This window comes from Vitreimonas sp., from assembly GCF_035627415.1.
In the GTDB taxonomy this organism is placed as follows: Bacteria; Pseudomonadota; Alphaproteobacteria; order Caulobacterales; family Aquidulcibacteraceae; genus Vitreimonas.
In genome coordinates this window covers 1-99187 of the sequence record NZ_DASPLU010000001.1, presented here as the reverse complement: position 1 = coordinate 99187, position 99187 = coordinate 1, and the positions used below count along the sequence as shown (strand labels likewise).

Genomic DNA, 99187 nt, shown 5'->3' with positions numbered 1-99187 from the left:
CAACCCGCCATCGACGGATGGCGTCTCGGGGCTTAGCTCCATTCCCAATTCGCCGGTGCTGTGGGCAGGCGTTCCGTTCACCTGGACCCGACGGTTTCACTCCCCGCCGGCAACTCCCACCGACCGTGTCTCGCACCTCTCGTAGGTTTCGGACGTCTTCGAAAGCTCCCGTGTGCGAGACGGGGAGCATTGTACCGCCGGTTGAGACGGGTCGGATAAGTTTTGCGAAATTCGCCGAATTGGAGCGCGGGCCTTCAGGCCCGCACTGGCGCTTGTGCTTGATAGATAAGCGCAAAGCCGGCCGGAAGGCCCGCGGTCTAACCTCCAGGCGCCTGCGCGAAATCGGGGGATAGAGCGTCGCTCTATCCCGCGCGGTCGAGGAAAATCGCGCGCTTACAGCGCGTGGTCGGCGGGCAGCGGCGGCGCTTCTCGGAGGAGCGTGATGGCGATGCGGCGGTTGCCGGGAAGCGAGGGATCGTCGGCGAACAGGGGCTCGCTGTCGGCCCGGCCGGCGACCTCGTAGATGCGTTCGGTAGGGATGCCCTGGGCCTGGAGCAGCCGCCGCGCCTCGTTGGCTCGGGCGGCTGAAAGCTCGAAATTCGTGCTGTAGCGGCCGCCGGGGCGCGTGCCGTCGGTGTGGCCGGAAATGGTGATCCGGTTCGGCAGCTGCGCGATCGCGCCCGACACCGCCACCATGAGCCGGCGCGCACGCTCATTCAGCGAAGCGTCGCCGGGGTTGAACATGGATCGCCCTTCCTGGTCGACGATCTGGATCCGCAGGCCCTCCGGCGTCTGCTCGACGATCAGGTTGCGCGAGAGTTCCGCCACGTCCGGCATGTCCTGCATTGCTTGGCGTATGGCTATTTCGGCGCGCGAGAATTCGGCGTTCTCGCGCAGCGTCCGCGCGCGCGTGAGGCTGTCTTCGTTCGGCGCCTGCTGGCCGCCGGACTGGGTGTCGCTTTGAGCGCGGTTTTCGTCGGAGGCGTTCGAGGTGTATTGCGGCTCGGAGGCTGGCGCGACGGGCGCGGAATGGCCATGTCGGACGCCTTCTTCGGCGAAGCTCGTGCCTTCGAGCAGGCCGCCTGCGCCGGAGGAGACGCGGCTGACGCTGGCGGGGGCGAAGAATTCGGCGATGCCGCGGCGCTGCTCCGGGCTGGTCGTGTTGATCAGCCACATGAGCAGAAAGAACGCCATCATGGCCGTCACGAAGTCGGCGTACGCGACCTTCCACGCGCCGCCGTGATGGCCGCCCGCGATCTTCTTGATCTTTTTGACGATGATGGGGCGTTGATTGGTCGCAGAGGCCATTGTCCGTCCGTTCTGGCGGAGAGGGCGCGACATTGGCGGAACAGCGTTAAGATCGCGTTGAGGAAGTGATTTGGAGTGAGAATGGACGATCAGCCCGAACAGGCGTTTCGACGCGCGATGAGCGCCTTCGCCACCGGCGTCACGGTGGTGTCGGCGGCGCGCGCCGACGGACGCATGTCGGGCATCACCGTAAATTCGCTGACGTCCGTTTCGCTGCAGCCGAGGCTGCTGCTCTGGTGCCTCGGCGATCAGTCGGAACGATACGATCTCTTCGCCGCCGCCGAGACCTGGGGCGTGACCGTGCTCAGCGCGGGCGAGCAGGACCTGGCCTTGCGATTTGCGCGCGCCGAGCGCGAGGGTATCGACGATGGCGAGGCTGAGATATTTTTCGGCGCGCCTGTGCTGCGCGCAGGTCTGGCGCACCTTGCCTGCCGCACCCATGATAGACGTCTCGCAGGCGACCATCTCATTATCATCGGCGAAGTGACCGGGTTCCGCGCGAAGCCGGGCGATGCGCTGACTTTCTATCGCGGCCTTTACGGCCGCGCCGACGATCCGAGGAGCACGTAAATGGCGAAGACGGCGTTCATTGGTCTTGGCGTAATGGGCGCGCCGATGGCTGGCCATCTCTCCAGGGCCGGTCACGACGTTGCTGTCTACAACCGCAGCGAGGACAAGGCGCGCGATTGGGCGCAGAAGCACCAGGGGCGCACCTACACATCCGTCGCCAACGCGGTGGAGGGCGCCGATATTGTCTTCTCGTGCGTGGGCAATGACCGCGACTTGCGCGAGGTGTTCGAAGCGGCGGCGGCGAGCATGCGCAAGGGCGCCATTTTCGTCGATCACACGACGGCGTCCGCCGAGATTGCGCGCGAACTCGCGGTGAAAGCGGAAGAGCGCAGTTTGGGTTTTCTCGATGCGCCGGTGTCCGGCGGGCAAGCCGGCGCCGAGGCCGGCAAACTCACCGTCATGGCGGGCGGCGAGCCGAGCGTGTTCGCCGAAGCGCAGCCGATCATGGCGGCCTATGCGGCGAACATGACGCTCATTGGCCCAGCCGGTTCGGGCCAGTTGGCGAAGATGGTGAACCAGATCTGTATCGCCGGCGTGCTGCAGGGGCTGTCGGAAGGCCTGCACTTCGCCAAACGCGCCGATCTCGACGTGGAGAAGGTGATCGCCGCGATCTCCAAGGGCGCGGCGCAGAGCTGGCAGATGGAGAACCGCTGGAAGACCATGGCCGAAGGCCAGTTCAATTTCGGCTTCGCCGTCGACTGGATGCGCAAGGATTTGGGACTTGTGCTCGAAGAGGCCGAGCGCAACGGCGCCAAGCTCGATCTTGTGAAGCTGGTCGACGACTATTACGCCGACGTGCAGGCCATGGGCGGCAAGCGCTGGGATACGTCCAGCCTGATCGCCCGCCTCGAGCGGCCGCAGCGTTAGCGCGCGTCAACCATTACGCGCGCCTTACCTTACCGTCGACTTCAAGCTCTTTTAAGCGGCTTGGGTTAGCTTACGGCCCTTCGTTGGGCGCCGGAGCGCGGCATGAACGTCAAGACTTGGACCGTCTGTCTGATCGAACCGAACAAGTTCGAGGGGCAGATCATTCTCGATCTGCTGCGCAATGCCGGCGTCGATCGCGTCCGCGTCTTCACCAATCCCGACGAAGCGATGGATGCGCTGAAGATCTACAAAGCGAACATCATCATCTCTTCGTTCGAGCTGCCGGTCGGCGACGGCGCGATTTGGACGCGCCTGTTCCGCCGGGATCGAGGCTTGGCGAACCGCCAGGCCGCGGTCTTCATCACCTCGGGCGCATTCTCGCGCGCGATGGCGGAAGAGTGCCGCCACGCCGGCTGCAACGCGCTGATCGGCAAACCGATCTCCGGCAAGGTGCTGCTCGCGACGATCAACAAAGTGCTGGGCAGCCCGCGTCCGTTCATCGACGCCGAAGGCTATGTCGGCCCCTGCCGACGCGCCGGTATCGTCACCGCGGGCGCGCCCAAGCGCCGGCGCAAGGCCGACGGGACGGCTGGCGAAACCAAGGCGCCGTCTGCCGACATGCTGCAGCTCGCCATTCAGGCGCTGAACGCCGCCGCGGCGCAGTTCTTGACCGACCCCAAACAGCCGCGCGATTGCGAAACCGCGCTGCGCGCCGTGCAAGCGTACGCGGTGAGCGCCGGCGATGGCCCGCTCATGCGCGCCTGCGCCGCGTTCGCGCTGCAGATCAGCTCCGCGCGGACGCAGCCGGCCGAGGTCGCGAAAGCCGCGCTCGAGGCGTGCGTGAACGGGGTGACGAGCCTCGCGTCGGCCCAACGCAGCGACATCCGCGAACGCGAAGCGATGGCCGAAGCCGTCCGCCAAGCCGTCGCCAAAGCCGCAATGCAGCGCGCTGCTTAGGCCTATCCCAGCAGCTCGGCAGCCTTTGCGGCGAAGTACGTCACCACGCCGTCGGCGCCGGCGCGTTTGAAGGCGGTCAGTGTTTCGAGGACGATGCGGTCGTCGTCGATCCAGCCTTGCGCGGCCGCCGCCTTGATCATCGCGTATTCGCCCGAGACCTGGAACGCGTAGGTCGGCAGGCCGAACTCGGCCTTCACGCGCGCGACGATGTCGAGATAGGCGATGCCGGGCTTGACCAGCAGCATGTCGGCGCCTTCGGCGACATCGAGCGCGACTTCGCGCATGGCTTCATCGCTGTTGCCGTAATCCATCTGATAGGTGCGCTTGTCGCCTTTCAGCGCCTTGGCCGAGCCGATCGCTTCGCGATAGGGGCCGTAGAAGGCCGACGCGTACTTGGCGGCGTAGGACATGATCAGCGTGTCCTGATGGCCTTCGGCGTCAAGCGCGCTGCGGATGGCGCCGACGCGCCCGTCCATCATGTCGGACGGCGCAACGATGTCGGCGCCCGCCTTGACTTGGATCAAGGCCTGCTCGGTCAGCAGTTCTACGGTCTCGTCGTTGAGGATGCGCCCGTCGCGCAGGAGACCGTCATGGCCGTGGTCAGTGAAGGGATCGAGCGCGACGTCGACCATGATTCCGACCTCGGGCGCGGCGTCCTTCATCGCCCGCACGACGCTGCAGATGAGGCCGTCCGGATTGAGCGCTTCGCGTCCGGTCGAATCTTTTTTCGCGCCGTCGATGTGCGGAAAGATCGCCATCGCCGGGATGCCCAGTTTGGCCGCGCGTTTCGCCGCTTGCGCCGCCGCGCGCACCGACAGACGCGAGACGCCGGGCATCGCGGCGACAGGAACTTCGTCCTCGGCGCCATCGTGCACGACAACCGACCAGATCAGATCGTCGGCGCCGAGGCGATGCTCGCGCGTGAGGCGGCGAACCCACTCGCTCTGGCGCAGGCGACGCGGCCGGGCCGCGGGGAAGCGTGCCGTGTAGTTCATGCGAGTCGTTCGCAACTCTCTGGTCCCATGCGATCTAGCGCCCCAGTTACCTTGAGGCGCGCTTATATTCTATAACACTGAGCGCGCGTCCTGAGCGCGGCGAAAGGCGAACACGGGTGAGAGACGAAGATAAGCAGGTGTTCGAGAGCGCCGTCGCGGCGATCCGCGACGAGGGCCGCTACCGCGTGTTCGCCGACATCATGCGCGAGCGCGGCCGCTTTCCGCATGCCCGGCTGCGGCGCGAGGACGGCAGCTATCGCGACATCGTCGTCTGGTGCTCCAACGATTATTTGGGACAAGGCCAGAGCCCGGAAGTGCTCGACGCTGCGCACGCGGCGCTCGACAAGGTGGGCGCCGGCGCCGGCGGGACGCGCAACATCTCCGGCACAACGAGCTATCACGTCGATCTCGAGCGCGAGCTGGCGACGCTGCACGGCAAGGAAGCGGCGCTCTTGTTCACGTCCGGCTATGTGTCGAACGACGCGACCCTGTCGACCTTGGCCAAGCTCTTCCCGGACCTCTGGATTTTCTCCGACGAGCAGAACCACGCCTCGATGATCGAAGGCATCCGCCGCGCCAAGTGCGAGCGCCGGATCTTCCGTCATAACGACATCCAGCACCTCGAGGCTTTGATCAACGAAGCGCCGGCGCACGCGCCGAAGCTGATCGCGTTCGAGAGCGTCTATTCGATGGACGGCGACACCGCCCCGATCGAAGCGATCTGCGACATTGCGCGGGCTTACGGCGCGATGACTTATCTCGACGAAGTGCATGGCGTGGGCCTCTATGGGCCGACAGGCGGCGGCGTCGCCGAGCGCGACGGGGTGATGCACCGCGTCGATTTCATCGAAGGCACGCTGGCGAAAGCATTCGGCACGATGGGCGGTTACGTCACCGGTCCGGCGGCGGCCATCGATGCGATCCGCTCGACCGCTTCAGGCTTCATCTTCACGACCTCGCTTGCGCCTTCGATCGCCGCGGCCGCGCTGGAAAGCGTGCGCATCGTGCGCGAATGCCCGCATTTGCGCGATCGGCTGCAGGAGCGCTCCGAGCGCTTAAAGGCGCTGCTGCGCGAGGCGGGCATCCCGGTGATGTCGGAATCGACGACGCACATCGTGCCGGTGCTGGTCGGCGATGCGGCGCGCTGCAAGAAGATTTCCGACATCCTGCTTAACGAGCACGGCATCTACGTGCAGCCGATCAATTATCCGACGGTGCCGCGCGGCACCGAGCGGCTGCGCATCACGCCAAGTCCGTTTCACGACGATGAATTGATGGATCAGTTGATCGCGTCGCTGAAGGCGGTCTGGGCGATGTGCCCGGTTCACACCCCGGCGTGAGCGACGAGCGCGAAGTTATTTTCGAGATCGCGCGGATCGGCGACATCCAGCGCGTGGCGGCCATAGACACAGCGACAGGCGTCGAGGTGGTGGTGCAGGCGCCGGCGAGCGCTGCGCTCGCCGATGTGCGCGCCCTAGCGCTGAGGAAGCTGGAGCGGGCGCTGAAGGATGCGGGCGAGGGCGATCCGCCGCCGGAGCGGCCGGGCAAGCTGGTCTGAGCTAATCCTTGCGGCGGACGCCTTTGCCGAGGCCGATCTTCTTGGCGAACTCGGACCGGCGCGCGGCGTAGGCGGGGGCGACCATCGGATAGTCGGCCGGCAGGCCCCAGCGCTTGCGGTACTCGTCGGGCGACATGTTGTACGTCGAGCGCAAGTAGCGCTTGAGCATTTTGAGCTTTTTGCCGTCTTCCAGGCAGACGATGTAATCGTTCTGAACCGACTTGCCGATCGGCGCGGCGGGCTTGGGCCGTTCCGCCGGGCGCTCGCCGTCGGCGCCGGTCAATCCGCACAAGGTGCGATGCACCGATCGGATCAGGTCGGCCAGTTCTTCGGACGAGACTTTGTTGTTCGCGACAAATGATGCGACAATGTCCGTGGTCATGCGCAATGCTTCGGCGTCGCCGCCGCCTACCACGACTTCGTCTTCATCCCGCATGGACCGCGTCCGTTTCGCAGCGAATACAACGCATTCTGCTTCGTATAGGGCGGATATCCTAGCAACGGCAAGTATTACTCTCGACCTAGCTATGCTCAGCTTGATTTTTTACAGTCGTCACGCCTTTCGGGCGAACTGAAAAGCCGGCTTTGCTTACGTCGTACGGGCGAACTATGGTCGCTGAGATTCCAACACCACCTGTTGTGGGCGAGGTTCGTACATGACCCAAGCTGCCGGACGCGCTGCCGAGCGCGACCGTTTTTTCGAGGCTTCACTGGAGCGCGCTGACCCGGACATTCAGAGCGCCGTCAAGGCGGAGCTCGGCCGGCAGCAACGCCAGATCGAGCTGATCGCCTCGGAGAACATCGTCTCGCGCGCGGTGCTGGAAGCGCAGGGCTCGGTGCTGACGAACAAGTACGCCGAAGGCTATCCGGGCCGGCGCTATTACGGCGGCTGTGAATTTGTCGATGAAGTCGAGCGCCTCGCCATCGACCGCGCCAAGCGCCTGTTCGACTGCAAGTACGCGAATGTCCAGCCGCATTCCGGGGCCAACGCCAATCAGGCCGTGTTCTTCGCGCTGCTCAATCCGGGCGACAAGTTCCTCGGCATGGACTTGGCCTGCGGCGGCCACCTTACGCACGGCTCGCCGGTCAACATCTCCGGCAAGTGGTTTCAGCCTGTCGCCTACGGGGTGCGCGAAGACGATCACCTGATCGACTACGACCAAGTCGCGGAGATCGCGCGCCGCGAGCGGCCGAAGCTGATCCTCGCCGGCGCCTCCGCCTATTCGCGCCAGATTGATTTTAAGCGCTTCCGCGAGATCGCCGACGAAGTGGGCGCCATTCTGATGGTGGACATGGCCCACTATGCCGGCCTCGTCGCCGGCGGCGTCTATTCGTCGCCGCTGCCGCACGCGCATGTCGTCACGACGACGACGCACAAGACGCTGCGCGGTCCGCGCGGCGGCATGATCCTCTCGAACGACGAGGATCTCGGCAAGAAGATCAACTCGGCGGTCTTCCCTGGTCTGCAGGGCGGGCCGCTGATGCATGTGATCGCCGCGAAAGCCGTGTCATTCGGCGAAGCGCTGCAGCCGGAGTTCAAGCTCTACGCGCAGCGGACGCTCGAGAACGCGCGCGCGCTCGCTGCACGGCTGATCGAGAATGGCTTGGCCGTCGTTTCGGGCGGAACCGACAGCCATTTGATGCTGGTCGATCTCAGGCCGAAGCGCGTCACCGGCAAAGCCGGCGAGCAGAGCCTCGAGCGTGCGCTCATCACCTGCAACAAGAACGGCATACCGTTCGACCCGGAAAAGCCGATGGTCACCTCGGGGGTGCGGCTCGGCTCGCCGGCCTGCACCACGCGCGGCTTTGGGCCGCCGGAATTCCGGCAAGTGGCTGATTTGATCTGCGAAGTGCTGGACGGCTTGTCGAAATCGAACGGGGACAATTCCGCGACCGAAGCGGCGGTTGCTGCGAAGGTAGAGCAGCTGACGGCCCGGTTTCCAATCTACTGACGGGATTGGGGATTGGGGATTAGGGATTGGGGGCCGACTCCACGTACCTATTCACCACTCCCAATTCCCAATTCCCTGCGAGCGATAGCGAGCGCCCATGCGTTGCCCGTTTTGTCAGAATGAAGACAGCCAGGTGAAGGACAGCCGTCCGACCGAGGACGGCGCCGCCATTCGCCGCCGCCGCCAATGCGACAAGTGCGGCTCGCGCTTCACCACGTTCGAGCGCGTGCAGCTGCGCGATCTGGTCGTGCTGAAGCGCTCCGGACGGCGCGTGCCGTTTGATCGCGACAAGCTCGCGCGCTCGCTCTCGATCGCACTACGCAAGCGGCCGATCGAGCAAGATCAAATCGAGCAGATGATTTCCGGCATCGTCCGCAAGCTGGAGAGCCAGGGCGAAAACGAAGTGCCGTCCGAAACCATCGGCGAGATGGTGATGGAGGCATTGAACCACCTCGATCCGGTAGCCTACGTCCGCTACGCCTCGGTCTATCGCGACTTCCGCGAAGCCAGCGATTTCGCCGACTTCATCGAAGAAGCGGCGAAGACCAAGCGCTAGCGCACTAGCAAACCGGCGCCCGAGCGCGCATGAATGCGCCTTGCATGTCTCGCCCGCACGTCACCCTGAAACTGGCGACTTCGCTCGACGGGCGCATCGCGACCGCGTCCGGCGAAAGCCGCTGGATCACGGGCGAAGAGTCACGCGCCGAAGTGCAGCGCCTGCGCGCCGCTGCGCAGGCCGTGATGATCGGCGCCGGGACCGCCCGCGCCGACGATCCGGAGCTGCTGGCGCGCACCGAGCCGCCGCCGCGGCGTCAGCCTTTGCGCGTCGTGCTCGATACGGAATTCAGCCTGCCGCCGCGCGGGCGTCTCTTCGCCAGCTTCGACCGCGGACCGGTGCTGATCATCGGCGCGGCCGATGGCGACGCCGCCGCGCGCGGGAAGCTTGAAGCCGCCGGCGCGCAGACGGCGGCGGTCGCGCGCGGGCCGGTGGGCGTTGACGCCGAGGCGGCGCTGGATTTGCTGGCTTCCGAGGGCATCGAGCGCGTGCTGGTGGAGGGCGGCGGCGTGCTGGCCGCCTCGCTGCTCGGCGCCGATGCTGTCGACCGGCTGGAGTGGTTCCGCGCGCCGATCGTGCTCGGCGGCGACGGCCGTCCTTCCGTAGCGGCGCTCGAACTCGCCCGCCTCGCCGAGGCGCCGGCTTGGCGGCGAGTTGCATTGCGCGAGCTTGGCCCCGATCTCTGGGAAAGCTACGAGCGTGGATAGGTGTTGGGTTCTAGGTGTTGGGTTCTAGGCGCGCGAAAAGCGAGCGATCCCTAGTCCTAGAATCCACACTTCGCCTGAGTCACCTAACACCCAGAACCCAACACCTTAGAACCTGTTCATGTTTACCGGCATTGTCAGCGCGATGGGGGAGGTGAAGGCGGTCGAGCGCCTGCCGGGCCTCGCGCGGCTCACGATCGAGAGTTCGTACGATCCAGCCAGCGTCGAGATCGGCGCCTCGATCGCGCATGACGGGGTGTGCCTGACCGTCGTCGAGGCGACGTCACGCCCGGGCGGCATGGCTCACATCGTCGAGGTGGCGGCCGAAAGTCTCGCACTCACCACCATGGGCGAGCTGAGAGTGGGAGATCGGGTGAACCTGGAGCGTTCGCTTCGCGTCGGCGACGAACTTGGCGGCCATATCGTGCAGGGGCATATCGACGGCCTCGGCGAGGTGCTCTCGGTGCGTCAGGACGGCGAAGGCTGGCGGCTCAAAATCACGCCGCCGCCGGAGATCGAACATCTGATCGCGCAGAAGGGCTCAATTGCGGTGTCGGGCGTCTCTCTCACCGTCAATGAAGTGGACGCGGAAGGCTTTGGCGTCCTCATCATTCCGCACACTTGGGCGGTTACGACTTTGTCCGCGCTTCGGGCAGGCGATAAGGTCAATCTGGAAGCCGACATGATGGCGCGCTATGCCGCGCGCCTCGTCGAAGCGCGGAGAAATGCATAATGGCGGCCAAGCCGTCCCCGATCGCTGAACTCAAGCGCGCCATTTCGCCGATCCCCGAGATCATCGAGGAAGCGCGCGAGGGCCGCATGTTCATCCTCGTCGATGCGGAGGACCGCGAGAACGAGGGCGACCTCATCATTCCCGCACAATTCGCCACCCCCGCCGCGGTCAACTTCATGGCCAAGCACGGCCGTGGCCTCATCTGTCTCGCGCTCACCGCCGAGCGCACGCGAGCGCTCGGCCTCGAGCCCATGGCGCCGCGCAATCAAGCGCGGCTCGGCACCGCGTTCACCGTGTCGATCGAAGCTAAGGAGGGCATTTCCACCGGCATCTCGGCCGCCGACCGTGCGCTCACCATCGCCACGGCGATCGACGCGAGCAAGGGCGCGAACGACATTGTCTCGCCAGGCCACGTCTTTCCTCTGATGGCGCGGGACGGCGGCGTGCTCGTGCGCGCGGGCCATACCGAGGCGAGCGTCGACATCGCGCGCGCGGCGGGGCTCAATGCGTCCGCGGTGATTTGCGAGATCATGAACGACGACGGCACCATGGCGCGTCTGCCGGAGTTGGTCGCGTTCGCGCAATTCCACAACCTGAAGATCGGCGCGATCGACGAATTGATCGCTTATCGCCGCGCCAACGACCGCTTCATCGAAAAGCTGCACGAAAGCGCGTTCGAGACACGTGTGGGCGAGGGTTTCCGTCTCGCAGTGTTTCGCAACCGGCTCGACGGCGTCGAGCATGCTGCGTTGGTGAAAGGCGAGATCAGCGCGACGACCCCGACGCTCGTCCGCGTGCACCGGATCGACTTCGCCGCGGACGTCATGGGCGGCTACGGCGCACGCGCGGGCATGATCGACAAAGCACTTGCGGAGATCGAAGCCGAAGGGGCGGGCGTTCTCGTCCTGCTGCGCGATCTGGTGCCGGATGCGCTTTCGCGCCGGCTGAAGGGCGAGCCGCCAGAGCAGGAAGCGGACGACGAATTGCGCGTCATCGGCATCGGCTCGCAGATTCTGCGCGAGCTTGGCGTGACGCGCATGATCGCGCTGTCGGACAACCCGCAGAAGCTGGTCGGGCTCGAAGGCTATGGCCTCTCCATCGATGGCTGGCGCGGGTTCAAGTCGTGAAGCAGGACGCCGACAAGTTTCCGATCGCCGATGTCGCGGGCGCCCGGGTGCTGATGGTGCTGGCGCCGTACTACCGCGCCATTGCCGACCAGCTGCAACACGGGGCCGAGGCGACGGCAGCCGAAGCAGGCGTGACGCTCGACAGCGTCGCCGTGCCGGGCGCATTCGAAATCCCGGCCGCAATCGCCCACGCTGCGCGCACCGGCGAGTATGACGGGTTCCTTGCGCTCGGCTGCGTCGTTCGCGGCGAGACCAGCCATTACGACTATGTCTGCGGCGAGAGCGCGCGGGCGCTGATGGATCTTTCTGTTCGCGGCGGACTTGCCATCGGCTATGGCATTCTCACCGTGGAGAATATTGAACAGGCTCAAGCGCGCGCCGATCCAACGCGCGGCGACAAAGGCGGCGAAGCGATGCGCGCGTGCCTCGCCATGATCGCGATGAAGCGCCGCTTCCCGGACCGCGCATCATGAATGCGGCGCCGAACGCCGCGCGCAGCGCTGCGCGCTTGGGCGCCGTGCAGGCGCTTTATCAAATGGAAGTTTCCGGCGCGTCCACCGCGGATGTGATCGCAGACTTCTCCGCCGGCAAGCTGCCGCGCGAAACCGAAGCGACCTACACCGACTCCGAAGGCGATCTCGATCTCTTCAAGGTGCTGGTGGAGAAGGCGGTCGATCGCCAGCGCACGCTCGATCGCGCTATCGCCCGTCATCTGAGCAAAGGCTGGCGGCTCGAGCGGCTCGATGCCGTCGCGCGCGCCATTCTGCGCGCCGGCGCGGCGGAGCTCGAACAGCGGCCCGACATCCCGGTGCCGGTCGTCATCGATGAATATGTCGAAATAGCTAAGTCGTTTTTCGACGGGCCTGAGCCGGGCTTCGTGAACGCTACCTTGGACGCGTGCGCCCGTGACTTGCGTTCGGGCGATCAGGGCGCGTAAGCGCTTCGCCCATGTCCTCCGACTCGGCAGACGAATTCGAGACCATCAAGCGCCTGTTCGCGCCGCTGGCGACGTCCGCGGATGCACGGGGCCTCGCCGATGACGCCGCCCTGATCGACGGCCGCCATGTCGTAACCACCGACGCGATCGTTGAGGGCGTGCATTTTCTGAGCGACGATCCGATCGCCACCGTGGCGATGAAAGCGCTGCGCGTGAACGTGTCGGATCTGATTGCAAAGGGCGCGCAGCCGCGCGCGGCGCTGCTGACGCTGATCTGGCCGAACGCGCGGCCCGCCGAACAAATTGAATTGTTCGCGGAATCGTTCGGCGGCGATCTCGCCTATTTCGGAATGACCTTGCTCGGCGGCGATACGACGTCGACTGCGGGGCCGTTGACGATCTCCGTCACCGCCTTCGGCGAGCCGCTTTCCGAGCGCACGCCGTCGCGCGCGGACGCGAAGATCGGCGACGATGTCTGGCTCGTCGGCGGGGAGATCGGTTCGGCTTGGCTCGGACTGCAGCTGCGCACCGGCGCCATGGCGTTGGAAGAGGTGACGCGCGGGCGCGACGAGCAAGAAGCGCGCGTCAACACCGCAGCGCTGGCCGGGCAGACTCCGGATTATCTCACGTTGCCGGGCAAGCCGTTCGACGCCGAGGCGGCATGGCTCATGTCGACTTACCTCGCGCCCTTCGTCAGGCCCGAGTGCGCCGACATCGTCTCGCGTTACGCCAATGCGTCGATGGATGTGTCCGATGGTCTGGTCGGCGACGCGGGCAAGCTTGCGGCGGCTTCCGGGGCGGCGCTCAAGATCGAAGCGAATGCGATCCCGTTTTCGATCCCGGCGGAACGCTGGGCTTTCAGCGGCGGCGATTTCCGCAAGCTGATCACCGCCGGCGACGACTACGTCGTCCTGTTCACCGCGCCTGCCGCCGCCCGCGCCGAGCTGGAATCTCTGCCCGGCGCCGGCGCATTGCGGCTGACGCGGATCGGGGCGGTCGAGGCCGGCGAGGGCGTGCAGGTGGTCAATCGCCAAGGCGACGTGATCCCGATCCCGGCGCCCAGCTACGCCCACAAGCTCGGCCGGTAACGCGCCGATAACCGGCGCAGGCGAGTCTGGCGTCATGAAGAGCGTCTTCGCCGCCGTTCTGCTCGCCGTCTCGCTTTCTGCGGTCGGGCTCGCCTACGCGTCCGGTGCGCCTGCGAAGCAAAAGGCAGCCGCCGAAGAGGGCGAACCGGCTGCTTCGTCGCGCTCCATGGACGCGCCGTATTTGGCCGTGCCGGTGGTCCGCGACGGCGTGCTGGTGAACTACCTGTTCGTTTCGGTTCGCGTCGAAATCGCCCAGAGCGTGGATCTCTGGCGCACGCGCGAACGGGCGCAGTTCCTGCGCGACGCTCTGGTCCGCGCAAGTCACGCCAACGACCTCGCCGCCGCCAATGACGACAATGCCCTCAACGAGCCGCTCGCCATCCGGGTTTACACCGCCGCGGCCGCTCAAGCGTTGGGCGAACGGGCCGTGGCGGGGGTCTCCATCGTCGCGACCTATTCGAGCCAGGGCTCGGGCATCTGACACCGGGTCACGCCGCCCGTTGCGGAATGTGGCGGTTTTTGGCAGTAGAGCGCCACCTTTGGGGGAAGCGTCGCCGCAGACGGACTGTCGCGGGGCGGCCAACCCATTTCCCCAACCGGCGCGGGACCCGCGCCCAGGACAGGTGCAATGAGCCAAGAACTGATCCTTTGGCTGGTCGTAGCCAGCGGCGTCATCGCCGCGCTCTACGGCTGGCTCGAAACCCAAGCCATCACCAAGGCGCCGGCCGGCAGCGACCGGATGAAGGAAATCGCTGCGGCGATCCAAGAGGGCGCCAAGGCCTATCTGAATCGCCAGTACTCGACCATCGCTATGGTCGGCGTCGGCGTCGTCATCGTGCTGGCGGTCGCGTTCTGGCCGACGTGGCAGATCCCGGTCGGCTTCATCATCGGCGCCGTGCTCTCGGGCGCGGCCGGCTTCATCGGAATGAACGTCTCGGTGCAGGCGAACGTGCGGACGGCGGAAGCCTCGCGCACCTCGCTCGCCGGCGGCCTCAAGATGGCGTTCAAGGCCGGCGCGGTGACGGGCATGCTCGTCGCCGGCGGCGCGCTGTTCGGCGTTGCGGCTTACTATCTCATCCTGACCCAGTTCATGGGTCTCGAGCCGACCAGCCGCACGGTTGTCGACTCGCTCGTGGGCCTCGGCTTCGGCGCGTCGCTGATTTCGATCTTCGCCCGTCTCGGCGGCGGCATCTTCACCAAAGGCGCCGACGTTGGCGGCGACATGGTCGGCAAGGTCGAAGCCGGCATCCCGGAAGACGATCCGCGCAATCCGGCCACGATCGCCGATAACGTCGGCGACAATGTCGGCGATTGCGCCGGCATGGCCGCGGACCTGTTCGAAACCTATGCGGTGACGGCGGTCGCGACCATGGTGCTGGGCTCGATCCTCTTCCGCGCTGCGCCGGAAGTTTCAGCAATCATGCTGCTGCCGCTGGCGATCGGCGGCGTGGCGATCATCGCTTCGATCATCGGCACGTTCTTCGTTCGTCTGGGCCCGTCCAACAACATCATGGGCGCGCTCTATAAGGGCCTGGTCGCGGCGGGCATTCTCTCCGCTGGCGGCCTCGCGCTAGCGATCCAAGTCACGACCGGGTTCGACTCGATTGCGCCGAGCCTCGGGCCGACGAACGAACTCGCCGGCATCACCGGCCAGGACCTCTTCATCTGCGGTCTGGTCGGTCTGCTCGTGACGGGCGCGATCGTGTGGATCACGGAATACTACACCGGCACCGGCTTCCGTCCGGTGAAGAGCGTCGCGCAAGCGTCGGTCTCCGGCCACGGCACCAACGTGATCCAAGGCCTCGCCGTTTCGATGGAATCGACGGCGCTGCCGGCGATCACCATCGTCGCGGGCATCATCGCCTGCTACACGCTGGCGGGTCTGTTTGGCATCGCCATCGCTGTCACGACCATGCTCTCGGTCGCGGGCATCATCGTCGCCCTCGACGCCTTCGGTCCGGTCACCGACAACGCCGGCGGCATCGCCGAAATGGCGGAGCTGCCGAAGGAAGTGCGCGTCACCACTGATGCGCTCGACGCGGTCGGCAACACGACGAAGGCGGTCACCAAAGGCTACGCGATCGGCTCGGCCGGTCTCGGCGCGCTCGTGCTGTTTGCGGCGTACTTCGAGGACCTGCGTTTCTATGCGTCGAACCCGGAGGAGTTCCGCTTCTTCGACGGCGTGACGCCGGACTTCGCGCTCAACAATCCGTACGTGATCGTTGGCCTGTTTATCGGCGGCCTGCTGCCATACCTGTTCGGCGGCTGGTCGATGACGGCGGTCGGCCGCGCCGCGCAGGCGGTGGTCGAGGAAGTCCGCCGCCAGTTCAAGGAAATCCCCGGCATCATGGAGCGCACGGCGAAGCCGAACTATGGCCGCGCCGTCGACATCCTCACTCGCGCCGCGATCAAGGAGATGATCGTGCCGTCGATGCTGCCGGTGCTCGCGCCGATCGCCTTGTTCATCGTGGTCTATGCGATCTCGGGCCCGTCGAACGCGCTCGCTTCGCTCGGCGCGCTGCTGGTCGGCGTGATCGTGACGGGTCTGTTCGTGGCCATCTCGATGACGTCGGGCGGCGGCGCTTGGGACAACGCCAAGAAGCTGATCGAGGAAGGCCATCACGGCGGCAAGGGCTCGGACGCCCACAAGGCCGCGGTTACGGGCGACACCGTCGGCGATCCCTACAAGGATACGGCCGGTCCGGCCGTGAACCCGATGATCAAGATCACCAACATCGTCGCGCTGCTGATGCTCGCGGTGCTGGCGCACTGGCAGGGCTGAGGCGAAGCGACATCGCCAAAAGCAAACGCCCCGGCTTCAGGCCGGGGCGTTTTTTTTCGACTTGTCTTGCGGGATCAGTCGCGGTTCGGACGCCCGCCGCGTTCTTCTTCGCGGATCGGCGGAGCGCGGCCGACATTGCCGAGCAGCTGTTCGAGCACGCCCAGCTCGCGCCCGCGCGTCGGCGTCACGTCATCGTTGTAGGCGACGATGCGGCCGCGCTCGAGGCCGTACTTCTCGACGCCGGAAACCGTCTCACCGTCGAAGCGCACCACCATGACGCGGCGGTCGATCGTGCGCGGCTCATAGAACGCCACACGCTCCTGCACCGAGCTCACATAATACCACGCGGTCTGATCGAAAATGGCCGTCGTGGAGGGCGAGCCGAAGCGCTGCATGACCGTGTCGCGCGTGTCGACGCCGACTTGCGGATCGGGGATTTCCTCGTTGTTGCGGTCGGAGCGAAAGCCATTGTAGGTCTGCACCGGCGCGCACGCCGCCGTGGCGGCGGCGACGGCCAGAGCTGCTGCTGCCGAAAGACGCAAGAAGCCGCGATTCATGAGTTCACCTCGCGGGCGTGTCCGCCCAAACAGGGGTTCACGGGTAAGGCGGACCGCGCGGACGGGCAAGAGGGGAGCACAGGTTCGGGGCATGCCGATTTGGCCATTTCGCCGGTCACGCGCGGAGACGGACGCCGAGCAGCTGCTCGAGATCGTCACCGCCGTTAGCCGCAATCCTGCCTTCTTTGGCCCGGGGCGCGCGCCGGACACGCTCGAAGGTCGTTTCGAGATGATGACGCTCATCGCGTCTTTGGCGCTGATGCGCCTGCAGCGGGAGGGCGAATTGGCGCCGTTGGCGCAAGCCTTCACCGATCAGCTCTTTCGCCAGTTCGACGCTGGGCTCCGCGAAACCGGCGTAAGCGACACCGCTGTGCCCAAGCGGATGCATAAGCTGGCGGGGGATTTCTACGGCCGGCTGGGCGCCTATGCCGCCGCGGTCGAGGCCGGCGACGGCGCCGCCCTCGGGGAGGCGATCGCCCGTAACACCCTTGTCGCCGAAGCGGGTCCGTTGACGGATTTCGTGCTGAACGCCGCCGCCGCGCAGGCTGAGCGGCCCGCCTCCGCCCTACTGCAACCGGATGGCTGGCCCTCGCCCCCGCGCTGAAACCAAGTTTGGCAATCGAGGCCTTGGGGACTATGGTCCGCGCCCTGCGGCGCCCCAGGCCGTTGGGAAATCAGGACAATCGCACTTTATGGCCGACGGTCTCGTTCTCTCCATTGACGGGATGGGTGGCGATCACGCGCCCGACATTGTGGTGGAAGGTGTGGACATCGCCGCGCGCGCCAATAGCGGGGCGCGATACCTGATCCACGGCGATCCGAGCCGGTTGGCGGCTCTGCTGGAGAAGCACCCGAACGCGAAGGCCGTCTCCCAGATCGTGCCGGCCGAGAAGGCCATCGGGATGGAGATCAAGCCCAGCCAAGCGCTGCGCCAGGGCAAGGGCTCCAGCCTTTGGAACGCCATCGCCGCGGTGGAGACCGGAGAGGCCAACGCCGTCGTTTCCGCCGGCAACACCGGGGCCTTCATGGCCATCTCGATGTTCCGCCTGCGCACGATGGAGGGCGTGCATCGCCCGGCGCTGGCGGCGCGCTGGCCGGCGGCGAGCGGGGGGTACGTCGTCATCCTCGACGTCGGCGCCAATGTTCAAGCCGACAGCGAGCAATTGGTCGAGTTCGCCATCATGGGCGAGGCGCTGCAGCGCGCGGTCTCCGGCGCCGAGCGCCCGTCCGTCGCGTTGCTCAATGTCGGTTCTGAAGATCAAAAGGGCCACGAGGAGATCCGCGCCGCAGCCAAGCTCATTCGCGAAGCCGGCGTCGATCTGAACTTCCGCGGCTTCGTCGAAGGCGACGATATCTCCAAGGGCACGGTCGATGTCGTCGTCACCGACGGCTTCACGGGCAATATCGCCTTGAAGACCGGAGAAGGCGCCGCGCGCCTCGTCGGGCAGCTGCTCCGTGAAGCGCTGACCAGCGGACCTTTGGCGAAGCTCGGCGCGTTGATCGCGTATCCGGCTCTCAAGAAGCTGAGTGCGCGCATGGATCCAGGCACCTTCAACGGCGCGCTCTTCCTCGGCCTCAACGGCCTTGTGGTGAAGAGTCATGGCGGCGCTAACGCCCGCGGCTTCGCGGCGGCGATCGGCGTCGCCGAGAAGATGGCGCGCAGCCACTACCGCGAAGAGATCGCCAGCAACTTGAAGCGGCTTGCGCGCGCCTCTCATCCCGCAGCCTCGGAAGAGGAAGCAGGCTGATGCGCTCTGTCCTGCTGGGCGTCGGCAGCTATTTGCCGAAGCGCGTGCTCACGAACGCAGAGCTGTCGCAGCGCGTCGACACCAGTGACGAATGGATTATCGAACGCACCGGCATCCGTGAGCGCCGCATCGCAGCGGATGACGAAAAGACGTCCGATCTCGCCTGCATCGCCTCCCTGAACGCGCTTAAAATGGCGGAACGGGAGGCGAAGGACATCGATCTCGTCATCGTCGCGACGACGACGCCCGATCTCACCTTTCCCGCCACCGCCGCACGCGTGCAGGCCGAGCTCGGCATTAGCGAGGGCGCCGCATTCGATCTCCAAGCCGTCTGCTCCGGTTTCGTGTTCGCGTTGGCGACTGCTGACAACTTTCTCGCTCGCAATCAGGCCAAGCGCGCGCTGGTGATCGGGTCGGAGACGTTCTCGCGCATCGTCGATTGGGAGGATCGCGGCACCTGCATTCTCTTCGGCGACGGCGCCGGCGCCGTGGTGCTCGAGGCGCAGGAGAACGCCGGCGAACGCGGCGTCATCTCGACATTCCTGCGCACCGACGGACGTATGCACGACCTGCTCTATGTCGACGGCGGCGTCTCCGAGACGAAGACGATCGGCAAAGTGCGCATGGTCGGCAACGCCGTGTTCCGGCACGCGGTGGAGCATATCTCCGGAGCGATGCTGGAGGCCTGCGCGCGCGCCGGAATTTTGATCGACACGGTCGACTGGTTCGTGCCGCACCAAGCCAACCAGCGCATTCTCGACGGCGTCGCGCGCCGGCTCGGCATCGACCCCGAAAAGGTGGTGTCCACCGTCGCTGTTCACGGCAACACGTCCGCCGCTTCGGTGCCGCTGGCGCTCGACGTTGCGGTGCGCGACGGGCGCATCAAACCCGGCGATTTGGTGCTGATGGAGGCGCTCGGCGGCGGCCTCACCTGGGGCGCGGCCCTGGTGCGCATGTGAACGCGCCGCAAGATTTGACCTAAGCTACCGAGACGACTAGCTTTTCCGGACGCGCTTTGCGAGCGTGCAGCGGAGGGGGCTCCGGTGTCGGAAAAGACTGTCACGCGCGCCGATCTGGTCGAGGCGCTGGCCCGGCGCGCTAATATGCAGCGCGCAGACGCCAACCGGCTGCTGAGCCGCATGCTCGAAATGATGCAGGACGCTCTGATCGAGGGCGAGACGGTGAAGCTCTCGCGCTTTGGCAATTTCAACGTCCGCGCCAAGCGCCAGCGCATCGGCCGCAATCCGAAGACCGGCGAGGAAGTGCCGATCACGCCGCGCCGGGTGGTGACATTCCGGCCGTCGCAGATGCTGCGCGAGTTCGTGGAGAAGGGCGGCAGCAGCGGACGCGCCAAAGGCTAATCGCTTTCGGGGGAGAGCTCATGTTGAGACCATTGATCCTGGCGTGCGCTTCCGCCGCCCTGCTTTCGGCCTGCGCGGCGACGCAAGAAGCCGCGGCGCCGTTCGACCCGGCCAATTGTTACCAGCGCGACTTCAACATCTATTTCGTCGGACAAGGCGCCGAGCTCAGCGAGGAGGCGCGCCAGGTGATGGACGGGATGGGCGAGGCCGTGCGCGGCTGCCAGATCCGCGAAGTCCGTGTTATCGGTGAGACCGATGCGCGGGGCGGGGCCGTCAGCAACGACGAAGTTTCCGAGCAGCGCGCGCAGGTGATCGCCGAATATCTCTCGCAGCGCGTCGGCTGGCCGCGTTCGCGCATGACGGTCGCCGCCGCCGGCGAGCGTGGGGCGGTGACGGAAGACGGGCTCAACGTCCCTGTCCGCCGCCGCGCTCGGGTCATCGTCGAAGCCGAACCGCCGCAATAAGCGAAAGATGGTCGGAGCGGGGAGATTCGAACTCCCGACCCCCAGTCCCCCAGACTGGTGCGCTAACCGGGCTGCGCTACGCTCCGTGCCGGCCGCGACGCCACTGGGCACCGCGGGAGCGACCTCTTAGCCTTCCCGGCGCGGGGCCGCAATGCGGGCGGGCTTCGGCGGCTTGGCGGTGCGCTCGCGCGCGGCTTCGAGGCTGGCGACGAAGCTGTCGCGCCAGGCGAGGATGTCTTCGCGCTCGACCCCGTCCATCAGCGCGCGCCAGCGATTGCGCCGCTCTTCGACCGGCATGGCGAGGGCCTTACGGATGGCGTCGGCCACGTCTTCGACGCTGAACGGGTTGACGATCAGCGCCTCCTTCATTTGCTGGGCGGCGCCGGCGAAGCGCGAGAGCACCAGCACGCCGGGATCCTCTTCGTCCTGGGCGGCGACGAATTCCTTGGCGACCAGATTCATGCCGTCGCGCAGCGGCGTCACCAGCGCGACATCGGCGGCGCGGTAGATGCCGGCGAGTTCTTCGCGCGAATGCACCCGGTGGACGTTGCGGATCGGAATCCAATCCATCTCGGCGAAGGCGCCGTTGATGCGACCGGAATGCGCATCGAGGCGCGTGACCATGTCCTGGTAGGCGTCGACTTCGCTGCGCGTGGGCGTCGAAATCTGCAGGAGAAAGATCTCCTGCTTCATCTCCGGGTGCTCGCTCAGCAGCCGTTCGAAGGCGAGGAAGCGTTCCTCGATGCCTTTCGAATAATCGAGCCTGTCGACCCCTAGCAGCATCTTACGCCCGAGTTTGCTCTCCTGCACGCGGGAATAGCTTTCAACGCCGGCGTCCGACTGCTTGAGCGCAACGAAGCCTTGCGCATCGATGCCGATGGGGAAGGCTTGCGGCAGCGTCGTGCGGCCGAAGGCGCGGAGGCTCCCATCGGACACCTGCATGCCGCCGGCTTCATAGAGCACGTAGCTGATGAAAGCGTTCTTCCATTCCTCGGTGTGGAAGCCGATCACGTCGTAGTGGAACATCGCTTCGACGAGTTGGCGGTGCCGCGGCAACGTCGCCATCAGTTCGCGCGCCGGCCAGGGAATGTGTAGGAAGAAGCCGATCGCGTTCTTGGCGCCGCGTTCGCGCAATTCGCGGCCGAGCGGAATCAGGTGATAGTCCTGCACCCAGATCAGATCGTCCGGCGCGATCAGCGGCATCAGCATTTCGGCGAAACGCGCATTCACGCGCGCATAACCAGAGCCGTACGAACGCTCGTACTGAGTGAGGTCGATGCGATAATGGAAGAGCGGCCAGAGCGTCCTATTGGCGTAGCCGTTGTAGTATTCCTGGATGTCCTGTTCTTCGAGATCCATCGTTGCGACGGTGACGCCGCCGGCGCGCTGCACCGAAATCTGGCCGGTGTATTGCGGCGTCGACTGGCCGCTCCAGCCGAACCAGATGCCGCTATATTCGCGGAGCGCGGCGCTGATCGCCATGGCGAGGCCGCCCTGGCTCGAAGCGCCTTCGGGGCCGGGCGGGCTCACCCGGTTGGAGACGACGATGAGACGGCTCATCGCACCGTGCTCCAGCCGTCGCTGAGCAACACGGCGCAATTGATCATGCCGGCAAGCGAATAGGTCTGCGGATAATTGCCCCAGGCTTCTCCGGTGACGAGATCGCAGTCCTCGGACAGCAGTCCCGCATTGGTGCGGCGCGCGAGCATGTGTTCGTAGAGGTCGCGCGCCTCGTCGCGGCGGCCGACCAGGTAGAGCGCTTCGATCAGCCAGAACGTGCAGAAATTGAACGCCGTTTCCGGTTTGCCGAAATCGTCTTCGTCGGCATAGCGCATCACGTAATTGCCGCGCCGCAGATCGCGTTCGAGATGGTCGAGCGTCGCAAGAAAGCGCGGATCGTCAGCGGCGAGGAATCGGGTGTCCAGCGCCTGCAAGAGGCTCGCGTCCATCTCCGCGCCGCCAAGCGTCGCGGCGAAGCGGCCGAGCTTTTCATTCCAGGCTTCGCGTTCGATTTTGGCGCGCATTTCGTCGGCGCGCTTGCGCCAGTGGGCGGCGCGCTCTTCGGCGCCGAGCTTGTGGGCGGCGTTGGCGAGTCGGTCGCAGGCCGCCCAGCACATGATCGCCGAATAGGTGTGCGGCGCGGCCCGGCCGCGGAATTCCCAGAGACCGGCGTCGGGCTTGTCGTAGACGTCGTAGGCGCGGTCGCCGACGCTTTCGAGCGAAAGGAAGTCGTCCATGCCCGCGGGGCGGAAAAGGCGGGTGTCGTAGAAGGCCTGCACGGTGGAGAGCACGATCTGGCCATAGACATCGTGCTGGTGGTGCTCGTGCGCCTGATTGCCGATGCGCACCGGCCCCATGCCGCGATAGCCGGCGAGCGTGGTCATCTCCGCTTCCTGCAGGATCGGCTCCATGCCGACGCCGTAGACCGGCTGGATGCGTCCGCTCGGCGTCGCATCGATGATGTTGCGCAAATAGACGAGATAGCCTTCGAGGATGTCGGCGGCGCCGAGACGGTTCAACGCCTGGACCGTGTAATAGGCGTCGCGCAACCAGCAGAAGCGATAATCCCAGTTGCGGCCGCTGTTCGGCGCTTCGGGCAATGAGGTGGTCAGCGCCGCGACGATGGCGCCGGTCTCTTCGTAGACGCAGAGTTTCAGCGTGATCGCGGCGCGAATGACATCGGCCTGCCATTCCAGCGGCGTCGCCAGCATGCGCACCCAATTGCGCCAATAGAAACGCGTGTTCTCGCGCATGGCGCGGGTGGTGGCGATCAGGTCTTCGCCGAAATCCTCGTCCGGTCCGAGGAAGAACACGGTTTCGGTTTCGAGGCGGAAGACGCGTTCTTCCAGGATGTTCGACACCGGCGCATTGGTGGTGAGGCGCAGCGTGCCGGGCACGAGGTAGCGGATGTGGTTCGTGCCCGACGTGCGGGCCGCGGCGCGGGCGCCATACTCGACGGCGGGATTGAGGCGCACGCGGATGCGGGGCGCGCCTTTGACCGGGCGGACGATGCGGACGAAGGCGAGCGGCCGATAGGTGCGGTTGCGCCGGCGATAGCGCGGGCAGAAGTCGACGATCTCGACGACGTTGCCGCGCGCGTCTTCCAGAGTGGTGACAAGGATCGGCGTGTTGCGTTCGTACGATTGCTCCGCCTTGATCTGGTCGACGAGGTCGATGGCCCAGATGCCGAATTGCTGCTCGTCAGGATCGCGGCCGGAGAGCAGGGCGCAGAACATCGGATCGCCATCGACGCGCGGCGTGCAGGCCCACACGAAGCGGCCTTGGCGATCGACCAGCGCGCTCGCCGCGCAATTGCCGATCGGCGAAAGATCGAGATCGCAGCTCATGCCGCACGCAGACCGGAGTCGAGCCACGCAGCGACCGCGGCTGGTCCCGCGAGGACGAAATCGGCGTGGCTGGGGCGCGGCTCGCCCACGAGAACGCCGAAGCCGCCCATGCGCTTGACGGCTGAGAACGCGTCCTCGTCGGTGCGGTCGTCGCCGAGCGCGATAGGCGTGCGGCCGGTGAAGGGCGGCGCCGCCATCAGCACGGTGACGGCATAGCCTTTGGTGCGTGCGGTGGCGATGAGCTCGACCACCATCTTGCCTTGCAACACGCGGAGCCCGCACTTGGCGGCGATCTCGCGGACAATGCGCTGCACCGTTTCCTCCGCGTCGGGGATATGGCGATAGTGCAGCGCAAGGCTGGCGTGCTTGTCTTCGACCAGCGCCGGCAGTTCGTGCTGCTGCAGCAGGTGGCGCACGTCGGTGCGTGCGGCGGCGAGTTGCGACAGTTCGATCTGATCGCGGGTGATGCGTGAGCCGCGCTGGATCTCGAAGCCGTGCACGCCGGCGGCGTGATCCACCGCGCCTTCAAGAATCTCGTCGAGATCGCCGAGCGAGCGGCCGGTGACGACGGCAATGGCGCCGGACATGATGTCGCTCACGCGCCGCAGCAACGCTTTGAGCGTGGGCGATGCGTGCACGGCGTGCGGACGCTCCTGAATGTCGACCAAGGTGCCGTCGAGATCGAGAAACAGGGCGTTCTCGCGGACGTGCAAGCGAGGCGGAGCGGCGAATGGTGTGGACAATTCAGCGGTATTGTGCGTCGCGCGCATAGCCATCCTTTAACCGCCTCGCTGCGCGATCGCACCCCTTGAAATTCGATAACGCCATGCAGCGGGGACCGAACGTGCGGCCTCCGGAAAAGTTCCCTCTGCTGCGCGGCGGTTTTGTTGTGACAAATCGTGTCGAAGCGCTGGTTCGGCACAGATTGGCGCCTCTCTGGGCGCGCTCTGACACAGGCCCTCAGAGGCGGTTCAGCGCAGCGGGCTATCTTCGCGCCCAACGAGATACGAGGTCTCGTCGACTTGAGGAGCACCCAATGAAACGCTTTATGACAACCGCTCTCGCGGCTTTGGTGATCGCCGGCCCGCTGAGCGTCGGCGCGGCGAGCGCGCAATCGTGGCGCGGCGACAGCGTCCGCGAAGAACGCCGCGACGTGCGCGATGCGCGCCGCGATCTGCGCGAAGAGCGCCGCGAGCTGCGTCGCGCCCAACGCTGGAATCGCCAGCAACACAACGGCTACTATCTCGGCGGCCGTTTCTATTATGGCGAGCCGTCCTACCAGCACCTGCACCGGGGCGACTATCGCCCGGCATGGCAGCAATGGCGTCGCGGCGATCGGCTGCCGTACTATGCGCGGGAGCACTATCGTGAAGTCGATTGGCGCCGGCACGGCTATCGCCAGCCGCCGCGCGGCTACCACTACGTGCGTGACGACCGCGGCGAGGTTCTGCTCGTCGGCATCGCCACGGGCGTGATCCTGGGCCTCATCCTCGGCAACTAAGCCGGCGTGTGACGTCACAGAATGAAGCCGCTCCGGAGCCTCGCTCCGGGGCGGTTTTGCTATGTGCGATTGATCCAGGCGAACAGCGGTTTCAGCGGGAAGATCCAGACGATACCGGCCGCCGCGTAGAAGATGAGCTCGGCCCAGAACGGCAGGATCGGCAGGAGATAAGCGCCGAGCGTGGCCGCCAGCACGGCATAGACCGCCAGATAGGCCAGAAGGCCGGCGCAGCCGATGGCCTTGCGCGTGCGGATGTCCATAGGCCGTTCCTACGCGGCGGCTCGCCGCCTTTCCGTCAAGCTTCGCCGGTTCTATGGGTGCGGGAAGAGGAACCCGCAAGGCATGAGCAGCGACGACATTTGGCCCCCGCGCGAGGTGTGGGTCGGCAGATGGCTTTTGGTCGTCTGCGCGCTGGTAATCGCCATGATTCTCGTCGGCGGCGCGACGCGGCTGACCGACAGCGGGCTCTCGATCACCGAGTGGGATTTGACCAAGGGGCTCACGCCGCCGCTGACCGATGCGCGCTGGGCTGAAGAGTTTGGGCTCTATCAGCGCACGGTCGAGTTCCAGGAACAGAATAGCGAGATGACGCTCGCCGAGTTCAAGTACATCTATTGGTGGGAATGGGGGCACCGTTTCCTCGGCAAGCTGCTCGGCGCCGTGTTCGTGCTGCCGGCTTTGTTCTTCTTCTTCACCGGCCGCTTGCGCGGGCGATTTCGCGTGACGTTTGCACTGTTCGCGCTCGGCGCGCTGCAGGGCGCGATCGGTTGGTGGATGGTGACGAGCGGGCTCTTCTCCGGTCTCGACGTGAGTCCGGTGCGGCTCGCGATCCATCTCGGCATGGCGCTCGTCATTCTGGCGCTGGGGCTCTGGGTGGCGCTCGGCGCATTCGCTTGGCCGCGGGAGAAGGCAAAGCTCGGCCTGCCGCGCTGGGCGCCGTTCGCGCTCATGGGCCTGATCTTCGTGCAGGTGATGCTCGGCGCCTTGCTCGCGGGCTCGCGCGGCGGGGCGGCGTACGCGGACTGGCCGTGGATCGGCGGCGAGTGGATTCCGTCGAGCGCGTTCATGCTGGAGCCGTTCTGGGCGAACTTCACCGAAGATCACGCGACCCAGCATCTGTTGCACCGGACGACGGGGTATGCGGTCGCTCTCGTAGCGTTGGCCGTGGCGCTGGCGGGGCTGATCCGCGGGCAGGGGGCCGCGCGCTGGGCGGCGCTGGCGGTCGGGGCCATGGCGCTGCTGCAGGCGGGGCTCGGCGTGCTGACCGTTATTTGGGCCTCGCCGCTTTGGCTGAGCCTGATTCACCAGATGGGCGCGGTGGTTCTGTGGATGGCGGCGCTGGTCTCGGCGCGGGCGGCGTGGCGGTAATCTATCGGCGTAGTAAAATACCACACAACTAATAGTCTGATCTGAAACGTAAAAACATCTCCGCTTGACGCGATTTCTGCGCTGCAATAAACGCGCGCCTTCGTTTCTTCAGGACCCATACCCATGCGCACTACTTCGACGCGCTCGGCCAAGGCCTCGGAAGTCACCCACGGCTGGATCGTGGTGGACGCCGAAGGCGCGGTGGTCGGCCGTCTCGCCTCGTTCATCGCGCTGCGCCTTCGCGGCAAGCATCGCGCGGACTTCACCCCGCACGTCGACACCGGCGACCATGTCGTCGTGATCAACGCGGAGAAGGTGGCGTTCACCGGCAAGAAGCTGACCGACAAGGTCTATTATCGCCACACCGGCCACCCGGGCGGCATCAAGGAGCGCGTCGCCGGCAAGGTGCTGAGCGGCAAGCATCCCGAGCGCGTCGTCGAGAAAGCCGTCGAACGGATGATGCCGAAGGAAAGCCCGCTGGCGCGCAAGCAGCTCGCGAAGCTGCGCGTCTATGCCGGCGCCGAGCATCCGCACGCGGCGCAGAACCCCGTTACGATCGACTTCAAGTCGAAGAACCGCAAAAATTCGAGGATCGGCTAAACCATGACTGACATCAGCCAAGGCCTCGAGTCGCTCGGCGAACTCACCGGCCGTCAGCCCGGCACGGGCACGGAGCACATCGCTCAGCCGCGCGAGCGCAAGGTCGACCAGTTCGGCCGCGCTTACGCGACCGGCAAGCGCAAGAACGCCGTCGCCCGCGTTTGGGTGAAGCCGGGCAAGGGCAACATCACCATCAACGGCAAGCCGAGCGATGCGTACTTCGCGCGCCCGGTGCTGCGGATGATGATCAATCAGCCGTTCAAGGTCACCGAGCGCGAAGGCGAGTTCGACGTGATCTGCACGGTGGTCGGTTCGGGCCTTTCGGGCCAAGCCGGCGCGGTGCGGCACGGCATCTCCAAGGCGCTCGCCGATTACGAGCCGGCGCTGCGTCCCGCATTGAAGCACGCCGGCTTCATCACCCGCGATCCGCGCGTGGTCGAGCGTAAGAAGTACGGCCGCGCCAAGGCGCGCCGGAGCTTCCAGTTCTCGAAGCGCTAATCGCTTTCTGCATCTGGTCTCGACGGGCGCTTCTCGAAGGGGAAGCGCCCGTTTTGTTTTTTGGAGTCGCCATGATCGCTGATTGGCCCAAGTACGCCGGGATCGCTGCTCTGGGACTTGGAGCGATTGTGATCCAATTGGTGATGATCTGGCGCTACATTTCCTCCGGACGGGTTCTGCACCAGCGAACGTATAGCGGCGCCCCTGTAACGCGCGAGGAAACGCCGATCTTCTTTTGGCTGCATGTCGCGCTACTGGTGGTGATGATCGCTGGTTTTGCGTGGTTTGTAGTGCATGTGACTGGGTACATGCTCGGTTGGTGGGGATGGGCGATTGGCTCCTAAAGTTTTCATCGATGGCGAAGCCGGCACGACCGGATTGCAAATTCGCGAGCGGCTGGAGGGGCGGCGCGATATCGAGCTGGTTTCGATCGATGCGGGCAAGCGCAAGGATGCGGACGAGCGTAAGCGACTCCTCAACGCCGTCGATGCGGTGATCCTGTGTCTGCCGGATGAGGCGGCGCGCGAGGCGGTGGCGCTGATCGAGAACGATGCGGTGAAGGTGATCGATGCGTCGACGGCGCATCGGGTTGCTGAAGGCTGGACGTACGGCTTCGCCGAGATGGCGAAGGAGCAGCGGGGGAAGATCGCGGCGGCGAAGCGGATTTCCAATCCGGGCTGCTATCCGACCGGGTTCATCGCTTTGGTGCGGCCGCTGGTGGAAGCGGGAATTGCGCCGCGCGATTGGCCGCTGAGCGTCAATGCCGTTTCCGGCTATTCGGGCGGCGGCAAGGCGATGATCGCGGAGTTCGAGGACGAAGCGTCGCCGAACTTCACCCGCGTTCCGTATCGCATTTACGCGATGGCGCAGCAGCACAAGCACGTGCCGGAGATGAAGGCGTACGCTGGGCTCGCGCGCGGGCCGATCTTTCAGCCGAGCGTCGGGCGCTATTACAAAGGCATGATTGTCGAAGTGCCGCTGCCGCTCTGGGCGCTGCCCCGCAAGCCGAGGCCGGCCGACGTGCACGCAGAGCTCACGCAATTCTACGAGGGGGAACGCTTCGTCACGGTGGCTTCGCTCGAGGAAGCTGCCGCATTGAAGACGCTCGATCCCGAGCGGCTGAACGACACCAACGAGATGAAGCTCTACGTGTTCGGGCATGAGGCGGAGGCGCGGCTGGTGGCGGTGCTGGACAATCTCGGCAAAGGCGCGAGCGGCGCGGCGGTGCAGAATCTGAACATCGCGCTGGGGCTGGAGGAGACGGCGGGGCTTTAACTCCCCTCGTCCCGCGAAGCGGCGGAGGGGTTGGGGGAGGGGGACATACGTTCTCCGCGCATCTTCACTGTCCCCCTCCCTGCGGCTTCGCCGCTGTCCCTCCCCCGCTTTGCGGGGCGAGGGACGTGCGCGGGCGCCCGCGGCGAACGGTGTTCGCGCGGCGGAGAAAGTTTGTACGGGCGAACCTTCAATTATGAGGAATCGGCGGCGCGCGGCGTGTGCGCCGCGAGATTGCGCACGCGCGCGGCCGGCGGGCGGACGGGGATCAGCGGATGCAGGCGCATGAAGCGCGTGCTGCGTGCGGCCACGGCGCGGGCGTAGTCGTCGATGCGGCTGAGCACGCCGATGAGATGAAGGATGCGGCCGACGCCGCGATGCTGGCGCAGCCGCGTGCGCAGCCAGGCGCCGGCGATGCGGCGCAGCGTCAGCGGGACGCCGGTGCGGCGCCTGAAGCCGGCGCGAGCGAACTGGCGGTTGGACGGAACGACCCTTGGGCGGCGCATGAAGTCGGCGGCGCGCAGCAGGATCAGATCGCGCACGGCGCGGGTGAGCCGCGCGACGGAGTAGGAGCCGTAGCGCGCCCGGTGACGGCGATCGGCGCGCGGATCGAGCGAACCGCACGCAGCCCAGAACAGCACGCCGATCAGCCAGGCGAAGAACCTGGCGTAGCGGGGATGTTGGCGGGGTCGGCGGCTGATGTGCATTTGCCGCGCATCATAACCGCGATCGACGGCGGTCGGATTGAATCGCCCAAGCGCGCAGCTTGGCGCTTGAATGATCAAGGAAATCGCCAGCTGTTTAGGGGGATAGACGCGCCGTCTATCCTCGCATCTGCGCCGCTAAGGCTGCATAAACACGACTATCGCAGTCTTTTATCGAAACCGCGGTGTTTATGGGTCCCGGGTTCGACGCTTCGCGTCGCCCCGGGAAGGGGTGGAAGCAACGCCGTCGATTGATACTGTTTGCGACATGCCTCACGCCGCGTCCGAGCGCACTTTCACGTAATCGCCCGGCGCGTCGCCGAGCACGGGGAGGCCGCCTTCGCCCGGCGTGCGGGCGGGAACGTCGGGGCCGCTGCAGGTTCGGAGCCAGGCGTCCCAGTGCGGCCACCAGGAGCCGGGGTGCTCTTTCGCTTCGGTCTGCCATTCGGGCAGGCCGTCGCGCAGTTTCTCGCCGATCCAATACTGGTACTTCTTGGCGTCGGGGTGATTGATCACGCCGGCGATGTGGCCGGAGCCGGCGATGATGAACTCGACTGGGCCGCCGAAGGCGCGGGCGCTGTTGAAGACGCTGGCGCACGGGGCGATGTGGTCTTCCTTCGAGCTTTGCATGAAGACGGGAATCTTCACGTCCTTCAGCGAGAGCTTTTCGCCGAGCAGTTCGAGCTCGCCTTTGGTCAGCGCATTGTCGCGGTAGAATTTGCGCAGATAGAAGAGGTGTAGCGCTTTCGGCATGCGCGTCTGATCGGCGTTCCAGTAGAGCAGGTCGAACGGCGGCGGCTGTTTGCCGATGTAGTAATTGTCGACGACGTAGTTCCAGACGAGGTCGTTGGAGCGGAGCGCGTTGAAGGTGTCGGCCATGGTCTGGGCGTCCAAGACGCCGCCATGCGCTTCCATTTTGTCTTCGAGAAAGCGGATGCCTTGTTCGTCGGAGAAGACGAGCAGGTCGCCGGCGGCTTTGAAATCGGCTTGGCTGGCGAAGAAGGTCGCGCTCTGAATGCGCGTATCGCCGATCTTGGCCATGTGCGCCAGCGCCGCGGCGAGCAGCGTGCCGCCGACGCAATAGCCGACCGTGTTCATGCGATCGACGCCGGTGGCTTTCTCCACCGCATCGACGGCGGCGTAGACGCCTTCGCGCAAGTAGTCCTCGAAGCCGACATCGGCCATGTCCTCGCCCGGATTGACCCAGGAGACGAGGAAGACGGTGTGGCCCCGGTCCACCAGCCATTTGATCATCGAGTTCTTGGGCTGGAGATCGAGAATGTAGAACTTGTTGATCCAGGGCGGGAAGATCAGCAGCGGCGCTTCGTGCACCGTCTCGGTGCTCGGGCTGTACTGCAGCAGTTCGAACACGCGGTTGCGGAAGACGACTTTGCCAGGCGTGGTGGCGACGTTGACGCCAACCTTGAAGGCGTCGAGATCGGTTTGCGAAATTGCCAGCACGCCTTCGCCGCGCTTCAGATCCGCCGCGAGATTCTCGACGCCGTGCCGCAGGCTTTCGCCGTGTGTGGCGAAGAGCGCGCGCAACGCCGCGGGATTGGTCATCAGGAAGTTGGAGGGGGAAGCGGCGTCGACGGCCTGCTTGATGTAGAACGCGGCCTTGCGCTTGACGGCGTCGTCGACGCCTTCGGCGCGGTCGACGAGGTCGGTAATGAATTGCGCGGTGACGAGATAGGACTCGCGCAGCATCGAGAAGGCGGGATTGGAGCGCCATTCCGGATCACGGAAGCGCTTGTCGCGTACGGGGCCTTCGTCCGGCTGCTGGCCGGTCAACATGTAGGCGGCGTGGCGCTGCCAGATTTCGGCGTAACGCTGCCAGAGCGACGCGTGCGCCTCGCGCAATGTTTCGGGCTGCTGCGCGAGGTGCGACCAGACGTCGTTCAGCGCGGCCTGCATGCCGAGCGGGTCGGGCTGCCAGTGCGCGGCTTCCTTGGCCTGATCGATAAAGGCTGTGGAGAAAACCTGGTTGGCGCGCGTCATCGCCGAGGTGAGATTGGCCGAGAGCGCGGCGAGGCTGTCGGCGGTCTGGGCCATGATCACTTCGTTGAGCGGCGGCGGCGCGTCGGCGGGTGGTTTGGGCGCAGCTGCGGCGGCAGCAGCCGGCGCCGCCGGGGCAGCCTTCGGCTTGCGCTTACGCTTGGGTTTAGCTGGGGCCGCTGCGCTGGGCTTCGGGGCAGGCTCAACGCCATCCGTCATCAGATAATCTCCGTGAGGCGTATGTAATGCCGCTTCGCGCAGTGGCGCAAAGGCGGAGCTTGGTTTAGGAGGTTTTATCGGCCTGAATCGGGTCAGGGATGACGTTCATGCGCTTGGGTTTGCTCGCCGCCGCCTTTGGTCTTGCTCTCGCCGGCTGCGCGAGCGCGGAAACCGCGGCGAACGACCCGTCCTATCCGAGCCTCCGCGACGTGCCGACCGGGACGGACGCCAATACCGATCCGGCGCATTGGGCCGAGCTCGAGGCGGAACTGCTTGCCGCGCGCGAAGCGCTGCAGAGCCATCCGCGCGCAGCGCCCGCCAGCGCGACGGAGAGCCCGGCCGAGTTCCTCGACGAAGCGCGCGAGGACATCGAGGAAGCGCGCCAGTCGCACGAACCGAACTGACGCTTCGCCGCGCGGGGCCTCGATGGGCGATTTTCACAAGATCAAGCGGCTGCCTCCTTATGTGTTCGAGGAGGTCAACAAGCTGAAGGCGCGCCTGCGCGGGCAGGGCGTCGACATCATCGATTTCGGCATGGGCAATCCCGACCTGCCCGTGCCGGAGCACATCGTCGACAAATTGTGCGAGACGGCGCGGAAGCCGCGCACCAATCGCTACAGCGCCTCGCGCGGCATTCCGGGGCTGCGCCGGGCGATGGCCGGCTATTACGAGCGGCGCTTCGGCGTGAAGCTCAATCCGGACACGCAGATCGTCTCGACCTTGGGCTCGAAGGAAGGCTTCGCCAATCTGGCGCAAGCGATCACGGCGCCGGGCGACACGATCATCACGCCGAACCCGTCCTATCCGATCCACGCGTTCGGCTTCATCATGGCCGGCGGCGTCATCCGCCATATCGAGGCGCATTCGCCGGAGCAGTATCTGAGCGGGTTGGGGCGCGCGGTGCGCCATTCGGTGCCGCCGCCGATTGCGATGGTGACGTGCTATCCAGCCAATCCGACGGCGCAGACGGCCGATCTCGATTTCTACAAGGATGCGGTCGCGTTCGCGCGTAAGCACGAAATGTTCGTGCTCTCGGATATGGCGTATTCGGAAATCTACTTCGAGGGCGAACCGCCGCCCTCAGTGCTGCAGGTCGACGGCGCGAGCGATGTCTGCGTGGAAGTGAACACGCTGTCGAAGACCTATTCGATGGCGGGTTTCAGGGTTGGATTCGCTCTGGGCAACGAGCGGCTGATCGCGGCTTTGGCGCGAGTGAAATCGTATCTGGATTATGGCGCCTATACGCCGGTGCAGGTGGCGGCGGCGGCGGCTTTGAATGGGCCGCAGGAGTGTGTCGCCGAGATGCGCGCGATCTACAAGCACCGCCGCGACGTGCTGCTGGAAAGCTTCGCGAAAGCCGGCTGGACGTTGCCGAAGCCGAGCGCTTCGATGTTCGTGTGGGCGCCGCTGCCGGAGGGGTTCAAACATCTGGGTTCGGTCGAATTCGCCAAGCGACTGATGGAGGGCGCCGAGATCGCGGTGGCGCCGGGCGCGGGGTTCGGCGAATACGGCGACGGGTTCGTGCGCATCGCCCTGGTGGAGAACGAGCAGCGCATCCGCCAGGCGGGGCGCAATCTGAAGAAATTTCTGCAATCGAACGCGGCTGCGTCGGCGGAGTAGGCGATGGGCAAGCTGCGGGTGGGCATCGCTGGACTGGGCACTGTCGGCGGCGGCCTGCTGAGGCTTTTCGCCGATCCCAGCGCGCGGCTGAACGAGAAAATGGAGCTGGTCGCGGTTTCGGCGCGCAATCGGTCGCGCGACCGCGGCGCCGATATCAGCTCCTATCGCTGGTTCGACGATCCGGTGGAGCTGGCGGCGCAAGAGGACATCGACGTCGTCGTCGAACTGATCGGCGGCAGCGATGGGCCGGCCAAGCGCGCGGTGGAGACTGCGCTGCAGCGCGGCGCACACGTGGTCAGCGCGAACAAGGCGCTGGTGGCGATGCACGGCGTGACGCTGGCGGAGCTTTCCGAAGCGCGCGGCGGCAGGCTGTTGTTCGAAGCCGCCGTTGGCGGCGGCGTGCCGATGGTGAAGGCGCTGAAGGAAAGCGTCGCCGGCTGCCGCGCGAGCGCGGTAGCGGGAATTCTGAACGGCACCTGCAATTACATTCTCACCGAGATGGAGGCGTCCGGCCGTTCGTTCGCCGACGTGCTCGCCGATGCGCAGCGGCTTGGTTATGCGGAGGCCGATCCGACCATGGATGTCGGCGGCTTCGATGCGGCGCACAAGCTGACGATCCTGTCGGCAATCGCGTTCGGAACGCGGCCGGACTTCGAACACGTGCGGATCGAAGGCGTCGAGCGGGTGTCGCTGACCGACATCCGCATGGCTGGCAAGCTCGGCTTCCGCATCAAGCTGCTGGCGAAGGGCGCGCTGACCGAAGGCGGCGTCGAGATGCATGTGCGCCCGGCTTTGCTCGCGTTCGATCATCCGCTGGCGAACATTGGCGGCTCGCTCAATGCGTTGGTGGTGGACGCAGAGCCCGCGGGACAGCTGACGTTCATCGGCCGCGGCGCCGGCGCTGGGCCGACGGCGGCGTCGGTGGCGTCCGATCTGATCGATCTGGCGGAGGGACGCGCCGGCCATGCGTTCGGACGGCCGCTGGCGCAGCTGAGCGCGGCGCCGCGCGCGACGCCGGCTGAGCGTGGGCGCTATTATTTGCGGCTGATGGTGGCGGATCGGCCGGGCGTCGTAGCGGCGATCTCGGATCGGCTCGCGCACGAGAGCATCTCGATCGAGAGCTTCCTGCAGATGCCGGCGCCGGAAGGGCCGGTGGTGCCGATCGTGCTGACGACGCAGACCTGCGCGCGCGCTGCGGTGGAAGCGGCGGTCGACGCAATGCAGGCGCTCGATGTCGTGGTCGAGCCGCCGTACGTGATGCCGGTCGAAGTCTCCGGCGCGCGCTGGGGCCGGGCATGAGCGTCATCAGCAATGATTTGGCGATGATGCTAGCGCGGGCGCCGGTCGAGGCGGCCATCGCCGCGGCGCGTTTCATCGGCCGCGGTGACGAGCGCGCGGCGGACCAGGCCGCGGTCGATGCGATGCGCGCGGCGCTCAACGCGATGCCGATCAGGGGCCGCGTCGTCATCGGCGAGGGCGAACGCGACGATGCGCCGATGCTCTATGTCGGCGAAGAGGTCGGCGCGGGCAAAGGGCCGGAGCTCGACATCGCGCTCGATCCGCTCGAAGGCACGACGCTGACGGCGAAGGCGAAAGCCAATGCGCTTGCGGTGATGGCGATTGCGCCGAAGGGCGGGCTGTTGCACGCGCCGGACACGTACATGGACAAGATCGCGATCGGGCCGGGCTATCCGCCGGACCTGATCGATCTCGACGAAGGCGCGGCGGACACTGTGCGCAAGCTCGCCAAGGCGAAGGGCGTGGCGCCGGAGGAGATCGGCGTCTGCGTGCTGGACCGGCCGCGCCACGGCGGGATTATCGAAGCGCTGCGCGGCGTCGGCGCGCGCGTGCAGCTGATCGACGACGGCGACATCGCCGGCGTCATCAATTGCACCAAGCCCGAGACCGGCATCGATCTTTATCTCGGCCAAGGCGGCGCGCCGGAGGGCGTGCTGGCGGCTGCGGCGCTCAAATGTGTGGGCGGCCAGTTTCAGGGCCGGCTGGTGATCCGCAACGAGCAGGAGCGGATGCGCGCGGAAGCGGCGGGGATCGAGGATCTGAAGCGGCGCTATGCGCTGGACGACCTCGTTTCCAAGGATGCGATCTTCATCGCTGTCGGCGTCACCTCCGGGTCGCTGCTCCGCGGAGTGCGTTTCGATAGCGGCACGATCCGGACCAATGCCGTGGTTATGAACAGCGCCACGCACACGGTTACCGAGCTGCATATCCGCCAGCCGGCTTAATCGCCTCGTAACGGCCGCATCCTGTGCGATGCTGGGCCATGGCGGGAATCGATTCGGACCGGCAATGAGCGCGGCGCTGCAACTGGAGCGCAGTGCGGCGTTTCTTGGCGTCGAGCGGTCGCTGACCGGGCGGCGCTGGCGCACGCGCGACGCGGACCTTGCGCTTGTCGAAGCGTTCCGCCGCCGGTTTTCGCTGCCGGAGATCGCGGCGCGCCTGCTCGCTGCGCGGGGCGTTGCGCTCGAGGGCGCCGAGACCTTCCTGGAGCCGACGCTGAAGGCGCTATTTCCCGATCCGTCCAGCTTCGCCGACATGGACGAAGCGGCGCGCGTGATCGAGGACGCGATCGTCAGCGGCCGCTCGTGCGCGGTGCTGGCGGATTATGATGTCGACGGCGGCTCGTCCGGCGCGCAGCTGGTGCGCTACTTCCGCGCGCGCGGGCGCGAGTTGAAGATCTACGTGCCGGACCGGATGAAGGAGGGCTACGGGCCGTCCGTGGTCGCGTTCGAACGGCTGAAGGCGGAGGGCGTCGAACTCGTCATCACTGTCGACTGCGGCGCCGCGGCGGAGGGGCCGTTGAACGCTGCCGCCGATCTCGGCTTGGATGTGGTCGTGCTGGACCACCATTTGATGCAGCATGAGCCGCCGAAGGCGCGGGCTGTGGTCAATCCGAACCGGATGGACTGCAGATCGGGCCAGGGTCATCTCACCGCGGCGGGCGTGGTGCTGGTGACGCTGGCGGCGGTGAACCGCGAAGCGCGGCGGCGCGGCTCGATCGGTTCGAACAATCTGCCCGACTTAATCCAGATGCTCGATCTCGCGGCGATCGGCACGGTGTGCGATGTGGCGCCGCTGACGGGATTCAATCGCGCCATCGTTTCGCAAGGGCTGAAAATTCTGCGCAATGGCAAGAATATCGGCTTGGCGGCGCTGGCCGAGAATGCGGGACGGAAAGGCCAAGCCACGGTCTACGACTTCGGTTTCATCCTGGGCCCGCGCATCAATGCGGGCGGACGCGTGGGCGACGCGTCGCTGGCGACGCGGCTGCTCTCGACGGAAGATATCGACGAGGCGCGCGAGTTGGCGGCGACGCTGGAGGCGCTGAATCAGGAGCGGCGCGCGCGCGAAGCGGAGATGCTGGCGGAAGCGGAGACGGCGGCGCTGGCCGAAGCGGAGCAGCGCGCCGTCGTCATCGTCGGCTCGCATCGTTGGCATCCGGGCGTGATCGGCATTGCGGCGGGGCGGCTGAAGGATCGGCTGATGAAGCCGACGATTGTGCTGGGCGGCGTCAGCGAGCGCGAGCCGGCGAAGGGCTCCGGCCGCTCGACGCCGGGCGTGAACCTGGGCGCGGCGGTGGCGGCGGCGAAGGAGGCCGGGCTGCTGATCAATGGCGGCGGGCATGCCGCGGCGGCGGGGCTCACGGTGGAGTGGGAGCGCGTCGAGGAGCTGAAGGACTTTCTGTCCGAGCGGCTGGCGCCGGAATTGAACGCGGCAGCGGGCGAGGCGCGGGCGCTGTCGATCGACGCCGCCGGCGCCGTGGGCGCGATCGATCTTGGGCTGATCGAAGCGCTCGACCGCATCGGACCGTACGGGCAGGGGCATCCCGAGCCGGTGTTTGCGCTGCCGGACGTGCGTGTCTCGTTCGCGAAGCTGGTGAAGGAAGAACACGTGCGCTTCACGCTCGAAGACGCACGCGGGGCGCGAATCGGCGGCATCGCCTTCAGAGCGATGAAGAGCCCGCTCGGCGAGGCGCTGATGAAACGTGATGCGACGTATCACGCTGCCGTCCGCGTTAAGCGCAACGAGTGGAACGACACGGTGCGCGCGGAGGTCGAGATCGTCGATTTGGCGGCGTCGGCCGGTTAGAAGTCGTCGCGCTGCTGCGAGTAGGCGCGGACCGAGAAGAAGATCATCGCAGCGCCGCCCGCGGTGAAGAAGCCGAGCATGGGGACCGAGGCGGCGACGCCGGCGGCGGGCGTCATCCAGGCGAAGAGCGGCCCGCCCAGCTGAAGGTAAATGACGAGCGCCAGCGGGAGCAGCAGGACCCAGCCGGTCAGCAGTCCAAGAAGTCGCAACATCAGCGCCGCTCCCGCCTTGCCAGCGCCACCGCACGCCTCTATATGCCGGGCCTTCCCGCGCACCCGGGGCGACTTGGGTGGCCACGTGGGCCCTTCGTCTATCGGTTAGGACGTCAGGTTTTCAACCTGAAAAGAGGGGTTCGACTCCCCTAGGGCCTGCCACTTCCCGCCGCCGCCCCACATGCTAGAAGCGGTCCGTCAGGACAGGGTTGCTCAATGCTGCCGAAAAATATCGTGCGCGCTGTGGCGCTGACGCTCGTGCTGAGCGTAGGCGCGTGCGCCCAATCCGACACCGAGAGCAAGGCGGGAGCGACGGCGCAGGTGGAGACCGAGGAGCTCACGATCGAGACCGCCGGCGGCCCGGTTCGGGTCACGGTCGAAATCGCCGATACCGAGGAAGAGCGCGCGCGCGGATTGATGTTCCGGCCGCCGCTTCCCGACAATTATGGGATGCTGTTTCACTTTCAGCAGCCGGAGCGAGCGAGCTTCTGGATGCGTAACACGCCCTCATCGCTCGACATCATCTTCATCGGTGTCGATGGTCGTATCCTGAACATCGCCGAGCGCACGACTCCTTATTCGTTGGAGAGCGTGCCCGCGGTGGGGCTGACGCGCGGCGTGCTGGAGATACGCGGCGGGCACGCCGCCGAGCTTGGTCTCCGTGCGGGCGACCGCGTTCGGCACCGCATCTTTCCAGACTAGCGGCGTTGCCGGACGCTCTGTTGCGTGGCAACAGGTGCGCATCGGGGTGTAGCTCAGCCTGGTAGAGCGCCAGCTTTGGGAGCTGGATGTCGCGAGTTCGAATCCCGCCGCCCCGACCAGCCTTCGCTGCGCGCAGCGCAAAGCGAAAGCTGCCCTCCGAAGCCTTGGCGTGGGGGGCTCGTCAATCCCGCGCGCGCAGCTTCGGCTGGCTTACGCCATTACGCTGCTCGCCTGGAGGACCGCGCCCGTGTCAACGTGAAAACGCCGCGCTAGTGAGGCGCGGCGTTTCCTTACGCGGGGGCGGAGAGCCTTACGGATACGGCTCGCCGTTCTCGTAGAAGTAGCGGCCCGATTGCGGATCATAGAAATAATAGCGACCGCTGCGACGGTCGTAACGCTCGCGGCGGTTGTCGACGTTGCCGCAACGGCCTTCTTCGCGGCACCCCAGATACCAGCCGGCCGCACCGCCGACCACGGCGCCAGCAAGCGCCGCTTCGTCGTCGCCGAGAATGGCGCCGGCCGCGCCGCCGATGGCCGCGCCGCTGAGGGCGCCGCGTTCACTTGGGGTCATGCCCGCGCAGGCGCTCAAGCTGAGCGCGGCGGCGGACACGTAAGCAGTCAAAGCAAGGCGCATGTCGGTGTCTCCTGTCCTCGTGCGAGCCAAACGAGAGGCAACCGGCGGTGTTCCCTAACGATTTCGTGGGTCGCAAACTTGCCGCATTTGCCGCTGCTGCGCGTCAGATCACGCCACCGTCTCGCAGGCGGGCGAGCTCTGTTTGGGCCAGGCCGAGAAGTTCCGTGAGCACCGGCTGGGTGTCCTGTCCCAGGAGCGGCGGCGCGGCGCGAGTGGTGGGCGGCGTTGCGCTCATGCGCAGCGGATTGGCGGCGAGCTTGATCTCACGCCCATCGGCGCGGGTGACGCTTTCGACCGCGCCGCGCGCCGCCACGTGCGGATCGGCGTAGACGTCCTCCAGCGTGTTGATGGGGCCGCAGGGCACTTGCGCCGCTTCGAGCGCGGCGATCCATTGCGACGTGGTGCGCTGGATGGTCATGTGCGTGAGCGCTGCGGTGAGCTCCTCGCGGTGGCGGACGCGCGCTTCGTTGGTGGCGAAGCGTGCGTCGTCGGCGAGCTTCACGTTCGCGGCGGCGCAGAAATCGCGGAATTGGCCGTCATTGCCGACGGCGAGAATGATGTGACCGTCGGATGTGGCGAGCACCTGATAGGGCGCGATCGATGCGTGCTGATTGCCGAGCCGTTTGGGCTTTTCGCCGGAAACCAGATAGCTCGCGCCGAGATTGGCGAGCATCGCGATTTGCGAATCCAGCAGCGCCGCGTCGATGCGCTGGCCTTCGCCGGTGCGTTCGGCGTGGCGCAGCGCGGCGAGCATCGCCGTCACCGCATACATGCCGGTGAACAGATCGGCGACGGCGACGGCGCTTTTCATCGGCTCACCGGCGGGTTCTCCGGTGAGGCTCATGAGGCCGCCCATGCCTTGGATGATGTAATCGTACCCGGGACGCGCCGCGTACGGGCCGGTTTGGCCGAAGCCGCTGATCGAGCAATAGACGATCGCAGGATTGATCGCGGCGATGCTCTTGTAATCGAGCCCGTAGCGCGTGAGCCCGCCGGTCTTGAAGTTCTCGACGAAGATTTGGCAATGCGGGACGAGCCTGCGCACGAGCTCCGCGCCGTCGGGCTTGGCGAAATCGATCGTGACCGAGCGCTTGTTGCGGTTTGCAGCGAGGTAATAGGCTGCGTCGCCGCGGCCGCCGTCCTGTTCGGGCAAGAACGGCGGCCCCCAGCTGCGGGTGTCGTCGCCGGCGCCGGGCTTTTCGATCTTGATCACGTCGGCGCCGAGATCGCCGAGAATCTGCGTCGCCCACGGACCCGCGAGCACGCGTGAAAGATCGAGCACGCGCACGCCGGCGAGGGCGGCTTTTGTCAAAGTCGTCGTCATCGGAGATCGCGTAGACGCCTGACCGCGCCGCCGCTAGTAGCAGGGGCGGGAGGGGCCATGACGAAACGAAGGCAGTCTACTCCGCCGGCTGGGGCGCCCAGGCGCCGCCGGTTATCTGCGCGCGGCAGGCAGCGTTTCGGAGAATTCGTCGCGAACGGCCTGTTCGGCGCCGCGGCGCTGATCGGATCGGCTATTGTGCTGCCGGGATTGCTGGAGGCGGAACGCCTGCCGTCCGAATTGTTCTTTGGGGCCGCGGCCATGTTCGCCGTGTGCGTGGCGACGGCGCTCGCGGTCCGCTATATGACAGAGGAGCATGAGGGCGAACGGACATGAATTCGCTGAGCGCAGCCGAGCAAGCCGTCCTTTTCCTCTCCGTCTTTGGCGGGGTCTTCAGCGTGGGCGCCTTTGCCTTCACGTGGTGGATCTCGCGCCCGCCTCCTGCTGATCCTGAGAATCCGCACAGGACGCCCGCCGAATGAGCCGAGAAGCTATCGCCACCGGCGGCTGCCAGTGCGGCAAGGTTCGCTACGCGCTCTACGTGGCGCCGCAGAATTCGCACGTCTGCCATTGCCGCATGTGCCAGCGCGCGACCGGCGGGGTGTTCGCCGCGCTGGCGGGCGCGCCGAAGAGCGAGTTCGCGTGGACTGAGGGCGATCCGGCGTTCTTCGCCAGCTCGAATCTGGCCAAGCGCGCCTATTGCCGCGATTGCGGCACGCCGCTCTCGTTCAGCTATGACATGCCGGAAGCGCGCTTCTATGTGACGATCGGATCGATGGACGATCCGGAGGCGGCGCCGATCGTGCAGCAATACGGGATAGAAAGCCGGCTTTCGTGGGTGAAATTCTGCGAGGACGTGCCGGCCGAGAAGACCGGCGAGGATCCGAAAGCGGCCGCGTTCTTCAAGACGATGCAGAGCCACCAAGGGTGAGACGTCGTCGCCGGCTGCGTTCGCGGTTCAGAGCGTACTATTTCGGGCACACGCAATCGGCGCTGCGCTTCCAGGGCGTGCTGTTCGTTCTGGATGTCCTGATCATCGGCTTCTTCATCGGCAGCCAATTCATCCGCGAACAATCCTGGTTCTGGATGGTCGATTTGGCGATCGCCATTTTCGTCGCGCTCGATCTGCTGGCGCGGCTGTTCGCGTTTGGCACCGTGCGGCGGTGGCTCAAATATCCGAACACCTGGGTCGATCTCGTGGTGCTGGCGACGCTGGCGTTCCCGACCGTGCTTTATAATTGGGGCTTCTTGCGCATCCTGCGACTGTGGACGCTGGTGCATAGCGAGCGTTTCTGGAACGTGCTCGCGCGCGGCAAGTGGGACGACACCTATGTGGAGGACCTCGCGCGCGCGATCGTGACGATGGCGGTGTTTGTTTTCATCGCCGCAGGGCTGACGCAGGCGCTTTATCTGGGCGATCACCCGAAGCTGAACAATTTTCTCGACGCGATCTATTTCGTGGTGACCTCGCTCACGACCACGGGCTACGGCGACATCACCATCGATACGGCGTCCGGCCGGGTGTTCTCGATCGCGCTGATGATCACGGGCATCAGCCTCTTCTTCAACATCGCGCAGAAGGCGTTCGCGCCGCACCAGAAGATTCAGCGCTGCGTGCGCTGCGGGCTCGACCGGCACGGGCTCAACGCCAATTACTGCTGCAATTGCGGCGCGGAGCTCACGGCCCCCTTGCGCGGACGCGCGCGGATCGCCAGGAGAACGGCCGGCAAGGGCGGTTAGCTCAGCGGTAGAGCGTCTCGTTTACACCGAGAGGGTCGGGGGTTCGATCCCCTCACCGCCCACCAGCCTTCGCTTGACGAAGTCGAGGGAACGGCTGCCCTCCAAAGCTTCAGCGTAGGAGGGCTGAGCCGGCCGGGGCGCAGCTTCGGATGGCTGACGCCATCTTCCCATGGAACTGAGACGCGTGTGGACAACTTACTACGCCGCGCGCTGCAGGCGGTGGTAGGTTGGCGGGATGAATCACGTTCGCTCCGGTTTTGTCTTGATGGCCGCAGCCGCCGCCGCGTCCTGCGGGCCGGCCGCAGTCGGGCCGCAGCAAGCCGCCTCCGCGCCGGTCGAGCGGCTGGAGGCGACGTCCGCCCCCGACTTCCGGCCCTACGTCGGGCAGACTTACGCCGCGTTCGCGGCGGCGCCGGCGATGCGCCGGTATTCATTGCAGAGCCTCGGCGTTCCGGCGGCGGAGCAGGCCCGCTTCACCCATTCGATGTCCAACCCCGCGCCCGGCCTCGTCGCGGGAGGCGGCGGCGCCGAGGCCTTGGTCTTTTCCGGCTGCGCGCCGTCAGGGTGTCTCGAGGGTTTGTCGGTCGTGGCGATCGACATGAGCTCGGGTGACGTGTTCATCGGCGTCAGCGACGCCGCCGGGGCGGAGAAGCTGGTTCCGAACGAGCGGCTCGAAGCGCTGTTGCGCCTGACCTCACCGAGCCAGACCTGGGACGATCCGGTCCGTCCGCCTGCGACAGCTGCTCCTTAATCTTTATCTGCTAGAAGCCCCGCCTTCGCGTGCTTGACCGCCGGAACGGCTTGGCCTAACTCCGGCGCCTTCTCGCGGAAGAGACGCGGGTGTAGCTCAGTTGGTTAGAGCGCCGGCCTGTCACGCCGGAGGTCGCGGGTTCGAGCCCCGTCACTCGCGCCATTCGCATCGGCCATTGCGCGGAGAGGCGTGGCCGGCGCAAAGCTGTTCTCGTGACCGAGGCCCTTTTCACTGAAGCGCGCGCGCTGCTGCGCGACGGACAAGCCGAGCGCGCGGCGGCTCTGTTTCTGTCGGCCGCCGAAGCCGGCGATGCAGCGGCTATGCAACGCTGCGCGGCGTTCGCGGCAGGCGGCATCGGTCAGCAGCAGGATTGGCCACGCGCCCTCGACTGGCTCCGCCGCGCAGCTGACGCTGGCGATGCAACCGCGGCGCGCCAGCTCGGCGTGCTTGGCGGCGACCACATCGATATTGAATCGCTCCTCGCGCCCCCGCCGCTGCAGTCGTTGACGGATGAAGCGCGGATCGGCGTCGCTCGTGAGTTCGCGCCGCCCGGGTTCAGCGCTTGGATCATCGAGCAAGGGCGCGAGCGGCTGGCGCCCAGCACCGCCAGCAACAGCGAAACGGGTGGATATGAGGTCCGCTCGGTGCGGACGGCAACCACGAGCGGATTCGGGCCGCTCAAGCGCGATCTCGTCGTGGCGGTGCTGCAGGAGCGTGCGGCGCGCCTCACCGGGACGCCGGTGACCCACCATGAGCCGCCCATGCTGATCAGCTATGAGCCGGGCCAGAGCTATGGCGCTCATTATGACTTCATACCGCCCAAGCTGGCGGCGATGGCCGGCGAACTCGAGCGGCTGGGGCAGCGGACGTTCACGCTCGTGACCTATCTCAGCGACGATTTCAGCGGCGGCGCGACACAGTTTCCGACTCTGGGTCTCGAGCTCCGTGGCGGAGTCGGCGAGGCGCTCGTGTTCGCCAACGTGCTTCCCGACGGTGCGCCCGACCGCCGCATGCTGCATGCGGGCCTGCCGCCCACGGCGGGGCGGAAATGGGTGCTGTCGCAATGGCTGCGCAGCAAGCCGCAGCCGGTGCGATGAGGCTTGCGGGCCAGGGCGGGCGCCACTAGCGTCCGCGCCGATTTCGCGGCTGCGGCGCCTCAGACCCTGGCGTCGCGGCCCGACGCCGCTTAGGTGGGTCCCAAAGGACGTGTGATGGGCCTCGATCTGCTCGATTATCTGCCGATTGTGTTCTTCTTCGCCATCGCCCTCGTGCTGGGCGCAGGCTTCCTGATCGCCGCCTGGGTGATCGCGCCGAAGGACCCGGACAAGGAGAAGGTCTCGGCCTACGAGTGCGGGTTCAACGCCTTCGACGACGCGCGGATGAAGTTCGACGTGCGCTTCTATCTCGTGTCGATCCTGTTCATCATCTTCGACCTCGAAGTCGCGTTCCTGTTCCCGTGGGCGATCACGCTGGGCGATATGCCGGCAGAGGTCGGCCAATTCGCGTTCTGGTCGATGATGGCGTTCCTGGGCGTCCTGACGGTCGGCTTTATCTACGAATGGAAGAAAGGCGCTTTGGAATGGGAGTGATCACGCCAGCCGGCGGCGCCGCGCGCGCGGGCGTCGAGGGCGGTTATCCCGTCAAGGAAGACGATCCGTTCTATACGGGCCTTTCCAATCAGCTCGCTGACAAGGGCTTCATCACCGCCGCCGCCGATGATCTGATCACCTGGGCGCGCACCGGCTCGCTCATGTGGATGACGTTCGGGCTCGCCTGCTGCGCGGTCGAGATGATGCAGGCGTCGATGCCGCGCTACGATCTCGAGCGCTTCGGCTTCGCCCCGCGCGCTTCGCCGCGGCAGAGCGACGTGATGATCGTCGCCGGCACGCTGACCAACAAGATGGCCCCGGCGTTGCGCAAGGTCTACGACCAGATGCCCGAGCCGCGTTACGTCATCTCGATGGGTTCGTGCGCGAATGGCGGCGGCTATTATCACTATAGCTACGCCGTGGTGCGCGGCTGCGACCGTATCGTGCCGGTCGACATCTATGTGCCCGGCTGCCCGCCGACGGCGGAAGCGCTCGTCTACGGCGTGCTGCAGTTGCAGCGGAAAATCCGCCGCGAAGGGAACATTGTGCGATGACGCAGGGGCTTGAAGATCTCGGCGCACACATTGCGTCGTCGATGACGAATGCGATCGAGGGGCAGGAGATCGCCTTTGGCGAACTCACGCTGACCGCGCGGGCGGACCAGATCTATGCGGTGATCACCTTCCTGCGCGACGATCCGCGCTGCCGGTTCACGACGCTGATCGACATTTGCGGCGTCGACTATCCGCAGCGGGCCAAGAGGTTCGACGTCGTCTACCATCTCTTGTCGATGCACCTGAACCATCGTGTGCGGGTCAAGGTGGCGGCGGACGAGAACACGCCCGTGCCGAGCATCGTCGGCATCTATCCTTGCGCGGATTGGTTCGAGCGCGAGGCGTTCGACATGTACGGAATCCTGTTCTCGAACCATCCGGATTTGCGGCGCATCCTCACCGATTACGGTTTTCAGGGTTTCCCGCTGCGCAAGGACTTCCCGATGACGGGGCACGTGGAAGTCCGCTACGACGCAGAGCAGCAGCGGGTGATCTACGAGCCCGTGAAGCTCGCGCAGGCTTTCCGGAGCTTCGACTTCCTCTCGCCATGGGAAGGCATGACCTTGCCGGGCGATGAGAAAGCGAGCGAGCAGAAGCCGTGAGCGCCACGCTGCAGATCCGCGATGCGACGCCCGTCCTTCTAGTGAGAGACGTGGTGAAGGCGGCTGCCTACTACACCGACAAGCTGGGCTTTAACGTCGAACGGTTCTGGGGCGATCCGCCGATGTTCACGATCGCCCGGCGCGACGGCGTCTCCGTCATGCTGAATCAGGTCGATGCAGGCGACAGCTTCCGGCCCAACGATTACGATGGGCGCTTCAGCCTGTATCTCGATGTGAGCGACGCGGATGCGTTGCATGCGGAGTTCGCCGCACAGGGCGCCGACATCGTCTGCGCGCCGGAGGATCAGCCGTATTTCATGCGCGAGTTCCAGGTGCGCGATCTCGACGGCCATTTGCTCGGCGTTGGCCACGATATTTCAGGAAAGAACTGAATCATGGCCGAAGGCATCGCCGCCATTCCTGAGGAAAAGCGCACGTTCACGATCAATTTCGGACCGCAGCATCCGGCGGCGCACGGCGTGCTGCGCCTTGTGCTGGAGCTTGACGGCGAGGTGGTGGAGCGGGTCGATCCGCACATCGGCCTGCTGCATCGCGGCACCGAGAAGCTGATCGAGTACAAGACCTATCTGCAGGCGATCCCGTACTTCGATCGGCTTGATTACGTGGCGCCGATCAACCAGGAGCATGCGTTCTGCCTGGCGATCGAGAAGGCGGCCGCGATCGCCGTGCCGCGCCGGGCCCAGATCATCCGCGTGCTCTATTCCGAGATCGGACGGATCCTCAATCACCTGCTCAATGTCACCACGCAGGCGCTAGATGTCGGCGCGCTGACGCCGCCGCTGTGGGGCTTTGAAGAGCGCGAAAAGCTGATGGTGTTCTATGAGCGGGCCTCGGGCTCGCGCATGCATGCGAACTACATCCGCCCGGGCGGCGTGCACCAGGATCTGACGCCGCAGCTGATCGACGACATCGAGACGTGGTGCAGGCAATTTCCGGCCGCCATCGACGACATCGAGGGCCTGCTGACCGACAATCGCATCTTCAAACAGCGCAATGTCGATATCGGCGTGGTAACGCAGGAGGATGTGATCAGGTGGGGTTTCTCCGGCGTGATGGTGCGCGGTTCGGGCCTCGCCTGGGATCTGCGACGCTCGCAGCCGTACGAAATTTATAACGAACTCGAGTTCAAGATTCCGCTGGGGAAGAACGGCGACTGCTACGATCGCTATCTCTGCCGGGTCGAGGAGATGCGCGAGTCGACCAAGATCATGCTCCAGTGCGTCGACCTGCTGCGCAAGACGCCCGGGCCGGTGCTGCCGGAGAATTCGAAGTTCGCGCCGCCGCGCCGGGCCGAGATGAAGACGTCGATGGAAGCGCTCATCCATCACTTCAAGCTTTATACCGAAGGCTTCCACGTGCCGGCGGCGGAAGTGTACGCGGCAGTCGAAGCGCCGAAGGGCGAGTTCGGCGTCTATCTGGTCAGCGACGGCACCAATAAGCCCTATCGCCTCAAGATTCGCGCGCCCGGTTTTCCGCACCTCGCGGCTATGGACTACATGTGCAAGGGTCACATGTTGGCCGACGTTTCCGCCGTGCTGGGCTCGCTCGACATCGTGTTCGGCGAGATCGATCGGTGAGCGGAGAGCATGCGCCGCTGATGCTTTGGATCGAGGGCCTCGTCGCCCTCGTCATCGCATTGGCGTTCCTGCTGCATGCTTTTTTCGCGTTCAAGCCCGAGCACGTCGAGCACCATCCGGCGCGAGTGCGGATCGGCGCCTTGATCCAGGGGCTTTCCATCGGCTTGTTGATCGGCTTCGTGATCGTGCCGCTCAGAATGCAAGTGATGGACGCGCGCGGGTTCGAGACCCCGGAGCTGACGTCCCTCGCATTCGTTCCCGCCTTGCTCATGCTCATCGTCATCCGCCGCGGCGCACTGCTGAAGGCGCCGGTGCTGAAGACGTACCTTCGCGCGTATCGGCGCGCGACCCTCTTGAAAGCGCGAGACGACGCCAACAAGGCGCTGGCCAAACTCGACGAGATCGAAGGGCGGAGGGCCGCGGTATGAACATGGCCGGACCCGGCGCGCTGCTGCTCAACATGGCGATGTGGGTGGCCGTGGCGATCGCGCTCGCGGTGACGTTCACCTATCTGGTGCGCCGCTCGGCGCGCGAGCGCTTTCCAGGCGGCGCCAAGCGCTATCTGGCGGCGCTGATCGTTCAGGCGGCGGGCTTCATGATCCCGATCCCGGTGGTGCTGGTGCTGCTGCTCGGGCAGCCGATCGCGCCCGGGCTCGACGTCATCATTGCGGTCACCGTGGGTGTCGGCGTGTTGGCGCTGCTGCACTACGCGCCGGTGACGGGCCCGTTGTTGAAGGATCTGCGCCGCTCGCGCATCGAAGCGGCGATGGAACGGATATCGGGAGGCCGCAAGTGAGCGCCGCCGATATCGTTCAGCGCCAGCTCGAGGCGTACAACGCCCAGGACTTGGACGCGTTCTGCGCGACCTACGCCGAGGAATGCGTGATCGCCGACCTGAACGGCGCCGTGACGCAAGCGGGCATGGCGGAGATTCGAGCGCGCTATGCGAAGACGTTCGCCGACTTCTCGCAGAACCGCGCCTGGGTCGAGCACCGCATGGCGCTCGGCGATGTCGTTATCGATCACGAGAAGGGCGAGCGCTCGCCCGAGGGGCCGTTCTTCGAGGCGCTCGTGATCTACACCGTTAAAGACGGGCGGATCGCCCGGGTCGATTTCGTGAAGTGAGAGGGACATGAGCGTTCGCCGTCTAGCCGCAGAGCAGCCCGAGAGCTTCGCCTTCACGCCGGAGACGATGGAGCTGGCGCGCTGGTGGATCGCCAAATATCCGCCGGAGCGGAAGCAATCGGCCGTCATTCCGGTGATGTGGCTGGTGCAGAAGCAGGAAGGCTGGGTGTCCGAGCCGGCGATCAAGGCGATCGCCGAGCTGCTCGGCATGCCGGTGATCCGTGTGCTGGAAGTGGCGACGTTCTACACCATGTTCCAGCTCGCGCCGGTCGGTAAGCACCATCTGCAGGTGTGCGGCACGACGCCGTGCATGCTGCGCGGCGCCGAAGAGCTGAAGAAGGTGTGCAAGAGCCGCATCGGCGATAAGCACGCCGTGAGCGCCGACGGCATGTTCTCTTGGGAAGAGGTCGAGTGCGTCGGCGCCTGCGTGAACGCGCCTGTGGTGGCGATCGACGACTACTACCACGAAGACCTGACGCCGGACGCGCTCGAAGCGCTGATGGACAAGCTGGCGCGCGGCGAGAAGATCGCGCCGGGCTCGGCGGCGGGGCGCATCACATCGGCGCCGGAGGGCGGGCCGACGGTGTTGAAAGATCCGACGCTCTACGACGGCTCGCTTGCGAAGCCGATCAAGCTGCCGGGCTTGCCGGAGAAGGTATGAGCGACGCGGAGCCCCCGCACACGCCGGGTCCGCGCCCGCGCTATGAGCCGATCGCCATGGGCGGCGTGTTCAAGCGCAGCGCGCTCGTGCTCTACGCTTTGCTGGCCGTCGGCCTTGCCGCGCTCGCCGTCTATATGGCGACGCTCGGCCAGCGCGAGGTCATGAGCATGTATGTCGCCGCGCCGGCGATTGGCGCGGTATGGTTCGCGCTGCGCGTGTTCATGATGCTGGGGCCGCGCCGATGAACGCGCTGGCGCCGCCCGATCTGGAGACGGCCGAGGGCCGCTCCGCTTATCGGCGTGAGCTGCGCGCCGTCGCGCGCTGGCCGCGGCTGATCGGGTTCGCGATCATCATCGTCTCGGCCGTCGCCGTGCTGAGCTTGCGCAGCGACCCGAACGCCGGCGCTGCGCTCTATGCGGGGTACGCTGGCCTCGTCATCGGCTGGATCGCGCTGATCTACGCTTTCGTGCAACGGAATATCTATCATCGCCGCCGCCTGCGGCAGATCGGGAATGACCATGCTCGCGGATAAGGATCGCATCTTCCTCAATCTCTACGGAACGCACGGGGCTGACCTGGAGAGCGCCAAGAAGCGCGGCGCCTGGAACGGCACCGCCGACATGATCGGCGCGGGCCGCGACTGGATCATCCAGCAGGTGAAGGATTCCGGCCTGCGCGGCCGCGGCGGCGCCGGCTTCCCGACTGGCCTGAAGTGGAGCTTCATGCCGAAAGAGGTGAAGGACCGGCCGCACTATCTCGTCGTCAACGCCGACGAGTCCGAGCCGGGCACCTGCAAAGACCGCGACATGATGCGGCACGATCCGCATCTTTTGATCGAGGGCTGCCTGATCGCCTCGTTCGCGATGCAGGCGCACGCTTGCTACGTCTATATCCGCGGCGAGTATGTGGCCGAGCGCGAGGCGCTCGAGCGTGCGGTGAAGGAAGCTTACGAAGCCAAGCTGATCGGCAAGAACAACGTGCACGGCTGGGACTTCGATCTCTACGTCCATCACGGCGCCGGCGCTTATATTTGTGGGGAAGAGACGGCGCTACTGGAGAGTCTCGAAGGCAAAAAGGGCCAGCCGCGCTTGAAGCCGCCGTTCCCGGCGAACGTCGGCCTCTATGGCTGCCCGACGACGGTGAACAACGTCGAGTCGATCGCTGTCGTGCCGACCATTCTGCGCCGCGGCGCGAAGTGGTTTGCAGGTTTCGGCCGGCCGAACAACACCGGCACCAAGGTGTTCTGCATTTCCGGCCACGTGAACAAGCCCTGCAACATCGAAGAGGCTATGAGCATTCCGCTGAAGCAGCTCATCGAAGAGCATTGCGGCGGCGTGCGCGGCGGCTGGGGCAATCTGAAAGCGGTGATCCCGGGCGGCTCGTCGGTGCGCATGATCCCGGCGCATGAAGCCGAAACCGCGCTGATGGATTTCGACTCGCTGGTGGCGCTGAAATCCGGCCTCGGCACCGCGGCGGTGATCGTGATGGATCAGTCGACCGATCTGATCCGCGCCATCGCCCGCATCGCCTATTTCTACAAACACGAAAGCTGCGGCCAGTGCACACCGTGCCGCGAAGGCACCGGCTGGATGTGGCGGGTGCTGGAGCGGATGGCGAAGGGCGAGGCCGAGCACAGCGAAATCGATCTCCTGCTCGACGTCGCGGGGCAGGTGGAAGGCCATACCATTTGCGCGCTGGGCGACGCAGCCGCCTGGCCGATCCAGGGGCTCATCCGGCACTTCCGGGGCGAGATCGAGCAACGGATTGATCGGTATCGCGCGGCGAAGGGCGTGCACCAGGTGCGCGCGGTGGCGGCGGAGTGAGGGCCAAGCGTCGGCTGGCTGCGCTTTGGCTGGCGGCCGCCGTGTCGTTCGGTGCGGCGGCGTGGGGCGTGACCCAGCTATTAAATCTCACCCGTTTCGGCCTAGTGACCCCGTTTGAGCTTGCGGCTATCGCTCTCGCGAGTCTCGCGGCGATAGGCGGGGTCTTGTTGTTTCGGTGGTGGGGCCTGTTTGTTGGGGCGGTGCTTGCAGGTTACGTGATCACCATCGCCACTTACGCGAGCATCTATTCCTTTGTTGCTGTGTTAGCCTTCTATGTTCCGCTGGCATGCGCAGCGACGGTCAACCACAGGCACTTCAAGTGGTTCAAATGAAGCATTTCCTCCTGATCTACGACTACGCGCCCGACTATCTCGAAAAGCGCGCGACGCATCGACCGGCACACCTCGAGCTTTGCCGTGTATCCGTCGCGCGGGACGAGTTGCAGCTGGGCGGCGCGGTGCCGCAGGATGAGCCGCCGTTCGGGCTGCTGCTGTTCAAGGCGGAGACGGCGGAGGTCGCCGAGGATTTCGCGCGCGCCGATCCTTACGTGACGCAAGGCGTCGTCACGTCCTGGCGGGTGCGGGAGTGGATCACGGTGGTGGGCGCGGGCGCGCTGACGAAGGTCTGAGCGCGACGAAAACGGAGCGGCTTTCGCCGCTCCGCTGACTTCGCATCGGAACGCGCTATTGGAATGCGCTTATTGCGGACGCTCCTCGTCGCGATTCTTGTCGCGCTCGCGGTTTTGGCGTTCGCGATCGCTGCGCTCCATGTCTTCGTTGCGCCGGCCGGGCTGGGCCTGGCGTTGACGATTGTTGTTGTCGCGGTTCCGCTCTTGCGGGGGTTGCTGGTTGGCCATCGGGGAAAACTCCGTATTGCCCGCCCTTGGCGAATAAACGGCCGGCGGGCGGCTGCCGTTCCGGCAAGGCGTGGCAAAAATGACAGGCGCATCCTCGGAAACGTGAACGGTTCCGCGCAGCGCCGGCGCTGCGAGTCGCTCGCAACACCGGGGCGGCTGAAGCGGACGTTTCGCCCCCTTGCAGCGCAGCAATAAATCGGCCATGCGCGTGCGCGAAAGCGGCAGACTCATGACGAAAATTCTCGTCGACGGCGTTGAAGTCGACGTCCCCCCGGAACTCACGTTGCTGCAGGCGTGCGAAGCCGCCGGCGCCGAGATTCCGCGCTTCTGTTATCATGAGCGTCTGTCGATCGCCGGCAATTGCCGCATGTGCCTGATCGAGGTGAAGGTCGGCGGCAAATCAGGGCCGAAGCCGATCGCTTCGTGTGCGCAACAAGTGCGCGATCTGCCGCCACCGCGCGACAACATGCTCAACGAACTCGTCACCAAGAGCGACACCGTCAAAAAGGCGCGCAACGGGGTGATGGAGTTTCTGCTGATCAATCACCCGCTGGATTGCCCGATCTGCGACCAGGGCGGCGAATGCGACCTGCAGGACCAGTCAGTGGCCTATGGCCGCGGCGGTTCGCGCTTCGACGAGAACAAACGCGCGGTCGAAGAGAAGTTCATGGGCCCGCTGGTGAAGACGTGCATGACGCGCTGCATCCAGTGCACGCGCTGCATCCGCTTCGTCACTGAAGTGGCGGGCGTTCCCGAACTCGGCGCCACCGGACGCGGCGAGGACATGGAAGTCACGACCTATCTGGAAGCTGCGCTCACCAGTGAGCTTTCAGCCAACGTGATCGATCTCTGCCCGGTCGGCGCCCTCACTTCGAAGCCGTACGCTTTCAATGCGCGGCCGTGGGAGCTTTCGAAGACGCAGAGCGTCGACGTGATGGACGCGCTGGGCTCGAACATCCGCGTCGATGCGCGCGGCGATGCGGTGCTGCGCGTGCTGCCACGCGTGAATGACGAGATCAACGAAGAGTGGATCTCCGACAAGACGCGCTACGCCGAGGACGGGTTGTCGCGCCAGCGCCTGGATCGCCCTTACATCCGTGAGAACGGCGCGCTGCGCGCTGCGACCTGGGCCGAGGCGCTTGAAGCGGCGGCGAAGGCGCTTTCGGGCGACGCCAAGCGGATCGGCGCCATCGCTGGCGATCTCGCTTGCGCCGAGAGCATGAAGGCGACGCTCGATCTTTTCCGCGCGTTGGGATCGCCGAACACCGATTGCCGTCCGGACGGCGCTATGATCGGCGGCGGCGCGCGGCAAGGCTATCTCTTCAACTCCACCATCGCCGGCCTCGACGAGGCCGACGCCATTCTGCTGATCGGGACGAACCCGCGGCTCGAGGCGCCGGTGCTGAACGCGCGCATCCGCAAAGCGTGGTTGCGCGGCGCCGATGTCGCTTACATCGGCGAAGAGGTCGACCTGAGCTATCCGTACGCGCATCTCGGGACCTCGCTTGCCGACGTGAAGGACCGCGGCGCGATCACGGAGAAGCTGAAAGCGGCGCAGCGGCCGATGGTGATCGTCGGCCAGGGCGCGCTGACGCGTTCCGACTCGGCGGCGGTGCTGCATTCGATCGGCGCGCTGGCGGCGGCGGCTTCGCTCGTGCGCGAAGGCTGGAACGGCTTCAACGTGCTGCACACGGCGGCGGCGCGCGTGGCCGGGCTCGACATGGGCTTCCTGCCGGGCGCCGGCGGCAAGGGCGCGCGGGACATGCTGCAGGGCGGGTTGGATACGCTGCTGCTGCTCGGCGTCGACGAAGTCGAGCTGCCGAAGGCGGGCACGGTCATTTATCTCGGCACGCATGGCGACGCCGGCGCACATCGCGCCGACATCATTCTGCCGGGCGCCGCCTACACGGAAAAGGACGCCACCTGGGTGAACACTGAGGGCCGCGTCCAGTTTGGCCGCCGCGCGACCTTCCCGAAGGGCGATGCGAAGGAAGACTGGACCATTCTTCGCGCGTTGTCCGGCGTGATGGGTAAGACGCTGCCGTACGACTCGCTGGCGGAGCTGCGGGCCAAGATGGTCGCGGATCACCCGACGTTCGGCCAAGTGGACTATGCGCCGGGCGCGGCTGATCTGACCGGCTTCGATCCCACGGCGCTGGGCGCGGCGGGCGAGCTGTCTGGCGCGCCGTTCCGCTCGCCGATCGCTGACTTCTATCTCACCAATCCGATCGCGCGCGCTTCGAAGACGATGGCGGAGTGCTCGCGCCTCAAATCCGGCGCGATGAAAGTGGCTGCGGAATGATTGCTGGCGCCGACTACGTTCCGCTGATCACGCTGCCTGTCGAGGCGGAGTGGTCGATCATGAAGATCGGCCAGATCCTCGGCATCTCGATCCTGCTGTTGATCTCGCTCGCCTTCCTGTTGCTGTTCGACCGCAAGGTCTGGGCGGCGGTGCAGCTGCGTAAGGGGCCGAACGTCGTCGGCCCGTTCGGGCTGCTGCAGTCCTTCGCAGACTTCTTCAAGTTCGTGTTCAAGGAAATCGTCATCCCGGCGGGCGCCAACAAGACGGTGTTCATCCTTGCGCCGCTGATCACGTTCGTGCTCGCGTTCGTGGGCTGGGCGGTGGTGCCGTGGGCCCCGGACGTGGTGATCGCCGACCTGAACGTCGGCATCCTTTATCTCTTCGCGATCAGCTCGCTCGGCGTCTACGGCATCATCATGGGCGGTTGGGCGTCGAACTCGAAGTACCCGTTCCTCGGCGGCCTGCGCTCGGCCGCGCAGATGGTGAGCTACGAGGTTTCGATCGGCTTCATCATCATTACGGTGCTGCTGCTCGTCGGTTCGCTGAATCTGACGACGATCATCGACGCGCAAGCCCAGGGCATCTGGGCCTGGCACGGCTTCCGGATTTTCAATTTCGCCGAGTTTCCGGCCAACATTCTCGTCGGCGTCACTATGCTGGTCATGCTGGTGATGTTCTTCATCTCGGCCCTGGCGGAAACGAACCGCCCGCCGTTCGACTTGCCGGAAGCGGAGTCTGAACTCGTCGCCGGCTACCAGGTCGAGTATTCCTCGACGCCGTACCTGCTCTTCATGATCGGGGAATACCTCAACATCGTGCTCATGTGCGCGATGGTGAACATCCTGTTCCTCGGCGGCTGGCACTTGCCGTGGGGACCGATCGAGAGCCTCGGGCTCGATCCGTTCTGGACCTCGTTCATCGCCATGGGCGTGTTCTACGTGAAGATCTGGATCCAGTTCTTCCTGTTTGCGATGGTGAAGGCGATCGTGCCGCGCTACCGCTACGACCAGCTGATGCGGCTGGGCTGGAAGATTTTCCTGCCGACTTCGATCGTGGCGGTGGTCGCCATGGGTTATTACGTCACCTTCCTTGCGCCGACGGCGACCGCCGTGGCCGGAGCTCAATAGATGTCGCGCTTACTGCAAGCGGCGAAGGGCGCGTTGATGCTCGATATGCTGGGCGGCTTCGCGCTCGGCATGAAGTATTTCTTCCGCCGCAAGGCCACCATCAATTACCCGTACGAGCGCAATCCGCAGAGCCCGCGATTCCGCGGCGAGCATGCTCTGCGCCGTTACGCCAACGGCGAAGAGCGCTGCATCGCCTGCAAGCTCTGCGAAGCGATCTGCCCGGCGCAGGCGATCACGATCGAAGCCGAACCGCGCGAGGACGGTTCGCGCCGGACCACGCGCTACGACATCGACATGGTGAAGTGCATCTATTGCGGCTACTGCCAGGAGGCGTGCCCGGTGGATGCGATCGTCGAGGGGCCGAACCTGGAGTTCGCCACCGAGACGCGCGAAGAACTCTATTACGACAAAGAAAAACTGCTCGCGAACGGCGACCGCTGGGAGCGGGAGATCGCGAAGAACCTAGAACTCGATGCGCCCTATCGATGATTGGTCGCGACTGCTTTCATGCTCCCCCGCGTGCGGGGAAGCTGTCCGCGAAGCGGACTGAGGGGGGCGCGCAGTTGCGCGCGCAGTCCTTCCCCCTCCGGCTCGCTTCGCTCGCCACCTCCCCCGCACGCGGGGGAGGACATGTTGGGAGAGCGTAACGGATGTTGGCGTCGATCGCCTTCTACGTGCTGGCTGCGATCGCGGTGGTCTCCGCGTTCGCGGTCATTTCCGCACGCAATCCCGTGCACTCGGTACTGTTCCTGATCCTGACGTTCTTCACGGCAGCGGGTCTGTTCGTGCTGCTGGGCGCCGAGTTCCTGGCGATGCTGCTGGTGATCGTCTATGTGGGCGCCGTCGCGGTGTTGTTCCTGTTCGTCGTGATGATGCTCGATGTCGACTTCACCGAGCTGAAGCAGGGCTTCCTCTCCTATATGCCGATCGGGATCATAGTCGCGCTGGCGCTTCTGCTAGAGCTGGGGCTTGTGGCCAGTGCGGCGATGGGCGCCGACGGCGCGCCGATCGCGGTCTCGCGAACGCAGGAAGCCGAAGTCACCAACGCGCAAGCCATCGGCCAAGTGCTCTACACCGACTACCTGCTGGTCTTCCAAATGGCGGGACTGGTGTTGTTCGTAGCCATGGTCGGCGCGATTGTGCTGACGCTGCGCCACCGCCCGGGCGTCCGGAAGCAAGACATCGCCGCGCAAGTCGGGCGCCGACGCGCCGAAGCGGTCGAGCTTAAGGATATCCGGCCGGGGCAGGGGATCGGCTGATGGAAATCACCCTCGCGCATTATTTGTTCGTCGCCGCCGCTTTGTTCACGATCGGTGTGTTCGGCATTTTCGTGAACCGCAAGAACGTCATCATCATCCTGATGTCGATCGAGCTGGTGCTACTGTCGGTGAACATCAACCTGGTGGCCTTTTCCGCTTATCTGCAGAACCTCGAGGGGCAGATTTTCGCGATGCTGGTGCTGACGGTGGCGGCGGCGGAAGCCGCGGTCGGCCTCGCAATCCTCGTGACCTACTTCCGCAATCGCGGCGACATCGCCGTCGAAGACATCAATCAGATGAGGGGTTGAGCCGGTGCAGTTCTCTCCGGAAGCCCTGATCGTACTTGCGCCGCTGTTCGCCGCGGCGATCGCCGGGCTATTGCAGCGTTATCTCGGCGACAAGCTGGCCATGGCGATCACGACGGCTTCGGTGGGCCTGTCGCTGGTGCTGTCGTGGCCGATCTTCGCTGAGTTCGTCTGGGGCGAAGGGACTGAGCGGATCATCGAGCTGTTCCGGTTCGTCGATGTCGGCGGCTTCAGTTCGACCTGGAGCGTGCGCATCGACGCGCTCTCTGCGGTGATGCTGGTGGTCGTGAACACGGTCTCGTTTCTGGTTCACGTCTATTCGATCGGCTACATGGCCGAGGATCCGCACCGGGCGCGGTTCTTCTCCTATCTCTCGTTCTTCACCTTCTCGATGCTCGCGCTGGTGACGGCGAACGACTTCCTGCAGCTCTTCTTCGGCTGGGAAGGCGTCGGCGTCGCGTCCTATCTGCTGATCGGCTTCTGGTTCCACAAGCGCAGCGCCAACGATGCGGCGATCAAGGCGTTCGTCACCAACCGGGTGGGCGATTTCGGCTTCGCGCTCGGCATCATGGCCGCGTTCATGGCCTACGGCTCGATCCGGTTCGACGAGGTGTTCGCCGCCGCCGCCGCCAATCCAGGCATGGCGTTCGATTTCATCGTGCTGCAAGCGCCCGTGGTCGAGGTGGTGGCGTTTCTCCTGTTCATCGGCGCGATGGGCAAGTCGGCGCAGTTCTTCCTGCACGTCTGGCTGCCCGACGCGATGGAAGGCCCGACGCCGGTCTCGGCCCTCATCCACGCCGCGACGATGGTCACCGCCGGCGTGTTCATGGTCTGCCGCTTGGGCGAACTCTACCATTTGGCGCCGCTAGCGAGCGGGTTTGTCACCGTCATCGGCGCCACTACTGCGCTGTTCGCGGCGACGGTGGGGCTGGCGCAGAACGACATCAAACGCGTGGTGGCGTACTCAACCTGCTCGCAGCTCGGCTACATGTTCTTCGCCGCGGGCGTGGGCGCCTACAACGCGGCGATGTTCCACCTTTTCACGCACGCCTTCTTCAAGGCGCTGCTGTTCTTGGGCGCGGGTTCGGTGATCCATGGCCTGCACCATGAACAGGACATGCGCTACATGGGCGGCGTCCGCAAACCGATGACGATCACTTGGGCGATGATGCTGATCGGCACGTTCGCGCTGATCGGCTTTGGCATTCCGGGACTCGGCGGCTTTGCCGGCTTCTACTCGAAAGACGCGATCATCGAGGCGGCCTACGGCAGCCAAGCCATCGGCGCGCAGTTCGCCTTCTGGTGCGGCGTCAGCGCAGCGCTGCTGACCAGCTTTTATTCCTGGCGCCTGGCCTTCATGACTTTTGAAGGCAAATACCGCGGCAATCCGGCTCATCCGAGTCATCACGATGAGCATGGGCACACTCAAGAAGGTCACGCCGAGGGCGCCGACTCCCATGGGCACGGCCACTCCGATGAACCCGCGCGCGCCGACGGCTCGGCGCCGGCGCATGAGTCGCCGTGGATCATGCTGGCGCCGCTGTTCGTTTTGGCTGCGGGGGCCGTGGCGGCGGGCGCTATCTTTGCTCCGTACTTCCTGGGCGCGAACGCGGAAGGGTTCTGGGATCACGTCGTGCCGCTCGCGCACGGCGAGCACCATGACTTCCCGGCCTGGGTGATCTGGGCGCCGCTGACGGTGACGGTGATCGGCTTCCTGCTCGCGGTGCTGTTCTATCTATTCCAGCCGGGCGCCGCGAAGGCGATGGCGAAGGGTCCGGTCTGGGCCTTCCTCTACAACAAGTGGTTCTTCGACGAGATTTACGATTTCATCTTCGTCAAAGGCGCGCGCGCCATCGGCGACCTCTTCTGGAAGGTGGGCGACAAGCGGCTGATCGACGGGCTGGGCCCTGACGGCGTCGCGGCGAGCTCGCGCTTCTTCTCGCGCAATCTGCGTAAGGTGCAGACCGGCTTTGTCTATCACTACAGCTTCATCATGCTGATCGCGGCGGTGGCGTTCGGCGCCTATGCGATCTTCGCCGGCATCGGAGGCGCGCCGTGAGCGAGCTCGTGGCCGGCTGGCCGATCCTCTCCATCGTGACGTTCCTGCCGGCGGCAGGCGCGTTGCTCATTCTGCTGTCGCGCATGTCGGCGCGCGGCTCGAACCCGGGCTACGACAACGGCGTCCGGGTGCTGACGCTGCTGTTCACGGTCGCGACATTCATCGTGTCGCTGTTCGCGTTCGCGGCGTTCGATCCGAGCAATCCGGAGTACCAGCTCGTCGAAAGCATCCCGTGGGCGTTCGGCGCGAGCTACGCCATGGGCGTGGACACGCTGGCGATGTCGCTGGTGATGCTGACGACCTTCCTGACGCCGCTCTGCATCCTGGCGAGCTGGGCGATCGAGAAGCAGGTCTCCAGCTACATGGTTCTATTCCTGGTGCTGGAGACGCTGATGATCGGCGTCTTCTGCGCGCAGGACATCATCCTCTTCTACGTCTTCTTCGAAGGCGGCCTCATCCCGATGTTCATCCTTATCGGCGTGTGGGGCGGCGAGCGGCGCGTCTATGCGGCGTTCAAGTTCTTCCTTTACACGCTGCTGGGCTCGCTGCTGATGCTGGTGGCGATCGTCTATATGATCGCAGTCACGGGGACTTCGAACATCCCGGCGCTCACCGCGCATGCGCAGGGCGGCGGCTTCAGTCCGGACGTTCAGATCTGGCTCTGGCTCGCCTTCTTCGCTTCGTTCGCGGTGAAGATGCCGATGTGGCCGGTGCACACCTGGCTGCCGGATGCGCACGTCGAGGCGCCGACGGCGGCATCCGTGGTGCTGGCGGCGATCCTGTTGAAGATGGGCGGCTACGGCTTCCTGCGCTTCTCGCTGCCGATGTTCCCGGACGCCTCCCACTTCTTCACGCCGTTCGTGTTCGCGCTGAGCGTCGTGGCGATCGTCTGGGCTTCGCTGGTCGCGTTCCGTCAGCTCGATATGAAGAAGCTGATCGCCTACTCGTCGGTCGCGCACATGGGCTTTGTCACCATGGGCATTTTCAGCGGCAACGAGCAGGGCATCCAGGGCGCCATCTTCCAGATGCTGTCGCACGGCGTCATCTCGGGCGCGCTCTTTCTCTGCGTCGGCGTCGTCTACGACAGGATGCATACGCGCGAGATCGCCTTTTATGGCGGCCTCGTGAACCGGATGCCGGTCTATGCTGCGATCTTCCTGCTATTCACGATGGGCAATGTCGGCCTGCCCGGCACGAGCGGTTTCCCGGGCGAAATCCTCACCATGGTCGGCACGTTCCAGATCAACGCCTGGGTCGCGGCCGGCGCGGCGCTCGGCGTCATCCTGTCGGCGGCTTATGCGCTGACGCTTTATCGCAAGGTGGCGTTCGGCGTGATCGAGAACCCGAAACTCGACACCATCACCGATCTCGACGCGCGCGAGTGGGTGACGTTCATTCCGCTTGTCCTGGCCACTTTGGTGATGGGCCTCGCGCCCAGCTACGTGCTCGACTTCACCCATAATTCAGCCGAGGCGATCTCCGCGGCTTTCGCGGGAGCCCGCCCATGAACGCGATGAGCGATCTCTCGGCCAGCTTGCCGCTGGCGTATCCTGAACTGCTGCTGGCCGGCTTCGCCCTGGCCGCCGCGATCATCGGCGCCTGGCTGAAGGACAGCGCCTTCAATGCGCTCTCTATGCTAGGCATCGCCGCGATCGTCGGCGCCGGCGTGCTCGCCCTCTACGGTCCGTTCGCGCCGGTGGAGATTTTCCAGGGGGCGATGGTGGTCGATGGCGTCGCCGTGTTCGCCAAGGCGCTGATCGCCTTCTCCGGCGCCGCTACGCTGGCGCTGGGCTGGGATCACTTCGCGAAGGTGAGAGACCCGCGGTTCGAGTACCCGGTCGTGATCGCGCTCGCGGTGCTCGGCATGTTCGTGATGGTCTCGGCGCAGGACCTGATCAGCCTCTATGTAGGCGTCGAGCTGCAGAGCTTGTCGGCCTATGTGCTGGCGGCTTGGCGCAGGGACGATGCGTATTCGTCCGAAGCGGGCCTCAAATACTTCGTCCTGAGCGCGATTTCCTCAGGGCTGCTGCTGTTCGGCTCCTCGTTCGTCTACGGCTTCACCGGCTCGATCCGCTTCGACGCCATTGCGGCCGCCATCGGCGAAGGCGCGGGCGGCGTGGGACTCGTGTTCGGGCTCGTGCTGATGCTGTGCGCGCTCGGGTTCAAGATGTCGGCGGCGCCGTTCCATATGTGGACGCCAGATGTCTACGAAGGCGCGCCGACGCCGGTGACGGCGTTCTTCGCCGCGGCGCCGAAGGTCGCTGCTGTCGCGCTCATGGTGCGGGTGCTCTACGAACCGTTCGCCGAACTGCAGGGCCAGTGGCAGCAGGTGGTGGCGGCGCTGGCGGCGATCTCGATGGTGTGGGGTTCGGTCGCAGCGCTGATGCAGACCAACCTGAAACGGCTGATGGCCTATTCTTCGATCAGCAATATCGGCTTTGCGCTGATGGGCGTCGCCTCGGGCGGCGAGGCGGGCGCATCCTCGGCGCTCATCTATATGGCGCTCTATTTGCCGGCCAATGTCGGCATCTTCGCGCTGATCCTCGCCATGCGGCGCGAAGGCGCGCCGGCGGAGACGGTGGCCGATCTCGCCGGCATGGCGCAGAAGCGGCCGTGGATGGCGTCGCTGTTCACGATGCTGCTGTTCTCGATCGCCGGCATTCCGCCGTTTGCAGGCTTCATCGGCAAGCTCGTCGTGTTCAGCACCAGTGTTCAAGCGGGTCTGATCTGGCTCGCGGTGCTGGGCGCCGTCGCGGCCGTGGTGGCGGCGGCCTACTATCTGCGCCTGATCGCCTCGATCTGGTTTGCGCCGCCGGCGGCGCAGTTGCAGGCGCCGAGCGGGACAATCATGTTGACCGCGACGGCGGCCGCCGCGCTGACGTTCCCGGTCCTGGTGCTGATCCTCGGCGCCGTGCAGGGCTGGGCGCAGGATGCCGTGCGGATGAGCTTTTGAGCAGCGGGGCGCCATGATCGACGCGAGCGCGCCGGTCGAGGTCTTCGACGAGATCGACTCCACTGTGCTGGAGGCGCGCCGCCGAGCCGAGCGCGGTGCGGTCGGTCCAGTTTGGCTTGTGGCGAAGCGGCAGACGGCGGGGCGGGGACGGCGGGGCCGCGCTTGGGCGTCCATCGACGGCAACTTGCTCGCCACACACCTGTTCACGACGCAGCAGCCGCCGGCGACGATCGCGCTGCTTGGCTTCGCGACCGGTGTCGCGTTGGCGGAGACGGTCGACGCGATCCTCGGCGGCAGCCGCGCCACGCTGAAATGGCCGAATGATGTCTTCATCGATGGCGCGAAAGCCTCGGGCATCATGCTGGATTCGGGCGCGCTCGATGCGAAAACCCTGTGGGTGGCGCTCGCGTTTGGCGTCAATCTCGCCGGCGCGCCGGATGCGATCGATCAGCCCACCGTGAGCCTTCGCGACGTGCTGCCGCCGGATGCGCCGGCGCCTGAGCCGCTCGCGTTTCTGGCGGCGCTGCGCCCGCGGCTGCAGGCTTGGGCGGGGGTGCTTGAGCGGGACGGGTTCGAGCCTCTGCGGCAGGCTTGGCTGCAGCGGGCGCATGGGCTGGGTCGCGAGGCGCGGGTGCTTCTGGGCGAGCAGGCGATCGAGGGCGTGATCGCTGGTCTCTCCTCGCGCGGCGAGCTCGAGCTTGATACGGTAACAGGCCGGCGGCTGATCGCAGCGGGCGATGTCTTTCTTCCCAAAGCAGGCTGATCGCATGCTTCTCGCCATCGACGTTGGCAACACCAACACCAAGTTCGCAGTCTGGGACGGCCAGAGCTGGCGCGCGCAGTGGCGCGCCTCCACCGATACGACGCGGACCGCCGACGAGTACGCGCCGTGGCTCACGCAGATCATGGCGTTGAGCAAACTCTCGTTCGCCGACATCTCCGCCTGCATCATCTCCACCGTCGTGCCTCAGGCCCTATTCAACCTGCGCAATCTCTCGCGCCGCTACATCGGCACAGAGCCGATGGTGATCGGTGAGGATGGATTGCAACTCGGCATCGAGATCCGCATCGATAAGCCGAACGAAGCCGGCGCCGACCGGCTGGTGAACGCCGTCGGCGCCTTCATCGAGTACGGCGGACCCGCCATCGTCATCGACAGCGGCACGGCGACCACGTTCGACATCGTCGCCGCCGACGGCGCCTTCGAAGGCGGCATCATCCTGCCGGGGATCAATCTTTCGCTGCAGGCGTTGCACGATGCGGCGGCGCGGCTGCCGCGCGTGGAGATTCGCGATCCGGGCCGCGTCATCGGCAAGGATACGGTGAGCGCGATGCAGTCAGGCATCTATTGGGGGTCGATCGAAATGATCGAAGGCCTGTGCCGGCGGATCCGGGCGGAGTACGGACAGCCGATGAAGACGATCGCCACCGGTGGCGTCGCCTCGCTGTTCGAGGGCGCGTTTCCCAGCATCGATCACTTCGATCAGGACCTCACCTCGCGCGGGCTGCTCGAAGTCTTCCGGCGCAACGGCGGCAAGCTTTGAGCGCGCCTTCGCCCGACGACGAACTGGTCTTTCTCCCGCTCGGCGGCTCGGGCGAGATCGGGATGAATTTGAACGCCTACGGCTATGGCCCGCCGGACGAGCGCAAGTGGATCATCGTGGATATCGGCGTCACTTTCGGCCGCGAAGAGGCGACGCCAGGCATCGAAATCATCCTTCCGGATCCGAGCTATCTCGAAGACGAGCGCGACAACATCCTCGCCATCGTGCTGACGCACGCGCACGAGGACCATATCGGCGCGCTCGGCTGGCTGTGGCCGCGGCTCAAGGCGCCCGTCTATGCGACGCCGTTCACGGCCGCGCTCGTGCGCGAGAAGCTGCGTGAGACCGGGCTGCTCGACAAAGTCCCGCTGACGGAAATCCCGTTGAAGGGCCAACTTACGCTCGGCCCGTTCGAGATCGACTTCGTCACGCTGACGCATTCGATTCCGGAGCCGAACGGACTCGCCATCCGAACGCCGCTCGGCCTCATCTGGCATACCGGCGACTGGAAAATCGATCCGGACCCGCTGATTGGCGAAACCACCGACGAAGCCAAGGTGCGCGCCATGGCCGAAGAGGGCGTGCTGGCGATGGTCTGCGACAGCACCAATGTGTTCGTCGAAGGCACGGCGGGCTCCGAAGCGGACGTGCGCAAGAAGCTGACGGAAGTGATCCTCGGCTGCACCGGCAAAGTGGCGGTGACGGCGTTCGCCTCGAATGTCGCGCGGGTCGAGACGGCGCTGCACGCAGCGCGGGCGGCGGGGCGGACGCCATGTCTGGTCGGCCGCTCCATGCACCGCATCTACGCGGCGGCGAAGAGCGTGGGGCTGTTGCAGGACGCGCCGGAAGTGATCGACGAAGAGGACGCGAGCGATCTGCCGGACGAAAAGATTCTGTTCCTTTGCACCGGCAGCCAGGGCGAGCCGCGCGCGGCGCTCTCGCGCATCGCGCGCGGTGAGCACCGCAACGTGACGCTTCGCCAGGGCGACACCGTTATCTTTTCCTCGCGCGTGATCCCAGGCAACGAAGCGGCGATCCATGCGCTCTACGAGGAGTTCGTGCGCCGCGGCGTCAGCTTGATCACGGCGGACGACCACCACATCCACGTCTCGGGCCACCCGGCGCGCGACGAGCTGAAGCAGATGTATCAATGGGCGCGGCCCCGGATCGCGATCCCGGTGCACGGCGAGATGCGCCACATCCGCGAGCACGTGAAGCTGGCGCAATCGTTGCAGGTCCCGGAGACCATCGCGCCGAACAACGGCGACATGATCCGGCTCGCGCCGGGGCTGGCTGCGCTGATCGACGAAGTGCCGGCGGGCCGGCTCTATGTCGACGGCAATGTGATCATCGAGACTGACGATGAGGCGATACGCGACCGTAAGCGGCTCGCGGCCGAGGGGGCGATCAACATTGCGCTTGCGGTAAGCGCGAAGAACGCGGTCGTGGCAGGACCCAATGTGACGGTGCGTGGCCTCACAATGCCGGACGACGAGGATTTGGAACTGGCGCTGGAGGAGCTGGAGGGGGCCGCCCACGGGGCGTTCGCCAAGCTTTCTCATGGCGAACGGGACGATGATGACGCCATCGAGGGCGCGCTGGTCCGCGCGGTGCGCAAAAGCGCGGAAAGGCTGTGGCGAAAGCGCCCGCTGGTCGACGTCACTGTGCTGAGGCTCTAAGCTGTTTCGGCTGGGAGCGGGAGCTAGGCGACATGATCGGCAGGTTGAACCACGTGGGCGTGGCTGTGCCCTCGATTGAAGCGGCGAAAGCGACCTACCGCGATCTCTACGGCGTCGCCCCCGAGGCGATCACCGAGACGAAAGAGCTGCCGCCGCAGGGCGTGAAGTACGCTTTTGTCAACCTGCCGAACAGCCAGATCGAACTGATCGAGCCTTTGGGCGAGGATAGTCCGATCATGAAATTCCTCGACAAGAACCCCAGCGGCGGGCAGCACCACGTCTGCTTCGAAGTCGCGGACATCTACGCCGCACGCGACGAGATGGTCGTGCGCGGGGCCAAGGTGCTGAACGAGCCGCGCATCGGCGCGCATGGCACGCCGGTGATCTTCGTCCATCCAAAGAATTCCAACGGGGTTCTCGTCGAACTGATGGAGACGCCGAAAGGCGCACACGGATGAGCCCGTTTCTCGGTATCGCCATCTACCTGATCCTATGGTGGCTCGCCTTCTTCACCATGCTGCCCATCGGCGCACAAAGCCATCATGAGGCGGGCGAGGAGGTCGTGCCGGGCGCCGAGCGCGGCGCGCCCAGGGTTCATAAGCTGGGGCAAAAGGCCCTTTGGGCTGCGGGTATCGCGGCGGTTTTGTGGCTGGGAGTCGCCTGGGCGGTGTCGGTCGATCTGTTCGAGATGCGCCCGCGCTAAGTCGCGTTGCCGGAGGCGGCGGGGCAGTCTATCCAGACCCGTCGAAAGGAACCCGCTCCCCATGCATGCGCTCAAGGTCACGCGCGTCGAAGATTTCCCCGAATGGTACCAGGCCGTCGTCCGCGAAGCGGACCTGGCGGAGCTGTCGCCGACGCGCGGGTCGATGATCATCAAGCCGTGGGGCATGGGGATGTGGGAGCGCATCCGCGACGAGCTCGACCGGCAAATCCGCGAAACGGGACATGAGAACTATTATTTCCCGCTGCTGATCCCGCTTTCTTTCTTCGCCAAGGAAGCCGAGCACGTTGAAGGCTTCGCCAAGGAGATGGCGGTCGTCACCCACCACCGTTTGAAGGCGATCGACGGCGAGCTTAAGCCCGATCCGGACGCGGAGCTGGCCGAGCCGCTGATCATCCGCCCGACCTCGGAGACGATCATCGGCGATGCGTTCAGCCGCTGGATCAAATCGTACCGCGACCTGCCGCTGAAGCTGAACCAGTGGGCCAACGTGATGCGCTGGGAGATGCGCACGCGGCTCTTCCTCAGGACGGCGGAGTTTCTCTGGCAAGAGGGCCACACTGCGCACGCCGACGAGGCGGACGCGCGCGAAGAGACGATGCTGGCGCTCGAAATCTACCGCAACATCGCCGAGGACTTCCTGGCGATTCCCGTCGTTGTCGGCGAGAAGCCGGAGAACGAACGTTTCCCCGGCGCGGTCAGCACCTATTCGCTGGAAGCGATGATGCAGGACGGCAAGGCGCTGCAGGCGGCCACCTCGCATTATCTCGGCACCAATTTCGCTGAAGCGCAGAACATCCGCTTTCAGGATAAGGAAGGCGGCCAGTCGCTCGCGCACACGACGAGCTGGGGCATGACCACGCGCATGATCGGCGCCGCTGTCATGGTGCATGGCGACGACGACGGCATGCGCACGCCGCCTGCCGTCGCGCCGCGCCAGATCGTCATCGTGCCGATGCTGCGCGGCAAACCGGAAGACGCGGAGCTGAAGGACTATTGCGCCGCGCTCGCAAAGGAGCTGGGCGGCCTGGCCGTGTTCGGCTCGGCGCTGCGCGCGTACGTCGACACCAAAGACGCCAAGCCGGCGGACAAACGCTGGGATTGGGTGCGCCGCGGCGCGCCGCTGATTTGCGAGATCGGGCCGCGCGACGCCGCCAACGGGCAGGTTACATTCATTAAGCGCACCGCTCTGCGCGAGGGCGAAAAGATCAAGTCGCACACACTGGCGCGCGCTGATTTCGTCGCGCAAGCCGCTGCGCTGCTCGAAGCGACGCAGCGCGAGCTCTACAACGACGCCAAGGCGCGCCTTGAGTCCAATATTCGCAGCGATCTTGTAACCTTCGCCGATCTCGAACGGTATTATGGAACCGGGGAGAACGAGGGCGAGTTCAAGGGCTGGGCGCGCGTGCACTGGTCGCGGCCGACCGGCGCCGCACTCGAGGAGGTGGGGACTCGTCTGAAAGCGTTGAAATTGACCATCCGCAACGCGCCGCGGGCGCAGCCGCAATCGTTCGGCAAATGCATCTTCACCGGCGCGGCGGCGGTGGAGGAAATCCTGATCGCACGGGCTTATTGATGAGCGGAAACAGCGTTCCATTCGGCCTGTTCGAGCGGATGCTCGCCGGCCGCTATCTGCGCGCGCGCCGCCAGCACGGCGGCGTGGCGTTGATCTCGATCATTTCGATCCTCGCGATCGCCGCAGCGGTGATGGCGCTCATCATCATCATGTCGGTGATGAACGGCTTCCGCGAAACGCTGCTGTCGCGCATCCTCGGCGTCAACGGCCATATCTATGTCGATACGCGCGGCCTGCCCATGCCGGAGATCGAGCGCATCATGCGGGAGGCGGCGGCCGCGCCCGGCGTGCTGCACGTGACGCCGCTGATCAACGAGCAGGCGCTGGGCATGTCGGTAGAAGGGCGCGCCGCGGGACTGCTGGTTCGCGGCATCCCGCGCGAGCAGCTCGAATCATTGCCGATCGTGTCCGAAAGCATTCAGCCGGGCGGCACGCTGGCGGGCTTCGAAGGCATAGACGCGCCGACCATCCTGGTGGGCGAGCGGTTGGCCGCCAATCTCGGCGTGACCCAAGGCATGGGGATGTCGATCGTGGCGCCGCAGGGATCGAGCACGCCGTTTGGCTTCACGCCGCGGCGCAAGTCGTTCCCGATCGGCGGCGTCTTCAGCGTCGGCATGGCCGAGTTCGATTCGATGCTCGTTTATATGCCGCTGGAGCAGGCGCAGATTCTATTCGGACGCGGCGACAGCGCCGATGTCGTCGAGATCCGCATCAGCGATCCGGATCGGACAGTGCCGGCGATGATGGAGTTGCGTTCGCGGCTCGGCCCCGACCTGACGATCATGGATTGGCGCGCCAATAGCCAAGGCTTGGCCGATGCGCTGACGGTCGAACGGAACGTCATGCGGGTGATCTTCATGATCGTGGTCGGCATCGCCGCGCTGAACATTGTCACCGGCCTCGTGCTTATGGTGAAGCTCAAGAACCGTGACATCGCCATTCTGCGCACGATCGGCGCAACGCGCGGCGCCGTGCTGCGCATCTTCTTCATGGCGAGCGCGTCCGTCGGTCTGATCGGCCTCGCCCTGGGGCTCGCGCTGGGCATCAGCTTTTGCCTGTTCATCGGGCCGATCCAGGACTTCATCTCGGACGTAACCGGCTTCGACGTTTTCCCGGGCACGGTCTATTCGCTCGAGTCGCTGCCGGCGAAGGTCGAATGGGCGGAAGTCGTGATCATCTCGATCTTCACCGTGGCGCTGACGTTCGGCGCGACGGCGCTCACGGCTTGGTGGGCCTCGCGCCTCGATCCAGTGGAGGCGCTGCGCTATGAGTGAGACAGGCACGACCGCGCCGGTCCTGCGGCTCAGCGGCCTCGAACGGCGCTACAAATCCGGAGAGAGCGAACTTGTCGTTCTGAACGGCGCGGAGCTTGCGATTGCGCCCGGTGAGATTGTCGGCCTCATCGGCCAGTCCGGTTCGGGCAAATCCTCTTTGCTCCACGCGACGGGTCTGCTCGAGCGGCCGAGCGGCGGCGAAGTTCGGATCGAAGGCGTCTCGGCGTGGGCGCTGAACGAAGATCAGCGCACGCAGATCCGGCGCAACAAAATCGGTTTCGTCTATCAGTTCCACCATCTGCTGCCGGAGTTCGACGCCATTCACAACGTGGCGCTGCCGGCGCTGATCGCTGGCCGGCCGCGGCGCGAAGCGATGTCCGAAGCCGAGCGTCTGCTCGGCGTGATGGGGCTCAGCCATCGTCTGCATCACCAGCCGGCGCAGCTTTCCGGCGGCGAACAGCAGCGGGTGGCGATCGCGCGCGCCATGATCAACAAGCCCGTACTGATCCTTGCCGACGAACCGACCGGCAATCTCGATCCGGACACCTCGACGGTGGTGTTCGCGGCGCTCTCGGAACTCGTTCGCCGCGAAGGCGCGGCGGCGCTCATCGCGACGCACAACATGGAATTGGCCAAATACATGGATCGCGTGGTTTCGCTCGATCACGGCAAGCTGGTGCCGCGCTAGCTAACCTAAGGCAGGCTGAAGCTGACCGGCACGATGATGAGATGGCCGATCAGCGAACGTCCCTCGCTGCTGATCGACGGCGCGCGTGCGCGCCGCAGCAGCGCCAAGGTGGCGCCGCCGAAGCCCCACCCGAGCGGCTCCTCGCTAAGTACGGCGCACTCCTCGTAGCGCGCATTGCGCCCGACGCGGCACTGCACGTTCACGCTCGCCTCGATACGGGCGCGTCGGGCCGCATGCGGGTAGTGGCGGCTGAGATCGCCCAAGCGGGGGCCCTCGACGAGATTGGCGAGGGCGGCGTCCTCCAGTTCGATCGGCACGGCGCCGAACGGCGGGCTTTCGATGCAGGCGCCCGCGGCGCCGAAGCAGAAGTTGACGCCGATGGTGAGCGCGCCGGCTTCGCTGGGTTCGACGCGGAGCGCCGAACGGAAGCGCGATGCGATCCGCACCGCCGCAGGGCCGAAGCCCAGGTCCGCTGGCGCTTCCTCGAGAACCTCACAGGCCATGCTGGCGGCGCCCGCGGCCGGCGCGCAGCCCAGCCGCACGCTGGCGTTCACGCGTGGTAGGTTCAGATCCGCGCTGGAATTCGGCCGGATGGTCAGCGTGGGTTCGTCCGCGAAGCGCTGCGCGTGCGCGGGCGCGGCTGCGATCAGTAAGCCAGCCACGACAACAGCGCATCGAATCATGGGAATACTTCCCTAGACTTTCCCGGCTCCTTACCTTGGTCCCGATCCCATGGCGACGCCTTACATCCATCTGCGTGCACGCTCGGCCTATTCGCTCCTGCAGAGCGCGGTGCAGGTCAAAGCGCTAACCAAACTCGCGGCCAAGCACGAGATGCCGGCGCTGGCGCTGACTGACGCCAACAATCTGTTCGGCGCGCTCGAGTTCTCGGAGGCGGCGGCGGAAGCGGGGGTGCAGCCGATCGTGGGCTTGGCGCTCGATGTGCGCGACGAAAGCGGCGTCGCCGGCGTGCTCGCCTTGTTCGCGCAAAACACCGCCGGCTACGCCAATCTGATGAAGCTATCGAGTTCGGCGTTCGTCGATGCGGTCTCGCACGAGGAGCCGCACGTGCCGTTCGCGCGGGTGCTGGAGCGCGCCGAGGGGCTGATCGCGTTGACGGGCGGCGGCGAGGGGCTGTTCGCGACGCTGCTGAGCGAGGGCAAAGGCGATGTGGTGGAAGCGGCGCTCAGGCAGCTCGAAGCGGCGTTCCCGAACCGGCTCTACGTCGAGCTGCAGCGGCACGGCGAGTTCATCGAAGCGGAGACCGAAGGCGCGCTGATCGATCTGGCTTACGCGCGTGGACTGCCGATCGTCGCCACCAACGACATCCGCTTCGAAAAGCAGAGCGATCACCGCGCTCACGATGCGCTGATGTGCATCGCGGCGTCGTCCTATCTTGGCGAAGAGGATCGCCCGCGCGTCAGCGATCAGCACTACTTCAAGTCGGCGAAGCAGATGGCCGACCTGTTTTCCGATCTGCCTGAGGCGACCGCCAACACGGCGGAAGTCGCGCGCCGCTGCGCCTTCCGCGTCGAAAAGCGTAAGCCGATCCTGCCGCGGTTCGACACCAAGGCGGGCCGCGACGAAGCGGCGGAACTGAAGGCGCAAGCTGAGGCGGGCTTGAAGGCGCGGCTGAAAGCGCTCGGCGAGCGGCTGGCCGCGCCTGAAGAGGAGTACTGGAAGCGGCTCGAATACGAAGTCGGCATCATCACGCAGATGCAGTTTCCGGGCTACTTCCTGATCGTCTCGGACTTCATCAAATGGGCAAAGGCGCACGACATTCCGGTCGGCCCGGGCCGCGGATCGGGCGCGGGTTCGCTGGTGGCGTGGGCGCTGACGATCACCGATCTCGACCCGCTGCGCTTCGGCCTGCTGTTCGAGCGCTTCCTCAATCCCGAACGCGTCTCGATGCCGGACTTTGACATCGACTTCTGCCAGGAGCGGCGCGGCGAAGTCATCGACTACGTCAAGAACAAGTACGGAGAAGACCGCGTCGCCCACATCATCACCTTCGGCACACTGCAGGCGCGCGCCGTGCTGCGCGATGTCGGGCGTGTGATGCAGTTGCCGTTCGGCCAAGTCGATAAATTAGCCAAGCTCGTGCCCGCCAACCCGGCGAACCCGGTGACGCTGGCCGAGGCGATGGAGATCGAGCCGAAGCTGAAGGAAGCGCGCAAGAACGAAGCGGACGTGCGCGAGCTGATCGACACGGCGCTGCAGCTCGAAGGCCTCTACCGCAACGCTTCGACCCACGCCGCCGGCGTCGTCATCGGCGACCGGCCTTTGAGCGAACTCGTGGCGCTCTATCGCGATCCGCGCGCGCACCTGCCGGCGACCCAATTCAATATGAAATGGGTCGAAGCCGCGGGCCTGGTGAAATTCGACTTCCTGGGCCTGAAGACGCTCACCGTGATCGACCGCGCCGTGAAGTATCTGAAGAAGCGGGGCGTCGAGGTCGACCTGAGCGACACTGCGTACGACGATCCCCGGACGTACGAGCTGTTGCAGTCCGGTTTGACTTTCGGCGTGTTTCAGCTCGAAGGTCAGGGCATGCGCGACACGCTGCGCAAGGTGAAGCCGACCTGTCTCGAAGACGTCATCGCGCTGATTTCGCTCTATCGGCCTGGCCCGATGAAGAACATCGATCGCTTCGCCAACGTGAAGCACGGCCGCGAGCAGCCGGACTATCTGCACGAGACGCTGAAGCCGATTCTGGAAGAGACCTACGGCGTCATCGTTTACCAGGAACAGGTGATGCAGATCGCCCAGGTGCTCTCGGGCTATTCGCTCGGCGAGGCCGACTTGCTGCGCCGGGCGATGGGCAAGAAGCAGCCCGCGGAGATGGCGAAGCAGAAGTCTCGTTTCATCGACGGCGCGAAGGAGCGCGGGGTGAACGAGAACCTCGCCTCGCACATCTTCGATCTGGTCGAAGAGTTCGCCGGTTACGGCTTCAACAAGTCGCACGCCGCCGCCTACGCGGTGGTCGCGTATCAAACGGCCTATCTGAAAGCGCACTATCCGGTGGACTTCACCGCCGCCTCGATGAGCCTCGACATCTCGAACTCGGACAAGCTCGCTTCCTTCCACCAGGACGCGCGCCGCATCGGCGCGCCGCTGCTGCCGCCCGACCTCAACAAGTCGGAAGCTGATTTCAGCGTCGAGCCGCTGGAGGAGGGCGCCGTCGCCATTCGGTACGCGCTGGGCGCGGTGCGCAATGTTGGCCTCGCCGCGATGGAGGCGATCGTCGCCGAGCGCAGCGCCAAAGGGCCATTCAAGGCGCTCTATGATTTCGCCGAACGGATCGATCCGAGGTCGATCAACCGCCGCCAACTCGAGAACCTCGCCAAGTCCGGCGCCTTCGACTCTATCGAGCCCGATCGCGCCCGAGCGCTGGCCGCATGCGAAACCCTAGTCGCGTACGCCCAGCGCGTTGCGGAAGATCGCGCAAGCTCGCAGGCGAGCCTGTTCGGCGCGGAAGAGCCGAGCGCGCGGCCAAGCTTTCCCAAGGCGCCCGCGTGGTCGGCGCAGGATCGGCTTGACGCCGAGCGGGAAAGTGTCGGCTTCTATCTCTCTGGCCACCCGCTCTCGGACTTCTTCGCCGATGTCGGCGACCGTTACGTCACCTATCGCGACATTCTCGACGAAGGCGAAACCGAGCCGCGCTCGTATCTGATGGCGGGCGTCGTCCGCCGCGTGCAGTATCGGCCGGCGCAGTCGGGCGGGACGCTGGCGTTCGTCGGCATGTCCGATCCCACCGGCGATTTCGAACCCATGGTGATGCCGGAGCATGTCGCGCTCGCACGCGATGTGCTGCAGGTAGGCAAACCCTTTGTCTTCCGCGCCCGCGTGCGCTGGCGCGACGGCGATGCGCGGATCGCAGCGGATTCGTTCGAGCCGGTGGAGGCGGCAGAGGCGCGCACGACCGAGGACCTGCGTATCATCCTCAAGGAGGGGGCGCCGATCGATCTGCTCGCGCAAACGATTGCCGCTCTGCCCAGGGCCAATGCGGGCGAGGCGCGGCCGCTGCGGCTCATCCTTAAGCTCAAGGATGGGCGCGAAGTGGAACTCGCAGCCAGGCAGATGGTGCCGGCGAGCCCCGCCGCGCGCGCGGCGCTCAAGGCGGCGCGTGGGGTCGAGCGCGTCATCTGAAATCGCAGCGTTTCGTCGCAGGATTCTCCCGAAACGCGTGCAAGGCCTTGTCCCGACGCGCACTTTTCTCTCTGATGACGGCGCCTCAAAGGGGGAGGGCTTATGCGTTCGAGATTGCACCCTGTCATCGCGTTGGCCGCGGGGCTTGCCCTGGCCGCTTGCGCCAGCGCGCCGGAGACGGAAGAGGAGGCCGCTGACGAGCGCGCGCCGTTCGCCTCCACCTACGCGCCGCAGCAGTCCACCCCGACCCTGCTGCGCAACGCCACCGTGTTCGACGGCAACGGGGCCGAGCTCGCCAACGCCGACGTGCTGATGCGCGACGGCCGCATCGTCGCTGTCGGCGCGAATCTCTCGGCCGAAGGCGCGACCGTTGTCGATGCGACCGGGCGTTTCGTGACGCCTGGCATCATCGACGCCCATTCTCACCTCGGCGCCTATCCCTCGCCCGGCATCCAGGCGACGTCAGACGGCAACGAGGCAACGCAGCCGAACACGGCCGAAGTCTGGGTCGAGCATTCAGTTTGGCCGCAGGATCCTGGCTTTCAACGCGCTGTCGCCGGCGGCATCACGACGCTGCACGTCTTGCCGGGCTCAGCGAACCTGTTCGGCGGCCGCGGCGTGACGCTGCGCCCGGTGCTCGGCGCGCGCACAGTTCAAGAGATGAAGTTTCCGGACGCGCCGCAATCGTTGAAAATGGCGTGCGGCGAAAATCCCGCGCGCGTCTATGGCGGCCGCAACAGCTCGCCGGCGACCGGCATGGGCAATGTCGCCGGCTATCGCCAAGCCTGGGCGAACGCGCAGCGTTACGCCCGACGCCTCGAAGCTTCGGAAAACGGTGAAGGCGATCCGCCGGATCGCGATCTCGAGCTGGAGACGCTCGCCGGCGTCCTCAACGGCGACATCATTCTGCAATGGCACTGCTACCGGGCCGATGAAATGGCCAACGCGATCGAGATTTCGCGCGAGTTCGATTTCGAGATCGCGGCGTTCCATCACGCCGTCGAGGCCTACAAGATCACTGATCTTCTGGTGGAGAACGATATCTGCGCGGCCATTTGGGCCGATTGGTGGGGTTTCAAGATCGAAGCCTATGACGGCATCCGCGAGAACATTCCGTTCGTGCATGCGGGCGGCGGCTGCGCCGTCGTTCACTCCGACAGCGAAGTCGGCATCCAGCGTCTGAACCAGGAAGCGGCGAAAGCGCTTGCCGACGGCCGCCGCGCCGGATTGGAGATCACGCGCGCCGAAGCGTGGACGTGGCTCTCGCGCAATCCCGCGCGCGCGTTGCGGATCGACGATGAAACCGGAACGCTGGAGCCGGGCCGCCGCGCCGACGTCGTCGTGTGGTCGGCTGATCCGCTCTCGAGCTACGCTGTCGCCGAGCGCGTCTACATGGATGGCGCGCTCGTCTACGAGCGCGGTCAGATCAACGATCGTCCGTCTGACTTCGAACTCGGTCAGGCCTACCGGGGGAGCATGCAATGAGAATCTTGTCTGCACTCCTGATGGCCGCGGCGCTGGCGTCGCCCGCCGCCGCCGAGACTGTCCTTATCCGTGACGGCCGCGTCGTGACGAACGGTTCGGCCGGGACCATCGAGGGCGGTGACGTGCTGATCGTGGACGGCCGCGTCAGCGCGGTCGGCGCGAACATAAGCGCGCCCAACGGCGCGCGCATTGTCGAGGCGAACGGCCGTTACGTCACGCCGGGCGCGTTCGCCGCCATGAGCGAGATCGGCCTGTCGGAGATTTCGGGCTCCGGCGCACCGAACGACGCCGATCTGGACAATGAGGACATCTCCGCCGCGGCGGATGCGGCCCAAGCTTTCAATCCGGCGGTCACGGCAGTGGCGGTTACGCGCATGGAAGGCGTCACCCGCGCGGCGATCGCGCCGTCGAGCACGGACACGATCTTCGGCGGGCGCGGCGCGCTTGTTTCGATGAGCGGCGCCCCGGACAGCCTCTTCCGCCCGAACGCGTTCATGGTGGTCGAACTCGGTGAAACCGGCGCCAACCGCGTCGGCGGTTCGCGCGCGGCGCTGTGGCCGGCGTTCGAGGCGGCGCTCCGGGATGCGCGCGAATACCCGAGCCGCTATCGTAGCGGCCAGGGCGGCGCGGTGCTGAGCGAACTCGATGCTGCCGCGCTGCAGCCGTTCGCGCGCGGACAGGGGCTTTTCCTCGTCCACATCGAAAGCGCCGCCGACATCCGCCGTTTGATCCGGTTCAAGCGCGACAATCCGGGCCTTCGTTTCGCTATTCATGGCGGCGCCGAAGCCTGGCAAGTCGCGGACGAACTGGCGCGGGCCGACATCCCGGTGATCGTCGATCCGCTGTCGAACCTGCCGGACCGGTTCGAGCGGCTGTCGGCGCGTCTCGACAACGCCGCGATCCTCGATCGTGCTGGCGTCACGGTGGCGATCGCACCGGCCCCGGGAACGGTGGACGCCCATCAAGCCCGGCTTGTACTGCAGCTCGCGGGCAACGCCGTGGCCAATGGGATGGATTGGGACTCGGCGTTCGCCGCCGTCTCCCGGACCCCCGCCGAGATCTTCGGGGCCGGCTCGCAAGTGGGCCGGTTGGAGCGCAACTACCGGGCCGACGTCGTGATCTGGGACGGCGATCCGCTGCAGGTCACGAGCGCGCCCGACGCGGTGTTCATCGAAGGCGTGGAGCAGCCGCTCGTCTCCCGCCAGACGCTGCTGCGCGATCGCTATCATCCTTCGCGGCGCTGAACGCGGCCGGGACGAATTTCGTCTTGAGCGCGCGGGTTTCATGACCTTGGTCGTGGAACCCCGCGCAACAGTCGCGTCGGCGCGGCGGCCGGGATAAAAGAACGGTTCCTAGGCCAAGAGAACTAGCTCTTCGGCAGAGGCAAGCATCGCGTGCGCATGCGAAAACACGCAGGCAGGAGGCCGCCATGCGCTATCGCATCGAGTACCTGATCGAAACGACGGACGAATACTCGGTCTGTCAGTCGGGCGAGATCGAAGGCGATCTCGACCGCGTCGAGCTGCAGGCTCGTCTGAACAGCGAAAAGATGAAGCTGGCGCACCAAGCCGGCGGCTTTCAGATCCGCGACTTGATGGACGGCGGCCGCATCGTCGCGCTCGAGTCCTTCGACGATCCGCTAGCGGGCTACTGGCCGGACGCCCACGATCAAGTAATTCATTGAGATGTCGCGGCTGAGCGTCCAGCCCGCGCCCAGCGGCGCGTAACTGATCCCCACAGGCTCCTCCCAGTTCAGCGCGGGCGCGCCGGCGCGGATTTCTTCCGGGGTCACGAGCTTCTCGAAATCATGCGCGCCTTCCGGCGCCCACTTGAGGATGCGTTCTGCGCCGACGATCGCCAGCGCGCGCGCTTTCTGTGTTCTGTTGATCGTCGACAGGATGAGGGCGCCGCCGGGCTTCACGAGCGCGGCGGCGGCCGAAAGGAAGGCGCTCACGTCGGCGACATGCTCGACGATCTCAAGTGCCGTCACGAGATCGAACGTGCGGCCGCGCTTCACGAGCGCTTCGGCGGTGTTCTGCTCGAAGGCGATGTCGAGACCCGCATCCGCCGCATAGGCGCGCGCCGCGCCGATGGCGTCCGGCGCCGCGTCGATCGCCGTGAGCCTTGCGCCCATCCGGACCAGCGGCGCGCTCACCAGACCGCCGCCGCAGCCGAGATCGAGCGCGTCGAGACCGGCCAGCGGGCGCGCCGATTTGGTTCCGAAATGACGCAGCGCGAAGTCGCGGATGAACTGAAGCCGGATGGGGTTGAGCCGATGCAGCGCGCCGAACGGCCCCTTCGGATTCCACCATTCGGCCGCCAGCGCGTTGAATTTCGCGACCTCTGCGGGATCGAGCGTGGTGTCGGACATCGGCTCTGAGATCGTCAAGACAAGCTAAAGGGTCAAGCTGGTATCGCGTCGCGGCGGAGCGTGCTAAGGGCCGCCGGCGGGGCGGCGCTGCCTGCCGTTTCGCGGCTGCAGCAATCCGTTGGCGCGCATTTCATGTCTCGTTTGGTGATGAAGTTTGGTGGCACGTCCGTGGGCGACGTGGACCGCATCGCCCGCGTTGCGCGTCTGGTGGCGGCCGAGCGGAAGGCGGGACGCGGGCTCGCCGTCGTGGTCTCGGCCATGGCCGGCGAGACGGATCGGCTGGTTGGCCTTGCGCGCGGCGCCGCAGGCGAGGGCGGCAACAGCGCGCCGCTCAGCGGCCGCGAATTCGACGACGAATACGATGTCGTAGTCTCCTCCGGCGAGCAGGTGACGACCGGCCTGCTGGCGCTGGCTTTGCGCCGGCTCGGCGTGCCGGCGCGCTCTTGGCAAAATTGGCAGATTCCGATCCGGACCGACGCCGCGCACGCCAAGGCGCGCATTGGCGACATCAGCGAAGGCGACATCGGCGCTTCGATCGATTCCGGCGTGGTCGCTGTGGTTCCAGGCTTCCAGGGCGTTACGGAAGACAGCCGCATCACCACCCTCGGCCGCGGCGGTTCGGACACCTCCGCCGTGGCGCTTGCCGCCGCGCTGAAAGCAGAGCGATGCGACATCTACACGGACGTGGACGGCGTCTACACGACCGATCCGCGCATCGTCGCCAAGGCGCGCCGGCTCGAGAAAATCTCTTACGAAGAAATGCTCGAAATGGCCTCGCTCGGCGCCAAGGTGCTGCAGACGCGCTCGGTCGAACTCGCCTTCGCCAAACGCGTGCCCGTGCGCGTGCTCTCAAGTTTCGTCGAGCCGGGAACGCCGAACACCGGCACGCTCGTATGTCCCGAGGATGAGATCGTGGAAAAGCAAGTCGTTTCCGGCGTCGCCTATTCGCGCGACGAGGCGAAGGTCACGCTGCTGGGCGTCGAGGACCATCCCGGCGTCGCCGCCGACATCTTCGGCCGTCTCGCTGACGCCAACGTTAATGTCGACATGATTGTCCAGAGCGAAGCGCGCCAGGAGGGCCGCCAGAACATCGTTTTCACCTGCCCGGAACGCGACGCCCCGCGCGCCGCCGAAACGATCGAGGCCGCGCGCGAGAAAATCGGCGTGGAGGAGATCCATATCCGCCGCGATGTGGCCAAAGTTTCCGTCATAGGCATCGGCATGCGCAGCCAGGTCGGCGTGGCGCGGACGATGTTCGCAGCGCTTGCGCAAAAGGGCATCAATATCGAGGCGATCGCCACTTCGGAGATCAAAATCTCGGTGCTGATCGACGCGGCCTACACCGAGCTTGCGGTGCGGGCGCTGCACACGGCTTATGGTCTGGACGCAGCCTAAGAAGGCGCGTCGCGATGGAGGACGCTGACGGGCGATGGCAGGTCCGGCCAACATCGGCGGATCCCGGATTCTCCTGCGCAAGCTGCGGGAGATCATGGAGACGGGCGGCGAGGCGCAGCAGCGTCTGGACCGGCTCGTCGCCATGGTCGCCGCGACGATGGTGGCGGACGTCTGCTCGATTTATCTGACGCGCGGCGTCTTCCACGAATTGTTCGCGACGCAGGGCCTCGATCCCTCCGCCGTCCACCGCACCCGTTTGAGGCACGGCGAAGGTCTTGTCGGCCTCGTTGCCGAGACGGCGCAGCCGCTCAACATCGCCGACGCGCCGCACCACGAGCGCTTCGCTTACCGGCCGGAGACGGGCGAAGACCCGTACATGTCGTTCCTCGGCGTCCCAATCGTTCGCTCGGAGCGGACCTTCGGCGTGCTCGTGGTGCAAAACCGCGTCTCGCGCGTCTACGGCGAGGACGAAGTCGAGGCGCTGCAGACTATCGCCATGGTGCTGGCGGAGATGGTCGCCTCCGGCGCCTTCGGCGATCTCTCGGGGCTGGCCGAGGTCGAAGCCCGCGCCAGTCGGCCGGAACTGCTGATCGGCAAGGCTTTTTCCGACGGTCTCGCGATCGGCACCGCGGTTCTGCACGAGCCGCACGCCCCGCTCGGACGGGTGATCGCCGACGATCCGGTTCGCGAGGAGCAACGCCTAGATGCGGCTTTAGCGCAGGTGCGCCAATCTCTGTCGGAGATGATTGAGGGCGACCCCGGCCGCATCTCGGGCGTCTCGCGCGAGGTGCTCGAGACCTTTCGCATGTTGGCGGACGACCCGAGCTGGGAGATCAAGCTGAAGCATGGGGTCCGCGCCGGCCTCTCCGCCGACGCCGCCGTCGAGCGCATCCGCGGCGAACACCGGGCGAAGTTCAACGCCACACGCGATCCATACCTGCGCGAGCGGCTGCATGATCTGGAAGATCTGGACAACCGGCTGCTGCGCGCCCTCGCCGGCGTGGACGGCGGCGCCGCCAAGCAGGTCATGCCCGACGACGCGATCCTGATCGCGCGTGAACTCGGCCCGGCCGAGCTGCTCGATTATGGGGCCGAGCGGTTACGGGGCGTGGCGCTGGAGGAGGGCGCGAACACCAGCCACGCCGCAATCGTCGCGCGCGCTCTTGGCGTACCGATGGTCGGTCTGCTGCCGGGCTTGCTTTCCCGCGTCGAGGCGGGCGACGCTGTCGTGCTCGATGGCGAACGGGGCGAGCTCCGCCTGCGGCCGGAGCCGCAAGTGGTTTCGACCTACCGCCAGCGCATCAGCCTCCGTTCGGCCCGCGCCGCGGAGTTCGCGCGCCTCAGGGATACGCCGGCGGTCACGCGCGACGGCGAGCGGATGACTCTGCTCCTGAATGCCGGTCTCGCTCTCGACGTCCACCATCTCGACGAGGCCGGCGCTGAGGGCATAGGGCTCTTCCGCACCGAGTTTCAGTTCATGGTGTCGGAGACGCTGCCGCGGCTCGAAAGTCAAACGTTGCTCTACCGCGATGTGCTGGAGACGGCGGGCGAGCGGCCGGTCACGTTCCGAACGCTCGATCTCGGCGGGGATAAAGTGCTCCCTTACGTGGCGGCGGAGCGCGAAGAAAACCCGGCGCTTGGTTGGCGCGCAGTCCGGATTGGCCTCGATCGCCCTGTTCTGCTGCGCTACCAATTGCGCGCGCTGATCAGCGCCGCAGCCGGACGACAATTGCGCGTGATGTTCCCGCTGGTGACGACGGTGGCGGAGTTCGACGCGGCGCGGGCGTTGGTGGACCGCGAGCTGGAATGGTGCCGCAAGCATGGGCGAACCGCGCCCGCGCGTGTCGAGGTCGGCGTCATGGTCGAAGCGCCGGCGCTCGCCTGGTCGATCCCGGATTTGAAAGGCCGCGCCGATTTCCTCTCCGTCGGCACCAATGACCTGATGCAGTATTTTTTCGCTGCTGACCGCGGCAACCAGCGCGTCTCCGATCGCTACGACATCTTGAGCGCGCCGGCGCTGCGCTTTCTGCGGCGCATCCGCGAAGACGCTGACGCAGCAGGCCTGCAAATCTCCATCTGCGGCGAAGCGGCCGGGCGCACGCTCGAGGCGATGGCGTTCGCCGCGCTTGGTTATCGCCGGTTGTCGATGCCAGCGTCCGGCATCGGCGCGGTCAAGCGGCTGATCCTCTCGCTTCACGCCGGCGACGCGGCGCAGGCGCTGGACGGCATGCTCAAAGGAAACGGCGACTCCATCCGCGCCGAACTCACAGCTTTCGCGCACGAACGCAGTTACATGCTGTAAAGGGCGTTCGCCGTGCGTTGAGCCACATGCGATTCGAGAATAGGCTAGTTCCGTGGCTGAAAATTTGCCTTTCTTAACGAATGGTCTCTAGGAGGGACCGGCCGGCCGATGTTGCAACCCGCGCCCACCGATCCGCCGACTGAGGACGCCGCGCTCGCGCAGCGTGATCAAGCCGCGCCGCGTGCTGTCCCGGTGTTGGACCCCGCTTGGCGGGCGGGGCGGAAGCTCTCGGAAGCTCGCAGCCAGCTCGGTCTGAGCCTCGATGAGGTGGCGGAGCGCATTCGCGTGCGCAGGGAGTTCCTCGAGGCCCTCGAGGAGATGAACGTCAAGCTGCTGCCGGGGAAAGCTTACGCGCTCGCATTCTTGCGCTCGTACGCGCGCGAACTCGGCATCGACGAAAAGCAGATCGTGGAGCAGTTCCAGACCGAGTCTGCGCTGAGCCGCGAGGACGTGCAGAAGCAGATTCGCAGCCCATCTTCGAAGCCCCATCGTGAGCGTCCCTGGATGGCGGCGGCGGTTTTGGTGTTGCTGGCCGCCAGTTTTGTGGGCTGGCGGGCGCTCAGCCAAAACGAGCCGGTGCGCACCGTAGAGGCGCCGGTGGCCGGCGGAACCGCTGTGCCGGCGCCCCCGGCCATAATGAGCCCGACCGAGCAGCGCGTAGTCGAGATTCGAGCCGTCACGGATGCGTGGCTGGAGGCGCGCGGCCCGGACGGCACCGTGTTCCTTTCGCGCACGTTGCGCGCGGGCGACGTTTACCGTCCCGATCCCAGCCCAGGTTGGACGCTGCACGCGCGCGACGGCGGCGCGTTCGAGCTGTTCGTGAACGGAACTCCGGCGGGTCCGCTGGGAACGGTCGGGATGCCCGTGCTTGGCCGCTCGATCGACGAGATCCGGCCGATGGCGCAGGCGGACCTGGGCGGCCCACGCACCTAACGCCGCAGCTTGCGGCCCTGTTAGCGGCGGCGGCGACGCGCTATCTCGGGGGTCGAAAGGAACTGCCCCTATGGACGGCGCCGCAGGCGATCTTCACCACATCCGGCCCTGGCGCCGGGTCGAGCGGCGAAAGTCGCGCAAGATTCGCGTGGGCTCGGTCGAGATCGGCGGCGATGCGCCGATCGCGGTGCAATCCATGACCAATACGGTGACGGCGGACGCCGCCGCCACCATCGAGCAGATCCGCCAACTGGAAGAGGCCGGCGCCGACATCGTGCGGGTCTCGTGTCCGGACGAGGATTCGACGAAGGCGTTCGCGCAGATCGCGCGGGCGGCGAAGGTCCCGCTCGTCGCCGACATCCATTTTCACTATCGCCGCGCCATCGAAGCCGCCGCAGGGGGCGCCGCGTGCCTGCGCATCAATCCCGGCAATATCGGCAACGCGCAGCGCGTGAGGGAAGTGGTGCAGGCCGCCAAGGATCATGGCTGCTCGATCCGCATCGGCGTCAACGCCGGTTCGCTCGAACAGCATTTGTTGGAAAAATACGGCGAGCCGTGTCCTGAGGCGATGGTGGAGAGCGCGCTCTATCACGCGGCTTTGCTCGAAGACCACGACTTCCGCCACTACAAGATCAGCGTGAAGGCCTCGGACGTGTTTTTGACGGCGGCGGCGTACCACGCCCTGGCGGACGCAACCGAGGCGCCGCTCCACCTTGGCGTCACCGAGGCCGGCGCGTTGCGGACGGGCACGGTGAAGTCTTCGATCGCGATGGGTTCGCTGCTGTGGGCCGGGATCGGTGACACGATCCGCGTCTCTTTGGCCGCAGACCCCGTCGAAGAGGTCAAGGTCGGCAACGACTTGCTGAAGTCGCTCGGTCTGCGCCAACGGGGTGTGACCATCATCGCGTGTCCCTCGTGCGCGCGGCAGGGCTTCAACGTCATCCAGACGGTCGACGAACTGGAAAAGCGCGTCGCCCACATCGCCGAGCCGATCACGCTTTCGATTATCGGTTGCGTCGTGAATGGCCCCGGCGAAGCGTTGATGACCGATCTCGGCTTCACCGGCGGCGGCAAGGGCGCCGGCATGGTGTACGTAGCGGGCAAGGCTGACCACAAGGTCGACAACGCCGCCATGATCGATCATATCGTAGAACTGGTGGAAGACCGGGCGCGGACGCTTCGCGACACCCGCGAGACGGCGAAGGGCTGAGGATGCTGCAGCGGCACCTGCAGGACACGTACGAATACCTGTTCGACACCGCTCATCGGGCGCTGCTCGATGGGGCGTCGTTCGCGCCGTTCGGCGCCGGCATCCGCAAGACCGGTGAACAGATTCACACCAATGTCGATCTGCCGATCGAGCGTTCGGCGCCGACCGATCACATCTCCGGCCTCATCGCCGGTTTCCGCAAGGACGAGGAAGAGAACGGCTTGATCGCAGCGGGCCTCGTGTTCGACGGCCGCGCCCGCAGCGACGACGCGGCGGCGCTCTGCTTTCATATCGAAGCGGCCAACGGCAGCGCGGTCGAAGTCATCGTGCCGTATACGCGTCAGGCGGATTCGCAGATTGCCTTCGCCGAGCCGCAGATTTCCGCGGTGGAGTCGGAAATCTTCACCGAAGTGCAGTGAAGTAGATGTCCGATCTCGCAAGGCTCGAACGCCGCCTCTCGCAGGCGGTCGATCGTTATGAGCGCGTGGAGGCGCGCCTCGCCGCCGCCACCGACGGCGCAGAGATCGTGCGCCTCGGGCAGGAGCACGCCGAACTCAAGCCGCTGGTCGACGCCGTCGCCGCGCTTAACGTGAAGCGCGCTGAGATCGCGAGCCTTGAAGCCATGCTGCGCGATGGCGATGGCGACCGGGAGATGGCGGCGCTCGCCGAGGAAGAGCTCAAGGCCGCCAAGGACGCGCTGCCGGAGCTGGAGCGCGCCGCCCTCCTGCTGCTCGCGCCGAAGGACAAGGACGAGAGCGCCTCCGCCATTATCGAAGTGCGCGCCGGCACAGGCGGCGAGGAAGCGGCTCTGTTCGCCGGCGACCTCTTGCGCATGTATCAGCGTTACGCCAGCCGCCGCGGCTGGCGCTTTGAGCTCGAAGACATTTCCGAGACCGGCATTGGCGGCGTGAAAGAAGCCGTCGCCAGCGTCAGCGGCAAGGGCGTGTTCGGCCGCTTGCGGTTCGAGAGCGGCGTTCACCGCGTGCAGCGGGTGCCGGAAACGGAAGCGGGCGGGCGCATCCACACCTCCGCCGCCACGGTGGCCGTGCTGCCGCAACCGGAGGGCGATGTGGACGTCGTGATCGATGACAAGGACATCCGTATCGACACGATGCGCGCGTCCGGCGCGGGCGGACAACACGTCAACAAAACCGACAGCGCCGTGCGCATCACCCACGTGCCGAGCGGCATCGTCGTCGTCAGCCAGCTCAAGTCGCAACACCAGAACCGGGTGCAGGCGATGAACGTGCTGAAGGCGAAGCTTTACGATCTGGAGCGCGAAAAACGCGATGCGGCGCGCGCGGCCGAACGCAAAGGCCAGATCGGCTCGGGCGACCGCAGCGAGCGCATCCGCACCTACAACTTCCCGCAAGGCCGGGTGACCGACCACCGGATCAATCTCACCGTTTACAATCTGCCCGAAGTGATCGACGGCTCGGGCCTCGAACCAATCCTCGACGCGCTCGCCGCGGAGGATCAGGCGCGCAAGCTGGCGGCGCTGGAGGAGGAGGCGTGACGACGCTCGTCTCGCTGTGGACGGATCTGCGCAAACGGCTCGAAGCCGCCGGCGTCGATACGCCCGTGATTGACGCGCGGCTCTTGCTCGAAGCTGGCGCCGGGGTTCAGCGGCTCGACATCGTGACTGATCCGCGGCGCTCGCTGAGCGATGCGCAAGTGGCCGCCGTCGAAGCGCTCGCGCTGCGGCGCCTCGACCGCGAGCCCATCGGCCACATTCTCGGCCGCAAGGCGTTCTGGACGCTCGATCTCGAGGTCAACGCCGACGTGCTCTCGCCGCGGCCGGAAACCGAGTTGCTGGTCGAGACGGCGCTGGAGATTTTGCCGAAGGATAAACGCGCCCGCGTCCTCGATCTCGGCGTCGGTTCGGGCGCGATCCTACTCGCGATCCTGGCCGAGCGCCCGTTCGCCACCGGCGTGGGGGTCGACATCAGCGACGCCGCGCTCGCAGTGGCGAAGCGCAACGCCGAGAAATTGGGCTTCGCCGACCGCCTCGAACTGCGTTCCGCGAACTGGTGCGAAGGGCTCGCGCATACGTTCGATTTGGTGGTTTCAAATCCGCCGTACATACCGACGGCCGACATCGAAGGCCTGGAACCCGAAGTCGCTCGTTTCGAGCCGCGACCGGCGCTCGATGGCGGCGCTGACGGTCTCGACGCCTACCGCATCATCATTGCCGCGCTGCCGCGCTTGCTGGCTCCCTACGGGGCATTTGCCTTTGAAGTTGGAAGAGGACAGGCGGACGCGGTTCAGGCGCTGGCCCAGGCCGGGGGGCTCGCCACAGAGACGCCGCGGCTCGATCTCGCCGGCATCGCCCGGGTCGTCGCCGGCCGCCGTGCGGCATGAGCGCCGGCTCTGAAAAAACCCTTGGATTGGGTCGCAGGGCGCATTACGTTCTTTATCGGAATCGAAGGCCGACGGGTTCAAGGGGCTGAACCGGCATTGGTTCCATGGCAGGCGCGCTCCGAACGCCGCCGCGGCTTCCTCAGCACGAGGTCAGGACAGGAACGCGGCGCAGGCGCCGGCTCTAACGGCCCGACGAACGGGCGAGTTGGCAAAGCAACTAGGCTTTTTGAAATCAAGGCGCAGGGCGCGGGCACCTTCGGGCGCCCCCTTCAGGCGGACCTCACAGGACCACAGAATGCACGGTGGACATTCCATGAAGCGTCAACGTGGCCGCGGCCGTAGGCCGGGCGGCGGCGGTGGTGGTGGCGGCGGCCATCAGCACGGCAACAATCCGAACCGGACCATGGAGAGCAGCGGCCCGGACACCAAAGTGCGGGGCCCGGCTGCGCACATTCACGAGCGCTATCTGCAGCTCGCGCGCGACGCCGCCTCGTCAGGCGACCGGGTGCTGAGCGAGAACTATCTCCAGCACGCCGACCACTATTTCCGTCTGGTGCGGCAAATGCAGCCGGCGGCCCCGCCGCCTCAAGCAGACCGTTTCGCCGGCGAGCAGGACTTCGAGGGCGATGAGGAGGGTGCGCACGAGAGCGAAACCGCCGAGCGTGGCGAAGCCGTCGCCGCCGAAAGTGGCGAACAGCCGGACGTCGATTTCCCGCAAGGTCAACAGCAGCAATTCGATCGCGGCGAAGGCGAAGGCCGGCGCCGCCGAGGCCGCCGCAACCGCTTCCGCCCAGAGGGCGAGCGCGAAGGCGGCGAAGGACGTGAAGGCGGCGACGAGCAGCGGGCCGAGCGCCGAGAACGCGGCGAAGGCGAGTTCCGCCGCGAGCGGAGCGAAGAGCCCCGCGAACAGCGTGAACCGCGGGAAGCTCGCGAGCCGCGCCGTGAGCGTCAGCCGCGCCAAGAGCGCGAGGAATCTGGCCCGGAGGGGTTCTCCCACGGGCCAAAGCCGGCGTTCCTGCGCAGCGGCGAGTAATCAGCGCTTAGAGGTCGGCGGCCTCGGCGGCGCCGCGAGGCGCCGCTCGAGGTATTCGCGCGACAGCCGCTCCACGTCGGCGAGATGATCTTCGCCCGGATCGCGGCCGCGGAAGAAGTGATCGGCGCCTTCGATCGGGGCGCTGTCGACCTTGATGTTCTTCTGCGTGCGGATGCGGCTGATCACGCGCTCCATATCCTGCGCCGTCGTCACGCTATCGCGGGTGCCGTAAATAATGACGCCCGACGCAGGGCACGGCGCGAGGAACGAGAGGTCGTAGTGGTTCGCCGGCGGGGCGACGGCGATGAAGCCGTCGATCTCCGGGCGGCGCATCAGCAATTGCAGTCCGATCCAGGCGCCGAACGAATAGCCCCCCACCCAGCACTGCTCGGCGTTGGGATTCATGCTCTGCAGGTAATCGAGCGCCGAGGCGGCGTCCGACAATTCGCCCATGCCGTTGTCGAACACGCCTTGGCTGCGGCCAATGCCGCGGAAGTTGAAGCGCAGGACGCCGAAGCCTTTATCCGCGAACAGCTTGTAAAGCTGCACCGTCACCCGATCCTGCATCGAGCCGCCGGCGCGGGGATGGCCGTGCAGGATGAGCGCGATCGGCGCGCCTTCCCGCGACGGCTCCTGGTACCGGCCCTCGACGCGTCCCGCCGCGCCCGGGAAAATCACTTCTGCCATTCAATGCGACCCCAGCCGGCCTGATTATCGTCGGCCGCTAATTCTTGACCAAAACACTCGGGTATCCTAGCTGACAGCTAGGATCGCCTGCCCCCGAAGGGGGCGGCTTCTAGCATGATTTTGGGGGCGTGCGAGGGCGCGGGAAGGGATCGGCATGCGTTTAACCTCGAAAGGCCGTTATGCAGTCATGGCGATGGCGGATCTTGCGCTGCATGGAGGCGACGCGCGGGCCGTACCGCTGCAGGAAGTGGCGCGGCGCCAGGAGATTTCGCTCTCCTATCTGGAGCAGCTTTTTGCGCGCATGCGTCGAGCTGGTCTGGTCGCGGGCGTCCGCGGACCAGGAGGCGGCTACCGTCTCGCCCGCGGTTCCGATTCCATCACCGTGGCGGAGATCATCGCCGCCGTGAACGAGCCGATCAAAGCCACACGCTGCGAGGAAGGCTCGATGAAGAGCTGCCTCGGCCGCAGCGGCCGATGCATCGCCCACGGCCTCTGGCAGGAGATGGGCGATCGCATTCAGGTCTTTCTGGCCTCGGTCTCGTTGGCGGACGTGCTGGAGCAGCGTTTTGACGGCAGCGCGCGCGTCGCTGCGGAATAGGATTGATGACGAAGACGCCGATCTATTGCGACTACAATGCCGGCGCGCCGATCCGAGCGGAAGCGGCGGTGGCGATGTCGCGCGCGCTGGCGCTCGGCGGCAACGCCTCGTCCGTGCATGCATTCGGCCGCCGCATGCGGGCGATGATCGAGGATGCGCGGGAGAAGATCGCAGCCGCGCTGGAGGCTCAGGCCGAGAACATCGTCTTCACCGGCGGCGCCTCGGAGGCGCTGCAACTAGCGCTGACGAGCTCCGGCGCGGCGTCGTTGATCGTCTCCGCTGTCGAACATGACGCTGTGTACGAGCACGCCAAACGTGCGCTCAATGCCGACCATATCGCGCCGGCAGATGAAAACGGCGTGATCAAGCTCGATGAATTGACCGCGTTGTTGGCGGAGGCGCCCAAGCCGGCGCTGCTGGCGCTGCAGCTGGCCAACAATGAGACGGGTGTCATTCAGCCGATTGCGCGCGTCGCCGCGCTCTGCCGCGAGCACGGCGCGCTGCTGCTCGTCGATGCCGCCCAGGCGTTCGGCCGCATCCCGGTCAGCGTCGGCGATCTCGACGCCACCTATCTCGTCGTTTCCAGCCACAAGCTCGGCGGCCCGGCGGGCGCGGGCGCACTCGTTCTCGCCCCTGGCGCGCCGTTCGTGACAACCCGCTTCGGCGGCGGGCAGGAACGCGGCCGTCGGCCAGGCACCGAGAACGGCGCGGCCATCGTCGGCTTCGCCGTCGCCGTGGAATGGGCGCTGCAAGACATGGCTGCGGAAGCGGCGCGCGTGCGTGCGCTGCGCGACCGCTTCGAGGCCGGCCTGCCGGGCGAGAGCGTCGTATTCGGCGCCGGCGCACTGCGCCTGCCGAACACGTCGAACTTCGCTTTGATTGGCCTCAATGCCGAAACCGCAGTGATCGCCATGGATCTGGAGGGCGTAGCGATCAGTTCCGGCGCCGCCTGCTCTTCAGGCAAGGTGCGGTTGAGCCGCGTGCTCGCAGCCATGGGTGTCGGGCCGGATTTGGCCAAGGGCGCCCTACGCGTGAGCTTCGGTCATGAATCAAAGGAAACGGACGTCGACGAAGTGCTGCTGGCGCTGAACAAGATCGCTGCGCGCCGGTCGCTGCAAGGAGCGGCGGCATGACGAGCGCTGTGAAGGATACCATCGACAAGCAAACGGTCGCCGCTGCGCGCGCGCTGGAAGCGGAGAAGTACAAGCACGGTTTCGTCACCGAACTCGAACAGGAGCTCGCGCCGCCGGGGCTGAACGAAGAGATCGTGCGATACATCTCCGCTAAGAAGGGTGAGCCGGATTGGATGCTCACCTGGCGGCTGGAAGCGTTCCGCCGCTGGCTTACGATGGACGAGCCGACCTGGGCGCTCGTGAACTATCCGCCGATCGACTATCAGTCCGCGCGCTACTACGCGGCCCCGAAAAGCGGGGCGAAGTACAAGAGCCTCGACGACGTCGATCCCGAGATCTTGGAGACCTACAAGAAACTCGGCATCCCGCTGCGCGAGCAGGAAGTGCTGCTCGGCGTCGAAGGTGCGCCGAAAGTGGCGGTCGACGCCGTGTTCGACAGCGTCTCGGTGGTGACGACGTTCAAGGAAGAATTGGCCAAGGCCGGCGTCATCTTCTGCTCGATGAGCGAGGCGATCCGCGAGCACGGGGAGCTGGTGAAGCAGTACCTGGGTTCGGTGGTGCCGACCTCGGACAACTTCTTCGCCACTTTGAACAGCGCCGTCTTCTCGGACGGCTCGTTCGTCTACGTGCCGCCTGGCGTGCGCTGCCCGATGGAGCTGTCGACCTATTTCCGCATGAACGCGGAAGGCACGGGGCAATTCGAGCGCACTTTGATCATTGCCGACAAGGGCGCTTACGTCTCCTATCTCGAAGGCTGCACCGCGCCGATGCGGGACGAGAACCAGCTGCACGCGGCCGTCGTCGAACTGGTTGCCCTCGAAGACGCCGAGATCAAGTATTCGACGGTCCAGAATTGGTGGCCGGGCGACGCTGAAGGCAAAGGCGGCATCTACAACTTCGTGACCAAGCGCGGCGACTGCCGCGGTCCGCGCTCGAAGATCAATTGGACCCAGGTCGAAACCGGCTCGGCGATCACCTGGAAGTATCCGAGCTGCATCCTCCGCGGCGACGACAGCGTCGGCGAGTTCTACTCGATCGCAGTCACCAACGGCCGCCAGCAGGCCGACACCGGGACCAAGATGGTGCACTTGGGCAAGAACACGCGCTCGCGCATCATCTCCAAGGGCATCTCAGCGGGCCGCTCGTCGAACGCCTATCGCGGCCTCGTCTCGGCGCACGCGAAGGCCAAAGGCGCCCGCAACTTCACCCAATGCGACTCGCTGTTGATCGGCGATCAGTGCGCTGCGCACACCGTTCCGTACGTCGAAACACGCACGCCGGACGCTCAATTTGAACACGAAGCGACGACGACGAAGCTATCGGACGATCAGCTCTTCTATCTGCGCTCGCGCGGCATTCCGGAGGAGGAAGCCGTCGCGCTGCTCGTCAACGGCTTCGTTCGCGAAGTGCTGCAGAAGCTGCCGATGGAGTTCGCGGTCGAAGCGCAAAAGCTGCTGGAAGTGAGCCTCGAGGGGAGTGTGGGATGAGACTGGTGCGAAACAGCCTCGCGGCTTTGGCGATGGCGCTGACATTGGCGGCATGCGGCCAGGGCCAGCCGAGCGATCAAGACGACGGCAGCGCAATCACGGCGCCCGAGGACGAAGGCGTCCCTGGCGAAGCGCAACGCGAGGAGCTGCCGCCGGTGGACGCTTCTCTCCTGGGCGCGCCGAACGATCTCTTCACCGCGATCGAGCCCAGCGAAGTCGGTGTCTTCGGGGCGCCGAGCGTCATGGAAGCGCTCGATCCGTTGCTCGGACCGGAAGTCACCGAAGGCTCGAGCGTGCACTTAACCGTTCGCGAGGAAGGCGACGGCGCGATCGCCGACATCGTTCGCACCGGGCTGGCGGATGATTCCGTTTCCGCCGGCCACGTGCGCGTCGAATTCCGCCGCGAGCCGGACGGCTGGTATCCCACCAACGCCTATCGCCGCATGCAATGCGCGCGGGGCGCGACGCCAGGCGAATGGACGACGGGGCTCTGCCCATGATGAGCGCGCGGCCCGAATACTGGTTCGCGCGGCGCTTTCCGGTCGGCGACCGGCGCAATGCCTTTGCGCCGGTGCATTGGAAGGGCTTCGTCGCGGCCGGCGTGTTCGTCCTCACATTGCTGATCGGCGGCTTCGCGTTTGCCTGGATGGGCGCGAGCGGCGATCTGATGTGGGGATCGGTCGTGTTCGCCGTCACCGCGTTCGTGTCCGCGGGCTGGTTCATCACGGTTGCGAATGCAAAGGGCGACAAGACGCGCACGGTCGCCGATTACAAGAAAGCGAACTCGCGTGTTTGAAGTCAAAGACCTCCACGTTACGGTCGGCGAGGCCGAGATCATCAAGGGGCTTTCGCTCTCGGTCCCCGCCGGCGAAACGCACGCCATCATGGGCCCCAACGGGTCCGGCAAGTCGACGCTCGCTTACGCGCTGAGCGGCCGTGACGGCTATGAGGTGACCAGCGGTTCGGCGACGCTCGCGGGGAGCGACCTCCTTGCGCTGGCGCCGGAGCAACGCGCGGTGGCGGGCTTGTTCCTTTCGTTTCAGTATCCGGTAGAAATTCCGGGCCTGTCGGCGATCGCGTTCTTGAAAGCCGCTCTGAACGCCCAGCGCGCCGCCCGCGGCGAGCCGCCGATGCCGGCGCCGGAGTTGCTGAAGCTGCTGCGGAGCAAGGCGGACGCGCTGAAGATCGATCAGGAAATGCTGAAGCGGCCCCTGAACGTCGGCTTCTCCGGCGGCGAGAAGAAGCGATTCGAAGCGCTGCAGATGGCGGTGTTGCAGCCGCGCTTCGCCATCTTGGACGAGACGGACTCCGGTCTCGACATCGACGCGCTGCGGATCGTCGCCGAAAACGTCAACGCCTTGCGCGCGCCCGATCGCGCCATGCTGGTGATCACGCACTATCAGCGGCTGCTCGATTACATCAAGCCGGACCGTGTACACGTGCTGGCCCGCGGCCGCATCGTGGCGAGCGGCGGTCCGGACCTCGCGCTCGAACTCGAGCGTGAGGGTTATGACCGCTACCTGAGGGCGGCGTGAGCGATCTCGCCCTTATTCCGACCCGCCGTGTCGAGGCGTGGAAGTACTCCGACCTGCGCGCCGCGCTGGGCGATGAAGCGCCGTTGCTGCGCGACGGCCGCGACATCATCGAGCGCCTCGCGCCGAGCACCGAACGGGGCTTGGTGGCGGCGGGCGAACAGCGTTTTGTGGTCGAGCGCCTGGATCGCGGCGAGCCGACCCTCGCCAGTTCCAGCGAATGGGGCGTCGCCGAAGGCGGGTCGCTGACGCGGGTTGTGATGCAGAGCGCGGACGCGGTGACGCTCTCGATCTGCCGCGTGCATCTCGCGCCGCGCGCACGTTTCCGCCAGTTCGTTCTGGCCGAAGGCGGCAAGCTTGCCAGAATCGAAACCCATGTCGACGTCGCAGGCGCAGAAGCGGAGGTGGAGCTGAACGGGCTCTATCTCTGCAACGGCGGCCGTCACGCCGATCTCACCTCGGTGATCGATCACCGCGAAGTCGGCGGTCAAACGCGCCAGCTCATCAAGGGCGTCGCCCGCAAGCGCGGGCGGGGCGTGTTTCAGGGCAAAATTGTCGTCGAGCGCGGCGCGCAGAAGACGGACGCGCGCCAGTACCATCACGGCATGCTGCTGGAGGAAGGGGCCGAGATCTTCGCCAAGCCCGAACTGATGATTCATGCCGATGACGTCCAATGTGCACACGGCAACACGGCGGGCGGGCTGGACGAGCGCGCGCTCTTCTACATGCGCTCGCGCGGGGTGCCGGAGGCCGAAGCGCGCGCGCTGCTGATCGAGAGCTTCCTGGTTGAAGCGATTCCAAATTCGCTGCCTGAGGACGTGCACAGCGAACTGACGCAGCGCATCCGCGCCTGGCTGAGCGGGGGCGCCGCATGAACGCGCCCCTGATCAAGCGCCCATTCGATGTCGAGGCGATCCGGGCCGATTTCCCGATACTGCAGCGCAGCGTTCATGGCCGGCCGCTGGTCTATTTCGACAACGCCGCCAGCGCGCAGAAGCCGGACGCCGTGATCGAGGCGATGGCGGCAGCCATGCGCGGCAGCTACGCCAATGTGCATCGCGGACTGCACGCCTTGGCGAACGAGACGACGGATGCGTTCGAAGCCGCGCGGCAGACGGTGGCGCGCTATATCGGCGCAGCAAGTCCCGACAGCATCGTCTTCACCAAGGGCGGCACGCAGGCGATCAATATCGTAGCCGCCGGCCTCGACGTTCAGCCCGGTGACGAAATCGTAGTCTCCGTCATGGAACACCACGCCAACATCGTGCCCTGGCACATGCTGCGCGAACGCAAGGGCGCGGTGCTGCGTTGGCTCGACGTCGACGACGACGGCAATATCGATCTTGCCGCGCTCGATGCGCTGATCGGTCCGCGCACGAAGATGGTTGCGCTCACGCACATGTCGAACGTGCTGGCGGCGAAGACGCCGGCGGCTGAGGTCGTTCGGCTCGCACACGCCAAGGGCGTGCCGGTGCTGCTCGACGGCTGTCAGGCGGCGGTGCACATGCGCGTCGATGTCTCGGCGCTCGACGTCGATTTTTACGCTTTTACCGGCCACAAGCTCTACGGGCCTACCGGCATCGGGGTGCTGTACGGCAAGCCTGATCGTCTCGCCGCGCTGCCGCCGTTCGAAGGCGGGGGCGAGATGATCGACATCGTCGCGCAGGACCGGGTCACCTACAATGAACCGCCGCATCGGTTCGAAGCCGGCACGCCGCCGATCCTCGAAGCGATCGGCCTCAAAGCCGCGATCGACTGGTACGAGGCGCAGGACCGCGGCGCGATCGAGACGCATGAGGCGGCGCTCCGCGACTACGCCATGGACGCGCTGCGCGGCCTCAACTGGGTGCAGCTGCACGGCCAGGCGCCGGACAAGGGCGCGATCATCGCGTTTTCGGTCGCGGGGGCGCACCCGCATGATGTGGCGCAGATCCTGGACCGCCAGGGGGTCGCCGTGCGGGCGGGGCATCATTGCGCCCAGCCGCTGATGAAGCGGCTCGGCGTCACCGCCACCGCGCGCGCCAGCTTCGGCTGCTACAATCGGATCGATGAAGTCGATGTGTTTATCGAGGCCTTGCACAAGGCCAGGAAGCTTCTGAGCTAGGAACCATGGACGGCGCTGTTTCTCCCCCGCAGTCGGCGATGAGCCAATCGGAACTCGACCGCATCACCGACGATCTGGTGATGCAGTTCAAGACCGTGTTCGACCCGGAGATCCCGGTCGACATCTACGAACTGGGTCTCATCTATAAAGTCGACATCAACGATGAAGGTTTCGTCGATCTCGAGATGACGCTGACGGCGCCGGGCTGCCCGGTGGCCGGTGAGATGCCGGGCTGGGTGGAGGCTGCGGCGCGGAAGGTGAAGGGCGTTACAGGCGCCAAGGTGAACCTCGTGTTCGATCCGCCGTGGACGCCGGCGCGGATGAGCGATGAGGCCAAACTCGAACTGAATATGCTCTGACATGACCAGACGACCGAGACCAAAGATCGTGACGCTCACCGACGCCGCCGCAGCGCGCGTACAAGAGATCATGACCCAAGGCGGCAAGCCCTATTTGCGCGTGGGCGTGGTCAATGGCGGCTGCGCGGGGATGGAATACGCGTTGGACTACGCCGAGGCGCCGGAGGCGTTCGACGAACTGGTGGAAGACAAGGGCGTGCGCATTCTGGTGAAGGCGGACGCCGTGATGTTCCTGCTGGGTTCGGTGATCGACTACGAGACGACGCGGCTCGCTTCGCGGTTCGTCTTCCGCAATCCGAACCAGACCGACGCCTGCGGCTGCGGCGAGAGCGTCACCATCGAACCGGCAAAGCTGGAAAGCTGATCGATGGCCGAAAACAGCTTCCACGATTTCGTGCGCGAGCTGTTCGAGGGCGTCGCGCCGGTGCAGATCAAGCGAATGTTCGGTGGGGCGGGCGGTTACGCCGACGGCGTGATGTTCCTGCTGCTGGCCGACGACGTGATCTATCTCAAGGCCGATGACACGCTGAAGGCGGAACTGCGCGAGGCTGGCAGCGGGCCGTTCGTGTGGACGCCGGAGAACGGTCCGCGTGCGGGCGAGAAGATCGAGATGGGCTATTGGCGTTTGCCGGACTCCGCGCTCGACGACGCCGACGAAGCCGCAAGCTGGGGCCGCAAGGCGCTCGCGGTGGCGAAGGCGAAAGCCGGCGCCAAACCGAGGCGGAAGCGCAAGGCTTAGAAATCCGGCGTGCCGTCCTTGTCGAGGTCGCGCGCGTTTTCGGCCCAGCCCGTGTCCGGGTCTTCCTGCGCTACGCCGAGCCAACGAGCCAACGGCGTGCTGCGCCAATCGGACATGCCGCCGATGCCGAGCACGATCAGTGTCGACGGAAGCAGGATGGCGGCGAGCACGGCCAGCGATCGGAAGCCGTGCGACGCCTTGATCTCGGCCCACGTGCCGCCTTCCAGCCAGATGCGGATCGGCTCCAGCAGCCACGCCAACTCTTGCATGCGGAGAGGCTAGCAAGTCGCGGTTAAGTCCCTTTGAAGTTGGCCGGCCGCTTGGCGAAGAAAGCCTGCACGCCTTCGCGGAAATCTTCGGAGAGGCCGGCCTCGCGCTGCGCCTGCCGCTCGGCGCGCAATTGCTCGTCCCAGCTGTTGTCGAGCGAAGCCCACGCCAGGCGGCGGATCAAGCCGAGCGCCTTGGGGCCGTTCGCCAGCTCTGTCGCGAGCGCTTTCGCGACCGGCAACAGCTCCGCGTCGGACACGCAGCGGTTGACCAGGCCCCATTCCAGAGCGGTCTTTGCGGGGATCTTGTCGCCCAGCAGCATCATTTCCATGGCCCGGGCGCGGCCGATCATGCGCGGCAGGTGATAGGTGGCGCTGCCGTCGGGAACGAGGCCGATGCGACGGAAGGCCTGGAGGAAATAGGCGCTTTCGCCGGCGACGATCAGATCGCCGAGCAGCGCGAACGAGCAGCCGATGCCGGCGGCGACGCCGTTCACCGCGGTGACGTACGGAATCGGCAGATCGCGAAGCAGACCGACGAAAGGATTGAACGTTTGCTCCAGGCGCATGCCGAGGTCGGGCTTGCCGTCTGCATCGAGCGGGGGGGCGCCGCTAGCGAGGTTGGCGCCGGAGGAGAAGCCGCGGCCTTCGCCGGTGAGCACGACGCAGCGCGCTTCGGCGCTGGCGCGCGTGAACGCGTCCGTGAGCTCGTCGGTCATCTCGACGGAGATCGCGTTCAACGTCGCGGGATCGGCCAAAGTGATCAGTGCCACGCCGTCTGCAAGTTCGTACCTGATCTTGCCGTACGCCATCGCCCATCTCCGCTCTGCTGCGGGGACGGAGCTTAACAGCGCTCGCGGGCTGTAGGATAGATTTCCCTGGGGAGAGCGCTACGCCACGTAAAGCACGGGCGTGGCGTCGGTCGTCACCTGATTGCGGCCGTTGCGCTTGGAGGCGTAGAGGCAGGCGTCGGCGCGCTCGACGAGGCCTTGTGGCGTATCGCCGGGCTGTAGCCGCGCTATCCCTACGGACACTGTGACTTGTCCTAGGTCTTCGTTGGTCGAGCGCCGGCGCAGACGCTTGGCCTGGATCGCGGCGCGCAGCGCTTCGGCCGTCTGCGCGGCGATGCGGGCGTTCACGCGCGGCATGATCACGGCGAATTCCTCGCCGCCGTGGCGCGCCACCAGGAAGTCGGGCCGGGCGTGCGCCTGCAGCGCGCTGGCGAGGAAGCGCAGGATCTGGTCGCCGGTGTGATGGCCCCAGGTGTCGTTGAAGCGCTTGAAATGATCGATGTCGCAAAGCAGCAGGCAGATTTCGGTGCGCTGGGCCCGCGCTTCGTCGATCCGCATGCGCAGCGTCTCGTCGAACATGCGGCGATTGGCGAGACCGGTGAGGCTGTCGGTCAGCGATTCGACGCGCACCGATTCGAGGCTCGCCCGCAGCGTTTCGATTTCGCGCGAAGAGCGCTGCAGCTGCTGGTTCAGTTGCTGGTTGTGGCTGGCCATATCGAGCGTCGCCGCGGCGAGGCTGGAGACCACCTGGCGAATCTGATCGGGCCCGAGGCCGCTGTTGAGATCGGTCGCTGCGCTTTCCAGGGTCCGGCCGTAGCTGCCGCTCTTCTCTTCGGTCTGCTTCAGGAGCGAGAGCACCTGGCCCAGGTCCCGGGCGATCTGCTCGCCGGTCAGCAGAATCTGGGCCGAGGCGCCAAGCCCGGTGAAGAATCGCTCGTGAATTTGCGCATTGAACTCGGACGTGAAGCTGTCGCCGCCCGCTATACGGGAGTCGATCGCCTCCCGGAGCGCGGCGTTGCGGCCGAGGCGATAGGCCAGCCAGACCTCGTAATTGTCGCTGGTCGGCGGCACGCCATGGAGCCGCATCAAGTCCAGCGTCTCCTGCGCGACCGCTTCGCCGCCAGGGCCCTTCATCAATGTCTCTTGCTCGGTCACGCGCCGCGATTCCGTTTGAGGCCTCATCTGGACGCTACGAGCGAGGATATGGACGAGTGGTAAATTCGGCTGCCCGGTCGGAAATAATTTGGTAATTGCGCTTACGTGGGCGTCAGGGGCTAAGCTGGCGTCGCCATGCAGGGAGCGCCGCCCATGAACAAGCCCGTCGATCCTGAAATCGAGGAAGCCAAGGCCCGCATGCGGGCGATCCTCGACATCCAGAAGCGCGCCAACATCGCCAAGGGCCCGCCGGATCAGCGCCTCCGGCGCGACCGGCTCACGCGTTGCATCGATCTGCTGCTGACGCACAAGGATGATTTCGTTGAGGCAATGAACGCCGATTTCGGCGCGCGCTCGCGCGACATGACGATGCTCACGGATATCGCCGGGGCGATCAATCCGCTGAAAAGCGCACGGGCCAATCTCGAAACCTGGATGAAGCCGCAGAAGCGCAAGGTGACGCCGGCGGCTTTGGCCGTGTTCGGCGCGCGGGCCGAGGTGCGCTACCAGCCCAAGGGCGTGGTCGGGATCATCTCGCCGTGGAATTTCCCGGTGCAGCTCTCGTTCGACGCAATCGCCGGCGCGCTGGCGGCGGGCAATCGGGTGATGCTGAAGCCGTCCGAGTTCACGCCGGCGACCTCGGCGCTGATGGCGCAGACGCTCGATCTCTATTTCGACGAAGACGAGATCGCCGTCATTCTCGGCGGACCCGATGTCGGCGCCGCCTTTGCCGGGCTTCCGTTCGATCATCTCATCTTCACGGGTGCGACCAACGTCGCCCGCCATGTCATGCGCGCCGCCGCCGACAACCTGACGCCGGTGACGCTCGAACTCGGCGGCAAATCGCCGGTCGTGATAGGCCGCAGCGCCGATATGGCCAAGACCGCCGCTCGGGTGATGACCGGCAAGACCATGAACGCCGGCCAGATCTGCCTTGCGCCGGATTACGTGCTGGCGCCGAAGGAAAACGTCGACGGCTTCGTCAACGAAGCCAAGAACGCCGTCGCCAAGATGTATCCGACGATCAAAGACAACGGCGATTACACCGCGATCATCAATCAGCGTCATTACGATCGCATTCGCGGCTTGATCAGCGATGCGAAGCAGAAAGGCGCCGAGATCGTCGAGATCAATCCGGCGAACGAGGACTTCAGCCAGCAGGAGCACCGCAAGATTCCGCCCACTTTGATCGTCGGCGCGACCGACGAGATGGGCGTGATGCAGGAGGAGATTTTCGGCCCGGTGCTGCCGATCCGCACCTACACCGCGGTCGAGGAAAGCATCGCCGAGATCAATGCGCGGCCGCGTCCGCTGGCGATCTATTATTTCGGCGACGACAGCGCCGAGAGCGAAGCGCTGCTCGCGCGCACGCATTCGGGCGGCGTCACCATCAACGACGTGATCTTCCACGTGACCCAAGACGATCTGCCATTCGGCGGCGTCGGACCTTCGGGTATGGGCGCTTATCACGGGCATCGCGGCTTCCTCGAGTTCAGCCATGAGAAGGCGGTCTATCGTCAGATCAGCGGCGAACTGCTTGCGATGATGCGCCCGCCCTATGGCGAGACGTTCCGGAAGCAGGTGAATGCGCGGCTGAAGCCGTAGTCGGGATTGGGGATTGGGTGTTCGGGATTGGGGACGCGCGACAACGTTCAGCGCGCGCGTGTTCAGCGCCGCCGCTCCCAATCCCCAAAACCCAATCCCCCCAATGGGAGGCGGGGCGCGCGATCCGCGCTGAGTAGTCTCTTTAGGATGCGCCGGTTGTCTCCAACCAACGCCGCGCGCTTCGCGCGCCCCGTTCGCCGATCGTTTTTCCCGGCTTGGGAGGAGGAGTTGTAGAACGCCGCGTCGCCGCGGCTCGCCTCCTGCACGATGGAATGCGGACGCGCCTCTTCACACCAGGCCGTATCCGCTCCGACGCAACCCGCCATCGACGGATGGCGTCTC

Annotated in this window: 111 protein-coding genes and 5 tRNA genes; 94 read left to right on the top strand and 22 right to left on the bottom strand. The window is 65.9% G+C overall.

Going from position 1 to position 99187, the window contains the following annotated elements; translation table 11 throughout:
- Nucleotides 1–393: 393 nt before the first annotated feature.
- Nucleotides 394–1308, bottom strand: a complete 915-nt coding sequence (locus VEA80_RS00580) for a flagellar motor protein MotB (RefSeq protein ID WP_325058733.1) — start codon at nucleotides 1306–1308, stop codon at nucleotides 394–396.
- 81 nt (nucleotides 1309–1389) lie between these two features.
- Between VEA80_RS00580 and VEA80_RS00575 the strand changes: the two genes are divergently transcribed.
- The 3 genes from VEA80_RS00575 (at nucleotide 1390) to VEA80_RS00565 (ending at nucleotide 3702) form a co-directional block, all read left to right on the top strand.
- Nucleotides 1390–1878 (top strand): flavin reductase family protein, encoded by a 489-nt coding sequence (locus VEA80_RS00575; RefSeq protein ID WP_325058732.1) that lies wholly within the window; start codon nucleotides 1390–1392, stop codon nucleotides 1876–1878.
- Nucleotides 1879–2745 (top strand): NAD(P)-dependent oxidoreductase, encoded by an 867-nt coding sequence (locus tag VEA80_RS00570; protein WP_325058731.1) that lies wholly within the window; start codon nucleotides 1879–1881, stop codon nucleotides 2743–2745.
- A 102-nt stretch (nucleotides 2746–2847) separates the two neighbouring features.
- Nucleotides 2848–3702, top strand: a complete 855-nt coding sequence (locus VEA80_RS00565; protein ID WP_325058730.1) for a response regulator — start codon at nucleotides 2848–2850, stop codon at nucleotides 3700–3702.
- A 2-nt stretch (nucleotides 3703–3704) separates the two neighbouring features.
- Here VEA80_RS00565 and hemB read toward each other — a convergent pair whose 3' ends face one another.
- A complete protein-coding gene (gene hemB / locus VEA80_RS00560; RefSeq protein ID WP_325058729.1) occupies nucleotides 3705–4697 on the bottom strand; it encodes a porphobilinogen synthase in 993 nt (330 codons plus the stop codon).
- Nucleotides 4698–4813: 116 nt separating this feature from the next.
- Here hemB and hemA point away from each other — a divergent pair, with 116 nt between their 5' ends.
- Complete coding sequence (hemA, locus tag VEA80_RS00555; RefSeq protein WP_325058728.1) at nucleotides 4814–6037, top strand: 5-aminolevulinate synthase; 1224 nt, start codon at nucleotides 4814–4816, stop codon at nucleotides 6035–6037.
- Entirely contained in the window at nucleotides 6034–6255 is a 222-nt protein-coding gene (locus VEA80_RS00550) for a DUF6898 family protein (RefSeq protein ID WP_325058727.1), read from the top strand. Before hemA ends, VEA80_RS00550 begins: the two co-directional genes overlap by 4 nt.
- A gap of 1 nt (nucleotide 6256) precedes the next feature.
- On the opposite strand, the gene VEA80_RS00545 is transcribed toward VEA80_RS00550, so the two are convergent.
- Nucleotides 6257–6691 carry a MucR family transcriptional regulator gene (locus VEA80_RS00545; RefSeq protein WP_325058726.1) on the bottom strand — a complete coding sequence of 145 codons (435 nt, stop codon included), beginning with the start codon at nucleotides 6689–6691 and terminating at the stop codon, nucleotides 6257–6259.
- 220 nt (nucleotides 6692–6911) lie between these two features.
- Here VEA80_RS00545 and glyA point away from each other — a divergent pair, with 220 nt between their 5' ends.
- The 10 genes from glyA (at nucleotide 6912) to VEA80_RS00495 (ending at nucleotide 16134) form a co-directional block, all read left to right on the top strand.
- Nucleotides 6912–8207: a serine hydroxymethyltransferase gene (glyA, locus tag VEA80_RS00540; protein WP_325058725.1), complete on the top strand. Its 1296-nt coding sequence runs from the start codon at nucleotides 6912–6914 to the stop codon at nucleotides 8205–8207.
- A gap of 97 nt (nucleotides 8208–8304) precedes the next feature.
- A complete protein-coding gene (nrdR, locus tag VEA80_RS00535) occupies nucleotides 8305–8763 on the top strand; it encodes a transcriptional regulator NrdR (RefSeq protein WP_325058724.1) in 459 nt (152 codons plus the stop codon).
- A 44-nt stretch (nucleotides 8764–8807) separates the two neighbouring features.
- Entirely contained in the window at nucleotides 8808–9470 is a 663-nt protein-coding gene (locus VEA80_RS00530; protein ID WP_325058723.1) for a RibD family protein, read from the top strand.
- A 118-nt stretch (nucleotides 9471–9588) separates the two neighbouring features.
- Nucleotides 9589–10200 (top strand): riboflavin synthase, encoded by a 612-nt coding sequence (locus VEA80_RS00525; RefSeq protein ID WP_325058722.1) that lies wholly within the window; start codon nucleotides 9589–9591, stop codon nucleotides 10198–10200.
- Nucleotides 10200–11327 carry a 3,4-dihydroxy-2-butanone-4-phosphate synthase gene (gene ribB / locus VEA80_RS00520; RefSeq protein WP_325058721.1) on the top strand — a complete coding sequence of 376 codons (1128 nt, stop codon included), beginning with the start codon at nucleotides 10200–10202 and terminating at the stop codon, nucleotides 11325–11327. The genes VEA80_RS00525 and ribB overlap by 1 nt, the downstream gene beginning before the upstream one ends.
- Nucleotides 11324–11800, top strand: a complete 477-nt coding sequence (gene ribH / locus VEA80_RS00515) for a 6,7-dimethyl-8-ribityllumazine synthase (protein WP_325058720.1) — start codon at nucleotides 11324–11326, stop codon at nucleotides 11798–11800. The genes ribB and ribH overlap by 4 nt, the downstream gene beginning before the upstream one ends.
- Nucleotides 11749–12264 carry a transcription antitermination factor NusB gene (gene nusB, locus VEA80_RS00510; protein ID WP_325058719.1) on the top strand — a complete coding sequence of 172 codons (516 nt, stop codon included), beginning with the start codon at nucleotides 11749–11751 and terminating at the stop codon, nucleotides 12262–12264. The genes ribH and nusB overlap by 52 nt, the downstream gene beginning before the upstream one ends.
- A gap of 11 nt (nucleotides 12265–12275) precedes the next feature.
- Nucleotides 12276–13352: a thiamine-phosphate kinase gene (gene thiL / locus VEA80_RS00505; protein ID WP_325058718.1), complete on the top strand. Its 1077-nt coding sequence runs from the start codon at nucleotides 12276–12278 to the stop codon at nucleotides 13350–13352.
- A gap of 34 nt (nucleotides 13353–13386) precedes the next feature.
- The gene (locus VEA80_RS00500; RefSeq protein ID WP_325058717.1) at nucleotides 13387–13833 is read left to right on the top strand and encodes a hypothetical protein; all 447 of its coding nucleotides are present in this window, start codon (nucleotides 13387–13389) and stop codon (nucleotides 13831–13833) included.
- A 147-nt stretch (nucleotides 13834–13980) separates the two neighbouring features.
- Complete coding sequence (locus VEA80_RS00495; protein WP_325058716.1) at nucleotides 13981–16134, top strand: sodium-translocating pyrophosphatase; 2154 nt, start codon at nucleotides 13981–13983, stop codon at nucleotides 16132–16134.
- Nucleotides 16135–16208: 74 nt separating this feature from the next.
- Here VEA80_RS00495 and VEA80_RS00490 read toward each other — a convergent pair whose 3' ends face one another.
- Nucleotides 16209–16691: an outer membrane protein assembly factor BamE gene (locus tag VEA80_RS00490; RefSeq protein ID WP_325058715.1), complete on the bottom strand. Its 483-nt coding sequence runs from the start codon at nucleotides 16689–16691 to the stop codon at nucleotides 16209–16211.
- Between the two features lie 91 nt (nucleotides 16692–16782).
- Between VEA80_RS00490 and VEA80_RS00485 the strand changes: the two genes are divergently transcribed.
- The 5 genes from VEA80_RS00485 to VEA80_RS00465 all read left to right on the top strand — a co-directional run bounded on the left by VEA80_RS00485 (nucleotide 16783) and on the right by VEA80_RS00465 (nucleotide 20264).
- A complete protein-coding gene (locus VEA80_RS00485) occupies nucleotides 16783–17295 on the top strand; it encodes a ubiquinol-cytochrome C chaperone family protein (RefSeq protein WP_325058714.1) in 513 nt (170 codons plus the stop codon).
- 88 nt (nucleotides 17296–17383) lie between these two features.
- Nucleotides 17384–18439, top strand: coding sequence for a phosphate acyltransferase PlsX (gene plsX, locus VEA80_RS00480; RefSeq protein WP_325058713.1), 1056 nt, complete (start codon nucleotides 17384–17386; stop codon nucleotides 18437–18439).
- Nucleotides 18439–19398, top strand: a complete 960-nt coding sequence (locus VEA80_RS00475; RefSeq protein ID WP_325058712.1) for a beta-ketoacyl-ACP synthase III — start codon at nucleotides 18439–18441, stop codon at nucleotides 19396–19398. Before plsX ends, VEA80_RS00475 begins: the two co-directional genes overlap by 1 nt.
- Before the next feature lie 84 nt (nucleotides 19399–19482).
- Nucleotides 19483–19800 carry an integration host factor subunit alpha gene (locus VEA80_RS00470; RefSeq protein WP_325058711.1) on the top strand — a complete coding sequence of 106 codons (318 nt, stop codon included), beginning with the start codon at nucleotides 19483–19485 and terminating at the stop codon, nucleotides 19798–19800.
- Between the two features lie 20 nt (nucleotides 19801–19820).
- Nucleotides 19821–20264: an OmpA family protein gene (locus tag VEA80_RS00465; RefSeq protein WP_325058710.1), complete on the top strand. Its 444-nt coding sequence runs from the start codon at nucleotides 19821–19823 to the stop codon at nucleotides 20262–20264.
- An 8-nt stretch (nucleotides 20265–20272) separates the two neighbouring features.
- On the opposite strand, the gene VEA80_RS00460 is transcribed toward VEA80_RS00465, so the two are convergent.
- The 4 genes from VEA80_RS00460 to otsB all read right to left on the bottom strand — a co-directional run bounded on the left by VEA80_RS00460 (nucleotide 20273) and on the right by otsB (nucleotide 24387).
- A tRNA-Pro gene (locus VEA80_RS00460) sits at nucleotides 20273–20350 on the bottom strand.
- A 40-nt stretch (nucleotides 20351–20390) separates the two neighbouring features.
- Nucleotides 20391–21824: an alpha,alpha-trehalose-phosphate synthase (UDP-forming) gene (gene otsA / locus VEA80_RS00455; protein ID WP_325058709.1), complete on the bottom strand. Its 1434-nt coding sequence runs from the start codon at nucleotides 21822–21824 to the stop codon at nucleotides 20391–20393.
- On the bottom strand, nucleotides 21821–23611 hold the full coding sequence (locus VEA80_RS00450; RefSeq protein WP_325058708.1) for a glycoside hydrolase family 15 protein: 1791 nt from the start codon (nucleotides 23609–23611) through the stop codon (nucleotides 21821–21823). The genes otsA and VEA80_RS00450 overlap by 4 nt, the downstream gene beginning before the upstream one ends.
- Entirely contained in the window at nucleotides 23608–24387 is a 780-nt protein-coding gene (otsB, locus tag VEA80_RS00445; RefSeq protein ID WP_325058707.1) for a trehalose-phosphatase, read from the bottom strand. Before otsB ends, VEA80_RS00450 begins: the two co-directional genes overlap by 4 nt.
- 272 nt (nucleotides 24388–24659) lie before the next feature.
- Here otsB and VEA80_RS00440 point away from each other — a divergent pair, with 272 nt between their 5' ends.
- The gene (locus VEA80_RS00440) at nucleotides 24660–25112 is read left to right on the top strand and encodes an RcnB family protein (protein WP_325058706.1); all 453 of its coding nucleotides are present in this window, start codon (nucleotides 24660–24662) and stop codon (nucleotides 25110–25112) included.
- Between the two features lie 59 nt (nucleotides 25113–25171).
- On the opposite strand, the gene VEA80_RS00435 is transcribed toward VEA80_RS00440, so the two are convergent.
- A complete protein-coding gene (locus VEA80_RS00435; protein WP_325058705.1) occupies nucleotides 25172–25372 on the bottom strand; it encodes a DUF2842 domain-containing protein in 201 nt (66 codons plus the stop codon).
- Between the two features lie 82 nt (nucleotides 25373–25454).
- Between VEA80_RS00435 and VEA80_RS00430 the strand changes: the two genes are divergently transcribed.
- From VEA80_RS00430 to argC, 5 genes are all read left to right on the top strand, one after another.
- Nucleotides 25455–26480 (top strand): COX15/CtaA family protein, encoded by a 1026-nt coding sequence (locus tag VEA80_RS00430; RefSeq protein ID WP_325058704.1) that lies wholly within the window; start codon nucleotides 25455–25457, stop codon nucleotides 26478–26480.
- A gap of 123 nt (nucleotides 26481–26603) precedes the next feature.
- A complete protein-coding gene (gene rplM, locus VEA80_RS00425; protein WP_325058703.1) occupies nucleotides 26604–27080 on the top strand; it encodes a 50S ribosomal protein L13 in 477 nt (158 codons plus the stop codon).
- A gap of 3 nt (nucleotides 27081–27083) precedes the next feature.
- Nucleotides 27084–27578 (top strand): 30S ribosomal protein S9, encoded by a 495-nt coding sequence (rpsI, locus tag VEA80_RS00420; RefSeq protein ID WP_349257186.1) that lies wholly within the window; start codon nucleotides 27084–27086, stop codon nucleotides 27576–27578.
- A gap of 71 nt (nucleotides 27579–27649) precedes the next feature.
- Nucleotides 27650–27922 (top strand): hypothetical protein, encoded by a 273-nt coding sequence (locus VEA80_RS00415; RefSeq protein WP_325058702.1) that lies wholly within the window; start codon nucleotides 27650–27652, stop codon nucleotides 27920–27922.
- Nucleotides 27912–28853: an N-acetyl-gamma-glutamyl-phosphate reductase gene (argC, locus tag VEA80_RS00410; protein ID WP_325058701.1), complete on the top strand. Its 942-nt coding sequence runs from the start codon at nucleotides 27912–27914 to the stop codon at nucleotides 28851–28853. The genes VEA80_RS00415 and argC overlap by 11 nt, the downstream gene beginning before the upstream one ends.
- Before the next feature lie 191 nt (nucleotides 28854–29044).
- Here the strand turns inward: argC and VEA80_RS00405 are convergent, their stop codons facing one another.
- Nucleotides 29045–29635 (bottom strand): hypothetical protein, encoded by a 591-nt coding sequence (locus VEA80_RS00405; protein ID WP_325058700.1) that lies wholly within the window; start codon nucleotides 29633–29635, stop codon nucleotides 29045–29047.
- A gap of 192 nt (nucleotides 29636–29827) precedes the next feature.
- A complete protein-coding gene (gene phaC / locus VEA80_RS00400) occupies nucleotides 29828–31768 on the bottom strand; it encodes a class I poly(R)-hydroxyalkanoic acid synthase (protein ID WP_325058699.1) in 1941 nt (646 codons plus the stop codon).
- A gap of 107 nt (nucleotides 31769–31875) precedes the next feature.
- Here phaC and VEA80_RS00395 point away from each other — a divergent pair, with 107 nt between their 5' ends.
- From VEA80_RS00395 to recJ, 5 genes are all read left to right on the top strand, one after another.
- The gene (locus VEA80_RS00395) at nucleotides 31876–32172 is read left to right on the top strand and encodes a hypothetical protein (protein WP_325058698.1); all 297 of its coding nucleotides are present in this window, start codon (nucleotides 31876–31878) and stop codon (nucleotides 32170–32172) included.
- A 22-nt stretch (nucleotides 32173–32194) separates the two neighbouring features.
- Nucleotides 32195–33388, top strand: a complete 1194-nt coding sequence (locus tag VEA80_RS00390; RefSeq protein ID WP_325058697.1) for an LL-diaminopimelate aminotransferase — start codon at nucleotides 32195–32197, stop codon at nucleotides 33386–33388.
- Nucleotides 33389–33391: 3 nt separating this feature from the next.
- Nucleotides 33392–34687 (top strand): homoserine dehydrogenase, encoded by a 1296-nt coding sequence (locus VEA80_RS00385; protein ID WP_325058696.1) that lies wholly within the window; start codon nucleotides 33392–33394, stop codon nucleotides 34685–34687.
- Nucleotides 34684–35631, top strand: a complete 948-nt coding sequence (glpX, locus tag VEA80_RS00380) for a class II fructose-bisphosphatase (RefSeq protein WP_325058695.1) — start codon at nucleotides 34684–34686, stop codon at nucleotides 35629–35631. Before VEA80_RS00385 ends, glpX begins: the two co-directional genes overlap by 4 nt.
- A 64-nt stretch (nucleotides 35632–35695) precedes the next feature.
- Entirely contained in the window at nucleotides 35696–37495 is a 1800-nt protein-coding gene (gene recJ, locus VEA80_RS00375) for a single-stranded-DNA-specific exonuclease RecJ (protein WP_325058694.1), read from the top strand.
- Here recJ and VEA80_RS00370 read toward each other — a convergent pair.
- A complete protein-coding gene (locus VEA80_RS00370) occupies nucleotides 37492–37707 on the bottom strand; it encodes a hypothetical protein (protein ID WP_325058693.1) in 216 nt (71 codons plus the stop codon). The two genes, recJ and VEA80_RS00370, sit on opposite strands and share 4 nt — an antisense overlap.
- A gap of 87 nt (nucleotides 37708–37794) precedes the next feature.
- On the opposite strand from VEA80_RS00370, the gene VEA80_RS00365 reads away from it, so the two are divergent.
- From VEA80_RS00365 to VEA80_RS00355, 3 genes are all read left to right on the top strand, one after another.
- Nucleotides 37795–37869 (top strand) — tRNA-Glu (locus tag VEA80_RS00365).
- A 54-nt stretch (nucleotides 37870–37923) separates the two neighbouring features.
- Nucleotides 37924–38409: a DUF192 domain-containing protein gene (locus VEA80_RS00360; RefSeq protein ID WP_325058692.1), complete on the top strand. Its 486-nt coding sequence runs from the start codon at nucleotides 37924–37926 to the stop codon at nucleotides 38407–38409.
- Nucleotides 38410–38451: 42 nt separating this feature from the next.
- Nucleotides 38452–38528, top strand: a tRNA-Pro gene (locus VEA80_RS00355).
- A 191-nt stretch (nucleotides 38529–38719) separates the two neighbouring features.
- Here VEA80_RS00355 and VEA80_RS00350 read toward each other — a convergent pair.
- Nucleotides 38720–39043 (bottom strand): hypothetical protein, encoded by a 324-nt coding sequence (locus tag VEA80_RS00350; protein WP_325058691.1) that lies wholly within the window; start codon nucleotides 39041–39043, stop codon nucleotides 38720–38722.
- 103 nt (nucleotides 39044–39146) lie between these two features.
- Nucleotides 39147–40367, bottom strand: coding sequence for a CaiB/BaiF CoA-transferase family protein (locus VEA80_RS00345; RefSeq protein ID WP_325058690.1), 1221 nt, complete (start codon nucleotides 40365–40367; stop codon nucleotides 39147–39149).
- Between the two features lie 475 nt (nucleotides 40368–40842).
- On the opposite strand from VEA80_RS00345, the gene VEA80_RS00340 reads away from it, so the two are divergent.
- The 20 genes from VEA80_RS00340 to VEA80_RS00245 all read left to right on the top strand — a co-directional run bounded on the left by VEA80_RS00340 (nucleotide 40843) and on the right by VEA80_RS00245 (nucleotide 51435).
- Nucleotides 40843–41295, top strand: a complete 453-nt coding sequence (locus VEA80_RS00340) for a GFA family protein (protein ID WP_325058689.1) — start codon at nucleotides 40843–40845, stop codon at nucleotides 41293–41295.
- Nucleotides 41292–42104, top strand: a complete 813-nt coding sequence (locus VEA80_RS00335) for a potassium channel family protein (RefSeq protein WP_325058688.1) — start codon at nucleotides 41292–41294, stop codon at nucleotides 42102–42104. Before VEA80_RS00340 ends, VEA80_RS00335 begins: the two co-directional genes overlap by 4 nt.
- Nucleotides 42095–42169, top strand: a tRNA-Val gene (locus VEA80_RS00330). The genes VEA80_RS00335 and VEA80_RS00330 overlap by 10 nt, the downstream gene beginning before the upstream one ends.
- 170 nt (nucleotides 42170–42339) lie before the next feature.
- The gene (locus VEA80_RS00325) at nucleotides 42340–42855 is read left to right on the top strand and encodes a hypothetical protein (RefSeq protein ID WP_325058687.1); all 516 of its coding nucleotides are present in this window, start codon (nucleotides 42340–42342) and stop codon (nucleotides 42853–42855) included.
- 85 nt (nucleotides 42856–42940) lie between these two features.
- Nucleotides 42941–43017: transfer RNA gene (locus VEA80_RS00320), tRNA-Asp, on the top strand.
- A 50-nt stretch (nucleotides 43018–43067) separates the two neighbouring features.
- The gene (locus tag VEA80_RS00315; RefSeq protein WP_325058686.1) at nucleotides 43068–43952 is read left to right on the top strand and encodes a 2OG-Fe(II) oxygenase; all 885 of its coding nucleotides are present in this window, start codon (nucleotides 43068–43070) and stop codon (nucleotides 43950–43952) included.
- Nucleotides 43953–44066: 114 nt separating this feature from the next.
- On the top strand, nucleotides 44067–44444 hold the full coding sequence (locus VEA80_RS00310; RefSeq protein ID WP_325058685.1) for an NADH-quinone oxidoreductase subunit A: 378 nt from the start codon (nucleotides 44067–44069) through the stop codon (nucleotides 44442–44444).
- Nucleotides 44414–44998, top strand: a complete 585-nt coding sequence (locus VEA80_RS00305) for an NADH-quinone oxidoreductase subunit B family protein (protein WP_349257185.1) — start codon at nucleotides 44414–44416, stop codon at nucleotides 44996–44998. The genes VEA80_RS00310 and VEA80_RS00305 overlap by 31 nt, the downstream gene beginning before the upstream one ends.
- The gene (locus VEA80_RS00300) at nucleotides 44995–45600 is read left to right on the top strand and encodes an NADH-quinone oxidoreductase subunit C (protein WP_325058683.1); all 606 of its coding nucleotides are present in this window, start codon (nucleotides 44995–44997) and stop codon (nucleotides 45598–45600) included. The genes VEA80_RS00305 and VEA80_RS00300 overlap by 4 nt, the downstream gene beginning before the upstream one ends.
- Nucleotides 45597–45992: a VOC family protein gene (locus VEA80_RS00295; protein WP_325058682.1), complete on the top strand. Its 396-nt coding sequence runs from the start codon at nucleotides 45597–45599 to the stop codon at nucleotides 45990–45992. Before VEA80_RS00300 ends, VEA80_RS00295 begins: the two co-directional genes overlap by 4 nt.
- Nucleotides 45993–45995: 3 nt before the next feature.
- On the top strand, nucleotides 45996–47198 hold the full coding sequence (locus tag VEA80_RS00290; RefSeq protein ID WP_325058681.1) for an NADH-quinone oxidoreductase subunit D: 1203 nt from the start codon (nucleotides 45996–45998) through the stop codon (nucleotides 47196–47198).
- Nucleotides 47195–47626: a hypothetical protein gene (locus VEA80_RS00285; protein ID WP_325058680.1), complete on the top strand. Its 432-nt coding sequence runs from the start codon at nucleotides 47195–47197 to the stop codon at nucleotides 47624–47626. The genes VEA80_RS00290 and VEA80_RS00285 overlap by 4 nt, the downstream gene beginning before the upstream one ends.
- A complete protein-coding gene (locus VEA80_RS00280) occupies nucleotides 47623–47994 on the top strand; it encodes a hypothetical protein (RefSeq protein WP_325058679.1) in 372 nt (123 codons plus the stop codon). Before VEA80_RS00285 ends, VEA80_RS00280 begins: the two co-directional genes overlap by 4 nt.
- Nucleotides 47991–48323, top strand: coding sequence for a nuclear transport factor 2 family protein (locus VEA80_RS00275; protein WP_325058678.1), 333 nt, complete (start codon nucleotides 47991–47993; stop codon nucleotides 48321–48323). The genes VEA80_RS00280 and VEA80_RS00275 overlap by 4 nt, the downstream gene beginning before the upstream one ends.
- Nucleotides 48324–48330: 7 nt before the next feature.
- On the top strand, nucleotides 48331–48984 hold the full coding sequence (nuoE, locus tag VEA80_RS00270) for an NADH-quinone oxidoreductase subunit NuoE (protein ID WP_325058677.1): 654 nt from the start codon (nucleotides 48331–48333) through the stop codon (nucleotides 48982–48984).
- Nucleotides 48981–49229 (top strand): hypothetical protein, encoded by a 249-nt coding sequence (locus VEA80_RS00265; RefSeq protein WP_325058676.1) that lies wholly within the window; start codon nucleotides 48981–48983, stop codon nucleotides 49227–49229. The genes nuoE and VEA80_RS00265 overlap by 4 nt, the downstream gene beginning before the upstream one ends.
- Nucleotides 49226–49516, top strand: coding sequence for a hypothetical protein (locus VEA80_RS00260; RefSeq protein ID WP_325058675.1), 291 nt, complete (start codon nucleotides 49226–49228; stop codon nucleotides 49514–49516). Before VEA80_RS00265 ends, VEA80_RS00260 begins: the two co-directional genes overlap by 4 nt.
- Nucleotides 49497–50807 carry an NADH-quinone oxidoreductase subunit NuoF gene (gene nuoF / locus VEA80_RS00255; protein ID WP_325058674.1) on the top strand — a complete coding sequence of 437 codons (1311 nt, stop codon included), beginning with the start codon at nucleotides 49497–49499 and terminating at the stop codon, nucleotides 50805–50807. The genes VEA80_RS00260 and nuoF overlap by 20 nt, the downstream gene beginning before the upstream one ends.
- Nucleotides 50804–51139, top strand: a complete 336-nt coding sequence (locus VEA80_RS00250) for a hypothetical protein (RefSeq protein ID WP_325058673.1) — start codon at nucleotides 50804–50806, stop codon at nucleotides 51137–51139. Before nuoF ends, VEA80_RS00250 begins: the two co-directional genes overlap by 4 nt.
- Complete coding sequence (locus VEA80_RS00245) at nucleotides 51136–51435, top strand: YciI-like protein (protein WP_325058672.1); 300 nt, start codon at nucleotides 51136–51138, stop codon at nucleotides 51433–51435. Before VEA80_RS00250 ends, VEA80_RS00245 begins: the two co-directional genes overlap by 4 nt.
- A 69-nt stretch (nucleotides 51436–51504) precedes the next feature.
- On the opposite strand, the gene VEA80_RS00240 is transcribed toward VEA80_RS00245, so the two are convergent.
- The gene (locus tag VEA80_RS00240) at nucleotides 51505–51894 is read right to left on the bottom strand and encodes a hypothetical protein (protein WP_325058671.1); all 390 of its coding nucleotides are present in this window, start codon (nucleotides 51892–51894) and stop codon (nucleotides 51505–51507) included.
- Here VEA80_RS00240 and nuoG point away from each other — a divergent pair.
- The 16 genes from nuoG to VEA80_RS00160 all read left to right on the top strand — a co-directional run bounded on the left by nuoG (nucleotide 51893) and on the right by VEA80_RS00160 (nucleotide 69150).
- Nucleotides 51893–53965, top strand: coding sequence for an NADH-quinone oxidoreductase subunit NuoG (gene nuoG / locus VEA80_RS00235; protein WP_325058670.1), 2073 nt, complete (start codon nucleotides 51893–51895; stop codon nucleotides 53963–53965). The two genes, VEA80_RS00240 and nuoG, sit on opposite strands and share 2 nt — an antisense overlap.
- Nucleotides 53962–55092 (top strand): NADH-quinone oxidoreductase subunit NuoH, encoded by a 1131-nt coding sequence (nuoH, locus tag VEA80_RS00230; RefSeq protein WP_325058669.1) that lies wholly within the window; start codon nucleotides 53962–53964, stop codon nucleotides 55090–55092. The genes nuoG and nuoH overlap by 4 nt, the downstream gene beginning before the upstream one ends.
- Nucleotides 55093–55581, top strand: a complete 489-nt coding sequence (gene nuoI, locus VEA80_RS00225) for an NADH-quinone oxidoreductase subunit NuoI (RefSeq protein ID WP_325058668.1) — start codon at nucleotides 55093–55095, stop codon at nucleotides 55579–55581.
- Between the two features lie 161 nt (nucleotides 55582–55742).
- Nucleotides 55743–56351 carry an NADH-quinone oxidoreductase subunit J gene (locus tag VEA80_RS00220; protein ID WP_325058667.1) on the top strand — a complete coding sequence of 203 codons (609 nt, stop codon included), beginning with the start codon at nucleotides 55743–55745 and terminating at the stop codon, nucleotides 56349–56351.
- Entirely contained in the window at nucleotides 56351–56659 is a 309-nt protein-coding gene (gene nuoK / locus VEA80_RS00215; RefSeq protein ID WP_325058666.1) for an NADH-quinone oxidoreductase subunit NuoK, read from the top strand. The genes VEA80_RS00220 and nuoK overlap by 1 nt, the downstream gene beginning before the upstream one ends.
- Before the next feature lie 4 nt (nucleotides 56660–56663).
- The gene (gene nuoL, locus VEA80_RS00210) at nucleotides 56664–58715 is read left to right on the top strand and encodes an NADH-quinone oxidoreductase subunit L (RefSeq protein WP_325058665.1); all 2052 of its coding nucleotides are present in this window, start codon (nucleotides 56664–56666) and stop codon (nucleotides 58713–58715) included.
- Nucleotides 58712–60223 (top strand): NADH-quinone oxidoreductase subunit M, encoded by a 1512-nt coding sequence (locus tag VEA80_RS00205; protein ID WP_325058664.1) that lies wholly within the window; start codon nucleotides 58712–58714, stop codon nucleotides 60221–60223. The genes nuoL and VEA80_RS00205 overlap by 4 nt, the downstream gene beginning before the upstream one ends.
- Nucleotides 60220–61668, top strand: coding sequence for an NADH-quinone oxidoreductase subunit NuoN (gene nuoN, locus VEA80_RS00200; protein ID WP_325058663.1), 1449 nt, complete (start codon nucleotides 60220–60222; stop codon nucleotides 61666–61668). The genes VEA80_RS00205 and nuoN overlap by 4 nt, the downstream gene beginning before the upstream one ends.
- Before the next feature lie 13 nt (nucleotides 61669–61681).
- Entirely contained in the window at nucleotides 61682–62431 is a 750-nt protein-coding gene (locus VEA80_RS00195; protein WP_325058661.1) for a biotin--[acetyl-CoA-carboxylase] ligase, read from the top strand.
- Between the two features lie 4 nt (nucleotides 62432–62435).
- Nucleotides 62436–63212, top strand: a complete 777-nt coding sequence (locus tag VEA80_RS00190) for a type III pantothenate kinase (RefSeq protein ID WP_325058660.1) — start codon at nucleotides 62436–62438, stop codon at nucleotides 63210–63212.
- Nucleotides 63209–64891: a ribonuclease J gene (locus tag VEA80_RS00185; RefSeq protein ID WP_325058659.1), complete on the top strand. Its 1683-nt coding sequence runs from the start codon at nucleotides 63209–63211 to the stop codon at nucleotides 64889–64891. Before VEA80_RS00190 ends, VEA80_RS00185 begins: the two co-directional genes overlap by 4 nt.
- A gap of 32 nt (nucleotides 64892–64923) precedes the next feature.
- Nucleotides 64924–65349 carry a methylmalonyl-CoA epimerase gene (gene mce / locus VEA80_RS00180; protein ID WP_325058658.1) on the top strand — a complete coding sequence of 142 codons (426 nt, stop codon included), beginning with the start codon at nucleotides 64924–64926 and terminating at the stop codon, nucleotides 65347–65349.
- On the top strand, nucleotides 65346–65594 hold the full coding sequence (locus tag VEA80_RS00175) for a DUF1467 family protein (RefSeq protein ID WP_325058657.1): 249 nt from the start codon (nucleotides 65346–65348) through the stop codon (nucleotides 65592–65594). Before mce ends, VEA80_RS00175 begins: the two co-directional genes overlap by 4 nt.
- A gap of 61 nt (nucleotides 65595–65655) precedes the next feature.
- Nucleotides 65656–67188 carry an aminoacyl--tRNA ligase-related protein gene (locus VEA80_RS00170; RefSeq protein WP_325058656.1) on the top strand — a complete coding sequence of 511 codons (1533 nt, stop codon included), beginning with the start codon at nucleotides 65656–65658 and terminating at the stop codon, nucleotides 67186–67188.
- Entirely contained in the window at nucleotides 67188–68462 is a 1275-nt protein-coding gene (locus VEA80_RS00165; RefSeq protein ID WP_325058655.1) for a lipoprotein-releasing ABC transporter permease subunit, read from the top strand. Before VEA80_RS00170 ends, VEA80_RS00165 begins: the two co-directional genes overlap by 1 nt.
- Nucleotides 68455–69150: an ABC transporter ATP-binding protein gene (locus tag VEA80_RS00160; RefSeq protein WP_325058654.1), complete on the top strand. Its 696-nt coding sequence runs from the start codon at nucleotides 68455–68457 to the stop codon at nucleotides 69148–69150. Before VEA80_RS00165 ends, VEA80_RS00160 begins: the two co-directional genes overlap by 8 nt.
- A 5-nt stretch (nucleotides 69151–69155) precedes the next feature.
- Here VEA80_RS00160 and VEA80_RS00155 read toward each other — a convergent pair whose 3' ends face one another.
- Complete coding sequence (locus VEA80_RS00155) at nucleotides 69156–69812, bottom strand: energy transducer TonB (RefSeq protein ID WP_325058653.1); 657 nt, start codon at nucleotides 69810–69812, stop codon at nucleotides 69156–69158.
- 70 nt (nucleotides 69813–69882) lie between these two features.
- On the opposite strand from VEA80_RS00155, the gene dnaE reads away from it, so the two are divergent.
- The 4 genes from dnaE (at nucleotide 69883) to VEA80_RS00135 (ending at nucleotide 76468) form a co-directional block, all read left to right on the top strand.
- Nucleotides 69883–73299, top strand: coding sequence for a DNA polymerase III subunit alpha (gene dnaE, locus VEA80_RS00150; protein ID WP_325058652.1), 3417 nt, complete (start codon nucleotides 69883–69885; stop codon nucleotides 73297–73299).
- A gap of 102 nt (nucleotides 73300–73401) precedes the next feature.
- Entirely contained in the window at nucleotides 73402–74784 is a 1383-nt protein-coding gene (locus VEA80_RS00145; protein WP_325058651.1) for an amidohydrolase, read from the top strand.
- Complete coding sequence (locus tag VEA80_RS00140) at nucleotides 74781–76028, top strand: amidohydrolase family protein (RefSeq protein ID WP_325058650.1); 1248 nt, start codon at nucleotides 74781–74783, stop codon at nucleotides 76026–76028. Before VEA80_RS00145 ends, VEA80_RS00140 begins: the two co-directional genes overlap by 4 nt.
- A gap of 185 nt (nucleotides 76029–76213) precedes the next feature.
- Entirely contained in the window at nucleotides 76214–76468 is a 255-nt protein-coding gene (locus tag VEA80_RS00135; RefSeq protein WP_325058649.1) for a hypothetical protein, read from the top strand.
- Here the strand turns inward: VEA80_RS00135 and ubiG are convergent.
- Nucleotides 76424–77155 (bottom strand): bifunctional 2-polyprenyl-6-hydroxyphenol methylase/3-demethylubiquinol 3-O-methyltransferase UbiG, encoded by a 732-nt coding sequence (gene ubiG / locus VEA80_RS00130; protein WP_325058648.1) that lies wholly within the window; start codon nucleotides 77153–77155, stop codon nucleotides 76424–76426. The two genes, VEA80_RS00135 and ubiG, sit on opposite strands and share 45 nt — an antisense overlap.
- Nucleotides 77156–77287: 132 nt before the next feature.
- Here ubiG and VEA80_RS00125 point away from each other — a divergent pair, with 132 nt between their 5' ends.
- The 8 genes from VEA80_RS00125 to VEA80_RS00090 all read left to right on the top strand — a co-directional run bounded on the left by VEA80_RS00125 (nucleotide 77288) and on the right by VEA80_RS00090 (nucleotide 86389).
- A complete protein-coding gene (locus tag VEA80_RS00125) occupies nucleotides 77288–78550 on the top strand; it encodes an aspartate kinase (RefSeq protein WP_325058647.1) in 1263 nt (420 codons plus the stop codon).
- A 34-nt stretch (nucleotides 78551–78584) separates the two neighbouring features.
- Entirely contained in the window at nucleotides 78585–80852 is a 2268-nt protein-coding gene (ptsP, locus tag VEA80_RS00120) for a phosphoenolpyruvate--protein phosphotransferase (protein WP_325058646.1), read from the top strand.
- A gap of 108 nt (nucleotides 80853–80960) precedes the next feature.
- A complete protein-coding gene (locus tag VEA80_RS00115; protein WP_325058645.1) occupies nucleotides 80961–81785 on the top strand; it encodes a helix-turn-helix domain-containing protein in 825 nt (274 codons plus the stop codon).
- Nucleotides 81786–81855: 70 nt separating this feature from the next.
- Nucleotides 81856–82995, top strand: coding sequence for a flavodoxin-dependent (E)-4-hydroxy-3-methylbut-2-enyl-diphosphate synthase (gene ispG / locus VEA80_RS00110; RefSeq protein ID WP_325058644.1), 1140 nt, complete (start codon nucleotides 81856–81858; stop codon nucleotides 82993–82995).
- Nucleotides 82996–82997: 2 nt separating this feature from the next.
- Nucleotides 82998–83414, top strand: a complete 417-nt coding sequence (locus VEA80_RS00105) for a hypothetical protein (protein ID WP_325058643.1) — start codon at nucleotides 82998–83000, stop codon at nucleotides 83412–83414.
- A gap of 5 nt (nucleotides 83415–83419) precedes the next feature.
- Nucleotides 83420–84511, top strand: a complete 1092-nt coding sequence (prfA, locus tag VEA80_RS00100; RefSeq protein ID WP_325058642.1) for a peptide chain release factor 1 — start codon at nucleotides 83420–83422, stop codon at nucleotides 84509–84511.
- Nucleotides 84508–85356: a peptide chain release factor N(5)-glutamine methyltransferase gene (gene prmC, locus VEA80_RS00095; protein ID WP_325058641.1), complete on the top strand. Its 849-nt coding sequence runs from the start codon at nucleotides 84508–84510 to the stop codon at nucleotides 85354–85356. Before prfA ends, prmC begins: the two co-directional genes overlap by 4 nt.
- Before the next feature lie 313 nt (nucleotides 85357–85669).
- The gene (locus tag VEA80_RS00090; RefSeq protein WP_325058640.1) at nucleotides 85670–86389 is read left to right on the top strand and encodes a DUF4167 domain-containing protein; all 720 of its coding nucleotides are present in this window, start codon (nucleotides 85670–85672) and stop codon (nucleotides 86387–86389) included.
- Here the strand turns inward: VEA80_RS00090 and VEA80_RS00085 are convergent, their stop codons facing one another.
- On the bottom strand, nucleotides 86390–87076 hold the full coding sequence (locus VEA80_RS00085; protein ID WP_325058639.1) for an alpha/beta hydrolase: 687 nt from the start codon (nucleotides 87074–87076) through the stop codon (nucleotides 86390–86392). It abuts the gene before it with no gap.
- Between the two features lie 154 nt (nucleotides 87077–87230).
- On the opposite strand from VEA80_RS00085, the gene VEA80_RS00080 reads away from it, so the two are divergent.
- The 11 genes from VEA80_RS00080 to VEA80_RS00030 are packed head-to-tail and all read left to right on the top strand — an operon-like array spanning nucleotide 87231 to nucleotide 95028.
- Nucleotides 87231–87674 (top strand): Rrf2 family transcriptional regulator, encoded by a 444-nt coding sequence (locus tag VEA80_RS00080; RefSeq protein WP_325058638.1) that lies wholly within the window; start codon nucleotides 87231–87233, stop codon nucleotides 87672–87674.
- A gap of 5 nt (nucleotides 87675–87679) precedes the next feature.
- Entirely contained in the window at nucleotides 87680–88807 is a 1128-nt protein-coding gene (locus VEA80_RS00075; protein ID WP_325058637.1) for a cysteine desulfurase family protein, read from the top strand.
- Entirely contained in the window at nucleotides 88804–90294 is a 1491-nt protein-coding gene (sufB, locus tag VEA80_RS00070) for a Fe-S cluster assembly protein SufB (RefSeq protein ID WP_325058636.1), read from the top strand. Before VEA80_RS00075 ends, sufB begins: the two co-directional genes overlap by 4 nt.
- A complete protein-coding gene (locus VEA80_RS00065) occupies nucleotides 90291–90794 on the top strand; it encodes a hypothetical protein (protein ID WP_325058635.1) in 504 nt (167 codons plus the stop codon). Before sufB ends, VEA80_RS00065 begins: the two co-directional genes overlap by 4 nt.
- The gene (locus tag VEA80_RS00060) at nucleotides 90791–91090 is read left to right on the top strand and encodes a hypothetical protein (RefSeq protein WP_325058634.1); all 300 of its coding nucleotides are present in this window, start codon (nucleotides 90791–90793) and stop codon (nucleotides 91088–91090) included. Before VEA80_RS00065 ends, VEA80_RS00060 begins: the two co-directional genes overlap by 4 nt.
- Nucleotides 91083–91829 carry a Fe-S cluster assembly ATPase SufC gene (sufC, locus tag VEA80_RS00055; RefSeq protein ID WP_325058633.1) on the top strand — a complete coding sequence of 249 codons (747 nt, stop codon included), beginning with the start codon at nucleotides 91083–91085 and terminating at the stop codon, nucleotides 91827–91829. The genes VEA80_RS00060 and sufC overlap by 8 nt, the downstream gene beginning before the upstream one ends.
- Nucleotides 91826–92701, top strand: coding sequence for a SufD family Fe-S cluster assembly protein (locus VEA80_RS00050; protein WP_325058632.1), 876 nt, complete (start codon nucleotides 91826–91828; stop codon nucleotides 92699–92701). Before sufC ends, VEA80_RS00050 begins: the two co-directional genes overlap by 4 nt.
- Nucleotides 92698–93930 (top strand): cysteine desulfurase, encoded by a 1233-nt coding sequence (locus tag VEA80_RS00045; RefSeq protein WP_325058631.1) that lies wholly within the window; start codon nucleotides 92698–92700, stop codon nucleotides 93928–93930. Before VEA80_RS00050 ends, VEA80_RS00045 begins: the two co-directional genes overlap by 4 nt.
- A 5-nt stretch (nucleotides 93931–93935) precedes the next feature.
- Complete coding sequence (locus tag VEA80_RS00040) at nucleotides 93936–94289, top strand: SUF system Fe-S cluster assembly protein (RefSeq protein ID WP_325058630.1); 354 nt, start codon at nucleotides 93936–93938, stop codon at nucleotides 94287–94289.
- 1 nt (nucleotide 94290) lies between these two features.
- Nucleotides 94291–94653, top strand: a complete 363-nt coding sequence (locus VEA80_RS00035) for an iron-sulfur cluster assembly accessory protein (protein ID WP_325058629.1) — start codon at nucleotides 94291–94293, stop codon at nucleotides 94651–94653.
- 3 nt (nucleotides 94654–94656) lie between these two features.
- Nucleotides 94657–95028, top strand: coding sequence for a TfoX/Sxy family protein (locus VEA80_RS00030; RefSeq protein ID WP_325058628.1), 372 nt, complete (start codon nucleotides 94657–94659; stop codon nucleotides 95026–95028).
- On the opposite strand, the gene VEA80_RS00025 is transcribed toward VEA80_RS00030, so the two are convergent.
- The 3 genes from VEA80_RS00025 to VEA80_RS00015 all read right to left on the bottom strand — a co-directional run bounded on the left by VEA80_RS00025 (nucleotide 95025) and on the right by VEA80_RS00015 (nucleotide 97240).
- Nucleotides 95025–95297, bottom strand: a complete 273-nt coding sequence (locus tag VEA80_RS00025; protein ID WP_325058627.1) for a hypothetical protein — start codon at nucleotides 95295–95297, stop codon at nucleotides 95025–95027. The genes VEA80_RS00030 and VEA80_RS00025 overlap by 4 nt on opposite strands.
- Nucleotides 95298–95320: 23 nt before the next feature.
- Nucleotides 95321–96106, bottom strand: a complete 786-nt coding sequence (locus tag VEA80_RS00020; protein ID WP_325058626.1) for an enoyl-CoA hydratase/isomerase — start codon at nucleotides 96104–96106, stop codon at nucleotides 95321–95323.
- Between the two features lie 78 nt (nucleotides 96107–96184).
- The gene (locus VEA80_RS00015; RefSeq protein ID WP_325058625.1) at nucleotides 96185–97240 is read right to left on the bottom strand and encodes a GGDEF domain-containing protein; all 1056 of its coding nucleotides are present in this window, start codon (nucleotides 97238–97240) and stop codon (nucleotides 96185–96187) included.
- A 153-nt stretch (nucleotides 97241–97393) separates the two neighbouring features.
- On the opposite strand from VEA80_RS00015, the gene VEA80_RS00010 reads away from it, so the two are divergent.
- Entirely contained in the window at nucleotides 97394–98845 is a 1452-nt protein-coding gene (locus tag VEA80_RS00010) for a coniferyl aldehyde dehydrogenase (protein WP_325058624.1), read from the top strand.
- A gap of 62 nt (nucleotides 98846–98907) precedes the next feature.
- Here the strand turns inward: VEA80_RS00010 and VEA80_RS00005 are convergent.
- Nucleotides 98908–99187, bottom strand: a 280-nt coding sequence (locus VEA80_RS00005) for a hypothetical protein (protein WP_325058623.1), incomplete at its 5' end; no start/stop codon positions are given.

Excerpts from the sequence above, each read along its gene's own strand:
- VEA80_RS00580 (WP_325058733.1), bottom strand. The coding sequence starts at position 1,308 with ATGGCCTCTGCGACCAATCAACGCCCCATCATCGTCAAAAAGATCAAG.
- VEA80_RS00575 (WP_325058732.1), top strand. The coding sequence starts at position 1,390 with ATGGACGATCAGCCCGAACAGGCGTTTCGACGCGCGATGAGCGCCTTC.
- VEA80_RS00570 (WP_325058731.1), top strand. The coding sequence starts at position 1,879 with ATGGCGAAGACGGCGTTCATTGGTCTTGGCGTAATGGGCGCGCCGATG.
- VEA80_RS00565 (WP_325058730.1), top strand. The coding sequence starts at position 2,848 with ATGAACGTCAAGACTTGGACCGTCTGTCTGATCGAACCGAACAAGTTC.
- hemB (WP_325058729.1), bottom strand. The coding sequence starts at position 4,697 with ATGAACTACACGGCACGCTTCCCCGCGGCCCGGCCGCGTCGCCTGCGC.
- VEA80_RS00545 (WP_325058726.1), bottom strand. The coding sequence starts at position 6,691 with ATGCGGGATGAAGACGAAGTCGTGGTAGGCGGCGGCGACGCCGAAGCA.
- glyA (WP_325058725.1), top strand. The coding sequence starts at position 6,912 with ATGACCCAAGCTGCCGGACGCGCTGCCGAGCGCGACCGTTTTTTCGAG.
- nrdR (WP_325058724.1), top strand. The coding sequence starts at position 8,305 with ATGCGTTGCCCGTTTTGTCAGAATGAAGACAGCCAGGTGAAGGACAGC.
- VEA80_RS00530 (WP_325058723.1), top strand. The coding sequence starts at position 8,808 with ATGTCTCGCCCGCACGTCACCCTGAAACTGGCGACTTCGCTCGACGGG.
- VEA80_RS00525 (WP_325058722.1), top strand. The coding sequence starts at position 9,589 with ATGTTTACCGGCATTGTCAGCGCGATGGGGGAGGTGAAGGCGGTCGAG.
- ribB (WP_325058721.1), top strand. The coding sequence starts at position 10,200 with ATGGCGGCCAAGCCGTCCCCGATCGCTGAACTCAAGCGCGCCATTTCG.
- thiL (WP_325058718.1), top strand. The coding sequence starts at position 12,276 with ATGTCCTCCGACTCGGCAGACGAATTCGAGACCATCAAGCGCCTGTTC.
- VEA80_RS00500 (WP_325058717.1), top strand. The coding sequence starts at position 13,387 with ATGAAGAGCGTCTTCGCCGCCGTTCTGCTCGCCGTCTCGCTTTCTGCG.
- VEA80_RS00495 (WP_325058716.1), top strand. The coding sequence starts at position 13,981 with ATGAGCCAAGAACTGATCCTTTGGCTGGTCGTAGCCAGCGGCGTCATC.
- VEA80_RS00490 (WP_325058715.1), bottom strand. The coding sequence starts at position 16,691 with ATGAATCGCGGCTTCTTGCGTCTTTCGGCAGCAGCAGCTCTGGCCGTC.
- VEA80_RS00485 (WP_325058714.1), top strand. The coding sequence starts at position 16,783 with ATGCCGATTTGGCCATTTCGCCGGTCACGCGCGGAGACGGACGCCGAG.
- plsX (WP_325058713.1), top strand. The coding sequence starts at position 17,384 with ATGGCCGACGGTCTCGTTCTCTCCATTGACGGGATGGGTGGCGATCAC.
- VEA80_RS00475 (WP_325058712.1), top strand. The coding sequence starts at position 18,439 with ATGCGCTCTGTCCTGCTGGGCGTCGGCAGCTATTTGCCGAAGCGCGTG.
- VEA80_RS00465 (WP_325058710.1), top strand. The coding sequence starts at position 19,821 with ATGTTGAGACCATTGATCCTGGCGTGCGCTTCCGCCGCCCTGCTTTCG.
- otsA (WP_325058709.1), bottom strand. The coding sequence starts at position 21,824 with ATGAGCCGTCTCATCGTCGTCTCCAACCGGGTGAGCCCGCCCGGCCCC.
- VEA80_RS00450 (WP_325058708.1), bottom strand. The coding sequence starts at position 23,611 with ATGAGCTGCGATCTCGATCTTTCGCCGATCGGCAATTGCGCGGCGAGC.
- otsB (WP_325058707.1), bottom strand. The coding sequence starts at position 24,387 with ATGGCTATGCGCGCGACGCACAATACCGCTGAATTGTCCACACCATTC.
- VEA80_RS00440 (WP_325058706.1), top strand. The coding sequence starts at position 24,660 with ATGACAACCGCTCTCGCGGCTTTGGTGATCGCCGGCCCGCTGAGCGTC.
- VEA80_RS00435 (WP_325058705.1), bottom strand. The coding sequence starts at position 25,372 with ATGGACATCCGCACGCGCAAGGCCATCGGCTGCGCCGGCCTTCTGGCC.
- VEA80_RS00430 (WP_325058704.1), top strand. The coding sequence starts at position 25,455 with ATGAGCAGCGACGACATTTGGCCCCCGCGCGAGGTGTGGGTCGGCAGA.
- rplM (WP_325058703.1), top strand. The coding sequence starts at position 26,604 with ATGCGCACTACTTCGACGCGCTCGGCCAAGGCCTCGGAAGTCACCCAC.
- rpsI (WP_349257186.1), top strand. The coding sequence starts at position 27,084 with ATGACTGACATCAGCCAAGGCCTCGAGTCGCTCGGCGAACTCACCGGC.
- VEA80_RS00415 (WP_325058702.1), top strand. The coding sequence starts at position 27,650 with ATGATCGCTGATTGGCCCAAGTACGCCGGGATCGCTGCTCTGGGACTT.
- phaC (WP_325058699.1), bottom strand. The coding sequence starts at position 31,768 with ATGACGGATGGCGTTGAGCCTGCCCCGAAGCCCAGCGCAGCGGCCCCA.
- VEA80_RS00395 (WP_325058698.1), top strand. The coding sequence starts at position 31,876 with ATGCGCTTGGGTTTGCTCGCCGCCGCCTTTGGTCTTGCTCTCGCCGGC.
- VEA80_RS00390 (WP_325058697.1), top strand. The coding sequence starts at position 32,195 with ATGGGCGATTTTCACAAGATCAAGCGGCTGCCTCCTTATGTGTTCGAG.
- VEA80_RS00385 (WP_325058696.1), top strand. The coding sequence starts at position 33,392 with ATGGGCAAGCTGCGGGTGGGCATCGCTGGACTGGGCACTGTCGGCGGC.
- glpX (WP_325058695.1), top strand. The coding sequence starts at position 34,684 with ATGAGCGTCATCAGCAATGATTTGGCGATGATGCTAGCGCGGGCGCCG.
- recJ (WP_325058694.1), top strand. The coding sequence starts at position 35,696 with ATGAGCGCGGCGCTGCAACTGGAGCGCAGTGCGGCGTTTCTTGGCGTC.
- VEA80_RS00370 (WP_325058693.1), bottom strand. The coding sequence starts at position 37,707 with ATGTTGCGACTTCTTGGACTGCTGACCGGCTGGGTCCTGCTGCTCCCG.
- VEA80_RS00360 (WP_325058692.1), top strand. The coding sequence starts at position 37,924 with ATGCTGCCGAAAAATATCGTGCGCGCTGTGGCGCTGACGCTCGTGCTG.
- VEA80_RS00350 (WP_325058691.1), bottom strand. The coding sequence starts at position 39,043 with ATGCGCCTTGCTTTGACTGCTTACGTGTCCGCCGCCGCGCTCAGCTTG.
- VEA80_RS00345 (WP_325058690.1), bottom strand. The coding sequence starts at position 40,367 with ATGACGACGACTTTGACAAAAGCCGCCCTCGCCGGCGTGCGCGTGCTC.
- VEA80_RS00340 (WP_325058689.1), top strand. The coding sequence starts at position 40,843 with ATGAGCCGAGAAGCTATCGCCACCGGCGGCTGCCAGTGCGGCAAGGTT.
- VEA80_RS00325 (WP_325058687.1), top strand. The coding sequence starts at position 42,340 with ATGAATCACGTTCGCTCCGGTTTTGTCTTGATGGCCGCAGCCGCCGCC.
- VEA80_RS00310 (WP_325058685.1), top strand. The coding sequence starts at position 44,067 with ATGGGCCTCGATCTGCTCGATTATCTGCCGATTGTGTTCTTCTTCGCC.
- VEA80_RS00305 (WP_349257185.1), top strand. The coding sequence starts at position 44,414 with ATGGAAGAAAGGCGCTTTGGAATGGGAGTGATCACGCCAGCCGGCGGC.
- VEA80_RS00300 (WP_325058683.1), top strand. The coding sequence starts at position 44,995 with ATGACGCAGGGGCTTGAAGATCTCGGCGCACACATTGCGTCGTCGATG.
- VEA80_RS00290 (WP_325058681.1), top strand. The coding sequence starts at position 45,996 with ATGGCCGAAGGCATCGCCGCCATTCCTGAGGAAAAGCGCACGTTCACG.
- VEA80_RS00280 (WP_325058679.1), top strand. The coding sequence starts at position 47,623 with ATGAACATGGCCGGACCCGGCGCGCTGCTGCTCAACATGGCGATGTGG.
- nuoE (WP_325058677.1), top strand. The coding sequence starts at position 48,331 with ATGAGCGTTCGCCGTCTAGCCGCAGAGCAGCCCGAGAGCTTCGCCTTC.
- VEA80_RS00265 (WP_325058676.1), top strand. The coding sequence starts at position 48,981 with ATGAGCGACGCGGAGCCCCCGCACACGCCGGGTCCGCGCCCGCGCTAT.
- VEA80_RS00260 (WP_325058675.1), top strand. The coding sequence starts at position 49,226 with ATGAACGCGCTGGCGCCGCCCGATCTGGAGACGGCCGAGGGCCGCTCC.
- nuoF (WP_325058674.1), top strand. The coding sequence starts at position 49,497 with ATGACCATGCTCGCGGATAAGGATCGCATCTTCCTCAATCTCTACGGA.
- VEA80_RS00245 (WP_325058672.1), top strand. The coding sequence starts at position 51,136 with ATGAAGCATTTCCTCCTGATCTACGACTACGCGCCCGACTATCTCGAA.
- nuoG (WP_325058670.1), top strand. The coding sequence starts at position 51,893 with ATGACGAAAATTCTCGTCGACGGCGTTGAAGTCGACGTCCCCCCGGAA.
- VEA80_RS00240 (WP_325058671.1), bottom strand. The coding sequence starts at position 51,894 with ATGAGTCTGCCGCTTTCGCGCACGCGCATGGCCGATTTATTGCTGCGC.
- nuoH (WP_325058669.1), top strand. The coding sequence starts at position 53,962 with ATGATTGCTGGCGCCGACTACGTTCCGCTGATCACGCTGCCTGTCGAG.
- nuoI (WP_325058668.1), top strand. The coding sequence starts at position 55,093 with ATGTCGCGCTTACTGCAAGCGGCGAAGGGCGCGTTGATGCTCGATATG.
- VEA80_RS00220 (WP_325058667.1), top strand. The coding sequence starts at position 55,743 with ATGTTGGCGTCGATCGCCTTCTACGTGCTGGCTGCGATCGCGGTGGTC.
- nuoK (WP_325058666.1), top strand. The coding sequence starts at position 56,351 with ATGGAAATCACCCTCGCGCATTATTTGTTCGTCGCCGCCGCTTTGTTC.
- nuoN (WP_325058663.1), top strand. The coding sequence starts at position 60,220 with ATGAACGCGATGAGCGATCTCTCGGCCAGCTTGCCGCTGGCGTATCCT.
- VEA80_RS00195 (WP_325058661.1), top strand. The coding sequence starts at position 61,682 with ATGATCGACGCGAGCGCGCCGGTCGAGGTCTTCGACGAGATCGACTCC.
- VEA80_RS00190 (WP_325058660.1), top strand. The coding sequence starts at position 62,436 with ATGCTTCTCGCCATCGACGTTGGCAACACCAACACCAAGTTCGCAGTC.
- mce (WP_325058658.1), top strand. The coding sequence starts at position 64,924 with ATGATCGGCAGGTTGAACCACGTGGGCGTGGCTGTGCCCTCGATTGAA.
- VEA80_RS00175 (WP_325058657.1), top strand. The coding sequence starts at position 65,346 with ATGAGCCCGTTTCTCGGTATCGCCATCTACCTGATCCTATGGTGGCTC.
- VEA80_RS00170 (WP_325058656.1), top strand. The coding sequence starts at position 65,656 with ATGCATGCGCTCAAGGTCACGCGCGTCGAAGATTTCCCCGAATGGTAC.
- VEA80_RS00165 (WP_325058655.1), top strand. The coding sequence starts at position 67,188 with ATGAGCGGAAACAGCGTTCCATTCGGCCTGTTCGAGCGGATGCTCGCC.
- VEA80_RS00160 (WP_325058654.1), top strand. The coding sequence starts at position 68,455 with ATGAGTGAGACAGGCACGACCGCGCCGGTCCTGCGGCTCAGCGGCCTC.
- dnaE (WP_325058652.1), top strand. The coding sequence starts at position 69,883 with ATGGCGACGCCTTACATCCATCTGCGTGCACGCTCGGCCTATTCGCTC.
- VEA80_RS00145 (WP_325058651.1), top strand. The coding sequence starts at position 73,402 with ATGCGTTCGAGATTGCACCCTGTCATCGCGTTGGCCGCGGGGCTTGCC.
- VEA80_RS00140 (WP_325058650.1), top strand. The coding sequence starts at position 74,781 with ATGAGAATCTTGTCTGCACTCCTGATGGCCGCGGCGCTGGCGTCGCCC.
- VEA80_RS00135 (WP_325058649.1), top strand. The coding sequence starts at position 76,214 with ATGCGCTATCGCATCGAGTACCTGATCGAAACGACGGACGAATACTCG.
- ubiG (WP_325058648.1), bottom strand. The coding sequence starts at position 77,155 with ATGTCCGACACCACGCTCGATCCCGCAGAGGTCGCGAAATTCAACGCG.
- VEA80_RS00125 (WP_325058647.1), top strand. The coding sequence starts at position 77,288 with ATGTCTCGTTTGGTGATGAAGTTTGGTGGCACGTCCGTGGGCGACGTG.
- ptsP (WP_325058646.1), top strand. The coding sequence starts at position 78,585 with ATGGCAGGTCCGGCCAACATCGGCGGATCCCGGATTCTCCTGCGCAAG.
- VEA80_RS00115 (WP_325058645.1), top strand. The coding sequence starts at position 80,961 with ATGTTGCAACCCGCGCCCACCGATCCGCCGACTGAGGACGCCGCGCTC.
- ispG (WP_325058644.1), top strand. The coding sequence starts at position 81,856 with ATGGACGGCGCCGCAGGCGATCTTCACCACATCCGGCCCTGGCGCCGG.
- VEA80_RS00105 (WP_325058643.1), top strand. The coding sequence starts at position 82,998 with ATGCTGCAGCGGCACCTGCAGGACACGTACGAATACCTGTTCGACACC.
- prfA (WP_325058642.1), top strand. The coding sequence starts at position 83,420 with ATGTCCGATCTCGCAAGGCTCGAACGCCGCCTCTCGCAGGCGGTCGAT.
- VEA80_RS00090 (WP_325058640.1), top strand. The coding sequence starts at position 85,670 with ATGAAGCGTCAACGTGGCCGCGGCCGTAGGCCGGGCGGCGGCGGTGGT.
- VEA80_RS00085 (WP_325058639.1), bottom strand. The coding sequence starts at position 87,076 with ATGGCAGAAGTGATTTTCCCGGGCGCGGCGGGACGCGTCGAGGGCCGG.
- VEA80_RS00080 (WP_325058638.1), top strand. The coding sequence starts at position 87,231 with ATGCGTTTAACCTCGAAAGGCCGTTATGCAGTCATGGCGATGGCGGAT.
- VEA80_RS00075 (WP_325058637.1), top strand. The coding sequence starts at position 87,680 with ATGACGAAGACGCCGATCTATTGCGACTACAATGCCGGCGCGCCGATC.
- sufB (WP_325058636.1), top strand. The coding sequence starts at position 88,804 with ATGACGAGCGCTGTGAAGGATACCATCGACAAGCAAACGGTCGCCGCT.
- VEA80_RS00065 (WP_325058635.1), top strand. The coding sequence starts at position 90,291 with ATGAGACTGGTGCGAAACAGCCTCGCGGCTTTGGCGATGGCGCTGACA.
- VEA80_RS00060 (WP_325058634.1), top strand. The coding sequence starts at position 90,791 with ATGATGAGCGCGCGGCCCGAATACTGGTTCGCGCGGCGCTTTCCGGTC.
- VEA80_RS00045 (WP_325058631.1), top strand. The coding sequence starts at position 92,698 with ATGAACGCGCCCCTGATCAAGCGCCCATTCGATGTCGAGGCGATCCGG.
- VEA80_RS00040 (WP_325058630.1), top strand. The coding sequence starts at position 93,936 with ATGGACGGCGCTGTTTCTCCCCCGCAGTCGGCGATGAGCCAATCGGAA.
- VEA80_RS00035 (WP_325058629.1), top strand. The coding sequence starts at position 94,291 with ATGACCAGACGACCGAGACCAAAGATCGTGACGCTCACCGACGCCGCC.
- VEA80_RS00030 (WP_325058628.1), top strand. The coding sequence starts at position 94,657 with ATGGCCGAAAACAGCTTCCACGATTTCGTGCGCGAGCTGTTCGAGGGC.
- VEA80_RS00025 (WP_325058627.1), bottom strand. The coding sequence starts at position 95,297 with ATGCAAGAGTTGGCGTGGCTGCTGGAGCCGATCCGCATCTGGCTGGAA.
- VEA80_RS00020 (WP_325058626.1), bottom strand. The coding sequence starts at position 96,106 with ATGGCGTACGGCAAGATCAGGTACGAACTTGCAGACGGCGTGGCACTG.
- VEA80_RS00010 (WP_325058624.1), top strand. The coding sequence starts at position 97,394 with ATGAACAAGCCCGTCGATCCTGAAATCGAGGAAGCCAAGGCCCGCATG.